General features: G+C 69.3%; 108 protein-coding genes and 1 tRNA gene (2 of these 109 running past the window's edge). 63 read left to right on the top strand and 46 right to left on the bottom strand.

Features of this window, described 5'->3' with window-relative positions; all coding sequences use genetic code 11:
- Positions 1-606: the 3' portion of a lipid-transfer protein gene (locus BJ988_RS10720; protein WP_179657972.1), read on the top strand. It extends 561 nt beyond the left edge of the window; only the last 606 of its 1167 coding nucleotides appear in the window; its start codon lies beyond the left edge, outside the window; it ends in the stop codon at positions 604-606.
- Between the two features lie 28 nt (positions 607-634).
- Here BJ988_RS10720 and BJ988_RS10715 read toward each other — a convergent pair whose 3' ends face one another.
- Positions 635-1465, bottom strand: coding sequence for an alpha/beta fold hydrolase (locus tag BJ988_RS10715; RefSeq protein ID WP_179657971.1), 831 nt, complete (start codon positions 1463-1465; stop codon positions 635-637).
- Between the two features lie 151 nt (positions 1466-1616).
- Between BJ988_RS10715 and BJ988_RS10710 the strand changes: the two genes are divergently transcribed.
- The 3 genes from BJ988_RS10710 to pulA all read left to right on the top strand — a co-directional run bounded on the left by BJ988_RS10710 (position 1617) and on the right by pulA (position 9023).
- Positions 1617-2138 carry a hypothetical protein gene (locus BJ988_RS10710; RefSeq protein ID WP_218860750.1) on the top strand — a complete coding sequence of 174 codons (522 nt, stop codon included), beginning with the start codon at positions 1617-1619 and terminating at the stop codon, positions 2136-2138.
- 128 nt (positions 2139-2266) lie between these two features.
- A complete protein-coding gene (locus tag BJ988_RS10705; protein ID WP_218860748.1) occupies positions 2267-3673 on the top strand; it encodes an alpha-amylase in 1407 nt (468 codons plus the stop codon).
- Between the two features lie 76 nt (positions 3674-3749).
- On the top strand, positions 3750-9023 hold the full coding sequence (gene pulA, locus BJ988_RS10700; RefSeq protein WP_343051563.1) for a pullulanase-type alpha-1,6-glucosidase: 5274 nt from the start codon (positions 3750-3752) through the stop codon (positions 9021-9023).
- Positions 9024-9503: 480 nt separating this feature from the next.
- Here pulA and BJ988_RS10695 read toward each other — a convergent pair whose 3' ends face one another.
- The 3 genes from BJ988_RS10695 to kstD are packed head-to-tail and all read right to left on the bottom strand — an operon-like array spanning position 9504 to position 13677.
- Positions 9504-10979 carry an FAD-binding protein gene (locus BJ988_RS10695; RefSeq protein ID WP_179657969.1) on the bottom strand — a complete coding sequence of 492 codons (1476 nt, stop codon included), beginning with the start codon at positions 10977-10979 and terminating at the stop codon, positions 9504-9506.
- The gene (locus BJ988_RS10690) at positions 10976-11881 is read right to left on the bottom strand and encodes a MaoC/PaaZ C-terminal domain-containing protein (protein ID WP_179657968.1); all 906 of its coding nucleotides are present in this window, start codon (positions 11879-11881) and stop codon (positions 10976-10978) included. The genes BJ988_RS10695 and BJ988_RS10690 overlap by 4 nt, the downstream gene beginning before the upstream one ends.
- On the bottom strand, positions 11881-13677 hold the full coding sequence (gene kstD / locus BJ988_RS10685; RefSeq protein ID WP_179657967.1) for a 3-oxosteroid 1-dehydrogenase: 1797 nt from the start codon (positions 13675-13677) through the stop codon (positions 11881-11883). Before kstD ends, BJ988_RS10690 begins: the two co-directional genes overlap by 1 nt.
- Positions 13678-13856: 179 nt before the next feature.
- Here kstD and hsaA point away from each other — a divergent pair, with 179 nt between their 5' ends.
- Genes hsaA through BJ988_RS10665 form a run of 4 tightly spaced genes read left to right on the top strand, consistent with a single transcriptional unit; the run spans position 13857 to position 17490 of the window.
- Positions 13857-15050 carry a 3-hydroxy-9,10-secoandrosta-1,3,5(10)-triene-9,17-dione monooxygenase oxygenase subunit gene (gene hsaA, locus BJ988_RS10680; protein ID WP_343051562.1) on the top strand — a complete coding sequence of 398 codons (1194 nt, stop codon included), beginning with the start codon at positions 13857-13859 and terminating at the stop codon, positions 15048-15050.
- Entirely contained in the window at positions 15050-15982 is a 933-nt protein-coding gene (gene hsaD, locus BJ988_RS10675) for a 4,5:9,10-diseco-3-hydroxy-5,9,17-trioxoandrosta-1(10),2-diene-4-oate hydrolase (RefSeq protein WP_179657965.1), read from the top strand. Before hsaA ends, hsaD begins: the two co-directional genes overlap by 1 nt.
- Positions 15979-16878 carry an iron-dependent extradiol dioxygenase HsaC gene (gene hsaC / locus BJ988_RS10670; protein WP_218860746.1) on the top strand — a complete coding sequence of 300 codons (900 nt, stop codon included), beginning with the start codon at positions 15979-15981 and terminating at the stop codon, positions 16876-16878. The genes hsaD and hsaC overlap by 4 nt, the downstream gene beginning before the upstream one ends.
- Before the next feature lie 30 nt (positions 16879-16908).
- Positions 16909-17490 carry a flavin reductase family protein gene (locus BJ988_RS10665; RefSeq protein WP_179657964.1) on the top strand — a complete coding sequence of 194 codons (582 nt, stop codon included), beginning with the start codon at positions 16909-16911 and terminating at the stop codon, positions 17488-17490.
- A 10-nt stretch (positions 17491-17500) separates the two neighbouring features.
- Here the strand turns inward: BJ988_RS10665 and BJ988_RS10660 are convergent, their stop codons facing one another.
- Genes BJ988_RS10660 through BJ988_RS10650 form a run of 3 tightly spaced genes read right to left on the bottom strand, consistent with a single transcriptional unit; the run spans position 17501 to position 19220 of the window.
- Entirely contained in the window at positions 17501-17914 is a 414-nt protein-coding gene (locus BJ988_RS10660; protein ID WP_179657963.1) for an RpiB/LacA/LacB family sugar-phosphate isomerase, read from the bottom strand.
- Positions 17915-17934: 20 nt separating this feature from the next.
- Positions 17935-18387 (bottom strand): nuclear transport factor 2 family protein, encoded by a 453-nt coding sequence (locus BJ988_RS10655; protein WP_179657962.1) that lies wholly within the window; start codon positions 18385-18387, stop codon positions 17935-17937.
- Positions 18384-19220 (bottom strand): LLM class F420-dependent oxidoreductase, encoded by an 837-nt coding sequence (locus tag BJ988_RS10650; protein ID WP_179657961.1) that lies wholly within the window; start codon positions 19218-19220, stop codon positions 18384-18386. The genes BJ988_RS10655 and BJ988_RS10650 overlap by 4 nt, the downstream gene beginning before the upstream one ends.
- Positions 19221-19282: 62 nt before the next feature.
- Here BJ988_RS10650 and BJ988_RS10645 point away from each other — a divergent pair, with 62 nt between their 5' ends.
- Positions 19283-20890 carry a GMC family oxidoreductase gene (locus BJ988_RS10645; RefSeq protein ID WP_179657960.1) on the top strand — a complete coding sequence of 536 codons (1608 nt, stop codon included), beginning with the start codon at positions 19283-19285 and terminating at the stop codon, positions 20888-20890.
- Between the two features lie 9 nt (positions 20891-20899).
- On the top strand, positions 20900-21688 hold the full coding sequence (locus BJ988_RS10640; protein ID WP_179657959.1) for an enoyl-CoA hydratase/isomerase family protein: 789 nt from the start codon (positions 20900-20902) through the stop codon (positions 21686-21688).
- Between the two features lie 6 nt (positions 21689-21694).
- Here the strand turns inward: BJ988_RS10640 and BJ988_RS10635 are convergent, their stop codons facing one another.
- Genes BJ988_RS10635 through BJ988_RS10625 form a run of 3 tightly spaced genes read right to left on the bottom strand, consistent with a single transcriptional unit; the run spans position 21695 to position 23272 of the window.
- The gene (locus BJ988_RS10635; RefSeq protein WP_179657958.1) at positions 21695-21958 is read right to left on the bottom strand and encodes a BON domain-containing protein; all 264 of its coding nucleotides are present in this window, start codon (positions 21956-21958) and stop codon (positions 21695-21697) included.
- The gene (locus BJ988_RS10630) at positions 21955-22698 is read right to left on the bottom strand and encodes a metallophosphoesterase family protein (protein ID WP_179657957.1); all 744 of its coding nucleotides are present in this window, start codon (positions 22696-22698) and stop codon (positions 21955-21957) included. Before BJ988_RS10630 ends, BJ988_RS10635 begins: the two co-directional genes overlap by 4 nt.
- Positions 22691-23272 (bottom strand): nucleotidyltransferase family protein, encoded by a 582-nt coding sequence (locus BJ988_RS10625; RefSeq protein WP_179657956.1) that lies wholly within the window; start codon positions 23270-23272, stop codon positions 22691-22693. The genes BJ988_RS10630 and BJ988_RS10625 overlap by 8 nt, the downstream gene beginning before the upstream one ends.
- A gap of 71 nt (positions 23273-23343) precedes the next feature.
- Between BJ988_RS10625 and BJ988_RS10620 the strand changes: the two genes are divergently transcribed.
- From BJ988_RS10620 to BJ988_RS10565, 12 genes are all read left to right on the top strand, one after another.
- Positions 23344-23898 (top strand): TetR family transcriptional regulator, encoded by a 555-nt coding sequence (locus tag BJ988_RS10620; protein ID WP_179657955.1) that lies wholly within the window; start codon positions 23344-23346, stop codon positions 23896-23898.
- Position 23899: 1 nt separating this feature from the next.
- Positions 23900-25132 carry a cytochrome P450 gene (locus BJ988_RS10615; protein WP_179657954.1) on the top strand — a complete coding sequence of 411 codons (1233 nt, stop codon included), beginning with the start codon at positions 23900-23902 and terminating at the stop codon, positions 25130-25132.
- On the top strand, positions 25132-25920 hold the full coding sequence (locus BJ988_RS10610) for an SDR family oxidoreductase (RefSeq protein ID WP_179657953.1): 789 nt from the start codon (positions 25132-25134) through the stop codon (positions 25918-25920). The genes BJ988_RS10615 and BJ988_RS10610 overlap by 1 nt, the downstream gene beginning before the upstream one ends.
- A complete protein-coding gene (locus tag BJ988_RS10605; protein ID WP_246321458.1) occupies positions 25917-27272 on the top strand; it encodes a cytochrome P450 in 1356 nt (451 codons plus the stop codon). The genes BJ988_RS10610 and BJ988_RS10605 overlap by 4 nt, the downstream gene beginning before the upstream one ends.
- Positions 27269-27463, top strand: coding sequence for a ferredoxin (locus BJ988_RS10600; protein ID WP_179657952.1), 195 nt, complete (start codon positions 27269-27271; stop codon positions 27461-27463). The genes BJ988_RS10605 and BJ988_RS10600 overlap by 4 nt, the downstream gene beginning before the upstream one ends.
- 1 nt (position 27464) lies before the next feature.
- On the top strand, positions 27465-28133 hold the full coding sequence (locus BJ988_RS10595; RefSeq protein ID WP_179657951.1) for a nuclear transport factor 2 family protein: 669 nt from the start codon (positions 27465-27467) through the stop codon (positions 28131-28133).
- A complete protein-coding gene (locus BJ988_RS10590) occupies positions 28130-29611 on the top strand; it encodes an aldehyde dehydrogenase (protein ID WP_179657950.1) in 1482 nt (493 codons plus the stop codon). The genes BJ988_RS10595 and BJ988_RS10590 overlap by 4 nt, the downstream gene beginning before the upstream one ends.
- Positions 29608-30372 (top strand): SDR family oxidoreductase, encoded by a 765-nt coding sequence (locus BJ988_RS10585; protein ID WP_246321457.1) that lies wholly within the window; start codon positions 29608-29610, stop codon positions 30370-30372. Before BJ988_RS10590 ends, BJ988_RS10585 begins: the two co-directional genes overlap by 4 nt.
- Complete coding sequence (locus BJ988_RS10580) at positions 30369-31226, top strand: NAD(P)-dependent oxidoreductase (protein WP_179657949.1); 858 nt, start codon at positions 30369-30371, stop codon at positions 31224-31226. Before BJ988_RS10585 ends, BJ988_RS10580 begins: the two co-directional genes overlap by 4 nt.
- Before the next feature lie 17 nt (positions 31227-31243).
- On the top strand, positions 31244-31693 hold the full coding sequence (locus BJ988_RS10575; RefSeq protein WP_218860745.1) for a carboxymuconolactone decarboxylase family protein: 450 nt from the start codon (positions 31244-31246) through the stop codon (positions 31691-31693).
- Entirely contained in the window at positions 31690-33306 is a 1617-nt protein-coding gene (locus BJ988_RS10570; RefSeq protein WP_179657948.1) for an FAD-dependent oxidoreductase, read from the top strand. The genes BJ988_RS10575 and BJ988_RS10570 overlap by 4 nt, the downstream gene beginning before the upstream one ends.
- Positions 33307-33436: 130 nt before the next feature.
- The gene (locus BJ988_RS10565; protein WP_179657947.1) at positions 33437-33862 is read left to right on the top strand and encodes a nitroreductase/quinone reductase family protein; all 426 of its coding nucleotides are present in this window, start codon (positions 33437-33439) and stop codon (positions 33860-33862) included.
- 29 nt (positions 33863-33891) lie between these two features.
- Here the strand turns inward: BJ988_RS10565 and BJ988_RS10560 are convergent, their stop codons facing one another.
- The 4 genes from BJ988_RS10560 to BJ988_RS10545 are packed head-to-tail and all read right to left on the bottom strand — an operon-like array spanning position 33892 to position 39546.
- A complete protein-coding gene (locus tag BJ988_RS10560) occupies positions 33892-35145 on the bottom strand; it encodes a hypothetical protein (RefSeq protein ID WP_218860743.1) in 1254 nt (417 codons plus the stop codon).
- Between the two features lie 11 nt (positions 35146-35156).
- Positions 35157-36740 (bottom strand): succinic semialdehyde dehydrogenase, encoded by a 1584-nt coding sequence (locus BJ988_RS10555; RefSeq protein WP_179657946.1) that lies wholly within the window; start codon positions 36738-36740, stop codon positions 35157-35159.
- A gap of 12 nt (positions 36741-36752) precedes the next feature.
- Positions 36753-38381, bottom strand: a complete 1629-nt coding sequence (locus tag BJ988_RS10550) for a GMC family oxidoreductase (protein ID WP_179657945.1) — start codon at positions 38379-38381, stop codon at positions 36753-36755.
- Position 38382: 1 nt separating this feature from the next.
- The gene (locus BJ988_RS10545; protein ID WP_179657944.1) at positions 38383-39546 is read right to left on the bottom strand and encodes a steroid 3-ketoacyl-CoA thiolase; all 1164 of its coding nucleotides are present in this window, start codon (positions 39544-39546) and stop codon (positions 38383-38385) included.
- Positions 39547-39776: 230 nt separating this feature from the next.
- Here BJ988_RS10545 and BJ988_RS31305 point away from each other — a divergent pair, with 230 nt between their 5' ends.
- Positions 39777-41000: a cytochrome P450 gene (locus tag BJ988_RS31305; RefSeq protein WP_179657943.1), complete on the top strand. Its 1224-nt coding sequence runs from the start codon at positions 39777-39779 to the stop codon at positions 40998-41000.
- Positions 41001-41014: 14 nt separating this feature from the next.
- Here BJ988_RS31305 and BJ988_RS10535 read toward each other — a convergent pair whose 3' ends face one another.
- Together BJ988_RS10535 and BJ988_RS10530 are read right to left on the bottom strand one after the other, a co-directional pair.
- Entirely contained in the window at positions 41015-41512 is a 498-nt protein-coding gene (locus BJ988_RS10535; RefSeq protein WP_179657942.1) for a GNAT family N-acetyltransferase, read from the bottom strand.
- A gap of 32 nt (positions 41513-41544) precedes the next feature.
- Positions 41545-42183: a TetR/AcrR family transcriptional regulator gene (locus tag BJ988_RS10530; RefSeq protein WP_179657941.1), complete on the bottom strand. Its 639-nt coding sequence runs from the start codon at positions 42181-42183 to the stop codon at positions 41545-41547.
- 101 nt (positions 42184-42284) lie between these two features.
- Here BJ988_RS10530 and BJ988_RS10525 point away from each other — a divergent pair, with 101 nt between their 5' ends.
- On the top strand, positions 42285-44156 hold the full coding sequence (locus BJ988_RS10525) for an acyl-CoA dehydrogenase family protein (protein ID WP_179657940.1): 1872 nt from the start codon (positions 42285-42287) through the stop codon (positions 44154-44156).
- A 49-nt stretch (positions 44157-44205) separates the two neighbouring features.
- On the top strand, positions 44206-45264 hold the full coding sequence (locus tag BJ988_RS10520; protein WP_179657939.1) for an oxygenase MpaB family protein: 1059 nt from the start codon (positions 44206-44208) through the stop codon (positions 45262-45264).
- A 91-nt stretch (positions 45265-45355) separates the two neighbouring features.
- Here BJ988_RS10520 and BJ988_RS10515 read toward each other — a convergent pair whose 3' ends face one another.
- Genes BJ988_RS10515 through BJ988_RS10505 form a run of 3 tightly spaced genes read right to left on the bottom strand, consistent with a single transcriptional unit; the run spans position 45356 to position 48559 of the window.
- A complete protein-coding gene (locus tag BJ988_RS10515; protein ID WP_179657938.1) occupies positions 45356-46519 on the bottom strand; it encodes a thiolase domain-containing protein in 1164 nt (387 codons plus the stop codon).
- The gene (locus BJ988_RS10510; protein ID WP_179657937.1) at positions 46516-47586 is read right to left on the bottom strand and encodes a thiolase domain-containing protein; all 1071 of its coding nucleotides are present in this window, start codon (positions 47584-47586) and stop codon (positions 46516-46518) included. Before BJ988_RS10510 ends, BJ988_RS10515 begins: the two co-directional genes overlap by 4 nt.
- Before the next feature lie 10 nt (positions 47587-47596).
- Positions 47597-48559: a Zn-ribbon domain-containing OB-fold protein gene (locus BJ988_RS10505; RefSeq protein ID WP_179657936.1), complete on the bottom strand. Its 963-nt coding sequence runs from the start codon at positions 48557-48559 to the stop codon at positions 47597-47599.
- A gap of 58 nt (positions 48560-48617) precedes the next feature.
- Here BJ988_RS10505 and BJ988_RS10500 point away from each other — a divergent pair, with 58 nt between their 5' ends.
- From BJ988_RS10500 to fadD8, 5 genes are all read left to right on the top strand, one after another.
- Complete coding sequence (locus tag BJ988_RS10500) at positions 48618-49667, top strand: LLM class F420-dependent oxidoreductase (RefSeq protein ID WP_218860737.1); 1050 nt, start codon at positions 48618-48620, stop codon at positions 49665-49667.
- A gap of 43 nt (positions 49668-49710) precedes the next feature.
- Positions 49711-50568 (top strand): SDR family oxidoreductase, encoded by an 858-nt coding sequence (locus BJ988_RS10495; RefSeq protein WP_179657935.1) that lies wholly within the window; start codon positions 49711-49713, stop codon positions 50566-50568.
- Positions 50565-51800, top strand: a complete 1236-nt coding sequence (locus BJ988_RS10490; protein WP_179657934.1) for an NADH:flavin oxidoreductase — start codon at positions 50565-50567, stop codon at positions 51798-51800. Before BJ988_RS10495 ends, BJ988_RS10490 begins: the two co-directional genes overlap by 4 nt.
- A gap of 20 nt (positions 51801-51820) precedes the next feature.
- Complete coding sequence (locus BJ988_RS10485; protein ID WP_246321456.1) at positions 51821-52531, top strand: PaaI family thioesterase; 711 nt, start codon at positions 51821-51823, stop codon at positions 52529-52531.
- A 68-nt stretch (positions 52532-52599) separates the two neighbouring features.
- Entirely contained in the window at positions 52600-54174 is a 1575-nt protein-coding gene (fadD8, locus tag BJ988_RS10480; RefSeq protein ID WP_179657932.1) for a fatty-acid--CoA ligase FadD8, read from the top strand.
- A gap of 1 nt (position 54175) precedes the next feature.
- Here the strand turns inward: fadD8 and BJ988_RS10475 are convergent, their stop codons facing one another.
- Together BJ988_RS10475 and BJ988_RS10470 are read right to left on the bottom strand one after the other, a co-directional pair.
- Positions 54176-54427, bottom strand: coding sequence for a DUF4242 domain-containing protein (locus BJ988_RS10475; protein ID WP_179657931.1), 252 nt, complete (start codon positions 54425-54427; stop codon positions 54176-54178).
- 113 nt (positions 54428-54540) lie between these two features.
- Complete coding sequence (locus tag BJ988_RS10470) at positions 54541-55125, bottom strand: dihydrofolate reductase family protein (protein WP_179657930.1); 585 nt, start codon at positions 55123-55125, stop codon at positions 54541-54543.
- A 110-nt stretch (positions 55126-55235) separates the two neighbouring features.
- Here BJ988_RS10470 and BJ988_RS10465 point away from each other — a divergent pair, with 110 nt between their 5' ends.
- Positions 55236-55859 (top strand): cytochrome b, encoded by a 624-nt coding sequence (locus tag BJ988_RS10465; RefSeq protein WP_179657929.1) that lies wholly within the window; start codon positions 55236-55238, stop codon positions 55857-55859.
- Positions 55860-55862: 3 nt separating this feature from the next.
- On the opposite strand, the gene BJ988_RS10460 is transcribed toward BJ988_RS10465, so the two are convergent.
- Complete coding sequence (locus tag BJ988_RS10460; protein WP_179657928.1) at positions 55863-56684, bottom strand: crotonase/enoyl-CoA hydratase family protein; 822 nt, start codon at positions 56682-56684, stop codon at positions 55863-55865.
- Positions 56685-56731: 47 nt separating this feature from the next.
- On the opposite strand from BJ988_RS10460, the gene BJ988_RS10455 reads away from it, so the two are divergent.
- From BJ988_RS10455 to BJ988_RS10440, 4 genes are all read left to right on the top strand, one after another.
- On the top strand, positions 56732-58396 hold the full coding sequence (locus tag BJ988_RS10455; protein ID WP_179657927.1) for an acyl-CoA synthetase: 1665 nt from the start codon (positions 56732-56734) through the stop codon (positions 58394-58396).
- Complete coding sequence (locus BJ988_RS10450) at positions 58393-59502, top strand: NAD(P)H-dependent flavin oxidoreductase (protein WP_218860735.1); 1110 nt, start codon at positions 58393-58395, stop codon at positions 59500-59502. Before BJ988_RS10455 ends, BJ988_RS10450 begins: the two co-directional genes overlap by 4 nt.
- A 169-nt stretch (positions 59503-59671) precedes the next feature.
- Positions 59672-60493: an alpha/beta fold hydrolase gene (locus BJ988_RS10445; protein WP_179657926.1), complete on the top strand. Its 822-nt coding sequence runs from the start codon at positions 59672-59674 to the stop codon at positions 60491-60493.
- 4 nt (positions 60494-60497) lie between these two features.
- Entirely contained in the window at positions 60498-60791 is a 294-nt protein-coding gene (locus BJ988_RS10440; protein ID WP_179657925.1) for a P-loop NTPase family protein, read from the top strand.
- Between the two features lie 49 nt (positions 60792-60840).
- Here BJ988_RS10440 and BJ988_RS10435 read toward each other — a convergent pair whose 3' ends face one another.
- A complete protein-coding gene (locus BJ988_RS10435) occupies positions 60841-61344 on the bottom strand; it encodes a hypothetical protein (RefSeq protein WP_179657924.1) in 504 nt (167 codons plus the stop codon).
- Positions 61345-61436: 92 nt separating this feature from the next.
- Between BJ988_RS10435 and BJ988_RS10430 the strand changes: the two genes are divergently transcribed.
- Positions 61437-61874: a hypothetical protein gene (locus tag BJ988_RS10430; RefSeq protein ID WP_179657923.1), complete on the top strand. Its 438-nt coding sequence runs from the start codon at positions 61437-61439 to the stop codon at positions 61872-61874.
- 47 nt (positions 61875-61921) lie between these two features.
- Here BJ988_RS10430 and BJ988_RS10425 read toward each other — a convergent pair whose 3' ends face one another.
- The 5 genes from BJ988_RS10425 to BJ988_RS10405 all read right to left on the bottom strand — a co-directional run bounded on the left by BJ988_RS10425 (position 61922) and on the right by BJ988_RS10405 (position 67500).
- The gene (locus tag BJ988_RS10425) at positions 61922-62581 is read right to left on the bottom strand and encodes a hypothetical protein (protein WP_179657922.1); all 660 of its coding nucleotides are present in this window, start codon (positions 62579-62581) and stop codon (positions 61922-61924) included.
- Between the two features lie 254 nt (positions 62582-62835).
- A complete protein-coding gene (locus tag BJ988_RS10420) occupies positions 62836-64077 on the bottom strand; it encodes an HNH endonuclease signature motif containing protein (RefSeq protein WP_179657921.1) in 1242 nt (413 codons plus the stop codon).
- A 504-nt stretch (positions 64078-64581) separates the two neighbouring features.
- The gene (locus tag BJ988_RS10415; protein ID WP_179657920.1) at positions 64582-64953 is read right to left on the bottom strand and encodes a nuclear transport factor 2 family protein; all 372 of its coding nucleotides are present in this window, start codon (positions 64951-64953) and stop codon (positions 64582-64584) included.
- 164 nt (positions 64954-65117) lie between these two features.
- On the bottom strand, positions 65118-66209 hold the full coding sequence (locus tag BJ988_RS10410; protein WP_179657919.1) for an acyl-CoA dehydrogenase family protein: 1092 nt from the start codon (positions 66207-66209) through the stop codon (positions 65118-65120).
- Positions 66210-66297: 88 nt separating this feature from the next.
- On the bottom strand, positions 66298-67500 hold the full coding sequence (locus tag BJ988_RS10405; protein WP_179657918.1) for an acyl-CoA dehydrogenase family protein: 1203 nt from the start codon (positions 67498-67500) through the stop codon (positions 66298-66300).
- A gap of 85 nt (positions 67501-67585) precedes the next feature.
- Here BJ988_RS10405 and BJ988_RS10400 point away from each other — a divergent pair, with 85 nt between their 5' ends.
- From BJ988_RS10400 to BJ988_RS10385, 4 genes are all read left to right on the top strand, one after another.
- On the top strand, positions 67586-68773 hold the full coding sequence (locus BJ988_RS10400) for a 3-ketosteroid-9-alpha-monooxygenase, oxygenase component (RefSeq protein ID WP_179657917.1): 1188 nt from the start codon (positions 67586-67588) through the stop codon (positions 68771-68773).
- Positions 68773-69078 carry a hypothetical protein gene (locus BJ988_RS10395; RefSeq protein WP_179657916.1) on the top strand — a complete coding sequence of 102 codons (306 nt, stop codon included), beginning with the start codon at positions 68773-68775 and terminating at the stop codon, positions 69076-69078. The genes BJ988_RS10400 and BJ988_RS10395 overlap by 1 nt, the downstream gene beginning before the upstream one ends.
- On the top strand, positions 69068-70117 hold the full coding sequence (locus BJ988_RS10390) for a ferredoxin--NADP reductase (protein ID WP_179657915.1): 1050 nt from the start codon (positions 69068-69070) through the stop codon (positions 70115-70117). Before BJ988_RS10395 ends, BJ988_RS10390 begins: the two co-directional genes overlap by 11 nt.
- Positions 70118-70265: 148 nt before the next feature.
- Entirely contained in the window at positions 70266-70847 is a 582-nt protein-coding gene (locus BJ988_RS10385; RefSeq protein ID WP_179657914.1) for a hypothetical protein, read from the top strand.
- Between the two features lie 8 nt (positions 70848-70855).
- Here BJ988_RS10385 and BJ988_RS10380 read toward each other — a convergent pair whose 3' ends face one another.
- Genes BJ988_RS10380 through BJ988_RS10370 form a run of 3 tightly spaced genes read right to left on the bottom strand, consistent with a single transcriptional unit; the run spans position 70856 to position 72330 of the window.
- Positions 70856-71392 carry a GNAT family N-acetyltransferase gene (locus BJ988_RS10380; protein WP_179657913.1) on the bottom strand — a complete coding sequence of 179 codons (537 nt, stop codon included), beginning with the start codon at positions 71390-71392 and terminating at the stop codon, positions 70856-70858.
- Positions 71393-71408: 16 nt separating this feature from the next.
- On the bottom strand, positions 71409-71840 hold the full coding sequence (locus BJ988_RS10375; protein WP_179657912.1) for a nuclear transport factor 2 family protein: 432 nt from the start codon (positions 71838-71840) through the stop codon (positions 71409-71411).
- 10 nt (positions 71841-71850) lie between these two features.
- The gene (locus BJ988_RS10370) at positions 71851-72330 is read right to left on the bottom strand and encodes a nitroreductase/quinone reductase family protein (RefSeq protein WP_179657911.1); all 480 of its coding nucleotides are present in this window, start codon (positions 72328-72330) and stop codon (positions 71851-71853) included.
- 94 nt (positions 72331-72424) lie between these two features.
- Between BJ988_RS10370 and BJ988_RS10365 the strand changes: the two genes are divergently transcribed.
- The 6 genes from BJ988_RS10365 to uvrB all read left to right on the top strand — a co-directional run bounded on the left by BJ988_RS10365 (position 72425) and on the right by uvrB (position 81209).
- Positions 72425-73330, top strand: a complete 906-nt coding sequence (locus tag BJ988_RS10365; RefSeq protein ID WP_179657910.1) for a TIGR03619 family F420-dependent LLM class oxidoreductase — start codon at positions 72425-72427, stop codon at positions 73328-73330.
- Positions 73327-74493: a hypothetical protein gene (locus BJ988_RS10360; protein ID WP_343051560.1), complete on the top strand. Its 1167-nt coding sequence runs from the start codon at positions 73327-73329 to the stop codon at positions 74491-74493. Before BJ988_RS10365 ends, BJ988_RS10360 begins: the two co-directional genes overlap by 4 nt.
- Positions 74494-74571: 78 nt before the next feature.
- Positions 74572-76962 carry a protein kinase domain-containing protein gene (locus BJ988_RS10355; protein ID WP_179657909.1) on the top strand — a complete coding sequence of 797 codons (2391 nt, stop codon included), beginning with the start codon at positions 74572-74574 and terminating at the stop codon, positions 76960-76962.
- Between the two features lie 60 nt (positions 76963-77022).
- Positions 77023-77817 (top strand): SDR family oxidoreductase, encoded by a 795-nt coding sequence (locus BJ988_RS10350; RefSeq protein WP_179657908.1) that lies wholly within the window; start codon positions 77023-77025, stop codon positions 77815-77817.
- A complete protein-coding gene (locus tag BJ988_RS10345) occupies positions 77810-78976 on the top strand; it encodes a sulfotransferase family protein (protein ID WP_179657907.1) in 1167 nt (388 codons plus the stop codon). The genes BJ988_RS10350 and BJ988_RS10345 overlap by 8 nt, the downstream gene beginning before the upstream one ends.
- Positions 78977-79067: 91 nt before the next feature.
- Positions 79068-81209 (top strand): excinuclease ABC subunit UvrB, encoded by a 2142-nt coding sequence (gene uvrB / locus BJ988_RS10340; RefSeq protein ID WP_179657906.1) that lies wholly within the window; start codon positions 79068-79070, stop codon positions 81207-81209.
- Between the two features lie 138 nt (positions 81210-81347).
- Here the strand turns inward: uvrB and BJ988_RS10335 are convergent, their stop codons facing one another.
- Positions 81348-82538 (bottom strand): macrolide family glycosyltransferase, encoded by a 1191-nt coding sequence (locus tag BJ988_RS10335; protein ID WP_343051559.1) that lies wholly within the window; start codon positions 82536-82538, stop codon positions 81348-81350.
- A gap of 143 nt (positions 82539-82681) precedes the next feature.
- Between BJ988_RS10335 and BJ988_RS10330 the strand changes: the two genes are divergently transcribed.
- The 4 genes from BJ988_RS10330 to BJ988_RS10315 all read left to right on the top strand — a co-directional run bounded on the left by BJ988_RS10330 (position 82682) and on the right by BJ988_RS10315 (position 89352).
- Positions 82682-84334, top strand: a complete 1653-nt coding sequence (locus BJ988_RS10330; protein ID WP_179657905.1) for a hypothetical protein — start codon at positions 82682-82684, stop codon at positions 84332-84334.
- A 9-nt stretch (positions 84335-84343) separates the two neighbouring features.
- The gene (locus BJ988_RS10325; RefSeq protein WP_179657904.1) at positions 84344-85642 is read left to right on the top strand and encodes an MFS transporter; all 1299 of its coding nucleotides are present in this window, start codon (positions 84344-84346) and stop codon (positions 85640-85642) included.
- A 100-nt stretch (positions 85643-85742) separates the two neighbouring features.
- The gene (locus tag BJ988_RS10320) at positions 85743-87323 is read left to right on the top strand and encodes an ArnT family glycosyltransferase (RefSeq protein WP_179657903.1); all 1581 of its coding nucleotides are present in this window, start codon (positions 85743-85745) and stop codon (positions 87321-87323) included.
- A gap of 43 nt (positions 87324-87366) precedes the next feature.
- Positions 87367-89352, top strand: a complete 1986-nt coding sequence (locus BJ988_RS10315; protein WP_179657902.1) for a phosphocholine-specific phospholipase C — start codon at positions 87367-87369, stop codon at positions 89350-89352.
- On the opposite strand, the gene BJ988_RS10310 is transcribed toward BJ988_RS10315, so the two are convergent.
- Positions 89349-89966 carry a DUF1707 domain-containing protein gene (locus BJ988_RS10310; protein WP_218860734.1) on the bottom strand — a complete coding sequence of 206 codons (618 nt, stop codon included), beginning with the start codon at positions 89964-89966 and terminating at the stop codon, positions 89349-89351. The genes BJ988_RS10315 and BJ988_RS10310 overlap by 4 nt on opposite strands.
- 129 nt (positions 89967-90095) lie before the next feature.
- On the opposite strand from BJ988_RS10310, the gene BJ988_RS10305 reads away from it, so the two are divergent.
- The 3 genes from BJ988_RS10305 to BJ988_RS10295 are packed head-to-tail and all read left to right on the top strand — an operon-like array spanning position 90096 to position 93270.
- On the top strand, positions 90096-91385 hold the full coding sequence (locus BJ988_RS10305) for a glycosyltransferase family 4 protein (RefSeq protein WP_179657901.1): 1290 nt from the start codon (positions 90096-90098) through the stop codon (positions 91383-91385).
- Between the two features lie 3 nt (positions 91386-91388).
- Positions 91389-92156, top strand: a complete 768-nt coding sequence (locus tag BJ988_RS10300) for a methyltransferase domain-containing protein (RefSeq protein WP_179657900.1) — start codon at positions 91389-91391, stop codon at positions 92154-92156.
- Between the two features lie 7 nt (positions 92157-92163).
- Positions 92164-93270, top strand: coding sequence for a prenyltransferase (locus BJ988_RS10295; protein ID WP_179657899.1), 1107 nt, complete (start codon positions 92164-92166; stop codon positions 93268-93270).
- Here BJ988_RS10295 and BJ988_RS10290 read toward each other — a convergent pair.
- Complete coding sequence (locus BJ988_RS10290) at positions 93247-93882, bottom strand: class I SAM-dependent methyltransferase (protein ID WP_343051557.1); 636 nt, start codon at positions 93880-93882, stop codon at positions 93247-93249. The genes BJ988_RS10295 and BJ988_RS10290 overlap by 24 nt on opposite strands.
- Positions 93883-93948: 66 nt before the next feature.
- Here BJ988_RS10290 and BJ988_RS10285 point away from each other — a divergent pair, with 66 nt between their 5' ends.
- Positions 93949-94503 (top strand): 2'-5' RNA ligase family protein, encoded by a 555-nt coding sequence (locus BJ988_RS10285; protein ID WP_179657898.1) that lies wholly within the window; start codon positions 93949-93951, stop codon positions 94501-94503.
- An 11-nt stretch (positions 94504-94514) separates the two neighbouring features.
- Here BJ988_RS10285 and BJ988_RS10280 read toward each other — a convergent pair whose 3' ends face one another.
- The 3 genes from BJ988_RS10280 to BJ988_RS10270 all read right to left on the bottom strand — a co-directional run bounded on the left by BJ988_RS10280 (position 94515) and on the right by BJ988_RS10270 (position 96781).
- Positions 94515-95384 (bottom strand): DnaJ domain-containing protein, encoded by an 870-nt coding sequence (locus BJ988_RS10280; protein WP_179657897.1) that lies wholly within the window; start codon positions 95382-95384, stop codon positions 94515-94517.
- A gap of 167 nt (positions 95385-95551) precedes the next feature.
- A tRNA-Gly gene (locus BJ988_RS10275) sits at positions 95552-95627 on the bottom strand.
- Between the two features lie 59 nt (positions 95628-95686).
- A complete protein-coding gene (locus tag BJ988_RS10270; protein WP_179657896.1) occupies positions 95687-96781 on the bottom strand; it encodes a coiled-coil domain-containing protein in 1095 nt (364 codons plus the stop codon).
- A 100-nt stretch (positions 96782-96881) separates the two neighbouring features.
- Here BJ988_RS10270 and BJ988_RS10265 point away from each other — a divergent pair, with 100 nt between their 5' ends.
- Together BJ988_RS10265 and BJ988_RS10260 are read left to right on the top strand one after the other, a co-directional pair.
- Positions 96882-97844, top strand: coding sequence for a tyrosine-type recombinase/integrase (locus BJ988_RS10265; RefSeq protein WP_218860730.1), 963 nt, complete (start codon positions 96882-96884; stop codon positions 97842-97844).
- Between the two features lie 217 nt (positions 97845-98061).
- Positions 98062-99666: a GMC family oxidoreductase gene (locus BJ988_RS10260; protein ID WP_179657895.1), complete on the top strand. Its 1605-nt coding sequence runs from the start codon at positions 98062-98064 to the stop codon at positions 99664-99666.
- Between the two features lie 58 nt (positions 99667-99724).
- Here BJ988_RS10260 and BJ988_RS10255 read toward each other — a convergent pair whose 3' ends face one another.
- The 6 genes from BJ988_RS10255 to BJ988_RS31300 all read right to left on the bottom strand — a co-directional run bounded on the left by BJ988_RS10255 (position 99725) and on the right by BJ988_RS31300 (position 104703).
- Positions 99725-100414: a response regulator gene (locus BJ988_RS10255; protein ID WP_179657894.1), complete on the bottom strand. Its 690-nt coding sequence runs from the start codon at positions 100412-100414 to the stop codon at positions 99725-99727.
- Complete coding sequence (locus BJ988_RS10250; protein ID WP_179657893.1) at positions 100411-101562, bottom strand: sensor histidine kinase; 1152 nt, start codon at positions 101560-101562, stop codon at positions 100411-100413. The genes BJ988_RS10255 and BJ988_RS10250 overlap by 4 nt, the downstream gene beginning before the upstream one ends.
- A gap of 9 nt (positions 101563-101571) precedes the next feature.
- Positions 101572-102435, bottom strand: a complete 864-nt coding sequence (locus BJ988_RS10245) for a hypothetical protein (RefSeq protein WP_179657892.1) — start codon at positions 102433-102435, stop codon at positions 101572-101574.
- 107 nt (positions 102436-102542) lie between these two features.
- The gene (locus BJ988_RS10240; protein WP_179657891.1) at positions 102543-103316 is read right to left on the bottom strand and encodes an anti-sigma factor family protein; all 774 of its coding nucleotides are present in this window, start codon (positions 103314-103316) and stop codon (positions 102543-102545) included.
- A 156-nt stretch (positions 103317-103472) separates the two neighbouring features.
- Positions 103473-103991: a sigma-70 family RNA polymerase sigma factor gene (locus tag BJ988_RS10235; protein ID WP_179657890.1), complete on the bottom strand. Its 519-nt coding sequence runs from the start codon at positions 103989-103991 to the stop codon at positions 103473-103475.
- 40 nt (positions 103992-104031) lie between these two features.
- Positions 104032-104703, bottom strand: coding sequence for a YceI family protein (locus BJ988_RS31300; RefSeq protein WP_179657889.1), 672 nt, complete (start codon positions 104701-104703; stop codon positions 104032-104034).
- A 247-nt stretch (positions 104704-104950) separates the two neighbouring features.
- Between BJ988_RS31300 and BJ988_RS10225 the strand changes: the two genes are divergently transcribed.
- The 4 genes from BJ988_RS10225 (at position 104951) to BJ988_RS10210 (ending at position 108611) form a co-directional block, all read left to right on the top strand.
- Positions 104951-106609 (top strand): glycosyl hydrolase family 28-related protein, encoded by a 1659-nt coding sequence (locus BJ988_RS10225; RefSeq protein WP_179657888.1) that lies wholly within the window; start codon positions 104951-104953, stop codon positions 106607-106609.
- A gap of 83 nt (positions 106610-106692) precedes the next feature.
- A complete protein-coding gene (locus BJ988_RS10220) occupies positions 106693-107877 on the top strand; it encodes an acyl-CoA dehydrogenase family protein (RefSeq protein WP_179657887.1) in 1185 nt (394 codons plus the stop codon).
- A 72-nt stretch (positions 107878-107949) separates the two neighbouring features.
- On the top strand, positions 107950-108420 hold the full coding sequence (locus BJ988_RS10215) for a DUF389 domain-containing protein (protein ID WP_246321455.1): 471 nt from the start codon (positions 107950-107952) through the stop codon (positions 108418-108420).
- Positions 108363-108611: a TetR-like C-terminal domain-containing protein gene (locus BJ988_RS10210; RefSeq protein ID WP_246321845.1), complete on the top strand. Its 249-nt coding sequence runs from the start codon at positions 108363-108365 to the stop codon at positions 108609-108611. The genes BJ988_RS10215 and BJ988_RS10210 overlap by 58 nt, the downstream gene beginning before the upstream one ends.
- Before the next feature lie 9 nt (positions 108612-108620).
- On the opposite strand, the gene BJ988_RS10205 is transcribed toward BJ988_RS10210, so the two are convergent.
- Positions 108621-109508: an AurF N-oxygenase family protein gene (locus tag BJ988_RS10205; protein WP_179657886.1), complete on the bottom strand. Its 888-nt coding sequence runs from the start codon at positions 109506-109508 to the stop codon at positions 108621-108623.
- An 83-nt stretch (positions 109509-109591) separates the two neighbouring features.
- Here BJ988_RS10205 and BJ988_RS10200 point away from each other — a divergent pair, with 83 nt between their 5' ends.
- On the top strand, positions 109592-110272 hold the full coding sequence (locus tag BJ988_RS10200; RefSeq protein WP_179657885.1) for a TetR/AcrR family transcriptional regulator: 681 nt from the start codon (positions 109592-109594) through the stop codon (positions 110270-110272).
- Positions 110269-110544, top strand: a complete 276-nt coding sequence (locus BJ988_RS10195) for a DUF4873 domain-containing protein (protein ID WP_179657884.1) — start codon at positions 110269-110271, stop codon at positions 110542-110544. Before BJ988_RS10200 ends, BJ988_RS10195 begins: the two co-directional genes overlap by 4 nt.
- A gap of 20 nt (positions 110545-110564) precedes the next feature.
- On the opposite strand, the gene BJ988_RS10190 is transcribed toward BJ988_RS10195, so the two are convergent.
- A complete protein-coding gene (locus BJ988_RS10190; RefSeq protein WP_179657883.1) occupies positions 110565-111326 on the bottom strand; it encodes a sulfite exporter TauE/SafE family protein in 762 nt (253 codons plus the stop codon).
- A 22-nt stretch (positions 111327-111348) separates the two neighbouring features.
- A complete protein-coding gene (locus BJ988_RS10185; RefSeq protein ID WP_179657882.1) occupies positions 111349-112047 on the bottom strand; it encodes a FadR/GntR family transcriptional regulator in 699 nt (232 codons plus the stop codon).
- Between the two features lie 113 nt (positions 112048-112160).
- On the opposite strand from BJ988_RS10185, the gene BJ988_RS10180 reads away from it, so the two are divergent.
- Positions 112161-112834: the 5' portion of an SLC13 family permease gene (locus BJ988_RS10180; RefSeq protein ID WP_179657881.1), read on the top strand. It continues 655 nt past the right edge of the window; 674 of the gene's 1329 nt are visible here — the first part of the coding sequence; its start codon is at positions 112161-112163; the stop codon falls past the right edge of the window.

Raw genomic sequence — 112834 nt, 5'->3', positions numbered from 1 at the left:
TTCTTCTACCAGAAGCCGATCACGCTCGAGGACCACCAGGCTTCCCGGATGATCGCCGACCCGCTCCACCTGCTCGACTGCTGCCAGGAGTCCGACGGTGCCGTGGCGGTCGTCGTCACCAGCCCCGAGCGCGCCCGCGACCTGCCCAACCCTCCGGTCCACATCGCCGCGGCCGCCCAGGGCAGCGCCGCCGACCAGTACGTGATGACCTCCTACTACCGCGACGAGATCGGCATCCCCGAGATGGGCGTGGTCGCCAAGGATCTGTGGCGCCAGTCCGGCCTCACCCCGGCCGACATCGACACCGCCGTGCTCTACGACCACTTCACCCCCTACGTACTCATGCAGCTCGAGGAGCTGGGCTTCTGTGGTAGGGGAGAGGCGAAGGACTTCGTACGCGACGGGGCCATCGAGCTCGGTGGCCGCCTGCCCGTCAACACCCACGGCGGCCAGCTCGGCGAGGCGTACCTGCACGGCATGAACGGCATCGCCGAAGGAGTGCGCCAGGTGCGCGGCACCTCGGTGAACCAGGTCTCCGGTGCCGCGAATGTGCTCGTCACGGCTGGGACCGGCGTTCCTACGAGCGGGCTGGTGCTGACGCGCTGATCGCGGATCCTGCTCATTCGTTCACAGGTCATCTGCGCAGGAACGTCGCCATCGCCGCGACGAACCAGTCGGGGTCGTCGAGCCACGGATAGTGGCCCGCTTCCGGTTGCACCGCGACCGTGGCGTCGGGGAACGTCTCCGCGACCTCGGCCACGGTCACAGGAGGACTGTTCAGGTCGAACTCTCCGGTGAGCAGCAGGACGGGAGCCTTGTACTTGGCGAGCGCTGCGCGCGTGCTCTCCGGGCTGAAGGCGCCATCGGCCGAGAAGACGGCGACGGCTTCCGGGTTGCTCGGCTGACTGTCTGCGTGGTGTCTCTGTGCCGTGGCGTCCCACCGGCCCCAGAAGAAGGGTGCGACGGCCTGCCAGTCGCTGCCCGTGCCCTCGCCGATCGCTTGCAGGGCGGCGAATGCTGTCGGGAACCACGGCTCGTTCTCCCGGAGCCGCGCGAGCTCGAGCCGTGTCTCGCCCGTGATCGCTACGTCGAGAGCTCGAGTGCTGGGGCCGATGAGAGCGAGCTTGCTGACCTTCTCCGGGTGTTGGGCCGCGTACTGCATCGCGATGTTCGTGCCGGCGGAGTGGCCGAGCAGATCGATTCGCGGAAGACCGAGATGCTCGCGGAGCGCCTCGACATCGTCGACCAGGCGATCGCAACGGTAGGACGACGGGTCGTTGGGCACCGCGGACCGGCCGGTGCCGCGGATATCCAGAACGATCATCCGGCAGTGTGCGGACAGCCCTCCGAGGTCGCCGAGGTAGACGGAGTCGGTAGGGCCTCCAGGGAGGCAGACGGCTGGGTCCCCATCACCGATCACACGGTAGGAGAGTCGAGTTCCGTCGGGTGCGGGGAAGGTAGGCATGAGGCGGAGCGTGACACTTATAACCAGGTAATACAACTAGGTTATTGGAGCAGGGTGGTCCTGGTGTATAACCGGAGCCGTGGCAGGCGAGAGCAGGCACCAGGCCCCCGAGACGCTGACCGAGGCTCAAGCTGAGCGGATACTCGCCGGCATGAACGAGGTCATCCGCGCGGGCGAAGAGATGCGCAAGCTGCGCGCCGAGATGATCATGGTGTTCGCAGGTCTGGGCTGGACGCAGGAGCGCATTGCGCAGTTGGCCGATATGAGCCAGCCGGCCGTCTCCAAGCAGATGGCGAAGCGCATGACCGATGAGCCACGAGCCCCGGTCGAGGTGTCCCTCGACCAGCGCGACGTCCCCTGGCTCGAAGGGCGTCTCTGGGGTCTCGCCGAGGAGATCTCGGAGACCCTCGACGAAGCCGCGCACTGCACCCGCTACGTCAACGCGTTGTCCCGAGGAAAGAAGCGCTTCACGCCCCAGAGCATCGACGAGCTCCGGCGTCTCGTCGAGGAGGATCTGAGGCGGTACCGGGCGGAGCTGTCCGGCGGTCACCAGGCCGCGTACGACGAGATCAGCCGCGGGCTCGACCTCCCCTCGAATGTCGTCACCGCCACTTCGGCATCGGTACGCCGCTCTATCGCTAGCCAGGTCCAGCGCGATCTGCTGAGGACCTGATGGCGGACTGAAATTTTGCGCAAGCTCTTGCAGCGCTGTGGCTCGATGGGTTGACGTGTGACCGGGATCACCTTACGGTCTTGCTGCAAGATCTTGCAGCAAGATTCAGCCACGACGTAGGAGGATCCATGGCCCGACAGTTCACCGCGAGATGGGCCATGGCTGCGGCACTCGCCCTCTCGGCAGGAGCCGCTGTCGCGCTCACCATCCCGGCCGTGGCGCCACAGCCGGCGCAGGCCGCGCCACCGGGAGACAAGGACGTCACCGCGGTGATGTTCGAATGGAAGTTCGCCTCGGTGGCTCGCGAATGCACCCAGACCCTGGGCCCGGCCGGATACGGCTACGTCCAGGTGTCCCCGCCCCAGGAGCACATCCAGGGCCCGCAGTGGTGGACCTCCTACCAGCCCGTCAGCTACCGGATCGCCGGCCGGCTCGGTGACCGTGCCGCCTTCAAGAACATGATCGACACCTGTCACGCCGCCGGTGTGAAGGTCGTCGCCGACGCCGTCATCAACCACATGTCCGCGGGCTCCGGCACCGGCACCGGCGGCTCGTCCTATCGCAAGTACGACTACCCCGGCCTCTACTCCTCCTTCGACCTGGACAACTGCACCGCGCAGATCAGCAACTACCAGGACCGCACCAACGTCCAGGAGTGCGAGCTGGTCGGTCTCGCCGACCTCGACACCGGCGAGGACTACGTACGCGGCAGGATCGCCGGCTACCTCAACGACCTGCTCTCGCTCGGCGTCGACGGCTTCCGGATCGACGCCGCCAAGCACATGGCCGCTGCCGACCTGGCGAACATCAAGTCCCGCCTCAGCAACCCGAACGTCTACTGGAAGCAGGAGGCCATCTACGGCGCGGGGGAGGCGGTCTCGCCCAGCGAGTACCTCGGCAACGGCGACGTCCAGGAGTTCCGTTACGCCCGCGACCTGAAGCGGGTCTTCAACAACGAGAACCTCGCCTACCTGAAGAACTACGGCGAAGGTTGGGGCTACATGTCCTCGGGCAGCTCGGCCGTCTTCGTCGACAACCACGACACCGAGCGCGGTGGCGACACCCTCAGCTACAGGGACGGCGCCGACTACACCCTGGCCAACGTCTTCATGCTGGCCTGGCCCTACGGCTCGCCCGACATCCACTCCGGCTACGAGTGGAGCGACAAGGACGCCGGCCCGCCCAACGCCGGCGCGGTCAACGCCTGCTGGCAGGACGGCTGGAAGTGCCAGCACGCCTGGCCCGAGATCAAGAAGATGGTCGCTCTCCGCAACACCGCTCGCGGCCAGGCCGTCACCAACTGGTGGGACAACGGCGCCGACGCCATCGCCTTCGGCCGAGGCAGCAAGGCGTACGTCGCGATCAACCACGAGTCCTCCACGCTGACCCGCACCTTCCAGACGTCGCTGCCCGCGGGCACCTACTGCGACGTACAGAGCGGCAAGAGCGTCGCCGTGAACGGCTCCGGCCAGCTCACCGCCACCCTCGGGGCCAACACCGCCCTCGCGCTGCACGTCGGCGCGACCTGCAGCTGATCCCCCACACTCCAGAGAGGCCCCCAAGGTGATTCGACGAAGCGGCGCACGCAGTGCGCCCCGGATGGTCGCGACCGTGATCGCGACCGCACTGCTCGCCACGGCGTTGCAGACGGCCACGCCGGCGGCGGCTGCCGCCCCGAAGCCGCCGTCGGACGCGAAGCTGGCCGCCGAGCCGGCCCGTCACGACGCGACGAAGGAGCAGTTCTACTTCGTGCTGCCCGACCGGTTCGCCAACGGCGAGACCGGCAACGACAAGGGCGGCCTGACCGGCAGTCGTACCGACACCGGGTTCGACCCCGCTGACAAGGGTTTCTACCAGGGCGGCGACCTCAAGGGTCTCACCGATCGCCTCGACTACATCAAGGGCCTCGGCACCACCGCCATCTGGATGGCGCCGATCTTCAAGAACAAGCCTGTCCAGGGCGAGGGCGAGAACGCCTCGGCCGGCTACCACGGCTACTGGATCACCGACTTCACCCAGGTCGACCCGCACTTCGGCACCAACGAGGACCTCGAGACGCTGATCGACGAGGCCCATGCCAAGGGTATGAAGGTCTTCTTCGACGTCATCACCAACCACACCGCCGACACCGTCGACTACGCGGAGAAGAAGTACGGCTACCGCCCCAGGGGCGCCTTCCCCTACCTCGACACCGGGGGCCGCCCCTTCGACGACACCGAGCCTGCGTCGGACCGCAGGAAGGTCGACGAGGACTCCTTCCCCTACACCCCGGCGAACACCGGTGAGATGGTGCCGTCCTGGCTCAACGACCCGACGCTCTACCACAATCGCGGCGACTCCACCTGGGAGGGCGAGTCGACCACGTACGGTGACTTCAGCGGTCTGGACGACCTGTGGACCGAGCGTCCCGAAGTGGTCGAGGGGATGACGAGGATCTACCAGAAGTGGGTCCGCGATTTCGACATCGACGGCTTCCGCATCGACACCGTCAAGCACGTCGACCTGGACTTCTGGACCGAGTGGGCGACCGCCCTCGACGCCTACGCCGCCAAGCAGGGCCGCGAGGACTTCTTCATGTTCGGCGAGGTCTACTCCGCCGACAGCGACGTCACTTCGCCGTACGTCACCCGCGGCCGTCTCGACGCCACGCTCGACTTCCCGTTCCAGGACGCGGCCCGCGCCTACGCCTCCCTCGGCGCTCCGGCAGACCGGCTCGCCAAGGTCTTCGCCGACGACTACAAGTACGCCACCGACAAGGCAAACGCGTACGAGCAGGTCACCTTCCTCGGCAACCACGACATGGGCCGCATCGGCACCTTCCTCCGGGCCGACCACCCGGGCGCGAGCGACGCTGAGCTGGTCCAGCGCGCGCGGCTCGCCAACGAGCTGATGTTCCTCTCCCGCGGCAACCCGGTCGTCTACTACGGCGACGAGCAGGGCTTCACCGGCGCCGGCGGCGACCAGGACGCCCGCCAGACGTTGTTCGGCTCGAAGGTCGCCGACTACCTCGACGACGACCAGATCGGCACCGACCGCACCCACGCCGACGACGCGTACGACCCCACCCACCCGCTCTATGCCGCCATCGCCGACCTGGCGAAGCTCCGCACGGACCACCCCACGCTGGCCGACGGCACCCACGAGGAGCTCTACGCCAAGGACTCCGTCTACGCGTTCTCGCGCACGGGCGAGAACCGGGAGTACGTGGTCGCGGTCAACAACGCCGCTGAGGCGAAGACCGTCACCCTGCCCGTGGAGTCGGCCGTCTTCGACACGATCTACGGCGGCGAGGCCGCCAAGACGGCCGACGACGGCACGATCACCGTGACCGTCCCCGCGCTCTCCTCGATCGTGCTGCGCGCCGAGGGCGAGCTCCCCGCGGCCGCCGCGAAGCCCGAGCTGGCGCTGACGGCCCCGGATGCCGGCGCCACCGGCACGGTCACCCTCTCCGCCGACCCGGGGAAGACGGCCGGTGCCCGCGTCGTCTTCGCCGCCCAGGTCGGCAACGGCAAGTGGCGCACGCTCGGCTCGGTCGACCACGCCCCCTACAAGATCACCCAGTACGTCCCCGCCACCGTCGCCGCCGGAACCGCCCTGCGCTACAAGGCCGTGGTCGTCGACCGCGAAGGCCGCACCGCCAGCGACCTCGCCGAGACCACGGCAGGGCAGGCGTCCGAGCCCGAGAGGCCGAGCGCCGTCGACCGCGACTACGCGGTCGTGCACTACCGGCGAGCCGACGGTGACTACACCGGGCGGACCCTCGAGGCGGGCGGGCAGAGCGCGGCGTTCGACGGCCGCGACGCCTACGGCGCCTTCGCCTGGGTGAAGCTGCCCGACGACACCTCTTCGCTGACCTACAGGGTCGAGAAGGACGGCACCGCCGACGGCCCCGAGCGGACCATCGATCTCGCCGAGACCGGCGAGGTCTGGATCGAGGCGGGCGCAGACGGCCAGCAGACCACGAAGCCCGGCGGCGTCTACCCGGAGCCGGACACATCCAAGGCGGTCATCCACCTCCACCGTGCCGACGGCGACTACGACGGCTGGGGCCTGCACACCTGGACCGGAGCGGCCAACCCGACCGAGTGGTCCAAGCCGCTGCAGCCCACCGGCAAGGACGCCTACGGCGTCACCTTCGAGGTGCCGCTGGTCGACGGCGCCACCTCGCTCAACTACATCGTCCACAAGGGCGACGAGAAGGACATCCCGAACGACCGCTCGCTCGACCTGACGACGTACGGTCACGAGGTCTGGCTCAACTCCGGCGACACCGGCTATCTGCTGCCGTCGGTCGGATCCGCACCCGAGCTCGACCTGGCGAAGGCACATGCGCAGTGGATCGACGAGCACTCCGTCGTCCTCCCGAAGGACATGGCGAGCGGTTCGGCGCAGTCGACCCAGCTGGTCTACGACCGGGACGGCGGCATCACCGTCGAAGATGGTGCACTCGGCATCGAAGGCCGCTGGCTGCGGCTTCAGGCATCGTCGCTGAGCGACGAGCAGAAGGCAGAGTTCCCGCACCTGAAGGAGTACGCCGCCTTCAGCGTGGACCCTCGTGACCGTGACCGGGTCCGCGAGGCGCTCGCCGGCCAGGTCGTGCTCACCCAGCGCCTCGGCAACGGCGCCCTGGTCACGGCGACCAGCGTGCAGACCCAGGGCATCCTGGACGACCTCTACGGCGCGAAGGCGAAGAAGGCCTCGCTCGGGCCGGTGTTCGAGGGCAGCAAGGTCACCCTGTCGGTCTGGGCGCCGACCGCCCACGAGGTCGCGCTCGAGCTCGGCCGCAAGAGGCTGCCGATGCGTCGCGACGACGCCAGCGGTGTCTGGTCGGTGACCGGCTCGGCCGCGGCCTGGCGCGGCATGGAGTACCGCTACCTCGTCGAGGTGTGGGCGCCGAGCGTCCAGAAGGTCGTGACCAACAAGGTCACCGACCCGTACTCGGTCGCGCTCACCGCCGACTCCGAACGCAGCCTCGTCGTCGACCTCAGCGACAAGGCGCTCGCCCCCAAAGGCTGGTCCAGCCTGAAGAAGCCGAAGGCCGTGGCCATGAAGGACGCCCAGATCCAGGAGCTCCACATCCGCGACTTCTCCGTCGAGGACGAGACCAACGACCATCCGGGCGGCTATCTCGCCTTCGCCGACAAGGACAGCGACGGGTCGCGGCATCTGCGGAAGCTGGCGGAGTCCGGGACGTCGTACGTGCATCTGCTGCCCGCCTTCGACATCGCGACCATCCCGGAGCGGAAGGCCGACCAGGCCGCGCCCGACTGCGACCTAGCATCGTACGAGGCCGACAGCGACAAGCAGCAGGAGTGCGTCGCCGCGGCGGCCGCGAAGGATGCGTACAACTGGGGCTACGACCCCTACCACTTCACCGTCCCGGAGGGCTCCTACGCCACCGACCCGGACGGCACCGAACGGACCGTCGAGTTCCGGCAGATGGTGAAGTCGCTGAACGAGGACGGCCTGGGCGTCGTCATGGACGTGGTCTACAACCACACCACCAGCAGCGGCCAGGCCAAGACGTCCGTGCTCGACAAGATCGTGCCGGGCTACTACCAGCGGCTCCTCGCCGACGGCTCGGTTGCCAGCTCCACCTGCTGCGCCAACACCGCCCCGGAGAACACGATGATGGGCAAGCTCGTCGTCGACTCGATCCTCACCTGGGCCAAGGACTACAAGGTCGACGGCTTCCGCTTCGACCTGATGGGCCACCACCCCAAGGCCAACATCCTGGCGGTCCGCCAGGCCCTCGACGGGCTCACGCTCGAGAAGGACGGCGTCGACGGCAAGCGCATCGTCCTCTACGGTGAGGGCTGGAACTTCGGCGAGGTCGCCGACGACGCCCGCTTCGTGCAGGCCACCCAGAAGAACATGGCGGGCACCGGCATCGCGACGTTCAGCGACCGCGCCCGAGACGCCGTACGCGGAGGTGGCCCGTTCGACGCCGACCCGGGCGTCCAGGGTTTCGCCAGCGGTCTCTACACCGACCCCAACACCTCGACCGCCAACGGCACCGAGGCAGAGCAGCGGGCGCGGCTGCTGCACTACCAGGACCTGATCAAGGTCGGGCTCTCCGGCAACCTCGCCGGCTACTCGTTCACCGACACCGCGGGCAACCAGGTGTTGGGCTCGGAGGTCGACTACAACGGCTCGCCGGCCGGCTACGCCGAGGCTCCGGGCGACGCGCTCGCCTACGCCGACGCCCACGACAACGAGACGCTCTACGACGCGCTCACCTTCAAGCTGCCTGCCTCGACCAGCGCGGCGGACCGCTCCCGGATGCAGGTGCTCGCCATGGCGACGGCCGCGCTGTCGCAGGGCCCGGCGCTCTCCCAGGCCGGCACCGACCTGCTGCGCTCGAAGTCGCTGGACCGCAACTCCTACGACTCGGGGGACTGGTTCAACGCCATCGCCTGGGACTGCGACGCGGGCAACGGGTTCGGGCGGGGGCTGCCGCCAGCCGCGGACAACAAGGACAAGTGGCCCTACGCGAGGCCTCTGCTGGCCTCGGCCCCCGTCCCCGGCTGCCCGGACATCGAAGGCGCCTCGGCCGGCTATCGGGACCTGCTGAAGATCCGTACGGAGGAGCCGGTCTTCCACCTCGCCACCACCGGGCAGGTCCAGGAGAGGCTGTCGTTCCCGCTCTCGGGGAAGGACGAGACGCCGGGTGTCATCACCATGCGTCTGGGTGACCTCGTGGTCGTCTTCAACGCGACCACGACGACGCAGCGGCAGACGGTGAAGAGCGCCGCGGGTGCCGGCTATCGCCTGCACCCGATCCAGGCCGAGGGCGCCGACGCGGTCGTGAAGACCTCCGCGTTCGAGGCCGGCTCTGGAACCTTCACGGTGCCGGCCCGGTCGGTGGCGGTCTTCACCCGCTGAGGCGAAGGACCAGCGGAGAAAGGACGCGGCCCCGGCTCATCGAGCCGGGGCCTGCGGGTCCGTCGGTCAGAAAGCTCGGTGCCAGGTCAGGCGGGGCTGTTGCCGGCGACAGCGCCGACCACCACGAGCGCGATGACGACCAGGGCAGCCACGACCATGAGGCCGGCCGGGCTCCGGAAGTCGAACATGGGGATTCCTTTCGGCTAGTTCGGCGACAGGCAACGGGTGGGGATCGTGTCCTGCGGACGCGCGGGGAGAGCCAGCCAGACAGCGGCGATACCCGTGGCGTCGCGTATACATAACCAGCCGGGGTCACGACGAGCGTAGGGCCCAAGGTCCCGATTTTTACCGAAGCCATTCAAGTCCGAAGGGATATGTGATATGGCAACCGCTTCATCGGTGGACATCGTAAAACCCTAGCGGACCGCCGGTGCGGCGGACGAGCGGGGATCGTCGGGACGGCCTCCGCTGTGGGACCGGTCACGCGACCCCGGCGGCATGCCGGCCTGCCCGCCGTCCGAAGTACGACCCGTCGCCGAGCTGCATGCCCGAGGCGTAGCCCTTCGCGTCCTGGGCGAGGTTTGCCGCGCAGGCGCCCGCGGCGTACAGGCCCGAGATCGCGGAGCCGTCCTCGCGGCGTACCTCGCCTTCGACGGTGGTCGCCAGCCCGCCCATGGTGAACCCGGCGTACATCGCCTTGCCCAGCGAGAGGTCGTAAGCGCCCCACGGTCCGGTGTCCTGCGGCTCGGTCCACTCCGCCGCCTTGTGGAGCTCCGGGTCCTCGCCGGCGGCGGCATGCGTGTTGTACGAGGTCAGGGTGGCGTCGAGGGCGTCGAAGGGCACGCCCAGTCCTGCCGCCATCTCCTCGACCGTCTCCCAGCCGTCGATGAACGGGCACAGCGGCATCTTCGGGTGCTCGATGTGCGCGGAGTCGACGATCAGGAACGCCGCCGAGTCCGGCTGCTCCATCACGAAGGCGGCCGTACGGGCGTGGTAGGAGTCCTCCGCCACGAAGCGCTTGCCGTGCTTGTTGACGATGATCCCGGTCAGCAGGATCGAGGGCGGATAGAACGGCGCGGTCTGGAACGGCTCGTCCATGAACCGCCAGCGGCCACCTGCCGAGGCGCCCAGGCGCAGCCCCACGCCGTCGTCGTAGGTGGAGGCCAGCGGGAAGAGCTTCTCGCCGAGCCGGGGCGTGTGCTCGGCGACCATGTCGGCGTTGCCGACGAAACCACCGGCGGCGAGGATCACCGCCTTGGCCCGGATCGCGCCACGCTCCTCGAACCGGCGCCACACCAGCCCGACGACCCTTCCGTCCTCCATCACCAGGTTGCTGGCTCCGGTCTCGTGGCGGACCTCCGCCGGTGTCTCTGCCAGCCGGTCCGCCATCCGGTCGACGACGAGCTTGGCGCCGCCGGTGTCGCCCGGGACCGGCACCTTGTGGCCGCGCGGCGCTGGGACCGCGAGGTCGCGGAAGGGATGGACCTTCTCGTTGCCGGTGTACATCAGCCCCTCGGTGCCGGGCTGGATGACGGCCTTGCCGGGCCAGAAGGTGCGCTCGAACTCGAAGCCCAGCGCCTCGAGCCAGTCGAAGTGCTCGACCGAGTCGTCACAGTAGGCCCGGATCTTGTCGTCCTCGGGCTCCTTGGAGACCGCGCGGACGTACTTGAACATCTCCTCGGCCGAGTCCTCGATCCCGGTCGCCTTCTGCACCGCCGTGCCGCCGCCGAGGTAGAAGTGGCCGCCGGCCATCGCAGAGGTGCCGCCGGGCTCGGCGGCGCGCTCCAGGAGGATCGTGCGGGCGCCGGAGCGAACCGCTTCCAGCGCTGCGGCGCCGCCGGCCACGCCGAAACCGACCACGATCACGTCGGTCTCCTCCGACCAGCCGCCGAAGCGCTCCTCGACGTCGGTTGGGGAGAGTACGTCGGGCAGGGCCGTCCCGGATGCGCTGGTCATCGCTTCTCCTCGCTTCGCCCGGTCGCCTCCAGGTAGCAGTCGGCGAGCACGGGCGCGCCGTCGCGGGCAGGATCGTCGGCGGAGATCGTGGCCCTGATCAGGAACCTGGGCCCCTCGTCCCAGGTCTCGATCGAGATCGTCTCGCCGGGGAAGACGATCCCGGCGAACCGGGCGCCGAACCCGGCCACCTGGGTCGCGTCCCCGTCGAGCAGGAGGCCGGTCGCCTCGCGCAGCACGATCCCGTAGGAGCACAGCCCGTGCAGGATCGGCTTGGGGAAGCCGGCCTTCGCGGCGAACTCCGGATCGGCGTGCAGGGGATTGCGGTCGCCGCACAGCCGGTAGAGCAGCGCCTGCTGCTCGGTGACGTCGTACGCCGCCACAGCATCCGGCGCGCGGTCGGGAACCGGCAGCGCGGTGGACGGTCCGCGTTCGCCGCCGAAGCCGCCCTCGCCGCGGACGAAGATCGAGGAGCGTACGGTCCACAGCGGGTCGCCCGCCGCGGTGGTGGCGACGCCCTCCTGGACGATGACGGCGGCCTTGCCCTTGTCCCAGACCTCGGCGATCCGGGTCGAGACGACGGCTTCGCCGGAGGCGGGGATCGGGCCGTCGACGCGGATCTCCTGGGAGCCGTGGAGCACCGAGGCGAGGTCGATGTCGCAGCCCGGCAGGTCGACCGTGGGCGGCTCGGTCACGTGGAAGGTCGGGGCGACGACCCCGAAGGACGGCAGCACGGTCAGCGCGTCGGAGTCCAGCGTGTAGCGCAGCGCGGCGGAGTCGGTCGCGTCACCGGGGCGCGAGCCGGCGCCGATGCCGAGGTGGTAGAGCAGCACGTCGGACGGGCTCCACGAGAACGACCGGGACGGCAGCGCTGCCCCGATGGCCTTGGACGGGTCGATGGGCATCAGTGCTTCTCCTTGTTCGACGAGTCCGACGAGTCCGACGAGTCCGAAGAGGCGCTGTCCGAGGACTCGCTGGTCAGCTTGGTGGCGCAGTCCTCGGCGGCCAGGTAGCCGAAGACGAGGGCGGGACCGATGGTGGCGCCGGGGCCGGCGTAGGTGCGGCCCATGACCGCTGAGGAGACGTTGCCGGCGGCGTACAGGCCCTCGATGGCGGAGCCGTCGGGGCGCAGGACACGGGCGCGCTTGTCGGTCACGAGACCGCCCTTGGTGCCGAGGTCGCCGGGAGCCATCTTGACCGCGTAGAAGGGCGCCTGGTCGATGAGGTTGAGCGAGCAGTTCGGCTTGACGGTGGGGTCGGAGTAGTACTTGTCGTAGGTCGACTCGCCGCGGTGGAAGTCCTCGTCGACACCGGACTGGGCGAACCCGTTGAACCGCTCCAGGGTCTCTCGCAGACCGTCCGCCGGCACCTCGATCTTGGCTGCGAGCTCATCGACCGTCGACGCCTTCACGACGACGCCGTCCTTGAGCCAGCGGCCCGGGAACGGCTGACCCGGCCCGAGCCCGGCGAAGATGTAGCGATTGCGGTAGCGCTGGTCGAAGACCAGCCACGAGGGGACGCGCGAGACGCCACCCCCAGAAATGTACTCAGCTTGACCCTTGTAGATCTCGTGGACGGCCTCGACGTAGGGGAGGGCCTCGTTCATGAACCGCTTGCCCGCGCCGTTGACGATGATCGACCCGGGCAGGTTGCGCTCGGCGAGCGCGAACCAGGGCCGGCCCGGGAACGGGATAGTCGGACCCCACCAGGACTCGTCCATCAGGTCGGTGTCCGCGCCGGCCGCGATCCCGGCCAGGATGCCGCCGCCGGTGTTGGAGAAGGCGCCGGTGGTCCATTCGACCGAGGTCGGCGCGGGCAGGTACTTCTCCCGCATCTCCAGGTTGCGCTCGAAGCCGCCCGACCCGAGGATCACGCCGCGTCGTGCCCGGATCACCGTGGTCGGACCGGACTCGCCGCGGCGCACCTCGACGCCGACGACCCGGCCGTTCTCGGTGACCAGGCCGACCAGCTCGGTCTCGTACCTGATCGGGACGCCGGCGTCCATGAGTCCCTTGCGCAGCCCGATGGCGAGCGCCGCGCCCATGGCGTGCATCTTCTTGCCGAGTAGGCCGGCGATGATCCGGGCGACGGCGATCTTCACCATCGTGATCGGGCCCTTGATCGTGCGCATGCCGAGGCTGATCTTGCGGAAGTCGGCCTGGGTCACGACCATGTTGGCGGGCGACTTCGTGTACGGCGGATGCAGTCGGGAGAGCTCCTCACCGATCACCCGGGCGTCGAGGGGGACCGGCTCGACGGAGCGGCCCGCGCCGCGGCCACCGGGCGCCTCGGGGTGGTAGTCGGCGTAGTCGGGGACCCACGCGAAGCGCGCCGGGGTGTGCGCGCAGACGAAGGAGAGCACCTCGGGTCCGCGGTCGAGGAAGGTCTCGCGCCGCTCGGCCGGGACGGCGTCGCCGACGATCGACTCGAGGTAGAGGCTGGCGGCCTCGGGGGAGTCCTTCTGGTGGGCCGCCTCGAGGGCGTGGTTTCGCGGGATCCAGACCCCGCCACCCGAGCGGGACGTCGACCCGCCGAAGTAGGCGCTCTTCTCGATGACGACGGTCTCGAGCCCGTGGCGGCGGGCGGCTGCCAGCGCGGCGCTCATCCCGGCGCCACCGGCGCCCACGACGACGACGTCGTAGGTCTCCTCGCCGTCTGCCGCCTCGGTCACCGGCTGCCTCGCCCCGTTCGTCTGTCCCATGGTGCTCCCTCAACGTGGTCTCTGTCCCAGAACTGAAACACGTTCTACCATAGACGACAGTCGACGAAACATGCCCGAAGACTCGACAAAACTGAAACGTGTTCTAGTATTGATCCATCGGCAGCGCACGAACCGCGCCGCCCGACGACATCTGGGACACCATGCAGGAAGGCAGAGCGGTGAGCGAACCGACACAGCGCCCTAACAAGGACGCACAATCCGTCAGGGACGGGGTGCAGGACCTGCTGCCCACGATCAGAGAACGCGCCGAGGAGACCGAGCGTCTTCGGGTCGTTCCCGAGTCGAGCGTCAAGGAGCTGGAGGAGGTCGGCTTCTTCAAGCTGCTGCAGCCTGTCCGCTTCGGCGGCCTCGAGGCGGACCCGGTCGACTTCTACACCTGTGTGCGTGACATCGCCTCGGCGTGCGGCTCGACCGGCTGGGTCTCCAGTGTCCTGGGCGTCCACCCCTGGCAGATCGCCCTCTTCGACGACGAGGCCCAGCAGGCGGTCTGGGGTGAGGACCCCGACACCCGGGTCTCGTCCTCCTACGCCCCGATGGGCAAGGCCTCGCTCACCGAGGGTGGGTTCAACCTCTCCGGCCGCTGGTCGTTCTCCTCCGGCTGCGCGCACGCCACCTGGGTGCTCCTCGGTGGCCTCGTCTTCAACGACGAGGGCCAGGTGGTCGACTTCCGTACGTTCCTGGTGCCGCGCGAGCGCTACGACATCGTCGACGTCTGGAACGTCGTCGGTCTGGCCGGCACCGGCTCGAACGACATCGTGGTCGAGGACGTCTTCATCCCGGAGACCTTCACCCTCTCGATGGCGGAGACCGGACGGTGCAAGGGCCCGGGGCAGGCCGTGAACACCGGCGACCTCTACAAGCTGCAGTTCCACTCGCTGTTCACCACCACGATCACCACGCCGATCATCGGCATGGCCCGTGGTGCGTACGACGAGCACGTGACCATGCAGCAGAACCGGGTCCGCGCCTCGTACGGCGAGAAGGCCTCGCTCGACCCTTTCGCCGCGGTGCGCGTGGCGACGGCCTCCTCCGACATCGACGCCGCCTGGGCACTCCTGATGGGCAACATCCGCGAGCAGCAGGCCCACGTCGCCCGTGGTGAGAAGATCCCGATCACCCAGCGGCTGCGGATCCGCCGCGACCAGGTCCTCGGTACGCAGCGGGCGATCGACGCGATCGACCTCCTCTTCGAGGCCTCTGGAGGCCGGGCGCTGGCCAACGGCACCCCGCTCCAGCGCGCCTGGCGCGACGCCCACGCAGGTCGTGTCCACGCTGCCAACGACCCGGAGCGGGCGCTGCAGATGTACGGCGCCTCCGAGTTCGGGCACAAGGTCGACCCGGGGATGTACTGATGGCGCTGTCGAAGGATGACGTCGCCCACGACGTTCGGATCAAGACCGAGGCAGCGGGCGAGATCTCGCTGCGCTACTACGACCTCGACACCCGGGATTCCTCGGTGGTCGAGCCTGTCGAGACCCCGCTGGTGATGCTCCACGGCGGGGGGCCCGGCGCCTCGTCGTGGTCCAACTTCGGCTCGGCCCTGGAGGGCTTCGCCGCCGACTTCCGCACGATCCTGGTCGACCAGCCGGGTTTCGGCGCCTCCGACAAGCCGCCGGTGGTGGGCAACTACTACAGGTTCGCCGGCGATGCCGTGATCGCCCTTCTCGACGAGCTGGGCCTGGAGAAGGTGCACCTGCTCGGCAACTCGCTCGGCGGCGGGACGGCGATGCGGATCGCGCTGACCTACCCCGACCGGGTGGGGCGGCTCGTCCTGATGGGGCCGGGCGGACTCTCGCTCAACCTCTTCCACGCCGACCCGACCGAGGGCGTCCAGCGGTTGATGGACTTCTCCGGCACCCCGACGAGGGAGGCGCTCAGGGCGTTCATCTCGACCATGGTCGTCAACCAGAAGCTGGTCACCGACGAGCTGGTCGAGGAGCGCTTCGCCGATGCGACCGAACCCGGCGCGCGCGAGGCGATGGCGTCGATGGGGTGGTCGTTCTACAACCCCGAGACCGCCGAGGACGGCATGCTGTGGCGCGAGGCGCACCAGCTCAAGCACCACACGCTGCTCACCTGGGGACGCGAGGACCGGGTCAACCCGCTCGACGGCGCGCTCGCCGCCCTGAAGCTGATCTCCAAGGCGCAGCTGCATGTCTTCCCGCGATGTGGGCACTGGGCACAGATCGAGGCCGCCGACGAGTTCCGCGAGATCGCTGTCACGTTTCTGAAACGGCACAGCCTGAAGCGGCACCGCGAACGTACTCCCGAGGAGAAGTCATGACGATCGACCTGAAGTCGATGGGCTACGTACGCGTCACCAGCACCGACCTGGAGGCGTGGCGTACGTTCGCGGAGAAGGTCCTCGGGCTGGTGACGGCCAAGGGCCCGAACCCGGATCACCTCTACTACCGCATCGACGAGGTCTCGGCCCGGCTGGTGATCGAGCCGGGCGAGGTGGACCAGCTGGCCTGCGTCGGCTGGGAGGTCGCCGACCACACCGCGCTGGCCGAGGCTCGCGAGCACCTGGAGAAGGCCGGTGTCGAGGTGGAGGACGGCACTCCCGAGGAGCTCGCCGAGCGGCGGGTCCAGGAGATGCTGCGCTTTCGCGACCCCTTCGACAACGTCTTCGAGCTCTTCCATGGCATCACCTACGAGCGGCGTCCCGCGGTCTCGCCCTACGGCCACACCTTCGTGACCGGTGAGCAGGGGATGGGCCACGTGGTCATCCCGGTCTCCGACGACGTCGAGGCGCTGGAGTTCTACCGGGACACACTCGGCTTCCGCCTGCGGGACTCGATGAGCATGCCCGGTGAGTTCGCCGGCAAGGAGCCCGGTACGAAGATCTGGCTGCGCTTCCTCGGGATCAACCCGCGGCACCACTCGCTGGCGTTCCTGCCGTTCCCCAACGACTCCAAGTGCGTCCACATCATGCTCGAGGTCGACAAGCTCGACGACGTCGGCCGAGCGCTGGAGCGGGTGACGAAGCACGGCGCCAAGCTGTCGGCGACGCTGGGGCGGCACATGAACGACGAGATGGTCTCCTTCTATGTGAAGTCACCGGGTGGTTTCGACATCGAGTTCGGCACCGAGGGCCTGCAGGTCGACGACCAGAGGTGGGTCGCCCGGGAGTCCACCGCCGTCTCGTACTGGGGTCACGACTTCGGCGTAGGCCAGTGATCGGGTATGCGTATAGAGGTGCCTGATGGGATGTCTCCCGATGCCGCCGAGAGCTGGCCGCATCCGGAGCTGATCGACTCCTTCCACGGTCGCTTCGACTTCGAGGCGCCACCGTCTCCTCCGGAGACCCCTTCCGACGCGGAGGCGGACGCCCTGTTCCGTACGGTGCTGGGCCGGTTCGCCTCCGGGGTCACCGTGATCACGGCGCAGACGGCGGAAGGACCGGTGGGGATGACGTGCCAGTCGTTCTCGTCGGTGTCGCTGCGGCCGCCGCTCATCCTGTTCGCGCCGACCAAGTCGTCGCGCGCCTGGGCGCGGATCCGTCGTGCCGGGCACTTCTCGGTCAACATCCTCGCCGCAGGTCAGGAGGCGGTCTCGAACCAGTTCGCCTCGCGGGCTGCCGACAAGTACGCGGACATCTCCTGGACCCCGTCGCCGCATCACGGCGACCCGCACCTGTCCGGTGCGATCGGGTATCTCGACTGCGCGGTCCACTCGGTCCACGAGGAGGGCGACCACTACCTCGTCGTCGGCCGCGTCCTCGACCTCGAGGAGGGTGCCGCGACCGAGCCGCTGCTCTTCTTCCGAAGCGGCTACCGCGAGCTGGGCTGACCTACCCGCCTCAGGGCAGCTCGTCGAGGCGGCGGATGGCCGCCGCCTCGTCCGAGTCGGGGATGGTCTCGTCGAGGAACGCCTGGGTGACCTCGACCGCGACGTCGGGCGCGAGCCGCTTGAGGCTCATCGCCAGGACGTTGGCGTCGTTCCACAGCCGGGCGCCGCGGGCGATCCAGGGCTCCCAGGCTAGGGCGGCGCGGACGCCGGGGACCTTGTTGGCGGCGATCGCCGTGCCGGTGCCGGTCCAGCACATCACCACGCCGACGTCGGCTCGGCCCTCGACCACTGCGCGGCCGATGCCGGAGCCGAGGTCCGGCCAGGAGTCGTCGGTCACGATCTCGACCTCGCCACGCTCCCGGAGCGCGGCGAGCACGGCTCGGGTGGTCTCGTTCTCGTCGTCGGCTCCGAACACGATCCGCATGTGTCCGAACCTACCGGTCATCAGGCGTGCGTGGACGGTCCGCCGGGTCCGACTAGCTTCGCGCTGGGCTGGTCCTTCAGGCTGGTGGTGAGCTCCCATGTGCGCTGGTATCCGGTGTGGGCGATCCGCCAGCCCCGCGGCGTACGGACGTAGCGGTCCTCGTAGAAGGCGGCGCCCTCGAGGGCGAACTCGAAGGCGGGAGCGAAGACCTTGTCGTAGAGGTACCAGCGGCCGGTGGCTTCATCGCCGTCGATCGTGATCTCGGGGTGGTGGAGATGGTGCATCGTGATGATCTCCGCGGGCAGGTTGGTGCGCATGTAGTCCACCAGGTCGCCGGGCGAGGTGAAGGAGAGCCCGGCGTAGTCGGCGGTGGCGGCGTCGCTGAAGCAGGTGGCGAACTCGTCCCACTGCTTGGTGTCGAGGAAGCGTACGTAGCGGTACTTGAGCTGCTCGATCTCACGGATGTCACTCATGAGATGACGCGTCCGGCCAGCTTGTCGAGGTAGGTGAGCACGCCGGCCGGTTCGGCGTCGGGCACGCCCCAGATCAGCTCGTCGGCGACCGACCATTCGGCGAGGTCATCGGCCGTCGGCCGCTTCGCGACGAGCACACGGACCTCGGGCTTGCCCTCACGTCCGGCCGACTCCCACTCGTCCTGGAGCGTCTTCACCTTGTCGCCGATCCCGGCCTCGGTCGGCGTCGTCATCCAGCCCTCGGCGTTGCGAGCGATCCAGCGCAGCGTCTTGGGGCCGCCGCCGGCGCCGACGATCGTCGGGATGCGGCCCTGTGGCGGCTTCGGGTAGGCCCACGACGGACCGAACGAGACGAACTCGCCTTCGTACGCCGCCTCCTCCTCTGTCCACAGCGCCCGCATCGCCTCGAGATACTCCTTCAGCGCGGTGCGCTTGCGGTCGCCCGGGATGCCGTGGTCGGCGAGCTCGTCGGTGTTCCAGCCGAAGCCGACCCCCAGCGAGACCCGGCCGCCGGAGAGGTGGTCGAGGGTCGCGATCGTCTTGGCCAGCGTGATCGGGTCGGACTCGACCGGCAGTGCGACCGCCGTCGAGAGCCCGATCCTCGAGGTCACCGCGGCGCAGGTGCCGAGCGTGACCCAGGGGTCGAGCGTACGCAGGTAGCGGTCGTCGGGGAGATCGGTGCCGCCGGTGGGATGGAGGGCGTCGCGACGCACCGGGATGTGGGTGTGCTCGGGCACGTAGAACGTGTCGAACCCACGCTCCTCGGCGGCGGAGGCTAGCTCGGCGGGCGCGATGCCGCGGTCCGAGGTGAACAGGACGATGCCGTGGCGCATGACACAACAGTAGAACGTGTTCTAGTCTTTGCGGAAGGGATCAACGGGAGAGAGAAGTGAACATGGAAGCCGACTACATCGTCGTGGGAGCCGGGAGCGCGGGCTGCGCCACCGCGCGCAGGCTGGCCGAGAGCGGTGCCAGCGTGATCGTGATCGAGGCGGGCACCAAGGACACCGCCTTCGGGATCAAGAACCTCCTCGAGCTCCCCGGCGCCGTCGCCGCGATGCTCTCCACGCCGCAGCTGAAGAAGCTGGTCGACTGGGGCTACAAGTCGGTCCCGCAGAGCGCCGCGCTCGACCGGGTCATCCCGATGACCCGCGGCAAGGTGCTCGGCGGCTCGTCCTCGATCAACGGCATGCTCTGGGTGCGCGGCAACCGCCAGAACTTCGACGACTGGGCGGCCGACGGCGCGACCGGGTGGTCCTACGACGACGTGCTCCCGGCGTTCAAGCGCATGGAGGACTTCGAAGGTGGCGCGGACGAGTTCCGCGGGGAGGGCGGACCGGTGAAGGTGCGCTACCAGAAGGACCTCACCCCGGCCACGCAGACCTGGCTCGAGGAGGCACCCAAGCGGCTCGGCGTCAGTGCCCTGGACGACTACAACGGCAAGGAGCAGGAGGGCGTCGGCGTCGTCCAGCTGAGCGCCTCCGAGGGGCGCCGCTTCTCGGCCTCCAAGGCCTACCTGCGTGAAGCGCCTCTGGACAGTCTGCTGATCCTGACCAAGGCGCAGGTCACCCGGGTGCGGATCGAGGGCTCGCGCGCAACCGGTGTCGAGGTCGTCGGCGCCGACGGCGAGAAGCAGACGATCCGGGCCTCGCGCGAGGTGATCGTCTCGGCCGGCGTCTACGGCTCGCCGCACCTGCTGATGCTCTCCGGAATCGGTCATTCCGACCACCTCCGCGACCACGGCATCGAGGTCCACGCGGACCTCCCGGTCGGCGACAACTTCCACGACCATCTCTTCGTGCCGGTCTCCTTCCGGATGGACTCGGCGCTGCGGCGGCCCACGCCGGCGTACTTCGCCGCGGGCTTCGCCAAGTCGCTGCTCACCCGCAAGGGCTGGGCGGCCGGGTCGCAGTTCGAGGCCTTCGGGTTCGTACGCAGCGAGCTGGCCGGCCGGCTCCCGGACCTGCAGCTGCACGTCCTCTACTGGGTCTACCCGTTCCCGAACCAGGACGGCGAGAAGGCGATCCGGCCGCCGACGGCCAAGCCCGGCCTGTGCATCCTGCCGACGCTGATCTATCCCGAGAGCCGGGGCACCGTACGTCTGGCCAGCGCCGACCCGCTCGCGCACCCACTGCTCGACCCCGGCTATCTGACCGCGGGCAACGACACCGAGGTGCTCCTGGGCGGGATCGCGAAGGTGCGCGAGATGATGGTGGGTCTCGGCGACAACGAGGGCGAGATCGCGCCGGGCCCGGATCATGCCGGCGCCGAGGCCACCCGTGAGCTGCTCCCGAACATCGTGCACAGCGTCTACCACGGCGTCGGCACCTGCCGGATGGGATCGGACGAGCGGGCGGTGGTCGACCCGTCGCTGCGGGTCAAGGGCATCGACGGCCTGCGGGTCGCCGACGCGAGCGTGATGCCCTCGATCACCGGAGGCAACACCAACGCGCCGTCGATCATGATCGGCGAGCGCGCCGCCGACCTGATCCTGGGCGCCTAGGAGACACGCATGTCTGATCTGCTGCTGAGCGAGGACCGCGACCGCGTCCGTACGCTGACCCTGAACCGTCCCGACCAGCTCAACGCCTTCAGCCAGGCGCTCTATGTGGCCCTCGACGAGGCGCTGCGCGAGGCCGACGCGGACCCGGAGGTGGCCGTGGTGCTGCTGACCGGCAGCGGACGAGCCTTCTCGGCGGGCACCGACCTCGTCGAGATGAAGGAGACCGCCGCGGGTGCCGACGACGGCGCCGCGCACGGGTTCATCGGCCTGGTCGACTCCCTGGCCGCGTTCTCGAAGCCGCTGGTGGTGGCGGTCAACGGGCTGGGGCTCGGCATCGGGGTGACGCTCCTCGGCTTCGCCGACCTGGTCCTCGCCTCGACGGCGGCGAGGTTCAAGACGCCGTTCACCACCCTCGGGGTCGCTCCGGAGGCGGCCTCCAGCTTCCTGTTCCCAAGGCTGATCGGCCGTCAGAACGCCGCCTGGATGCTGATGTCGGGGGAGTGGTTCAGCGCCGAGGAGGCCCACGAGATGGGGCTCGTCTGGCGGGTCACCTCGCCCGAGGAGCTGCTCGCCACCGCCTGGGATCACGCCGCCACGCTCGCCGCACGCCCGATCAGCAGCCTGGTCGCGGTCAAGGAGACCATGACGGCATCGCTGCGTCCCGGGATCGAGGCCGCGCGCGAGCTCGAGAACGCCAAGTTCGCCGAGCTGCTCGGCGGGCCGGCCAACATCGAGGCGCTCGTCGCCTTCGCCGAGGGGCGTGAGCCCGACTTCACCCGGCTGCCGCCCGGGGTCTGAGCGGGATCAGCTGCTCGTCGGTGGGACGATGCGCTCGTGGCCCGGTCCGCCGGGACCGGGCTCGGCGCTGAGCACGATGTGATCGGCGATGTCGAGCCCGGTGTCGTGCTCCCTGATGACGTCGAGCACCATGGCCCGGCGCTTCTCGGTGGCCACCTCGCCGCAGACGACCAGATGGTCCCCGCGTACCTCGAGGTGGATGCCGAGCTCGTGGGTGCGCGGATCGGTCGCGATCGCACACTCGAGGTCTCGGGCGAGCTGCTCGTTCATGCCGACCTCCTGGGGACGACGTCGTAGACGCGGAATGCCGCCTGGATGACGGGCTGGGCGACGTTGCGCACCGGCACTCCCGCGGGGGTGAGGCCCTTCTCGCGTCCGGCGTGGGCGTGGCCGTGGACCGCAAGATCCACTCCCGACTCGTCGATCGCCTCGCCGAGCCGGTAGTTGCCGAGGAAGGGCCAGATCTCCTTCGGCTCGCCGAGCAGGGTGCCGTCCACGGGAGCGAAGTGCGAGAGGGCGACGGTGACGTCAGGCTCCTCGCCGGCCAGATCGTCGAGGGCCCGGCGCAGGACGTCGGCGGTCTCGATGCCGTGCCCCGTGAATGCCTTCATCTCCGGCTCGCCGAAGTCGGCGGCGCAGCGGCCCGAGAAGCCGAGGCAGAAGCCTTTGATGCCGGCGACGCCGAGACGGCCGGCCTTGGTCTCGATGGTGGTCGAGGTGCCCTCGAGGACGGTCATCCCGCGCTCCTCCAGCAGCTGGGCGATGTCACGCTCCTTGCCGGAGTGGTAGTCGTGGTTGCCGAGCACGGTGAGAACGGGCACGTCGGCGGCGCCGAACTCGTCGGCGAACGCCTTCGCCTCGTCGAGCGTCCCGTGCTGGGTGAGGTCACCGGCGACAAGCAGCGCGTCGGCCTCGGCGGAGATCCCGTCGAGCAGTGGCGCGTAGCGGCCACGCAGGTCGTCTGCCAGATGTACGTCACCCACCGCTGCCACGCGAATCGGCTCAGGCATCGCCGCCACCTCCGGCGATGTCGAGCGCGTCCAGCAGACCGACCGCCGACTGCGCGAAGGGGCTTCGCTTCGCCTCCTGGCGCACCAGCCTCCAGTCGATCTGCTCGCGCAGGGCGCGGCCGCAGCCGAGGATCGGCGAGAGATCGCACGCGTGCTCGCTGAGGGCGAGCATGCGCGAGACGATCAGGTCCGTCGCGGACATGACGGGCATGGTCACCGAGTCGACCGGCAGCTCGTCGCACCGCCCGAGCAGGTCCTCGTCGACCGGCCCGGTCGGCAGCCGGTGGATCAGGTCGACGACGACGGTGTCGCGCCCGACCTTCACCAGCCAGTCCTCAGGTGCGGCGACCGCGTCCATCCCGTTCTCGAGCAGCACCTGGACCGCCTTCTCGGCAAGCGACCGGGGCAGGACGAAGTCCACGTCGTGGGTGCTCTCGGGGCCGCCGCGGGTCCACACCGCGTACCCGCCGGCCAGTGCGAACGGGATCTCGGCGGCTTTCAGCGTCGCCCCGACCCGTTTGAGGACCTCGCGTTGTCGCTGGAACTCCTCGCCCAGCACGTCTGTTCTCGACATGGCATTGCGGTACCCAGATCCCGTCCGGATCACCCCTTGCCGAAAACAAGAACGTGTTCTAATCTGGACACGTGTCCAGCGCAACGAGCACCCGCCAGGCAGAGACGGTCGAGCGACTGTTCGCCGCAGGTCTCCAGGAGCTTCGTCAGGCCGGGCACGAGGCACTGACCATCCGGTCTGTGGCCGTGCGGGCCGGAGTCTCCTCGGCGACGGCCTACACCTACCTCGCCTCCAAGAACCATCTCTTCGCCGAGCTCTTCTGGCGTCACCTCGCCGAGATGTCGGCGGTTCGGACGACCGGGTCCAGGGCGGAGCGAGTCCAGGAGGCCGTCCGCGGCCTGACGACCCGGATCGCCGAGGAGCCCGAGCTCGCGGCGGCGGTCACGCCGGCGCTGCTGGGCAGCGACGAGGACGTCGCGCGGCTGCGACTGCGGATCGGAGCGGAGTTCGCCTCTCGGTTCGAGACGGCGCTGGGCAGCGGGGCCGAGGCCGAGGACGCCGTGCGCGAAGCGCTGCTGCTGTCCTTCTCGGGTGCGCTGCTGCAGGCGGGCATGGGCCTGATGACCTACGACGAGATGGCTGACCGGCTCGCCCCGGTCGTGGCTGTGATCGTCCGTGAGGAGTGAGATGACCAGCACCACCACCGAGATCTTCGACCCCTACGACTACGACTTCCACGAGGACCCCTACCCGGTCTACGCCCGGCTTCGCGACGAGGCGCCGCTCTACTACAACGCCACCGATGACTTCTGGGCGCTCTCCCGGCACGCCGACGTGCACGCCGCGCTGAAGGACGACGTCACCTTCTCCAACCGGATGGGGGTCTCGCTCGACGCCAGCGCCTGGAACTCCGACGCCCACCGGGTGATGTCGTTCCTGGCTCTGGACGGCAAGGAGCAGACCCGGCTGCGGAAGCTGGTCTCGGCCGGGTTCACGCCACGGCGCGTACGTGAGCTGGCACCGCGGATCCAGGCGCTCTCCGACCACTACCTCGACGCCCTGGCCACGGTGTGTGCCGAGCAGGGGGAGGCCGACTGGATCGCCGAGCTGGCCGGCAAGCTCCCGATGGACGTGATCTCGGAGATGATGGGCGTCCCGGTCCCCGACCGCGACGAGGTGCGACGGCTGGCTGACCTGGTGGTGCACCGCGAGGACGGCGTACGCGACGTGCCGGAGGCCGGGATGACGGCCGCGCTGGAGCTGATCGGCTACTACGCCGAGATGGTCACGCTGCGGCGCGGCCGGCCCAGCGATGACCTGACCTCGGCGCTGGTCGAGGCGGAGGTCGACGGCGACCGGCTGCTCGACCACGAGGTCATCGCGTTCCTGTTCCTGATGGTCGTCGCCGGCAACGAGACCACCACCAAGCTGCTCGGCAACGCGCTCCACCACCTCGGTGCCCACCCCGCTCAGCTCGCTGAGGTGTTCGCGGACCCGGAGAACCCCACGCTGGTGAGTGCGTGGATCGAGGAGACGCTGCGCCACGACACCTCGAGCCAGATGCTGGCCCGGTACGTCGCCGAGGACGTCGAGCTCCACGGCCGGACCGTCCCGGCCGGGTCGAAGCTGCTCGTCCTGCTCGGCTCGGCCAACCGCGACGAGCGGGTCTTCACCGCACCTGACGTCTTCGACATCCACCGCCCGGCCGACGAGCTGGGCAAGATCATGAGCTTCGGCGTCGGCCGGCACTTCTGTCTCGGCGCCAACCTGGCCCGGCTCGAGGCCCGGGTCGTGCTGGCCGAGCTGGTGCGGCGTACGTCCGGGTTCGTCGTGCACGCCGACCGGGCGGTCCGCGTGCACTCGACCAGCGTGCGTGGTTTCGCCGAGCTGCCCGCCACCTTCGTCCCCATGGGTCGCTGATGACCAGGTCCGAGAAGTACGCACAGCCCGACCGGCGCCCGGCGGTGATCACCGGCGCCTCCTCCGGGATCGGCGCCGAGACGGCGAGGGCGCTGGCCACGGCAGGTTTCCCGGTCGCGCTCGGCGCCCGGCGGCTCGACCGGATCGAGGAGATCGCCGCCGCGATCCGGACCGACGGGGGAGAGGCGGTCGCTCACCCCCTCGACGTGACCTCGGACGACTCGGTGGTCGAGTTCGCCGCGAAGGCGGTCGCCGACCTCGGCGAGGTCGAGGTCCTGGTCAGCAACGCCGGTGTCACTCACCCGGGAGCGACCGTCGATGTCTCCACGGAGACCTTCGGTCACCAGGTCGACATCAACCTGCTCGGTGCCCATCGTGTCCTGCGCGCCTTCGGGCCCGGGATGATCGAGCGGCAGCGCGGCGACCTGGTCTTCCTCTCCTCCGACGTGGCGGTGAAACCGCGACCGTTCATGGGAGCGTACGCAGCCTCCAAGTGGGGCCTGGAGGGCATGGTCAACGCGCTCCAGATGGAGCTGGAGGGCACCGGAGTTCGCGCTTCCATCGTGCGACCCGGCCCCACCCACTCCGACATCGGCAACGAGTGGCCCGCCGATCTCGGCGGGTTCGTGCTGGAGCAGTGGGTCAGGTGGGGACTCGCGCGTCACCCGCACTTCCTCAAGGCTCAGGCGCTGGCCGACGCGATCACGTCGGTCGTGACCGCCAGGCGCGGTGTCCACATCAGCACCATCGACGTCAACCCCGAAGCCCCTGTGCAGGAGGCACGATGACGATCCCCACCGTCTCCATCGTCCTGGACGACCAGGACCCGAGCGTCCCCGAGATCATCCGGGGGACCGGACACCTGCCTGAGATGCGGGTCGACCCGATCTCGCTGTTCACCCGCGTCCGCGAGGAGTGCGGCGACCTCGGGCGCTTCCGGCTCGCCGACAAGGACGTCGTCCTGGTCACCGGGGCCGAGGCCAACGAGGCGTTCTTCCGGGCGCCCGACGACGTGCTCGACCAGGCCGCCGCATACCCGTTCATGACGCCGATCTTCGGCAAGGGCGTGGTCTTCGACGCCTCGCCGGAGGAGCGGCAGCAGATGCTGAAGAACCAGGCGCTGCGCGGCGACATGATGCGCGGTCACGCGCAGACGATCGAGGCCGAGATCCGCCGGATGATCGCCGGTTGGGGCGAGGAGGGCGAGATCGACCTGCTCGACTTCTTCGCCGAGCTGACCATCTACACGACATCCTCGTGCCTGATCGGCAAGCCGTTTCGCGAGGAGCTCGACTCGACCTTCGCCCAGCACTACCACGAGCTGGAGCACGGCACCGACGCCATCGCCTACGTCGACGCGTACGCGGACATCGAGAGCTTCCGGATGCGCGACGCCGCCCGGGAGAGGCTGGTCGAGCTCGTCCAGGCGATCGTCGACAAGCGCGTAGCGCGCGGGAAGGTCGCCAAGGAAGACCGGGATCTGCTCGATGTGCTGATCTCGATCGACATGGACACCGACACCATCACCGGGATCTTCATCTCGATGATGTTCGCCGGGCACCACACCTCGTCGGGCACGGCCTCGTGGGCGATGATCGAGCTGCTGCGCCATCCCGAGATCATGAGCGAGGTCGTCGATGAGCTCGACGAGCTCTACGCCGACGGCAGCGAGGTCTCCTTCCAGGCGCTTCGGTCCATCCCGATGCTCGAGGCGGCGCTGAAGGAAACGCTGCGCCTGCACCCGCCCCTGATCATCCTGATGCGGCTGGTGCGCGAGGACTTCGAGCTGCTCGGCGAGACCATCCCGGCCGGCACCCTGCTCGCCGCCTCACCACGGGTCTCCAACCGGATCGAGGCCGACTTCCCGAAGGCGGGCTCCTTCGACCCGAGCCGCTACATCGACCCGCGCCAGGAGGACATGCAGAACCGGTGGACGTGGATCCCGTTCGGGGCGGGCAAGCACCGCTGCGTCGGCAACGCGTTCGCGATGATGCAGATGAAGGCGATCTTCTCGGTCGTCCTGCGCGACTACTCGTTCGAGGCCGCTCAGCCGCTGGAGTCGTACGCCGACGACTTCACAAAGATGGTGATCCAGCTCCAGCAGCCGTGCAAGGTCCGCTACCGCCGGCGGTCGTCGTGAGACTCACCGCTGACCCGGGGCTCTGCCAGGGACACCAGGAGTGCCTCGCCGAGGCGCCGGAGCTCTTCGCCTTCGACGACGACAGCTACCAGGTCGTCGTACGCATCACCGAACCGTCCGAGGAGCAGCTTTCGGCCGCGCGTGCGGCCGTGAAGTACTGCCCCGCTTTCGCCTTATCACTGGAGGACTGACGTGTCTGATCTGGACCGCGCCGAGATCGAGGGGTTCTGGGCCCACTGGCTCGACCTCAACCGCCAGGCGGAGGCCGACGGCAGCTGGTCGCCGCTGGCCGACGTGTACGCCGAGGATGCGACGTACGGCTGGATGTACACCCCCGACGAGCACTTCATGGCCGTCGGCCGCGACCAGATCCGCGAGTGGGCCCTCGGCACGGAGATGGCCGGGCTCGAGGGCTGGCACTACGACTACCAGGCGACGGTGATCGACGACGTGAACGCCATGGTGGTCGGCTTCTGGCGCCAGCGCGCGGGGATCGTCGACGACGCGACCGGCGAGGAGTACGAGATCCTCGGCATCGGGGGATCGTGGTTCGGGCTCGCCCGGCGCCCCGACGGTGAGGGCCTGGAGTTCGCCTGGCAGCGCGACTGGTTCGACCTCGGCTCCACCGCGACGACCTTCCTGGACATCGTCAAGGCGAAGAAGGCGACCCAGGGGCTCCTGGACCGGATGTCGCTCAACGGCATCGAGCAGCCGGGCCACTACCGGCGCAAGGACCTGCCCAGCACCGTCTGGCCGCCTCCGGTGGCCGACGGGAAGTTCCTCACCCAGAGCACTTCGTCTCTGGCCGCCCCGACAGCAGACATCGTCTCTGGCTGCGCTTCGACAGGAGGTCCCCAGTGACCCGCACCCCCACCAACCCTCCCGCTCAGCAGTACGTCGACGGCAAGCTCGGCGCTGCGAGCAGCGGCGAGACGTACGCCATCCTCAACCCCGCCACGGGGCAGGAGATCGGTCGCGCGCCGGACTCCACGGCGGAGGACATGAACGCCGCGATCGCTGCCGCCCGCCGTGCCTTCGACGAGACCGACTGGTCCACCGACGTGGCCTTCCGGATCCGGTGCCTTCGTCAGCTGCACCAGGCGCTGCTGGACGACGTCGACGCGCTGCGGGAGCTGACCACCGCCGAGGTCGGGGCGCCCGCGTTCCTCGTCGCCGGGCCCCAGCTCGACGCCCCCATCGAGACCTTGAAGTGGGCGACCGATCTGGCCGAGCGCCACGAGTGGGAGCAGGACCTCGGCGTCGGGGTCACCATGGGCGTCTCCTCGAGGCGCACCGTGCGGAAGGAGGCGGTCGGCGTCGTCGCGGCGATCACGCCGTGGAACTTCCCCAACCAGATCAACCTGGCCAAGATCGGCCCGGCGCTCGCCGCCGGCAACACCGTGGTGCTCAAGCCCGCTCCGGACACCCCGTGGGTGGCGGCCGAGCTCGGGCGCCTGGTCGCTGAGCACACCGACATCCCGGCGGGCGTCTTCAACGTGGTGACCCCGCGCAGCAACGAGGTCGCCGCTCTTCTCGCGGAGGACCCCCGTGTGGACCTGGTCTCCTTCACCGGCTCGACCAACACCGGCCGCGGGATCATGGCCGCCGCCGCGCCGTCCCTGAAGAAGGTCTTCCTCGAGCTCGGTGGCAAGTCGGCGGCGATCGTGCTCGACGACGCCGACATCGCCGCCGCTGCCTCGATGGCCGCGTTCTCGGTCGCCGTTCACGCAGGTCAGGGCTGCGCCCTGACCACCCGCCTGCTCGTGCCGCGCGCGTCCTACGACGGAGCCGTCGAGTCGGCGGCCGCGACCATGGCGTCGCTCGGCGCCGGCGACCCCGCCGATCCCGGCACGATCTGCGGCCCGGTGATCTCGGCGGTCCAGCGCGACCGGATCCTCGGCTACCTGGCGCTCGCCGAGGAGGAGGGCGGCACGTTCGCGACCGGCGGAGACGTAGCGGTCAAGGAAGGCGACCTCGCCGGCGGCTTCTGGGTCCAGCCCACCGTCATCGCCGGCCTCGGCAACACCGCCCAGGTCGCCCGCGAGGAGATCTTCGGCCCGGTGCTCACCGTCATCGCCCACGACGGCGACGATGATGCCGTACGCCTAGCCAACGACTCGCCCTACGGCCTCTCCGGCTCGGTCGAGTCCGGGTCGCTGGAGCGTGCGAAGTCGGTGGCGGCCCGGATCCGTACCGGCACCATCGGCGTCAACGGCGGCCAGTGGTTCGGGCCTGACGCTCCCTTCGGCGGCTACAAGCAGTCCGGCCTCGGCCGGGAGATGGGCGTGGCCGGCTTCGAGGAGTACCTGGAGACCAAGCTGATCGCGGAGCCGGCATGAGCACGGGAGAGACCATGAGATTCAAGGACAAGGTCGTCGTCGTCACCGGGGCGGCCCAGGGGATCGGCGAGGCGTACGCCAAGGGGCTTGCCGCCGAGGGGGCCGCTGTCGTCGTCGCCGATCTGAACGAGGAGAAGGGCGAGCGGGTCGCCAAGGAGATCGAGGCGTCCGGCGGACTCGCCAGGTTCGTACTCTGCGACGTCTCCGACCACGAGTCGGCGGCTGCGCTCGTGGCCGAGACGACCGAGGCGTACGGCGGGATCGACGCCCTCATCAACAACGCCGCCATCTACGGCGACATGGCCTTCGACCTGCTGATCACCGTCGACTGGGACTACTACGAGAAGTTCATGAGCGTGAACCTCAACGGAGCCCTGGTGATGACCCGTGCGGTCTACCCGGTGATGCAGCGGCGGGGAGGCGGGGCGATCGTCAACCAGTCCTCGACCGCCGCCTACCTCTACTCCGGCTTCTACGGCCTGGCCAAGGTCGGCATCAACGGCCTGACCCAGCAGCTCGCCCACGAGCTCGGTGGGATGAACATCCGGGTCAACGCGATCGCTCCGGGGCCGACGGACACCGAGGCGACCCGCACCCAGGCCGGTGACGCGGCCAAGGACATGACCAAGCAGATGGCGATCAAGCGCCTCGGCACCACTGAGGACATGGTCGGGACCGCGAAGTTCCTCCTCTCCGAGGAGTCATCGTGGATCTCGGGCCAGATCATCGCCGTCGACGGCGGCGGGACGTTCCGGCTATGACACGCGCCGGGTTCGTCGGGCTGGGCAACATCGGTAAGCCGATGGCGCTCCAGCTCGCCAAGACCGACGGGATCGAGCTGTGGGTCTTCGACGTCGCTCCGGAGCCGGTCGCCGAGCTCGAGTCAGCGGGCGCGAAGGCGGCGGGCTCCGTCGCCGAGCTCGCCGAGACCGTCGATGTGTTGAGCGTGATGGTGCGTGACGACGACCAGGTCCGCGAGGTGCTCACCGAGGCGCTTGCCGCGGCCGGGCGCCGCCCCGGCGAGAACCAGCTGACCGTCATCGTGCACTCCACGGTCGCGCCGGACACCCCCGAGGAGCTGGCCGCGACCGCCGAGCCCCACGGCGTGCACGTCCTCGACGCTCCCGTCTCCGGCGGTCCCATGGGCGCAGCCGATGGGACGCTCGCGATCCTGGTTGGCGGCTCCCCAGAGGCGTACGCAGCTGCGTCGTCGGTCCTGGCGGCGATGGGCTCCAAGGTCGTCCATGCTGGTCCGGTCGGCGCCGGAACGAGGTTCAAGCTGGCACGCAACCTGCTCCACTTCGCCTCCTTCACCGCTGCCACCGAGGCCCAGCGCCTCGCGGAGGCGGCCGGACTGGACCTGGTCGCGCTGGGCGAGGTCGTCCGCCACACCGACGCGATCACTGGCGGACCCGGCGCGATCCTCTACCGCGACTCCACGGCGCCGATCGCCCCGGACGACTTCTGGCATGGCGTCTTCGGCCACGTCGTCGCGCTGGGGGAGAAGGACCTCGGCTTCGCGATCGCGCTCGCCGACGAGCTCGGTGTCGAGGTCCCTCTCGCCCGGCTCGCCCTCGATCGGTTGGCACCCGGCCTCGGGCTCCCCAAGGACTGAGCAAGGAACACGGAAACATGGGAACTGGACATATGGACGAGGGCACCGACAAGTTCGCAGACCTTCCCGGACCGCGAGCCGCAGGGCTGCGCAAGATGGAGGAGGTCTACGGCTTCGACATGGCCGACGGCGAGGGCGACTTCTTCCGCTATACCGCGGATCACCTCTTCGGCGACATCTGGCAGCGCCCGGGCCTGACCACGCGCGACCGGCGGCTCCTGCTGATCGGCCTGCTCGCCGGCCAGGGAGCGGCGGACGTGCTGGGGATCCAGATCCCCGCGGCGTACGCCAACGGCGAGCTCTCCGAGGACGAGCTGCGCGAGATCGTGGTGTTCCTGAGTCACTACGCGGGATGGCCCAACGGTGCCAGGATGAACACGGTCGTCGAGGAGACCATCGGCAAGGCCCGAAGAGAGGCAAAGAGAAGGGCCGAGAAGAAGGCCCAGGGGAAGGCTCAGCGCTCATGACGTACGTCATCACCCAGTCCTGCTGCAACGACGCCTCCTGCGTGGAGGTCTGCCCGGTCGACTGCATCCACCCCGGACCGGACGAGCCCGGGTTCGGCGCCGCCGAGATGCTCTACATCCACCCCGACGAGTGCATCGACTGCGGCGCCTGCGAGGACGCCTGCCCCGTCAACGCGATCTTCCCGGACTACGAGGTCCCTGACGTGTTCGCGCCCTACGTCGACATCAACGCCGCCTTCTTCGAGTTCACCGGCGAGCAGGACGCGCCCGCGCCGCTGCCGCCGCCGGGCCCCAAGATCGCCGGGACCGGTCCGCTCAAGGTGGCCGTCGTAGGGGCCGGGCCGGCCGGTTGGTACGTCGCCGAGGAGCTTGCCGCCACCCGACGCTGCGACGTCGAGATCACCGTCATCGACCGGCTCGCGACGCCCTACGGTCTGGTCCGCTACGGCGTCGCGCCCGACCACCTGGACACCAAGGAGATCGCCTCCGGCTTCGCGAAGACGGCGCGACACCGCCGGGTCCGCACTCGCTACAACGTCGAGGTCGGGCGCGACGTGACCCACGAGGAGCTCCTCGGCGCCCACCATGCTGTCGTCTACACGACCGGCGCCGGCGAGGGCCGCAGCCTCGGCATACCGGGGGAGGACCTGCCGGGCTCGACCTCGGCGGCCGAGCTCGTCGGCTGGTACAACGGGCATCCCGACCGGGCGGCGCTCACCTTCCCGCTGACCCACGAGCGCGCCGTCGTCATCGGCAACGGCAACGTCGCCCTCGACCTCGCCCGCCTGCTGCTCGCCGACGAAGCCACGCTGAACGCCTCCGACCTGGCTCCCGCCGCGCTGGCGGCGCTGGCCGCCAGCGGCATCCGTGAGGTCGTGGTCACCGCCCGGCGCGGGGCGGAGTACGCCGCCTTCACCAGCCCGGAGCTGCGGGCACTGGCCGCCGACCCCGACATCGACGTCCTGGTCGAGGAGGCAGATCTGGCCGGCCTGCCGACCGAGGAGGAGACGACCGAACGCAACGCCGCGACCTTCGCGGCGCTGCAGAAGGCGGAGCTGCTCCGCGACCTGGCCGCCCGACCGCGTACGGACGCCGCGAAGCGGCTCGTTCTCCGCTTCGGCCTGACCCCCACCGAGCTCCTCGGCACCGAGACCGTCACCGGGGTGCGCTTCGACAGCGGTGAGGAGATCGAGGCCGGCCTGGTCGTCCGCGCCACCGGCTACCGCTCCGCGGGCGTCGCCGGCGTCCCGGCCGAAATCGGCACCGGCCGCTTCCTCCACGAGGCCGGCCGGGTGGTCGGGGCCGAGGCGACCTACACCGCGGGCTGGGCGAAACGCGGACCCAACGGCGTGATCGGCACCAACCGGGCCTGCGCCGCCGAGACCGTACGCACCCTCCTGGACGACCACGCCGCGGGCAACCTTCCCGACCCGACCGACGAGCCGCTCGACGACCTGCTGGCCGAGAGGGGCGTGACCGTGGTCGACCAGGCCGGCTGGAACACCCTGGACGCCCACGAGCGTGCATCGGGCGAGGAGACCGGTCGCCCGCGGATGAAGGTGGCCGATCCGGCCGAGCAGCTGCGCATCGCAGCCCCGGTTCACGCGAGGTGAGCCCAGGCCTGAGAAATTTGTAGGGGCCGGTCGACCGGGTATCCCACACGTCGGTGCCACAGTTCGACGCCGGCGCGCTGGGGTCGTCTGCAAGAGTGGGTGAAAACCGATCCTCGGGGAAAGGCACGCCATGTCAGACAGCGAGTTCAAGGACTGGAACCAGTCGATCATCGACGAGTTCCGCGCCAACGACGGCAACGTCACCTCGGTGCCGTTCGGGCGCGGGCTGGTGCTGGTGCACCACACCGGCGCCAAGACGGGCACCGAGCGGGTCTCGCCGGTGGCCAACATCCGTCAGGATCCCGACACCTGGCTGATCGCGGCCTCCAAGGCCGGCGCCGCGGAGAACCCGGCCTGGTATCACAACCTCCTGGCCAACCCGGAGACCAAGATCGAGACGCCCGCGGACGGCGTCGTCGAGGTCCGGGTCAGCGAGCTGACCGGCGCGGAGCGGGACGCCGCCTGGGAGCGCTTCAAGGCGATGAGCCCGGGTTTCGGTGAGTACGAGGCGAAGACCGACCGGGTCATCCCGGTGCTCGCGCTGCACCGCAGATGAGCGACCTCCAGGTCTCAGACAGGTAGGTCTCAGACAGGGGTGATCGGTAGCGACCGGCGCGGCTCGAAGGCGAAGTCCGCGCCGGTGCTGAACCGCACCACCGTGACCTCGGAGGCCTCGGGGACGGGTTCGGGGCGGCGTACGACCTCGGCCCGCCAGCCGTCCTCGCCGGTGTCGCCCAAGGACCTCACCTCGACGTCGAGGTGAGGGTCGAGGGCGTGCACGGCGGCCTGGAGCGGAACGAACCATTCCGGGCCGATCAGGGAGACCCAGGCGCCGTCCTCGTCGGCGGGCGAGGGCCGCACGACCAGCGCGTCGGCATCCATCTCGACCGAGACGTACGCAGCGGGGTTGAGCATCGGGTGGAGCGCGAGCAGTCGCAGGGCGCCTCTGGTGTCCGCCGGCAGCGACAGGGCCCGAGCCAGGCGCGCGCCGGCGATGCCGGCGACGCCGACCAGCTGCTTGCGGCGGATCTCGACGAGCTGGTCGGTCGAGGTGACCCGGGGCTCGAGGGCGAGAGTGAAGCCACGGTCGAGCAGCGCCATCTGCAGGCAGACCTCGTCGGCGATGCGCACCAGCGCGGAGTGGGAGAAGGCGGCGAGGTCGAGGTCGGAGACGAGCGGCCCGGCGTAGTCGGCCGCGCCGTCGTCCGCGGGGTCGATCGGGGTCAGCTCGAGGCTCGCCGCCCGGGAGCGCTCGTTGAGCGCCAGCTCCGGGACCGCGACCGCCTCGGGGTGGGCGTCGTCGATGACCACGGTCCAGCGGCAGTGCGGCGTCCGGCCGGCGGGCGTCCGCGGCGGGCGGTGGACCGGGCGGACCTGCGCGCGCGGGTGGGTCGCGATGGCGGTGGCGTCGAAGGTGGGGTCCTCGATGTCGTGGCACATCCCACGGACGTACTCCTCGCCCATCGGCTCCACGTCCATGAGCGCTCCGCAGTGGTCCAGGTGGAACTCGCCGTGGTGGGCGTCGTGGACGGTGTAGCGGAAGTCCATGAACTGCGGAGGCGCGCCGATGTCGAGCTGGAGGCCCTTGAAGATCGTCTGCACGTCACCGCGACCGGGCACCTCCGGCGCATATCCCAGCGCGGTCTGCATCCGCCGGGTGTAGATCGGCGAGGCGGAGGCCCACTCGACGATCGCGATCCGCAGCATCTCCTCACGGCCGAAGGCGGAGATGCACCAGGCCATCCCTGAGCGGTCGATCAGCTGACCGATCAGGAGGAGCTCGCGGACGGTCTCGGCGAGCTCCTCCCGGGTCAGCTCGGCATAGCGGGACGGAATCAATCCAGAAGGTGTCAACGGATGCGGAGCTTCCGCATCCAGCGCAGCGACGTCTGCATCTGCTTGGCATAGTCGTCGAAGCTCTGCTTGCCCTGCGGCCCCATGACCTGCTTCTTCAGGGTCGCGACGTTCTGGGTCTCGGTGTACTTGAGCAGCCCCTGGTCGCCGTGGCGAGCACCGACGCCGGACTGCTTCATGCCGCCCGACGGGGTCGACTTCGACGCGTAGGCGGTGGCCAGGCCGTCGTTGATGTTGACGTTGCCCGACTCGATCCGGGCCGCGACCGCCTGGGCGCGCTTGAAGTTCGTGGTCCACACCGAGGCGTTGAGCCCGTACTCGGTGTCGTTGGCCAGCTCGATCGCCTCCTCCAGGGTGGAGTAGCGGTGGAGAGAGACGACCGGACCGAAGGTCTCGGTCACCCCGTGGAGCATCTCCTTCGTCGTGCCTTCCAGGATGGTCGGCTCGAAGAAGGTCGGCCCGATGTCGGGGCGCGCCTTGCCGCCGGTCAGAACGGTGGCGCCCTTGGCGACCGCGTCGTCGACGTGCGACTGCACCCGAGCCAGATGGTCGGGGGAGACCAGCGCTCCGAGGTCCGGCCCGAAGGCGTACGCAGCCTCGATCCGCATCGACTCGACGGCGGCGACGAACTTGTCACGGAACTCGTCGTACATCGCCTCGGGGATGTAGATCCGCTCGATGTGCATGCAGATCTGGCCGGTGTTGCCGAAGACGGCGAACATCGAGCCGCCGACCGTCTCGTCGATGTCGGCGTCGTCGAGGACGATCATCGGGTTCTTGCCGCCGAGCTCGAGGCAGGCGCCGATCAGGTTGCGCCCGGCCTGCTCACCGATCACCCGCCCGGTGGCGGTGGATCCGGTGAACATGGCGTAGTCGACGCTGTCCATCAGTGTCGGGCCCACGTCCGGTCCCTCGCCGCAGACGACCTGGAACAGGCCCTTCGGCAGGCCCGCCTCCTCGAGCAGCGAGATCCCGAACAGCGGGGAGAGAGCGGTCTTGTTGTCGGGCTTGAGGAGCACCGCGTTGCCGGCCATGAGCGCCGGGATCGCGTCGGAGAGACCGGTCGCGAACGGGAAGTTCCATGGCGCGATGACGCCGATCAGGCCGCGCGGCGGGTGGCGCTCGATCGAGCTCGACAGCAACGGCATCATCCCGGGCCGCACCTTGTCCTTGAGCAGCTTCGGCGCCCGCTTGAGGTAGTGCGAGATCACCATCGGCGGGTCGCACACCTCCTCGAACGCGATCCGGCGGGCCTTGCCCGACTCGGCCTGGATGAGGTCGGCGATCTTGTGCTGGTTGCGCAGGATCAGCTCGTGGGCCCGCTTGAAGACGGCCAGCCGCTCCGGGAGCGGTGTCGCCGCCCACTTGCGCTGGGCGGCCCGGCCCTCGGCGGCTGCTCGCTCCACATCTGCCGGTGAGGACTGTGGCAGCGCGACCAGCACCTCACCGGTGTAGACCTCGGTCAGCTTCCAGGACGCCCCTGTGGAGGAGGGGACCCGGGAGACCAGCTCGCCCAGCAGCTCCTCGGTGATCCAGTCGGGGCGGCGTACGTCTGCTGTGTTCGCTGTGTCAGTGCTCATGTCTGCTTCCGATCAGCTGTTGTCGGTTCCATCAAGAATGAAGGCTGCGCAGCGGTCACCGATCATGACCGCGGGAGCGTTGGTGTTGCCGCCGATGATCGACGGCATGATCGAGGCGTCGGCGACGCGGAGGCCGTCGATACCGTGTACGCGAAGGCGAGGGTCGACCACGGCCCGCTCGTCGACGCCCATCCGGCAGGAGCCGACGGCGTGGTAGATCGAGGTCGCCCGGTTGGTGACCTCGTCCTTCATCGCCTCGGCGTCGATGGACCTGCCCGGGTGGATCTCCGACTTGACCTGGTCCCCGAAGGCCGGGGAGGCCATGATCTCGCGGATCATCTCGACGCCTTCGAGCAGGACGCGCTTGTCGTCGGGCTCGGCGAGATAGTTGAAGTCGATCAGTGGCTCGGTGGTCGGGTCGGCGCTGCGCAGCCGCAGCGTTCCCCGCGAGCGCGGGTAGATCAGCGACGACATCACCGTCAGCGCGGCCCTCGGGTCGACCGCGTGCCGGATCGGCGCGTCCTGGTTGGGGGAGGGGTAGGCCCAGGGGAGCACGTGCAGCTGCAGGTCGGGTACGTCGGTGGCCAGCGAGGTGCGTACGAAGCCGACCGTCTCGAAGACGGTGTGACCGAGGATCGAGCGGCCGACCGTCTGCTCCCGAAGGACCGCCTTGCCGAAGTAGGCCGCGGTGCCGCGGTGCAGCGCGGTCGGCATCTCCCAGGTGGTCGGCACGAACATGTGGTCGTGCAGGTTGTCGCCGACCGGCAGCTCGTGGACGGCGGTGATCCCGTGCTCGGCCAGGTGGGAGGCAGGCCCGATCCCGGAGAGCATCAGCAGCTGGGGCGAGCCGAACGCTCCCGCGGAGACGACGACCTCCTGGGTGGCCGAGATCGTCTTCGGACCCTGCCTGGTCTGGATCTCGACCCCGGTGGCCCGACCGTTCTCGATGACGATCCTGGAGGCGTGCACCTGGGTCAGCGTGGTCAGGCCGGTCAGTTCCTGGTCGTGGAGGTAGCCACGCGAGGCGGAGTAGCGCAGCCCGTCGACGGCGCTCTGCTGGAACGTCGAGACGCCCTCCTGCTCGGCGGCGTTGTAGTCGTCGAGCACCTTCACGTCGAGGGTCTCGGCAGCGGCGCGCTGGAAGGAGAGCGACGCCTCGGTCGGCCGCGGGTGCTTCATGACCTTGATCGGTCCGCCCGTGCCGCGGTAGTCGGAGCCGCCGCCCTCGTAGTCCTCGATCCTTCGGTACGCCTCGTTGACCGAGTCCGCGTCCCAGCCGGTGTTGCCCTCGGCCGCCCAGGCGTCGTAGTTGGCCCGGTTGCCCCGGACCCACAGCAGGCCGTTGATCGAGGAGGAGCCGCCGAGCACCTTGCCGCGCGGCTGGGGGAGCTCGCGGTTGCGGGCATGCTTCTGGGGGACCGTGTGGTAGCCCCAGTCGACGAGCTTCTTCAGCCGTGGCTCGGCGTGCAGCGGGCCGATCATGCCCGGCTTGGTGACCAGGTAGTTGCGCTTGTCCACCTTCCCGGCCTCGAGGAGGATGACCGACTTGCCGGCCGCGGCCAGACGCCCGGCGACGGCACAGCCGGCGGAGCCGGCGCCCACGACGACGTACTCGGCCTCGGTGACCTTCTCGCGTGCCATGTCAGACCCTCTCGATGATGGTCGCCGTCGCCTGTGCGCCGCCGGCGCACATCGAGACCAAGGCGGTGCTGGCGTCACGGCGTTCAAGCTCATGGAGCGCGGCGGTGAGCAGGCGGGTGCCGGTCGAGCCGACGGGGTGGCCGAGCGCGATCGCGCCGCCGTTGACGTTGATCTTCTCCTCGGGGACCTGGTGCACCTTCGCCCAGGACATGACCACGCCGGCGAAGGCCTCGTTGACCTCGGCGATGTCGATGTCGCCGATCGTCATCCCGGTGTCCTTCAGCGCCTTCTCGGTCGCCTGGACCGGACCGTCGAGGTGGTAGTAGGGGTCGGAGCCGACCAGGTTGGACGTGACGATCCGGGCCCGGGCCTTCAGACCGAGCGATGCCGCGAGCGCCGAATCCATCAGCAGCAGCGCCGAGGCGCCGTCGGAGATCTGCGACGAGGTGCCGGCGGTGTGGGTGCCGCCGTCGAGCACCGGGCTCAGCCCGGCCAGCCTCTCCAGCGAGGTGTCCCGGATGCCCTGGTCCTCGGTGACGGTGCGCACCTCTCCGGTGGGCTTGCCCTCGTCGTCGAGCATGGGGGCCTCGACGGCGAAGATCTGGCTCTGGAAGTGGCCGGCGTCGCGAGCCTGGCGCGCCTTGACCTGTGACCACAGGCCGAACTCGTCGACCTCGTTGCGGGAGAACCCACGGTTCTTCACGATCCGGTCGGCGCCCTCGAACTGGTTGGGCAGATCGATGTTCCAGTCTGCGGGACGCGGGTCACCGGCGCCCTTGGGGACGTTGGCGCCGAGCGGGAGCCGTGACATCGACTCGATGCCGCAGGCGACCCCGACCTTGATCTGGTCGGAGGCGATCATCGCGTTGATCAGATGGGTGGCCTGCTGGGCCGAGGAGCACTGCGCGTCGATGACCGTGGATCCGGTGTGGATCGGCAGCCCGGCGTGGAGCCAGGCACGACGGACCATGTTGTTGGACTGCTCGCCGACCTGGGAGACGCAGCCGCCGATGACCTGATCCACCAGGTCAGGGTCGATCCCGGCGCGCTTGAGCACCTCGACCTGGGCGGCACCGAGCAGCTCGCCCGGGTGGAGCCCGGCGAGCCAGCCCTTGCGCTTGCCGATGGGGGTGCGGACGGCTTCGACGATGACGGGCGTGCCCATGGAACCTCGCTCTTCGGGGGTATCGACAAGTCGCTGGCGCAGGGTTGCGCACCGTCACGCCTGGTGACGTGACTCGGGTTACACTCGATTGTCCCAAATTAGAACGTGTTCTCGTTTGGCGCAACCCTGGTTCACTGAGCCTTGTGTGATGGCGAGCACTGTGTGACGATAAACTAGAACGTGTTACAGAAATACTGAGTTGATAGAACGCCTGCCGAAGGAGCACACCCGTGACCGCTCTCCCCGTGGATTTCGATCCGACTGATCCCGTGCTCAACGAGGAGCGCGTCCCCCTCCGGGAGTTTCTCGAGCTTCGCAAGTCCGCGCCGGTGTGGTGGGTCGAGCAGACGCCGGAGGCTCGTGCTGGGTTCCTCGACACCGGCTTCTGGGCCGTGAGCAAGCACGAGGACATCCTCGCCGTCTCCAAGGACAACGAGAACTTCGGCACGAACGAGAACGGCGTGATCATCCGCTTCGCGCCCGACATGACCCGTGAGCAGGTGGAGCTCCAGCGCGCGATGCTGATCCACCACGACGCGCCCGACCACACCAAGCTGCGCCAGATCATCAGCCGCGGCTTCACCCCGCGGGCGATCAACGCCCTCAAGGACCGCCTGCTCGAGCGGGCCAACACCATCGTCGACGACGCCCTGGCCAAGGGTGAGGGCGACTTCGTCGCAGAGGTCGCCGCCGAGCTCCCGCTCCAGGCGATCGCCGAGCTCCTCGGCGTCCCGCAGGAGGACCGGCGCAAGCTCTTCGACTGGTCCAACCAGATGCTCGCCTACGACGACCCGGACTACAACGCGGACCCCGAGGCCGCCTCGATCGAGATCCTGACCTACGCGATGCAGCTGGCCGCCGAGCGCAAGGCGGACCCCAAGGACGACATCATCTCCAAGCTGGTCAACGCCGAGCTGGAGGGCGGGGCGCTGGGCGATGACGAGTTCGGCTTCTTCGTCATCCTGCTCGCGGTCGCCGGCAACGAGACCACCCGCAACGCGATCTCCCACGGCATGCAGGCCTTCTTCGACCACCCCGACCAGTGGGAGCTGTGGAAGAAGGAGCGCCCCGACACCATGGTCGACGAGGTGATCCGGTGGGCGACCCCGGTGACGGTCTTCCAGCGTACGGCGCTCAACGACGTCGAGGTCGGCGGCCAGCTGGTCAAGAAGGGCCAGCGCGTCGGCATCTTCTACGCCTCGGGCAACCACGACGAGGACGTCTTCGACGACCCGGACACCTTCGACATCACTCGCGAGCACAACCCGCACCTCGCCTTCGGCGGGCACGGCGCGCACTACTGCATCGGCGCCAACCTCGCCCGGATGGAGGTGCGGATCATGTTCGACGCGATCGCCGACCGGATGCCCGACCTCAAGCCGAACGGCACCCCGCGCCGACTGCGGCACGCGTGGATCAACGGCATCAAGGAGATGCCGGTCACCTACTCCTGATCGGCCATCCCGATCTAAGGCAGCTTCACGTTGGAGAAGTGGGGCCGGTGGAACGGATACTCCGCCGGCACCCACTTCCTCAGTGCTTCGTAGACCACCTCGTAGAGCCCCTGCTGGTACGCCTCGGTGGTCACCCACCAGCTGACGTCGACGTCGTACGCAGCCAGCTCCTCGCTGAGCTCCTGCCGGACGCCCAGCGGGTAGAGATAGGCGCACCCGACGTAGCCGAGACCAGGCGTCTCCAGGACGTAGGAGAACGACTTGTTCTCCTTCCACTCGCCCTCGTGCCAGACCAAGTCGATGTAGTCGTCCTCCTCCGACGTCGGCCCCTCCGGCCAGCCGCCGCCCCGCGTCGCGTTGATCAGCTCGCGCTCGGCGTTGATGGCGCGTACGTCGTCGGCCAGACACTCGCGCGACAACGGCCGCGCCGTCAGGTCGCCGTGGGTGAGCACCCGCGGCGCCTCGAACGCGTCTGGGACGACGAGCAGCTTGCACAGTCCTGCGTAGCTCATGGACACGAAGGTTACGGTTGGCGCAGGGCCGGTCAGGCTTCCTCGAACGCGCGGTGGACCGCCCTGCCGATGAAGGTGCCGAGGTCGTCCGGGCCCCAGTCGTTGCTCGTGTCGAGGAGCGAGCGCACCGCCGACTCGCAGGCCGAGAGGAACAGGTCGATCAGGACCGGGAGCTTTCGCTCCAGGTCGGCGGTCTGCCACCAGTCCTCCATGGCGGGCCGGATCCACTCGGTCGCCTCCGTCTGGACACGGGCCTTTGCGGTGCGGAAGCGCTCGGCGATGGCGGGGTCGGGCTCACCGGAGAAGACGATGCGCCAGGTGTCCGGTGCGGCGGCCGCGGCGTTGAGGAGTGCTCGGAAGCCGTCGACGAACGCGCGCTCCGGATCGTCGGGGTCTCCGGCGCTGTGCAGCGCCGTGAGGATCGCGTCGAGCAGGTTGGCCGACTCCCGGTCGAGGAGAGCGTCGACCAGCTCGACCCGGTCTGCGAAGCAGGCGTAGACGACGGGACGGGTCACGCCCATCGCCGTCGCGACAGAGCCGATGGTGACCGCGCCGATGCCGTCCGTGACCGCGATCGTCCGGGCCGCGTCGAGCACCTGGGGGCGCCGGCGCTCGGGGCCCAGGTGGGGGGCGCGCCGGCGCTGCGCATGGTCGGCTGTGGTCGAAGACATACCCCAAGCGTAGGGGATCCACGTAGTTCCTGCACGGGTGTAGCAAATCCCTACACGAGTGTATTAATCTGAGCGGAGTCCCTTCGACACGGAGCGTCCAGATGCAGCTGTTCAACCCGCACAAGCCCGACTTCAGCGAGTTCGATGACGAGACCCGCCGAATCTTCGAGGCGACCATCGACTTCTTCGAGGGCAAGGGCAAGGCGTGGCTGCTTCAGCAGGACCGCGACCGGGTCTGGTTCGAGGAGTTCCTCGACTTCCAGAAGGAGGAGAAGGTCTTCGCCACGCTGCTGACTCCGTCTGCTCTGGCCGACGGCGACCCGAGCAAGCGATGGGACGAGGCCCGCATCACCAAGTACAGCCAGATGCTCGGCTTCTACGGCATGTCCTACTGGTACGTCTGGCAGGTCACGATCCTCGGTCTCGGACCGATCTGGCAGACGCGCGACGAGGGGGTCAAGCGCAAGGCCGCGCAGCTGCTCGACGACGGAGAGATCTTCGCGTTCGGCCTCTCGGAGCGCGAGCACGGCGCAGACGTCTACACCTCCGACATGGTGCTGACCCCCGACGGCGAAGGTGGCTACCGGGCCAACGGCGGCAAGTACTACATCGGCAATGGCAACAAGGCAGGCATGGTGTCGGTCTTCGGCCGCGTCGAAGGTCTCCCGACCGGTCCGAGGACCCAGGACGGCTACGTGTTCTTCGTCGTCGACAGTCAGCACGAGGCGTACAAGCTCCGCAAGAACGTCGTGAACTCGCAGATCTATGTCGCTGCCTTCGACCTCGAGGACTACCCGATCCGCGAGGAAGACATCATCCATGTCGGCTCCGAGGCCTTCGATGCGGCGATCAACACCGTCAACGTAGGCAAGTTCAACATCGGGTTCGGTGCGCTCGGTGCCGCGCAGCACGTCTGGCACGAGGGTCTCACCCATGCTGACAACCGCGTCCTGTTCGACACCAAGGTCACCGACTTCCCGCAGGTGCGGGCCAATTTCACCGAGAGCTGGATCCGTCTGCAGGCCATGGACCTCTACTCGGAACGTGCCGTCGACTACATGCGCTCGGGCACAGCCGAGGACCGTCGCTACCTTCTCTTCGACGCCATCGAGAAGATGACCGTCAGCCGCCAAGGTGCTCGGGTCTACGACCTGATCTCCGACTGCATCGCGGCCCGAGGTTTTGAGAACGACATGTACTTCCCGGTCGGCGCGATCGCCATGATGGGGCTGCCGCGCCTCGAGGGCACCGTCCACGTGAACATGGCTCTGGCCCTCAAGTTCCTGCAGAGCTACCTGTTCAGTCCGACCGACCCGAGCCTGGCCATGCTGGCTGTCCGCAAGCCGGGCAGGCCGAGCCGGGTGCCGGACGCGGCGTTCGCCCCCGCCTTCAGGGCGACGCGCGCAGCCATCCGGGCCGTCCAGCCGCTGGTCGGATCCAGGCTGCTGACCACCACGTCGCCGGCGCTGCCGCCACGTCGCCGCGACACCGCGGACGACACCTACCTGTGGAACCAGGGACCGGCCCAGGGTCTGGGCGAGGTCGTCTTCCACGCCTGGCGCGCCGTGTACGCCGAGTGGGCTCATCTGCCGAACGTGAAGCTCCTGCTCGAGCAGGTGGACGCGTTCCAGGCGCTGCTCGGCACGACCCCGCTGAGCAAGGTGCAGATGCGCGACCTGGACCTCCTGCTGGTCGTCGGCGACATCTTCACCACGGTCGCCTACGGCGACCTCATTCTGCAGCAGGCCAGGATTCGGAGTGTTGACGACGACCTGGTCGACAGCATCTTCGAGGTCCTGGTCGGGGATGTCTCCGCTCACGCGCTGGCGCTGACGCGCAAGCCGTCACTGACCGACGCCCAGGCGAGGGCAGCCAACGCGGTCCAGCGGCGCCCCGCCTTCGATGCCGAACGCACCGCCCGCGTGTGGTCGGACGCGCGCGCCACGGCCGGGACCTACGCGATGAACCCGTGAGCCGGAGCGACCCGTGAGCACCTTCCCGCCAAGCCACAAGGAGCACGAGATGAAGAAGACACGCCGAGAGATCGCGCCGCACGAGGACTACGGATTCTTCGGGCCGGGGTCGATCACTCACAAGGTGTGGGGCTATCCCACGACCCCGCTGATCGGCATCGTGCGCGCGGTGACGATCGAGGAGCTCGATCCCAACCTGCTCGCCGCCGTGCACGACACCGGCGCGAACTACGACCGGCTCGACACGCGCTACGCCCGGACGGTCCAGTACTTCGCCGCAGTGGCGTTCGCGGACAGTCGGACCGTTTCGAAGATGGCGGACGTGCTGGTCAAGATCCACTCCAAGGCGATCGGCATCGAGCCGGTCAGTGGCAACCGGTACGACGCCAACGACCCCGACTCCCAGCTCTGGATCCTCATCACCGGCTGGCATTCGGTCCTCACGGCCTACGAGACGTTCGGGCCGGGCAAGCTCTCCGATGCCGAGGTCGAGCAGTTCTGGGCCGAGTGTGCGGTCGCGGCCGAGTTCCAGACCTGCGATCCCGGCGCGGTGCCGCGCACGCGCGAGGAGGTGCGGGCGTACTTCGAGGCATGGCGCCCGAGGCTCGCCGCGAGCGAGGCAACCCAACGGATGATGCACCACCTGCTGAACGGCGCCAACGCGGTCGTCCCGCGCAAGGGGCTGGCGGGGCTGACGCGCCCGTTCGCGAACGCGCTGATCTGCAAGGCGACGATCGCAACCCTGCCACGGCACATGCGCCGGCTCGCCGACATCCGGCAGTCGCGGATGACGGACGCGGCGGTCACCGTGATCATGAGGGTGATCATGGCGGTCGTCCATCGGAGCCTCCCGCTGCAGCGGTGGATCCTCGGCACCCTCGCTCCGAAGATCCTGCCGATCGTCGAGCCCGTCTGGCAAGGCATCCCGCCCGTGAACCCGGTCGTGCTCACTCCCGCGCAGGCACGGGAGCGCTATGGGTACGTCAAGCCCGCCCAGGCGCACCTGGAGCTGCGTGCGCGTCAGCGGGCACGCGTCTTCGACCACCACCAGGAGCCCAGTGACGAGGGCCTGGTCGAGTCCCAGCCCATGCTCGGGACCCTCGGCTGACCGGGTGAGGCGTTGCGAGCCTGCGGCTCCGGGTCGCTCACAAAGTGTGACCGACCCGGAGCCCGACGCTCGTCAAGGCGGACGCAGGGGGCTAGTTGCTCGGCTGTTCCGATCCCACGACCCACATCGAGAAGAACTGCGAGCCGCCGCCGTAGGCGTGGCCTAGGGCGCGGCGGGCGCCGTCGACCTGGTGCTCGCCGGCCCGGCCCCTGACCTGCAGGGCGGCCTCGGCGAAGCGAAGCATCCCGGAGGCGCCGATGGGGTTGGAGGAGAGCACGCCGCCGCTCATGTTGACCGGCAGGCTCCCGCCGATCGCGGTCTCGCCGGCCTCGGTGAGCTTCCAGCCCGATCCCTCCTCGGCGAAGCCGAGGTTCTCGAGCCACATCGGCTCGAACCAGGCGAACGGCACGTAGATCTCGGCGCAGTCGATCTCGCGCGCCGGGTCGGTGATGCCGGTCGCCTTCCACAGCGCCGCCGCGGCGTCGCGGCCGGCCTGCGGGTTGACCTGGTCGCGCTCGGCCGCCGAGGTGGGCTCCGAGCGCATGACCGTGCCGTGGATCCAGGCCGGCGCGTCGTACGTCTTGGCGACGTCCTCGGCGGCGATCACCATCGCGCAGGCGCCGTCGGAGGAGGGGCAGGTCTCGTCGTAGTGGATCGGGTCCCAGAGCATCTGTGAGGCCAGGACCGACTCGACGGTGGTGCCCTCGTTGTGGAGGTGCGCGTAGGGGTTCTTCAGTGCGTTGTTGCGGTCCTTGGCCGCGACGATCGCACCGATGTGCGACGGGGCGTTGGCGCGGCGGATGTAGGAGCGTACGTGCGGAGCGAAGTAGCCGCCCGCGCCGGCGTGCACGGGCATGACGAACGGGATCGGCACCGAGAGCGCCCACATCGCGTTGGACTCCGACTGCTTCTCGAAGGCCACGGTGAGCACCTTCTTGTGGACGCCCGCCTGCACCAGCGAGGAGGCGACGATGGCGGTCGAGCCGCCCACCGAGCCGGCGGTGTGCACGCGCAGCAGCGGCTTGCCGGCGGCGCCGAGCGCCTCGGCGAGGTAGAGCTCGGGCATCATCACGCCCTCGAACAGGTCCGGTGCCTTGCCGATGACGATGGCGTCGACCTCGTCGAGGGTCAGGCCGGCGTCCTCGAGCGCGCGGTCCATCGCCTCCCGGCACAGCCCGGCCATCGAGACGTCCTCGCGCTTGGCGCGGTGGTGGGTCTGGCCGATCCCGATGACGGCCGCTGGGATCTTGCTCACTTGGCTCTCCCGTTCTCTGCTGCTTCCATCACGCATACGAGGTTCTGCTGCAGGGCCGGCCCGCTGGTCGCGTGGCCGAGCACCTTGTCGGCGCTGCCGTCCCAGATCCGCTTGGCGGCCTCACCGATCCGGACCGCCCCGGCGCTGAACATCGGGTTGGCGGCGAGTGCCCCACCCGAAGGACTGACCTGTACGTCGCCAACCAGCCCGAGCGCGGAGCGCAGGACGAGCTCCTGGTGGCTGAAGGGCGCGTGCAGCTCGGCGACCTGGACGCCGGCGGTGCCGCCCGCGGCCGCGGCGGCCCGCTCGGCCGATCCGGAGACGGTCAGGTCGCGGGTGCCGAGGTGGAGGCCGTCGGAGCTGTGCGCGATCCCGCTGATCCAGGCGGGACGCTCGCGGACGTCACGAGCGCGGTCACCGGCGGCGAGCACGATCGCGGCCGCGCCGTCGGTCACCGGTGCGCAGTCGTGCTTGCGCAGAGGGTCGGCGAACATCGGCCGGGCGAGCAGCTCGCTCACCGAGGAGCCGCCGGCGCGGACGGCGTACTCGTTCTTCTCCGCGTCTGTCAGCGACCGGTTGACGACCTCGGCCAGCGCGGCCTCGTCCCAGAGCCCGGCGTCGAGGCCGAGGCGCGCCTGGAGCGCGGCCAGGGACACGGTGTCGGGCCACAGCGGCGTCATCGTGTAGGGGTCCAGCTGCATCGACAGGGTCCGGCGCAGCACGCCGGCCGACGCCTTGCCGAAGCCGAAGACCAATGCGGTGTCGACCTCGCCGGTCTGGATCTTGATCCAGGCCTCGTAGAGCGCCCAGGCGGCGTCCATCTCCACGTGCGACTCGTTGACCGGTGGCAGCACCCCGATCGCGTCGATCGCGCTCACGAACGAGAACGAGCGACCGGCCAGGTAGTCCGAGGACCCGGAGCACCAGAACCCGATGTCCTTCTTGCTCCAGCCGGTCTGGTCGTAGCACTCGGCCAGGATCGGCACGAGCAGCTCGGCCATGCTCGGCGACCCGTCGAAGTCCTTCATCTGTCGCTGGGCGAACCCGACGACGGCAACGTCTCTCACTGAGCGCTCCTCACAGGTGGTGCTTGTAGCTGTCGAAGTCCGCGTCCGGCTCATCTGTCGGCGCGAAGTGGCTGATGTTCTCGATGCTGGTGACCCACTCGTCGCGCGGCTTCCAGACGGCCTTGACCCGCATCCCCATCCGGACCTCATCGGCCGGTATGTCCAGGATCAGGTGCTGCAGCGCGATGTCGGCGCCGTCGAGGAGGACGTACGCGGAGACGTACGGCGGCTTGATCTTCTGCCCCAGGAACGGGACGTTGACGACGCAGAAGGTGGTCACCGTGCCGACGTGGGAGAGCTCGATCTCCTCCGCGGTCGGCACGCCGTCGGTCGGGCAGGCGCCGCGCGGCGGGACGTAGACCTTCTGGCACTTCGGGCAGCGCTGGCCAAGGATCCGGCCCTCGGCCAGACCGCGGAAGAACGAGGACTCCTCCGGAGAGGCCGCGTATTGGTAGTCGAGGCTGACCGGTGTCACGATCCGGCTGACGGGATCGCTGGTCGAGCCGCTGGAGCCGCTAGGCGGAGGCGTGTCGAGACCAACAGAGTCGGGTACGAACGTGAGGTCGGTGACCGCCCCGGTCCGCTCCTCGGCCCACTTCACGCGGACCTTCATCCCGGTCTCGATCTCCTCAGAGGAGGAGACGTCGACGGCGTGCAGCCAGGGGACGTCGGCGCCGTCGATGGTGATCAGGGCGTACGCGAACGGCCTGTCGAACGGTTGGCCGGCGACGGGCTCGCTGACCCATGTCCAGGAGGTGACCGTCCCGGTGTCGGGGAGCTCGACGAACTCGGTGACGGCCTGGTGGCTGATCGGATCGTATTCGGGTGGCGGGACCGCGACTCGACCGTCGCTGAGACGGCCGCCGACGACGGTGGCGTCCCTCAGGCCGGTGAAGAAGCGCCCTAGCACCGGGCCGGTGGATCTGGTGTAGTCAAAGGCGACCGTCACGGGCGCCTGCAAGGTGCGACTCATGACAGAAAGTGAAACACGTTCTAGTATTGGTCACAACCTTTACGTGACGAAGGAGTCGATGAGAGTGAAGCTGGGGCTACAGCTGGGCTATTGGGGCGCACAGCCGCCGACCGGCGTGGGCGAGCTGGTCGCCGCCGCCGAGGAGGCCGGGTTCGACGCGATATTCACCGCGGAGGCCTGGGGGAGCGATGCGCTCACGCCGCTGGCCTGGTGGGGCCGGGAGACCTCCCGGGTCCGCCTCGGCACCTCGATCGTGCAGATGTCGGGACGTACGCCGACCTCGATCGCGATGCACGCGCTGACCATCGACCATCTCTCCGGTGGCCGGTTCGTCCTGGGGCTCGGGGTGAGCGGTCCGCAGGTGGTGGAGGGGTGGTACGGCCAGCCGTTCGGCAAGCCGCTGGCTCGCACCCGCGAGGTCGTCTCGATCATCCGCCAGGTGCTCGCCCGCGAGGCGCCGGTCACCAACGACGGGCCGCACTACCCGCTGCCCTTCGCAGGTGATGGCTCGGTCGGGCTCGGCAAGCCGCTCAAGTCGATCGTGCATCCGCTGCGCTCCGACATCCCGATCTGGCTCGGTGCGGAGGGGCCGAAGAACGTCGCCCAGACCGCCGAGATCGCCGACGGCTGGATCCCGATCTTCTATACGCCCAGGTCTGCCCCGATGTATGCGGACTGGCTGGCCGAGGGCTTCGCGCGCCCCGGCGCGCGGCGTACGGCCGACGACTTCGAGATCGCCGCGACCTGCCACCTCCAGGTCGTCGCCGACGCGGAGGAGAAGCAGGCCGCGCTCGACGCGATGAAGCCATTCGTGGCGCTCTACATGGGCGGCATGGGCGCCAAGGAGCAGAACTTCCACAACCAGGTCTTCGAGCGGATGGGCTACGCCGAGCTCGCCGGCCAGGTCCAGGCCCTCTATCTGACCGGCGAGAAGGCGAAGGCCACCGCGCTCATCCCCGACGAGCTCGTCGACGACCTGCACATCATCGGCACCGAGGGCGAGGTGCGCGAGAGGGCGGCGCAGTGGGAGGAGACCGGTGTGACCACTCTGCTGCTGAGCCTCGGCTCGGCCGCCGAGGTGCACCGCATCGCCGAGGTGCTCGGGTGAGGGCGATACCCTCCCTGGGGCCATCCTCGAGGATCGCCCGCTGATGGCGGTCTACGCCGTCACCGGCTCGGCCTCGGGCATGGGAGCCGCCGTCGTCGAGCGGCTCACCGCGGCCGGGCACCGGGTCGTGACCGTCGACATCGCCGAAGCCGATGTCGTGGCCGACCTGTCGACGCCGGAGGGCCGCCGAGATGCCACCGAGAAGGTGCTCGCCGCCTGCGGCGGCCGGCTCGACGGGGCGGTCCTGGCGGCCGGCCTCGGGCCGGCGCCGGGGCGCGAGCGACCCTCCCTGATCACCCAGGTCAACTACTTCGGCGTCGTCGAGCTCCTCCAGGGGTGGCGCGAGGCGCTGGCTGCCACGGGCGATGCCAAGGTCGTGGTCTTCTCGAGCAACTCGAGCACGACCATGCCACTGGTCCCCAGCCGGGCGGTGGCGGCGCTGCTGGCGGGCGACGCGGAGCGGGCGCTGAAGGCGTACCGAATGTTCGGGAAGGGCGCACCGGCGATGGCCTACGGCGGCTCGAAGGTCGCCGTGACCCGCTGGGTGCGGCGGCGTGCGGTCGAGCCGGAGTGGGTGAGAGCCGGGATCCGGCTCAATGCGATCGCGCCCGGAGCGGTGCTGACGCCGCTGCTGGAGAGGCAGCTCGCGACGCCGGAGGAGGCGAAGGCGATCAGGTCGTTCCCGGTTCCGGCCGGCGGCTACGGCGACCCGGGGCTGCTCGCCGACTGGGTGATCCACATGCTGGGCCCGGCCGCGGACTTCATGGTCGGCAGCGTCGTCGTGGTCGACGGCGGCACCGACGCGTGGTTCCGGGCCGACGACTGGCCGCGGCCGGTGCCCGCCCGGCGACTGCGGAGCTATCTGCGCAGGATGCGCGAGTTCAGGAGGGCGCGCCCATGACCGACACCACGACCGATCCGCTCGCACCGGCGAGCCTGGGGCCGGTGACGCTGCGCAACCGGGTGATCAAGGCGGCGACCTTCGAGGGCGCCTCGCCCGGGGCGCTGGTCTCGGACCGGCTGATCGACTACCACCTGGCCGTCGCCGAGGGCGGTGTCGGGATGACCACGGTCGCCTACCTCGCGGTGGCCCCGGAGGGGCGTACGCATGCCGACTGCATCTACTGGCGACCGGAGGCGCTGGCCGGCCTGCGACGGCTGACCGACCAGATCCACAAGACCGGGGCCAAGGTCTCGGCCCAGATCGGCCACGCCGGACCGGTGGCCAACGCGAAGTCCAACGGAGCACCGTCACTGGCGCCGGCGCGGTCGTTCAACGCGCTCGGGATGGCGTTCAACCGGGCCGCCACCGCGGATGATCTGGCGCGGGTCGTGGAGCAGCACGCCGACGCAGCCCGGATGGCGATCGAGACCGGGTTCGACGCGATCGAGGTGCACCTCGGCCACAACTACCTGCCGAGCGCCTTCCTGAGCCCACGGCTGAACCCGCGCACCGACGAGTTCGGCGGATCGCTGGCCAACCGGGCCTCCTTCCCGCGCCGCATCCTGGCCGCCGTCCGGGAAGCGGTCGCCGAGGTCGGAGGCGGTCAGGTCGGGGTGCTCGCCAAGATGAACATGCGTGACGGCTACCGAGGCGGGTTCGACCTGCCGGAGTCGGTCGAGCTCGCCCGTCTCCTGGAGTCCGACGGCCACCTCGATGCGCTCGAGCTCACCGGCGGCTCCTCGTTCATGAACCCGATGTATCTCTTCCGTGGCGAGGCTCCCTACCGCGAGATGGCTGCGAACATGCCGCTGCACCCGGTGATCAGGATGGGCATGAGGATGGTGGGGAAGGGGTTCTTCAAGGAGTACCCCTACAAGCCGCTCTACTTCCTCGACAGTGCTCGCGAGTTCCGCCGCGCGCTCACGATGCCGCTCGTGCTCCTCGGCGGGGTCACCGACCTCTCCGGGATGCGCACCGCCATGGACGAGGGCTTCGAGTACGTCGCGATGGCCCGCGCGCTGCTCCGCGAGCCGGACCTGGTCAACCGGCTCCGGGACGAGCCTGCGACCGTGTCGGGGTGCACCCACTGCAACCTGTGCATGTCGACCATCTATCCGGGGACCCACTGCCATCTCGACACCGAGCACGTCTACGGTGAGGCTCACCCGCTCCCGCTGTCCCCATCCTGAAGGCGAGGACCCCTATGTCGATGCACTACGGACGTGCCCACCACCCGAAGGCTCCTCCGGGTTACGTCCACGACGACATGACCAAGACGGAGATCAAGGAGCGGGAGGCCAGCCTGGTCCCGCTGACCGACTCGGTGCGCAGGCTCGTCGACGCCGTCGTACGCACCCAGGTCGAGGACTCGGTCCTCGATGACGTACGCAGCCGGATCGAGGCGCTGACCGATGAGCTGCTCGCCGACGCGCTGCCGGGCCCGCACGGGGTCCGGTTCGGGCCGGACGGCGGCTTCCGCAACTACGGCAACCCGGTGGTCGGGAAGGGGAACGCCTTCGCCCCGCCGCTGGAGGTCCAGCGTGACGGCGCGGACGTCTGGGCCGACTTCTCACTCGGCCCGGCCTACGAGGGCCCACCGGGACTGGTCCACGGCGGGGTCTCGGCGCTGATCCTGGACCAGCTGCTCGGCGAGGCCGCCTCGGCCGGTGGCCGGCCCGGGATGACCGGCACCCTGACGATCGTCTACAAGCACGGGACTCCGCTGGGTCCGCTGCGCGGCGAGGCCAGGATCGAGTCGAGTGAAGGTGTGAAGTCGGTCGTACGCGGCCGGCTGCTGACCCGGCCGGCCGACGGCTCGGAGCCGGTGCTGTGCGTCGAGGCCGAGGGGATCTTCATCCTGCCGCGGTGGGCACGCGAGGCGATGGCTGCCGCGGACCGGGACCACGTCGGCGACGCCTGACCGGCGAGCGGCGACCCGGGCCTGCTCCACCTCTAGAACACGTTCTAGTTTCGCGGTAAGGTGCCGCCATGGATACCAGCCGCATCGGTCCCCACAACGGTCATCTGATGGTCTCGGCGCTGCAGCGCCACAAGAGCCGTCCGATCATGCATCTCGGTGAGGTGAGCCTGACCGGGGGAGAGGTCGCGGCGCGGATCAGCCAGTACGTCCAGGCGTTCGAGGCGCTCGGTGCCGGCACCGGCACGGCGACCGCGCTGCTCGCGCTCAACCGCCCCGAGGTGCTCTTCATCCTCGGTGCGGGCCAGACCCAGGGCTTCCAGCGGACATCGCTGCACCCGCTGGGCAGCGCCGAGGACCAGGCGTACGTCATCAACGACGCCGGGATCACCGGGCTGGTCATCGACCCCTACTTCGCCGATCGAGCGGTCGAGCTGCTCGAGCTGTGCCCGGATCTCAAGCAGGTGCTCACCATCGGTCCGGTGCCTCCGCAGCTGGCCGACGTCGGCGTCGACCTGGTCGCCGCGGCGGCGACCTACCCGGTCGAGCCCCTCCGGGCCCGGCTGCTGCCACCGGACCACGTCACCTCGATCACCTACACCGGCGGCACGACCGGGAAGCCGAAGGGCGTGATCGGGCTGTCCGGGTCCTTCGCCACGATGACCCAGGTGCAGCTCTCGGAGTGGGAGTGGCCCGAGGCGCCCCGCTTCCTGATGTGCACGCCGCTCTCGCACGCCGGTGCTGCCTTCTTCGTCCCGGTCGTGATCAAGGGCGGCACGCTGTTCGTGCTCCCGAAGTTCGATCCGGCCGAGGTGCTGGAGACGATCGAGCGGGAGCGGATCTCCTCGCTCATGGTGGTGCCGACGATGCTCTACGCGCTCCTGGACCACCCCGACTCCCGCACCCGCGACCTCTCCTCGCTCGAGACCGTCTACTACGGCGCCTCGGCGATCAACCCGGTGCGCCTGGCCGAGGCGATCGAGCGGTTCGGACCGATCTTCGCGCAGTACTACGGCCAGTCCGAGGCGCCGATGGCGATCACGTACTTCGCCAAGGGTGACCACGTCGATACCGACGGGAAGCCGCTCACCCATCGCCTCACCTCCTGCGGTCGCCCCTCCGCGCTGGTGCGGACGGCTCTGCTCGATGCCGACGGCGAGCCCGTCGCTCCCGGCGAGCCCGGCGAGATCTGCGTCGCCGGCCCGCTGCTCTCCGGTGGCTACTGGCAGCTGCCCGAGGTCACCGCCGAGACATTCCGCGATGGCTGGATGCACACCGGCGACGTGGCCCGGGAGGACGAGGACGGCTTCTGGTACATCGTCGACCGCACCAAGGACATGATCGTCACCGGCGGATTCAACGTCTTCCCCCGCGAGGTCGAGGACGTCGTCGCGACCCACCCCGCCGTCGCCCAGGTCGCCGTGATCGGCACCCCGCACGAGAAGTTCGGCGAGGCCGTCACCGCGGTGGTGGTCCCGCGCCCCGGAGCCGACCTCTCCGACGAGGTCGTCGCCGAGATCGAGGCCCTGGTCAAGGAGAAGAAGGGCTCGGTGCACGTGCCCAAGTCGGTCATCGAGGTCGACGCCATCCCGATGACCGCCCTCGGAAAGCCGGACAAGAAGGCCCTCCGCGCCCGATTCGCCTAGCTCAGGATCCCTCCATCACCGGGTGGACCTCGTCTGCGACCAAGCCGTGCGCGTCGCGGTGCACTCCGCTGGCGGCCTCGGCGTCCGGCGCCTCGACCAAGCAGAAGATCTTGCCGCCGGCCTCGTCGACCCAGTAGCGCAGGTACTCGACTCCGCGACCTTCCTGGGTCGCGAGGTCTGCCTGGTGCGCCTTGGTGACGTCGTCGATGCTGACGCCGCCCTCGATGTTGTGAACGTCCATGAAGAGAGCCATGGTCTGCTCCTCGGGGTGAGTGGCGGGTGACTCCCGCCTCTTTGACGCTAGGCGCCGCGCGTCCCGGAGCCGGGTGGTGCCCTCAACACCCCTTCAATTGGGGAGATTGACTCCTACCTGTCGGTGTAGCGCACCACGTACCGGAGGTGGGTCACCCCGCGGCCCTCGAGGCGACGGGTCAGCTCGAGCTCGACGGGCCCGACGCCGACATCGGGGAAGAGCCGTCTCCCGGCGCCGAGGAGCACCGGCACGAGATGGATTTCGATCTCGTCGAGCTGGCGGGCGGCGAGGAGCGCCTGGGCGACGCCGGCGCCGTGTGCCATGACGGCCCTGTCACCTGACGCCGCTCGGGCCTCGTCGGCGCACCGGTCGACGTCGGTGAAGTAGCGGACACCGCCCGGCGGCACGTCGTCGGGATGGTGGGTGAGCACATGGATCGGCACGCCGTCGTGGTGGTCGCCGCCCCATCGGTCGGCGAGCTCATACGTACGCCGCCCGGAGATCAGCGCCCCAGTGGCGAGGTACTCGCGGTAGACGTCACCGTTCACGCCGGCGCCGTGGCGGTCGTCGAGCCAGTCGAAGATCCGTCCGCCGCCCCGGCCGAGTCCCTGGCCGTGGTGATCGTCAGGGCCGGTCACGAATCCGTCCAGAGTCATGGACATGGTCAGACGGACGGGCGTACGCGAGATGTCGGACATGGATCCTCCTGCTGGTCATGCGCCGCGGATGGCGACGCTCACCAACACCACGATCGGAATCGTGCCGATCCGACACGACGAGCTCGGTGCTCCCGTTACGCTGCCTCTCGATGTCAGGCGCGAGGGCAACGGGCTATGGGGTCGTCGCCAAGACCCTGCACTGGCTGACCGTTGCCGCCTTTGTGCTGCAGTTCGCGGTCGGCTACATCATGTCGACAGAGACCGACTGTGACCCGCCGGGGGAGGACCGCGGTGGCGGTGACGCCTCCGAGGTCGAGGAGGAGCGGTTCGACCGTCTCGAGGAGGCATGCGAGGCCCGTGAGGCGGACCCGCTCGCCGCTGCCTGGGGCGACCTGTGGGGCGGGGGCATCCGCGTCGACGCCATCAGCCTTCCCGAGCTGCACATCCTGCTCGGTCTGGCGATCCTGCTGCTCGGCGGCCTTCGAGTGGCCTGGCGCATGATCGCCCCGCTGCCCCCGTGGGACCCGCGGCTCACGGCGAGAGACCGGCGGACGGCTCATGTCACCGAGCGTGTGCTGATCGCACTGATGTTCTTGGTCCCGCTCACCGGCATCGCGCTGGTCGCTGTCTCCGACGGCCTGGTCGCGCTGCACGTGGCCGCCCACATCGCGTTCTTCGTCGCGCTGGGAGCCCATGTGCTCCTGATGCTGAGCCGTGGGCTGCTTCCGCGGATGCTGCCGGGGACTGCGTACGTCTCGAAGGATCGGGGCTGAGACTCAGCGGCCGTTGAACTCGGGCTTGCGCTTCTCCAGGAAGGCCTTGGGGCCCTCCTTGGCGTCCTCGGAGGCGAAGACCGCGGCGCCGACCTTGGCGTCGTCCGCCCAGCACTCGTCCTCGTGCTTGCCCTCGGACTCGCGCATCGTACGCAGGATCGCCTGCACCGCGAGCGGACCGTTGGCGGCGATCATGTCGGCGAGCTCGTGGGCCTTCTCGAGTGCGGTGCCGTCGGGGACGACGTGCCCGATGAGGCCGAGCTCCTTGGCCTCGGGGGCCTTCAACGTACGTCCGGTCAGGAGCAGTTCGGCGGCGACGGTGTAGGGGATCTGGCGGGGGAGGCGGACCGCGGAGCCGCCCATCGGGTAGAGCGACCAGCGGGCCTCGGCCACGCCGAACTTCGCAGACTCTCCGGCGACCCGGATGTCGGTGCCCTGCAGGATCTCGGTGCCGCCGGCGATGGCGGGACCTTCGACGGCGGCGATCAGGGGCTTGGTGAGCCGGAAGCCCTTCAGGAGCCCCTTGAGCACGGTCGGGTCGAAGCCCTCGTCGAAGGACTCCGAGGGCGGCTTCTCGTCGGCCGCCTTCAGGTCCATCCCGGCACAGAAGTAGCCGCCGGCGCCGGTCAGGATGCAGACCCGGATCTCCGGGTCGGAGTTCACCCGGTCCCAGGCGTCCTCCATGATCCGCAGCATCTCGGAGGAGAGCGCGTTGCGACGCTCGGGACGGTTCATCGTGACGATGAGCTTGTGGCCGTCCTGCTCGACGATCGCGTGCGGTGCGGCCTCGGCCGAGGAACCGGCGGAAGATTCTGTGATCGGCATAACACCAGACCCTAGCGGAAAACTGAAACGTGTTCTAGTCTCGCTCCATGGCGCTGAACCTTGCTGACCTCTTCGAACACGCCGTCGACGCCGCGCCTGAGAAGGTGTCGGTCCAAGTCGGCGACCGCAAAGTGACCTACGCAGAGCTCGAGCGTGAGTCCAACAAGCTGGCCCACCACCTGGCCGGCCAGGGGATCGGGAAGGGCGATCACGTCGGGCTCTACTCCAAGAACTCCGTCGAGCACGTCATCGCCCTGCTCGCCATCCTCAAGATCCGTGCCGTGGCGATCAACGTGAACTACCGCTACGTCGCCGGCGAGCTGGAGTACCTCTTCGGGAACGCCGATCTCAAGGCCCTGGTCCACGACCGTGTCTATGCGCCGCTGGTCGCCGAGGTCGCCCCCAAGCTGGCGGGGCTGAAGACGTTCGTGGCCGTCCCGAACTCGCTCGAGCCCGACGACGACTCCGACCTGAGCCCGTTCGGCGGCGTCACGCTCGAGGAGGCCCTGGCCGGACAGTCCGACGCCCGCGACTTCGGCGAGCGCAGCCCCGACGACATCCACGTCATCTACACCGGTGGCACCACCGGCTTCCCCAAGGGCGTGATGTGGCGCCACGAGGACTTCTGGCGTGTGCTCGGCGGCGGCATCGACTTCATGACGGGGGTGCCGCTGGAGGAGTACGACCAGTCCAAGCAGGCCGCCGGCGACGGGCTCATCACCCTCCCGCTGAGCCCGCTGATGCACGGCGGCGCGCAGGCCTCGCTCCTGATGCATCTCTTCGCCGGCCAGGTCACGATCCTGGAGCCCAAGTTCGACCCGGTGAAGACCTGGGAGCTCATCGACCGCGAGAAGGTCCAGATGATGTTCATGACCGGTGATGCGATGGCGGTGCCGCTCATCGACGCCTACGAGGCCGGTCCCGGAGACGGGCGGAGCTTCGACGGTCAGTCGCTCTTCGCCATCGCCTCCAGCGCCGCGATCTTCTCCAAGTCGGTCAAGGAACGCTGGATGAGCCACTTCCCGAACGCGGTCTTCACCGACTCGGTCGGCTCGACCGAGACGGGCTTCCAGGGCACCGGGCTGCAGGATGCCTCAGCGCTCTCCACGGACGGACCGGTGGTCACCGCCGGCGGGCACACCGCGGTGATCGGCGACGACGGCCACCCCCTGGACCTGGCCACGGACGTCGGCAAGATCGGCCGCACCGCGCGCAAGGGCCACGTACCGGTCGGCTACTACAAGGACCCGGAGAAGTCGGCGAAGACCTTCGTCGAGATCGACGGCGAGCGCTACGCGATCCCCGGCGACTACGCGCGGATCGAGACCGACAACCGCCTCACCCTCCTCGGGCGAGGCTCCAACTGCATCAACACCGGCGGCGAGAAGGTCTACCCCGAAGAGGTCGAGGCCGCCATCAAGGCACACCCCGACGTCTACGACACGCTCGTCGTGGGGATCCCGGACGAGCGCTACGGCCAGGCCGTCGCCGCGGTCGTCCAGACGCGGCCGGGCGTGACCCTCGAGCTCGAGGACCTGCGTACGTTCCTGCGGGCTCACCTGTCCGGCTACAAGCTTCCGCGCGCGCTGACCATCGTCGACGAGGTGCCCCGCAACGCCACCGGCAAGGCCCAGTACCCCAAGGCCAAGGAGATCGCGCTCGCCACCCAGGCGAGCGCGAACGACGCTGACGCAGAAGGAGCACCAGCATGATCCGTACGGCACTGTGCGAGGCATTCGGGATCGACTACCCGATCTTCGCCTTCACCCCCTCGGAGCACGTGGCCGCGGAGGTCTCCAAGGCCGGCGGGCTGGGCGTCCTGGGCTGCGTACGCTTCAACGACGCCGACGAGCTCGACCGCACCCTGACCTGGATGGACGAGAACACCGACGGCAAGCCCTACGGCGTCGACGTGGTCATGCCGATGAAGGTGCCGACCGAAGGCACCTCGACCGACCTGTCCGCCTACATCCCGGACGAGCACACCGAATGGGTCGACAAGGCCCTGCTCTCGATGGGGGTGCCGCCGCTGCCGGAGGGGGAGGGGCGCGAGGGCGTGCTCGGCTGGCTGCACTCGACCGCCCGCTCGCACGTCGACATCGCGCTGCAGCACCGGCCGGTGCTGATCGCCAACGCGCTCGGCACCCCGCCCAAGGACGTGATCGACAAGGCGCACGAGCACGGGATCAAGGTCGCCGCGCTCGCCGGAGCTCCGAAGCACGCGGTGTCGCACGTCTCCAACGGCGTCGACATCATCGTCGCCCAGGGCTACGAGGCCGGCGGGCACACCGGCGAGATCGCCTCGATGGTGCTGCAGCCCGACATCGTCGACGCGGTCGGGCCCGACGTGCCGGTGCTGGGCGCCGGCGGGATCGGCTCGGGACGTCAGATCGCGGCGTCCCTGGCGCTCGGCGCACAGGGCGTGTGGACCGGCTCCATCTGGCTCGGGACGTCTGAGTATCGCAACCTCAACACCCACGCCGGCTGGGAGAGCGCGTTCACCCGCGCCACCTCCGCCGACACCCGCCGGATGAGGATCTACACCGGCAAGCCCGCCCGGCTGCTGAAGTCGAAGTGGACCGACGCCTGGGAGGCCGAGGGCTCGCCGGTACCGCTGCCGATGCCGCTGCAGAACCTGCTCGTCTCCGACGCCCACAACCGCATCAACGCCGCCGGGGACCCCGACGTCGTCGCGATGCCGGTCGGGCAGATCGTCGGCCGGATGAACGAGGTACGTCCTGTCGCCGAGGTCATGGCCGACCTCATCGCCGAGTTCGAGGCCACGGTCAAGCGTCTGGACGCGATCGCGGAGGGATAGACCGCAGTATCCGCGAAGGCGCCGGCTCGAAGGATCGAGCCGGCGCCTTTCTGTGCCCGCGTCGTATCCAGCGTTACGACGCTGCACTATCGCACATGCTGATCGCCGGGCCGGCTGATGCACAGCGCAACCCGCGCCGGAGAGGGGAGCGTCCTGACAGGATGGACGCGTGACGATCTCGAGCTACGTACGTGATGGACTCACCTTCGACGTGATCGACTCGGGACCCGTCGACGGCGACCCGGTCGTGCTCCTACACGGCTTCCCGGAGCGGGCGACCTGCTGGCGGGAGGTGTCGCCGATCCTGCACGACGCCGGTTTCCGGACCATCGCCCCGGATCAGCGCGGCTACTCGCCGGGTGCCCGGCCGCGTACGCGTCTCGGCTACCGCGCCGGCGAGCTGGTCGAGGACGTGGTCGCGCTCATCGACGAGATCGGCCGCCCGGTGCACCTGGCCGGCCACGACTGGGGGAGCGCGGTCGGTTGGGGAGTGGCGGCCGAGCGGCCCGACCTGGTCCGCAGCTGGACCGCGATGTCGGTGCCGCACCCGGTCCCGTTCGCGCGGTCGATGAAGGGTCCGCAGCTGCGCAAGTCGGCCTACATGGCCTTCTTCAACATCCCGTTCCTCCCCGAGCTGGTCTCCGGCCGCGGCGGCCGGATGGAGCGGATGATGCGGGGGAGCGGCTGGAACGAAGAGGACGTCGAGCGCTTTCGCCAGGAGATCGTCGACTACGGCGCTCTCCCCGGCGCCCTCGGCTGGTACCGCGCCCTCCTTCTGGCTCCGCGAGTCGGCCGGGTCCCGGTGCCGACGACGATGCTCTGGAGCGATGGCGACGTCGCCATCGGGCGTTCCGCGCTGGAGGGCAACGAGGACTCCGTCACCGGGCCCTACGAGCTCATCGAGCTCCCCGGGGTCAGCCACTGGATCCCCACCAAGGCCCCCGAAGCCGCCGCCTCGGCGATTCTCGGCACGATCGCGAAGGCTGCCTAGTGCTGTGAGCGGTCTGCCGACCCGGATCGCGGTGGCGGGCGTGTCCGGTTCCGGGAAGTCAACCCTCGCGAAGCGCATCAGCGACCGCCTGGGCATCCCGTACGTGGAGCTCGACTCCCTTCATCACGGACCTGACTGGACTCCGCGACCCGAGTTCGTCGCCGACGTCCGTGCCCTCGTCGCGCGGCCGGCGTGGGTGAGCGAACTCCAGTACGCCACCGCGAAGCCGCTGGTCCGGGTGCGGTCACGCCGTGCAGCCCGCCGGTGGCTCGCCTCGATGACCAAGGCGAGCCGGTAGTCCGACCTTGAGAGCCTGAACCGGATGACGGCCGCAGCCGTCATCCGGTTCAGCCGACGGTCGGGGAGGTCGACCGCGCTGTGGTGTCGCGAGCCGTGATCGCACCGCTGACACTGCGGATCGCGGTGCGGATCATGTCACCGTACGGTCCGTCCGGGAGCGCGACGGAATGCTCCTCGGCTCTGCCGAGGTGGTCCGCGGCAGCGTCGAAGGCAGCCAGGCGGCGAAGGTTGTCGGCGATGTTGAGGTGCAGGCTCGGATAGAAGCCGGCGACCTGAAGGCTCGCATCGTGCTCCTGCGCGCGCTGGTCGGTGAGCGCATCGGCGGCATCGAGGGCGCGTACGTCCCAGACCAGCGCCTCGGCCGGGTCGGCGTAGAGGTCGGCGAGATAGTGGGCCAGGGTGCACCGGTGGAACGGGTCTCCCAGCACCCCGACATCGCGCCAGATCGCAAGCAGCTCCTGACGCGCGCTGGTGTCGTCGCCTTCACGACCGAGGGTCACGGCAGCGGTGATGGCGGTCATCGTCGGGTCGGCGGCAGGAGTATCGGTCATGTCCCGATCCTGAGGCTTCGAGCGGCTTGAAGGTCAAAGAGTTGAGTACGCAGACTCATCACGCCGTTCTCCGGAGCCGCAAGACTCGTCGCATGCTCGCCTCAGACCGTCGTGTCAGTGCCCCTTCGCGCCTCACTCGTCTGCCCTGGTTCGCCGGTGCCACGGCCTTGGCGTCCGTGGTGGCTGTCTACGCCCTCGGCAAGCTGGCCATGAACTGGCTCGATGTCTATCTGGTCTTCTTCGGCGAACAGCCGGAGGTCGAATCGTCGAACGTCGTCACCTACCGCGTCTGGGGCGCAATCGCGTTTGTCGCGCTCGTGTCCGGTGTGGTCACACATGTCTTCAACCCGCTCAGGCGAGTGCTCGGCACGGTCTGGCAGACGCTGATGGTCGTCGGCGGCACCGCGATCGTCCTGTTCTGCTACATCCCCGGCGCAGTGGATCTGCCGGCCCCCGAACAGGTGGAGGACGGCTACAGTGCCCCGCCGTGCTATTCCGGCGGTGACAACGAAGAGTGCGTAGGAGGATGACGTGGTGAGCAGGCGTCACGGCCTGCACGGCCATGATCCGAGACAGCCTACGAGCGGCGCTGTGAAGCACGCCAGAGCGCAGCCGCAAGCCACAGCGCCGAGGCCGCGACGAGTACGCCCCAGAGGATCCGCCCCGCCTGCGGGAAGAAGAACTGGGGAAGCATGGTGACCAGGAGAGCGGCGAACGGGACGGCGCCCCACCGGGGCAGGAAACCCGAGCGCCAGACCGCGACTGACGCGAGCACGGCGGCGACGGCGACGAGCAGCAGCCCGATCACGAAGACGGTCATCGCGGTCGGATCGAGGCGGAAGTCGTTGCCCACGTCGGTCAAGCTGGGGTCGCCGTCGGCCAGCGCCCGCTCGCCGATGGCCCTGAGGCCGTAGGTCTCGGCGCCGTAGTAGGAGATGGTCAGGCCGGAGCCGATGTAGCCGACGACGGCGGCAAGATGCGCGGTCCTCTCCTGCGGGCTGCCGTTCAGGAAGCCGCGGATCGCGCCGTAACCGAGCGGGATGAGAATGAGGCCGACGATGGCACTGATGTGCGCCACACTCCACCCGGTGGAGGCCCACGACGCAGCGCCGTCGAGCGTGGTCTCGTCGGCGCGTGGGGCCGCAACCTCGTAGACGGCAAAGAGGATGCCCGCGATCGCGAACGCGACGGCACCCATCCGAGTGCGGTGGTCGGGGGAGACGTCGGGGACAGTCACTGTGAAGCTCCTCAGCGATTTGGCGAGAGCAGTGCTCTCAATGGAGAGCGATGATGACAGATATTCGCGCGGGCCGCTCGCCATTTCGAGCGCTGTTCATCAAAGACGATCCAGCCGGCCGTCCGCCTGCACTCGATAGGCCAAAGCGCTATCGCACATCGTCCTCGCTTGCCGCGATACAGCACAGGCAACCGAAGCCAAGAGGGCGCGGCTCTGACAAGGACAGGGCGCCCGGTGTGCCTGGGCTGCAGCCTCTACGTTCGTCTGGTGAAGCGGATGTCGCCGTTGGGTAGGCGTTCATGGAGGTAGGCGGGGTCGTGTGCGCGGTGGTGGTGATGGCTGCAAAGGAGCGCGGCGTTGTCGAGGTCGGTTGTTCCGCTTTGTGCCCAGGCGAGCCAGTGGTGGGCTTCGGCCCAGGTGCCGGGGATGTCGCAGCCTTCGGCTTCACAGGTCGCTGACCTGAGCAGGAGCGCGCGGCGTTGCGCGGCGGTGAAGAAGCGTTCGTTGCGGCCGAGGTCGAGAACCTCGGAGGCACCCCCGAGGACGGCGGGGATGATGCCCGCGGTGCACGCGAGCCGGCGGGCTTCGGCTGCGGTGATCGGGCTGCCGCCGAGGATCTGGCCGATGCCGGCGTCTTTGCGGAGCTGGTCGAGGTCGATGGTCACGATCACCGTGGTCGCATCCCCACCGTGGATGGGGAGCCGGGTCGGGTCGAGGGTCTCCAGCATCTGGCAGAACGCTCGTCCGAGCCTGCGGTCGTAGGGCAGGTAGTCGCCGGTCTCGGTGCGGGTGCCGTCGTCGCGTCGCGGTGAGGCGAAGGCCTCCAGGTTGGTGGCGAGCCGGTCCGCGGCCGCGTCCGGGATGACCGCAGTGATGCGGGTGGTGCCGTCCCCGACCCGGCGCATGGCCAGGCGGGTCTTCTTGTGGGCGTGGGCTTCTTCGGCTGCGAGCCGTTTGGCTTCTTCGGCTTCGGCGATCTCGGGGGCGATGAGATCCAGGATCCGGCGCCCCAGGCGGCGCAGCCGGGCGGGGTCGAGCTGGGTCGCGTAGCCGACCAGAGCCTGTTCGGCTTTGGACTTGATCTCGGGGTCGAGGTCGCCCGGCAGTTCGTCGAGAGCCGCCACGATCACCTCGGCTTGGGCGAGGTTGCAATCCCCGGCGCGCATCGCCGCAGCGACCCGGCCATAGGTCCGATCCAGCGCGGCCGCGAGCCGCAGGTCGGCACGCAGGGCATCTGGGCGTTGGTGGGTGTGGTGATGCAGCCACGCGGCCACATCACGAGCAGCGCTGTCCGCCGCCACATCATCAGCAGTCGCCATCACGCGTAGCTCGAGCTCAGCCAGCTGCGCCTTCGCCCGGGCGATCTCGACGAGTGTGGCAGCCTTCTGGTCGGTGGCCATGAACGTGGGGTTCGCGTCCGCGACCTCATCGAGGGAGTCGGTGATCGCGACCACAGCCTTGAGCACAGGATGCTGCGGCTGTTGCAGTGCGGTCATCACGATCACCTCCCGACGTACGAACTCAAAGGACCTGCACACACGCAGATCCGGCTTTGGTTCGCTGGTCCCGGAGGCCCGCCAATCACGGGCTATTACTTACCCTCGCAGCTCAGCGCTCACGCCCCTGGATCCCCTGGAATACCCCACACCCGTTGTCTCCCGGGCAGGAGGGCACGCCTCTGTCGAGGTGGTCGGCCTTCACGTTCACGCCTACCCCCACCATAACATATTATGGGCCGCCAGGCACGCGGAAACAGGAAAGGAAACAGGTCGAAAACCCGATCAGGGACAGATATCCCCAACCCAAACTCGAACCGCTGCTGGAAGCCCGCAAGACACCCGAATGGCACCAACCCAGACACCCTGCTTCTAAATCTCCCAACCCAAACAACGTATTGGCCCCACCCGTGCTGGGACCCGACACGAGACCAAACGGACACACATCCAGCCGCCCCACACGCAGGCGGCCAGAGAGCCGCCACCAGCGAAAGAAGACAACGGCTATGCCTGAGGTCTCGTCCCCGCAGGCGGAGTGAGGTCGACGTCCGTCCACACCTCGGTCATGTCGACGATGAGCCCGTCGCGCAGCGTGATGAACGTAGCCACCTCGAAATGCTGGAGCTCGCCATCGGTCATCCCCGTGACATGACCTCGCCCCGCCGCCCGCTCGCCGTCGGCGATGCAGTCGAGGAGCCGGAAGTTCTGGAAACCGGGATACTCCGCGTTGGTCCGTACCCACGAGTCCCGATCGAACGTCTCGCCAGTGTGGACGTAGAGACACGAGAACTCCGGATGGAGCAACGCTGCAAGCTCGTCCCACTGATGAGCATCGATGACCTTTGCGAGCTGTTCCATCATCTCTTGTGCTGGCATCCGCACAGGATGACAGATGCCGTCCGCCCGCGGGCCGGCATTACATCCCATACGCCGACGCACTATCGCACGCGCTGATCGTTTGGCGCGATACCGCACAAAGCCAACAGCCGAGACGAGAGGCCCCAGCAGCTGCCGGGGCCTCTCGGAAGGTCAAGAGTCGATCAGGATGCAGCCAGGGCTCGCCCGATCCGCAGCGCCTGCTCCGTGGCTCCGCCGAAGACGAACTCGAAGCGCTTGGCGGCGGTGAAGTAGCGATGCGCCTCGCCGTCGAGGTCGATGCCGACGCCGCCGTGGATGTGGACGGTGGTGTGGGCGAGGCGATGAGCAGCGTCGGCGGCCCAGAGCTTGGCCACAGCGACCTGGTCGGCGGCAGGCAGTCCGGACGAAGTCCGCCAGACGGCCTGCCAGAGGGTGAGCCGCTGGGCGAGTACGTCGATGAACCCATCGGCCAAGCGCTGGGAGACCGCCTGGAAGGTGCCGATGGCGCGGCCGAACTGCTCTCGCGTCTTGGCGTAGGAAGACGTGAGCTCCAGCGCCCCTTCGGTGATGCCCAGCAGCTCGGCGGCCGCGGCGACGGTGAGCAGATCGCCGAGGCGGGCGGCGGCAGAAGCATCGCCGATACGACGACCAGGAGTGGAAGCGAACGAGACCAACGCGGTGACGTCGCCGTCGCTGGTGTGCTGCGCTTGGCGGTCGACGCCCTCCGCGGAGGAATCGACGAGGAAGACCCCGGTCATGCCGTCGGGCAGCGACGCGGTGACCAGGAACGCGTCCGCGATCATCCCGCCCCTGACCAGCGTCTTCACTCCGGAGATCGTGTCGCCGGTGGCTGCGACGGTGGGCGAGTCGGGGAGGTGGGCGTGCTCCTCAGAGACGGCAGCCGCGAGCACTCGAGAACCGTCGGCGACGCCGGCCAGCGCGTCCGTAGCGGTCTCGGCCGGCCCCGCTTCGGCGAGCAGCAGACCGCAAGGCCCGTGCGCCGCCAGCGGTATCGGCGCGACGCGCCGCCCGGACTCGACGAGCACTCGGCACAGCTCGACGATGCCGAGCCCGGCCCCGCCGTACGCCTCGGGGAGATGGAGCCCGAGCAGCCCGGCCTCGCCGAGGGAGGACCAGAGAGCGGCGTCGAAGCGGCCGCGGTCGCCGGCAGCTGCCTCGACCGTACGCAGCCGGTCGGCCGAGGTGGCGTCGCCGATGATCTTCGCCGCGAGCTCGGCGGCTTCGTCGGATTCGGTGGAGAAGGAGAAGTCCATGGTGTTCTCGCAATCGACTGTGTTGGTCTCGACACGCTCGCTCGCCCGAAGGTCTGAACGGAGTGGCCTTCGACCGACGGGTGGAAGGTCAGCGCTTGGCGGCGGGAAGGCCGAGGCCCACGTAGCCGATGATGTCTCGTTGGATCTCGTTGGTGCCGCCGCCGAAGGTCATGACCAGCGAGGAGCGATGGAACCGCTCGAGGCGGCCCGCCAGGACGGCGCCGGGGGAGTCGGCCGTCAGTCCCGCGTGCGGACCGACGATCTCCATGAGCGTGCGGTAGCCCTCGGTGGCCAGCTCCGACCCGTAGACCTTGGTCGCCGATGCCTCGGCCGGGGAGAGTGCGACCCCGTGGTCGGCGTCTGCGGCGAGCTTCCAGTTGATCAGCGAGAGTGCCTCGATACGCGCGTGCGCCCGCCCGAAGGCCAGCTGGACCCATTCGGCGTCGATGACCCGGCCGCCGCCGGGGACGGTGGTGGACCGCGCCCACTCCTTCACCAGCCCGAGCGAGTGCACCAGCGGCGCCGCCGAGGTGAGTGCCACCCGCTCGTGGTTGAGCTGGTTGGTCATCAGCGCCCAGCCTCCGCCGCGCGAGGAGACGAGGTTTGACGCGGGCACGCGGACATCGGAGTAGTAGGTCGCCGAGGTGCCGACCCCGGCCACGGTCTGTACCGGCGTGTAGGAGAAGCCCGGGGAGGACGTCGGCACCAGGATCATCGACAGCCCCTTGTGGCGCGATGCCTCCGGCTCCGTCCGGCAGGCGAGCCAGATCCAGTCCGCATACTGGATCAGCGAGGTCCACATCTTCTGGCCGTTGATCACCCACTCGCCAGCGCCCTCGTCGAGCACCGCCCGAGTCTGCAGAGAGGCGAGGTCCGTCCCCGAGCCCGGCTCGGAGTAGCCGATCGAGAAGTGCAGCTCCCCGGCGAGGATCTTCGGCAGAAAGTAAGCTTTCTGCTCTTCGGTCCCGAACCGCATGATCGTCGGGCCGACCGTGTTGAGGGTGAGATAGGGGATCGGCACCCCGGCCACGGCGGCGGCATCGGTGAAGATCAGCTGCTCGACCATGGAGCGGTCCTGGCCGCCGTACTCCTTCGGCCAGCCGATCCCCAGCCAGCCGTCTGCGCCGATCTGCCGGATGGTCGAGAGATAGACCTCCTGGTCAGCCTCGTTGCCGAACTCGCCCGACGCTCTGGCGAGCGCTGCTCGGCGCTCTGGCGTGACCAACTGGGCGAAATAGGAGTTGAGCTCTGAGCGAAGTTGCTCCTGGGCGGGTGTCAAGGCCACATGCATGTGATAAAACTAGAACAGGTTCTACACTTTGAACAGATGCAGCGAATAGACGCAGCGTGGATAGCCCCCAGCGGAAGGTACGACGATGGCCGACCTCACCACCCAGACCCGCACGCTCGACCACGGCTCGCAGCCGGAGCGCTTCGCGCGCGGTTGGCACTGTCTGGGCCTGGCCAGCGAGTTCAGGGACGGCAAGCCACATGCCGTCGAGGCGTTCGGCGGCAAGCTGGTCGTCTGGGAGGACTCCAAGGGCGAGCTGGGCGTGCTCGACGGCTACTGCCGCCACATGGGCGGCGACCTCACCCAAGGCACCGTGAAGGGCGACGAGGTCGGCTGCCCGTTCCACGACTGGCGCTGGGGCGCCGATGGCCGCTGCAAGCAGATCCCCTACGCCCGCCGCGTCCCGCTGCGCGCCCGCACCAAGGCGTACGAGACCGTGATCCGCAACGACTCGCTGCTGATCTGGCACGACCCCGAAGGTTCGAAGCCCGACCACGACATCTTGCCGCCAGAGCTGCCCGACGTCAGCAACCGCGAGGTCTACACCGACTGGATCTGGAACACCGTCCCGATCAAGGGCAGCCACTGCCGCGAGCTGATCGACAACGTGGTCGACATGGCGCACTTCTACTACGTGCACTTCGCCTTCCCGACCGACTTCCGCAACGTCTTCGAGGACCACACCGCCACGCAGTACATGGCGTCCAGGGGGCGCCCGGACGTGTCCGGCGGCTACGGTGACGCCGAGATGTTCCTCAAGTCCGAGGCGACCTACTACGGCCCGGCGTACATGATCAACTGGCTCGAGGTCGACTACAAGGGCTTCGTGACCGAGGTGATCCTGATCAACTCTCACATCCCGACCGGCCCAGACTCCTTCCTCCTGCAGTACGGCATCACGGTCAAGAAGCCCGAAGGTCTCGACGACAAGACCGCCGACTTCATCGGCAAGAAGTACGCCGACATGTTCGGCGACGGCTTCCTCCAGGACGTACACATCTGGCAGAACAAGGTGCCGGTGCAGAACCCGCTCCTCTGCGAGGAGGACGGTCCGGTCTACCAGCTGCGCCGCTGGTACGAGCAGTTCTACGTCGACGTCGCCGACGTCGAGCCCGAGATGCGCGCTCGCTTCGAGTTCGAGGTCGACACGACCAAGGCCAACGAGTTCTGGCACGAGGAGGTCGCCGAGAACCTCCGCCGGATCGAGGCCGAGAAGGCAGAGACAACCGAGCAGACCGAGAAGACCGAGTCGAGCGACGCAGGGGTCAGTTGATGGCTTCGTTCGTCCCGACTTCGCAGGACACCGTCGAGGACCAGCGGCTCTACACCCAGGCCCGCCTGGTCGAGGTGGAATGTCTCGACTGCCTTGCCCACGTCGGGGTGAAGAAGAACAGCGAGCACCAGACGTCGGTCCAGTGGACGGCCGCGGCCCAGGCCCAGTGTCCGGATCTCGTACGCCGCAAGGCTGCCGCCGGCGGTGAGCGGCTCGTCCACGCCCGCTGCCCTCGTCTGGCCGCGTCCATCGAAGCAGCCGTCGCCGACGGCCGGATCCAGATCGGGGCCGAGGATGGCTACTGACTCGTTTCTACTTCCCGTCCGTGAGGTCGTCGAGGAGACCGCCGACGCCCGCTCGATCGTCTTCGAGCTCCCCGAGGACGTGAGGCACGCGTTCCAGCCCAAGCCGGGACAGTTCCTCACCGTCGCTGTGCCGAGCGACCGCGACGGTCTCGCGGCCCGCTGCTACTCGCTCTCCAGTGCGCCGGGCGACCCGCTCACGGTGACGGTCAAGCGCACCGTGGACGGCTACGCGTCCAACTGGATCTGCGACAACCTCCGCCCCGGCGACACGCTTCGCGTTCTCCCGCCGAGCGGGATCTTCACACCTGCCGACATCGACGCCGACTTCCTGCTCTTCGCCGGCGGTTCGGGCGTCACCCCGATCATCTCGATCGCCCGCACGGCCCTGCGCCAGGGCACGGGAAGGATCGTCGTCTTCTACGCCAACCGCGACGAGCGCTCGGTGATCTTCGCCGAGGAGTGGGCGCGGCTGGCCGCCGAGCATCCGGACCGGCTCCAGGTGGTCCACTGGCTCGAGTCCGTCCAGGGGTTGCCCACCGCTGAGCAGATCAAGGCGTTCGCGGCCGACCGGCTGACGTACGACGCTTTCGTCTGTGGGCCTGCCCCGTTCATGAAGGCGACGGTCGCGGTGCTCAAGGAGCTGGAGTTCCCGCGGGCGCGGCGCCACCAGGAGAAGTTCGCCTCCCTGGGTGGCAACCCGTTCGGCGAGGTCGTCCGGGTCGAGGATGCGGAGGCCGAGGTCGTCGACGACGGCCCCAAGCAGCCCGCCACACTGGAGATCGAGCTCGACGGCATCGTCACCACGTACGACGACTGGGACCCCGGCACCCCGATGCTCGACTTCCTCGAGGCGAAGGGCGTCAAGGCGCCCTACTCCTGTCGCGAGGGCGAGTGCTCGGCGTGCGCGTTCCGGCTGCTCGAGGGCGAGGTGAAGATGGCGCGGAACGACGTGCTCGAGCAGGAGGACCTCGACGACGGGATCCGGCTCGGCTGCCAGTCGCTGCCGACCACCGACACCGTCCGCGGCACCTACTCCTGAGTGACTCGCGCGAGACACAGATCAGCAACCGGTTGTTAGGCCGAGGCGTCTGGCGCGATAGTGTCGCGCTGCCCGAACAACATCCCACCGGGCCCTCCGTAGCGAACCAGATCGGCTGCTCGGTGGGGCTCAAGCGAGGTTCCCCCACGTGTTCAATCGCAACTTCTACGCCGCCCAGGATGACCGTCGTTTCGTCATCGGCTATGCCCTCGACCTCGGTTTCCGAGTCTTCGACGCCTACTCGGCACCTGGCCAGCCGTTGAGCGAGATCACCACGACGGCGTCGGCCTCGCTGCTCGCCCCGCGGCCCGCGTTCAAGCTCTACGCCCCCAACACCGGCCCCGAGCCGGTGATCACGCGGGTGGAGCTGGACGAGGCCGAGTTCGGTCCCGCGGCCTATGAGTACCAGTGCAACGGCTGGGGCCTGATCGGACTCAACTTCGGCGGCGTCGTGGGTCTCGGCGGCCTCGGTTGGAGCACGCTGACCACGATGGCGGAGGCCCGTGCGGCCCGCTGGCACGCGGTGGAGCCGATCGGTGCTGCTCCCGCGGAGTGGAACTGGCCGGCCGTCGACGACGCTGCGGTCAAGATGTTCGAGGCGATCGTCTCGATGGCCGGCTCCGCCGTCGGTGACACCCCGATCCTGGCTGCCGCGGGTCAGCTCATCAAGGACAAGGGTCTCCTCTACGAGTCCGGTGGCGCGCTGCACGCCCGTCCTGGCCTCGGCTGAGGACTCGATCAGCGAAGCACCATGACAACAACGTCGAGCCCGTCGCTGTCAGGCGCGCCGGCGAGCCAGTCCGGGCGTGTGCGGAGCACCTCGGTCCAACCGGTCGACTCGTAGAGCTTCATGGCAGCAGGGAAGGCCGGTACGACCTCGAGACACGGGCGGCCGCTGGATTCACGGATGCTGTCGACTGCCGTTCGGAGCAGCGTGCGGCCGAGGCCCGTACGTCGGGCGGCGGAGCCGACGAAGAAGGCGCTGAGCCAGGCGAGGTCTTCGATGTCGCAGCCGTGCGCTGCTGCACAGGCTCGGTCGAGCTCGCCATCGCCGTTCCCACCGGCATGCCCCATGGTTGTGGCGATGTGCCCGACCGGCGTGCCCTCGATGGTGGCGGTCCAGGCGTCGACGGCGTCGCCGAAATGGAGGAAGTCGCTGACCGGGATCGGCAGCGGGTTGCGCACGGGGTATCGAGTCAGCGGTTGTTGCTCGATCAGCGCCTCGGCCAGCGCCGGCAGGTCGTCTTCGAGCCGCGGGCGTACGACATGTGTCACGAGCACATGGTGCCGGTCAGAACCCTCGGGTCCAAGTGACTTCCTCGTGCAGCTTGCGGGAGCGCCAGCCCTGGGGCGTACGGACGAAGGTGTGGCGGTAGAGACCGCCGACCTCGACGACGCGCTCGCCGCCGGAGCCGTCGGCGATGACCATGGGGTTGTCGAAGTACGCGACGACCTCAGCCTCCTCGCCTGAGTCCGAGAAGCCGTAGGAGATCTGGCCGACTGTGTGCAGGCGTTTGCTGGAGAAGGCGGGGAGCATCTCGGCGAGCCAGGCTTTGACTTCGGGAAAGGCCCCGACGGTGCCGCCGGACTCGGAGTAGTCGATGGCGGCGTCGGGGGTGAAGACGGTGTCGAGGGCGTCCCAGTCGCCGGTGTCGACGGCGATGGTGTAGCGGGTCAGGGCGTCGGCGATCTCGGCTCGGTCGGTCAGTGTCTGGATATCCACGGTGTCTCCTTCAGCGGGGCGAGAGGATGATGACCGGGATCTCCCGGTCGGTCCAGGTCTGGTAGGTCTCGAAGTCTGCGTACGTGTCGAGGAGCCGCGGCCACAGCTCCGCGCGCTCCGACGGGTCGGCGACGCGAGCGTGGACGAGGCGGCGGCCGCCGCGGGGGAGGCGGACGGCGACGTCCGGCTGGGCGCGCAGGTTGGCGACCCACTGCGGGTCCTGGGGCAGTCCGCCCTGAGAGCCGACGATCACGAGGTCAGCACCCGAGCGCATGTACAGCAGGGGAGTGGTGAAGGTGCGGCCCGACTTCCGGCCGATGTGCTCGAGCAGCAGCACGGGGGCGGGTTTGCGCCAGCCCGCCATCACCCGCCACTTCCCGCCGACCCGGCCGTTGGTCAGCTTGAACAGCGCGGTGTTGGCGCGGGCGCCGTACTTGATGATCTTCGCTGTCACCGGCGAGTCGAGGCCGGGAGGACGTTCTGAGGGCATGCATGTCTCCTTGGGTCTCGACAAGCTCGACCACCGGAGTAGTGGCTCGAACACCGGGGTAGCACAAACATAGAACACGTTCTAGTGTTGGCACATGCGCTTCACCTATGCCGAGGCAATGACGCAGGCCGACTACTACGCACCGCTGGCCCAGGCGGCCGAGCGAGCGGGCTACACCAGCATGACCGTCGCTGACAGCCTGATCTATCCCGAGGAGTCCGACTCGACCTATCCCTACACCGACACCGGTGACCGGGAGTTCCTGCACGGCAAGGAGTTCGTCGAGGCGTTCATCCTGTGCGCCCACCTGTTCGCGGTGACCGAGACGCTGCGCCTGACGCCGTTCGTGGTGAAGCTCCCGGTGCGCCCGCCTGTGCTGGCCGCCAAGCAGGCCTCGAGCCTCGCCTTCCTCTCCGGCAACCGGCTCGGGCTCGGTGTCGGTCTGTCCCCCTGGCCCGAGGACTTCGCCGCTCTCGGCGTCGACTGGAAGCGCCGCGGGAAGCGGATGGACGAGTGCATGGACATACTCCGTGGTCTGACTGCGCCGGCGGCCTCTCCGGATGGCCCGGACGAGGAGTTCTTCGGCTATGACGGCGAGTTCTACAAGTTCGAGCCGCTCCAGCAACGCCCGGGGCCGACCGAGAAGATCCCGCTCCTCGTGGGCGGCCATGCCGATGCCGCGCTCCGTCGCGCCGTGCTCAAGGGTGACGGCTGGATGCACGCCGGCGGTGACGGCGAGGAGCTCGACCGTCTCCTGGTCCGCCTCGCCGAGATCCGGCGCGAAGAGGGTGATACCCGCGACGACTTCGAGGTCCACGTGATCAGCTACGACGCGTACGACCTCGACGGGATCAAGCGCCTCGAGGAGAAGGGCGTGACCGACTGCATCGTCGGATTCCGTGACCCCTACGTGAAGGGCCCTGACCCCGAGCCGCTGGAGAAGAAGATCAAGCACCTGGAGTGGTACGGGGAGAACATCATCGCGAAGGCTGGGCAGTGACCGAGCAGAGCGCGGCGTACGGCCTGACCGAACCGCTCCAGCAGGCGATCGCGGAGGCGGAGGAGCTGATCGCCAACGCGCCGTTCATCCGCACGGAGCAGGACCGGCTCGAAGGCTATGAGTACCTCTCCGGCCGGATCCGGATGGCGATGCAGACGGCGTTCGACTACGACCTCGAGCAGCCGCTCTTCGTGAACCCCACCCATCAGTTCTCCAAGCAGGGCCTGGACAACCCCGACGCGATCTACTTCAACGCCTACCTGCGAGAGGGCGTCGAGTACGTCGTCCGCGGCCGGCGCGGAACCAGCGCCGACCTCTCCTTCCAAGTGATGGGCGGTGCCTACACCGCGGACTCCGCCGCGACCAGCCTGATGGCCTTCGACGACCGCAAGCTCCAGCTGGACTACGACGGGTCCTTCGAGTTCACCTACACGGCAGAGCCGGGGGCGAAGACGCTGATCGTGCGCGAGGTCTTCAACGACTGGGACACCGAGACTCGCGGCACGATCACGATCGAGCGCCCCGACACCCTCGGCCGGCCGCGCCGGCCGCTGACCCAGGACCTGCTCCGCAAGAAGTACGAGGTCGCCGCCCGGTCGCTCACCGGCTCGATCCAGACGTGGTTCGCCTTCCCCCGGTTCTTCCAGTACAAGGAGCCGGTCAACACGCTCACCGTGCCGGCCCGAACACCGGGTGGGCTGGAGTCGCAGTTCTCCTCGATCGGTCACTACGAGCTGGCCGAGGACGAGGCGCTCGTGGTTGAGGTGCCGCGCTGTGACGACTGCACCTACCAGGGCATCCAGATCGGCTCGGACTGGTATGCGTCGACCGACTACGAGACCCATCAGACCAGTCTCACGAAGGCGCAGGCGGTCACCGATCCCGACGGCGTGATGCGCTTCGTGATCTCGGAGCACCCGCCCCTGGACGGGAAGCCGATCGCGAACTGGCTCGAGACCACCGGCCACCGGACCGGCTCGCTGATGCTGCGCTGGCAGAGGCTCGAACGTGACCTCACCGCCGCCGACGGACCGACGGTCCGCAAGGTGAGCACCGCCGAGGTGAGCAGCCTGCTTCCGCACGCGGAGGCCTTGGGCCCGGCCGCGTATGCCGAGAGGATCGCCGCACGTCAGCGGGCGGTTGCCCGCAGAATGCTCAGCTGAGACGTCAGCCCGAAGCGATTCAAGGACAGTGAGGAGGGGTCGCGACGCGACAGCGTGCGGCCCCTATGATTGCCGCCCATGGCCAGCCCCCACCACGAGCCACCGGACATTCCGGGATTCAGGCATCGCCGGCTGATCGGCGCGGGCGGATCCTCAGGTGTCTTCGTCTATGAGTCACAGCAGGAGAAGGTCGACGTCGTCGTGAAGGTCTGGAACGACCGACTCGGTGCCGAGACCAGAGAAGCGCTCGCCGCGGAGACCAAGGAAGTCGCCGAGCTCGCCACCCATCCCCATGTCCTGCCGCTGCATACCGTCGGCGTCACCGACGACGATCGCAGCTTCGTGGTGATGGATCACCGTCCTGGCGGGGACCTGGAGACGCGCCGGAGGAGCGGACGGCTCTCGGTCGCGGAGGCGTTGAGCATCACCATCAAGGTTGCGGGCGCGCTCGACGTCGCTGCCCGGCACGGGATCGCGCACGGCGACGTGAAGCCGGCGAACATCCTGCTGACCGCCGGTGGCGAACCGCAGCTGGTCGGCTTCGGAAGCCTCTCCTCTGCCGGTCGTGCCGCCGGCGCCGGCTCGACCTCGCTGCCGTGGATGGCCCCGGAGATGCTCTCCGAACCGCCCGAACCGAGCGCCTGGGCGGACATCTGGAGCCTGGCTGCGACCTGCTACACGCTGCTGGCGGGGCGTACGCCGTTCGAGGGAGCGACCGGTGCTGACGGCCCCGAGGCGCTGTCGGAGCGGATCCGGGAGTCCGACCCGCCGGCCATCGGTCGCGCCGATGTCCCGGCCATGTTCGAGGGGGCGCTGCGCAAGGCGATGTCCAAGCGTCGAGCCGGGCGGCACTGGAGCGCGGCCGACTTCGCCAAGGCTCTCCGGGCGATCGAGCATGAGCTCGGCCTCCCGGTCACGCCGGTCGCGGAGCTCTCTGAGGCGGGGGCAAAGGCGCCCACGGCGCCAGAGGTTGCTGTGGTGCCGCGGGTCGAGGTCGCGCCGGACCCCGTCCCGGCTGATTCGCCGGAGGGGGACACCACCGAGGTTCCGATCGTCACCGGCCCGGTTCCCGACATGGCCATGGGGCCTGGGGTCGAGCCCAAGATCGAGCCCAAGATCGAGCCGGCGCCTGCTCCCGCTGCCGGACGCGAACGGACCGACGACGATGTCCTCGGCCACCGGCTCGACGTCGACCGAGTGGCCCGTCTGCTCGCCTCCACGCACACCCAGCTCCCGATCTCGGTGGCCGTGCAGGGGCAGCCGGGCAGCGGCCGGTCGACCTTCCTGCGGAGGGTGCAGGAGCGCGTCGAGTGGCTCTCCGAGCATGACGACGCGTGCTCCGCCCGCACCAGGCACGTACGCGTCGATGCCCGTCAGTACGCCGAGTCGGACGTGGCGAGCGCGGTTCTCGAGGGTGTGCGGAGCGCCGGAACGAGCGCGCCGCCGCCGCTGGTGGCGAAGCACCAGGCCGCTCAACGGCGGGCGGCCGAGCTCCGGGCCGCGCTGGCGGGCCATCCCGAGGACGAGGGCACCCGCGGCAAGCGGCGCGCGCAACCGATGAGCACCACGATGGCGTTGGCGGCCATGGACCGGGAGGTCGCGGCGTACGAGGCCGCACTGAGAGCCGCTCCGCCGGGGCCTCCGCCGGCCCCGCCGGCCGGCGTGCGGACCGGGCCGCTGGGGAGCCGGACGATCGTCTACGTCGACGACCTGGACAGGTGTGACCCGGCCACCGCGGCCGGGGTGCTGCGGGCGATCGACGAGCTGAGCGGCCAGGAGGGTGTCGCAGTCGTCGCGGCGGTGGACGCAGAGACGCTGCGGCGGGCGATCGAGGGCCGGGTCGCAGAGCCGGCGGCGTACCTCTCCAGGGTCTTCGACGTGCCGTTCGCACTGCGGGCCTTCGCCGGCGACCCGGCCGTGCGGTACATGCGGTCGCTGATGCGGCATGCGGTGCCGTCGTGGCCCTCCGCGCTGGCCGCTGGGACCGGCGACCAGGCCAGTCGCCACGGAGCCGTCGAGAGCCTCGAGATGACGCCCGGCGAGGCGTTGTTCACCAGCGAGCTGGCCAGGTTCTGCGCAACGCCCGGGGGAGCCAGGAAGCTGCTCGCGGTCTACCGGTTGGCGCGTACGGCGCCGGTGGGCGCGAGTGCCGAGCCCTCCGGCCATCACGCCCTCGGGATCCTGATGGCGATCCTGGTAGGCGCCCCCGCGCAGGGGGCCGAGGTGCTCGGGGCGGTGGTGGAAGCGCTGGCGGCCGGTGAGGACGACGCGACCTTCCGTGACCTGCTCGAGAAGGTCGCGCGCGGGCACACCGCAGGCTGCGGGCGAGCGACCTGTGGCTCGTGTACCGACTGGTCCCGGGTGATCCGCGCTCACGCCGACTTGGTTCGTGCGCACCAGGTGCCCCAGGAGATCGGGGCGTACGCCGAATGGGTCGACGAGGTCGCCAGATTCAGCTTTCCGGCCTGAATGGGGCGAACCCCGGCTCGCCTCTTCCAGAAAAGTGAAACACGTTCTACTCTAGGCGCCATGACTGGACTCCTGGATGGCAAGGTCGTCGTGCTCTCGGGGGTCGGCCCCGGCCTCGGACGCTCGCTGGGCGAGCAGGCTGCGCTGATGGGCGCCGACCTGGTGCTCGCCAGCCGCACCGAGAAGCGGCTGCAGAAGATGGCCGGCCTGATCGAGGAGCACGGCCGACGCGCACTGGTGGTGCCGACCGACATCACCGACGAGGACGCCCGCCGGCACCTGGTCGACACGGCCCTCGAGGAGTTCGGGCGCGTCGACGTGCTCCTCAACAACGCCTTCGGCATCCCGCCGATGGACCCGCTCACCCAGATCCCGCTCGACGCTCTCCGGCTGGCCCAGGAGTCGAACGTGTACGCACCGCTGCGGCTCTCGGCGCTCTTCGCCGACGCCCTGGCGGCCACACCCGACAAACCGGGCGGCGCGATCGTGATGATCAACTCCGCCGTGCTCTACCAGAGCCAGCCCGAGTTCGCCGGCTACAAGCTCTCCAAGGGCGCGCTCGCGCACCTCGCCTCGTCCCTGGCCACCGAGCTCGGCCCGCGAGGCATCCGGGTCAACTCCGTCGCGCCGTCCTACATCTACGAGGACGTCAACAAGGCCTACTTCGACTGGATCGCATCGGAGTCGGGACGCACCCACGAGGAGGTGTACGCCGAGAAGGCCGCCCCCACCGACCTGAAGCGGCTCGCGACCCCCGAGGAGGTCGCCCGGGCGGCGCTCTTCCTGGGCAGCGACCTGGCCTCCGCGGTCACCGGCACCGTGCTCAACGTGGACTGCGGGGAGTTCCATGACTGAGTCGACGCCGCGTGAGCGGGCAGACGTCGGGACGTACGAGGACATCTGCGCCGCCGCTGTCCGCACCACCGGGCTGAGCGCCGAATATTTTGAGCACAGCGGCAGGACCGACCACGAGGAGGGACTGCGGCTCCTGGTCGAGGACCTGGCCTCGCCCGAGGCCGGGCTCACCCCGGTCGGGAACTACTTCCACCGCTCCCAGGTGAAGTCGGCGCTCGTCGGCAGGCTGATGACACAGGCTCGCCTAGCCGAGTTCCCCCAGCACCAGGACGTACGCATCGAGCGCCCGATCTTCGTCACCGGGCTCGTCCGCACCGGCACCACCGCTCTGCACCGGCTGCTCGCCGCGGACCCGGCACACCAAGGGCTCGAGACCTGGCTCACCGAGTTCCCCCAGCCGCGGCCCCCGCGCGAGACCTGGGAGCAGGACCCCGTCTTCAACGCGCTTCAGGGCGCCTATCGGCAGCACCACGTGGCCAACCCCGAGTTCATGGGGATCCACTACATGGATGCCACCAGCGTCGAGGAGTGCTGGCGGGTGCTGCGGCAGAGCGGCAAGTCGATCTCGTTCGAGTCGCTGGCCAACGTCCCGCGCTACTCGGCCTGGCTGGCGAAGCAGGACTGGCGCGACGCGTACGAGCTCCATCGGCGGACCCTGCAGCTCATCGGGCTCAACGACACCGACAAGCGCTGGGTGCTCAAGAACCCCTCCCATCTGGTCGCGCTCGACGCGCTCATGGAGGTCTACCCGGACGCGCTCGTGGTGGTCACCCACCGTGATCCGGTCGTCTCGGTCGCCTCGGGCTGCTCGCTGTCCGCAGAGGCGACCGCGGGGATGTCGACCACTTTCGTCGGGGAGACGATCGGGGCGACCCAGCTGGAGATGCTCTCCCGCTCGTGGCGCTCCTTCCGCGAGACCGGGAAGCGGTACGACCAGGCTCAGTTCTTCGACGTCGACTACCGCGGCTTCGTCGAGGACCCCGTCGGCACCGTCGAGAGCATCTACGCCCACTTCGACATCCCGTGGAGCGACGCCGCTCGTGCCGAGGTCGCCCGCATCGATGCGGAGTCCCGATCCGGGAGCGCCCGGCCGAAGCACGACTACAGCCTCGCCGACTACGGCCTCACCGAAGACCAGGTGCGCTCCGAGTTCGAGTAGTAACCGCTGGTCGAGTAGCAACAGCTGGTCGCTGGCCTCGCGGCTCGACCGACGGGGGAAACTGTCGGTGGTCCCGCGTAGCCTGGATGTCATGCGTCCAGTCACCGATCTCGAGCGTCGTGTCGCCCCGTTCAAGGTGGTCTCCGACTATCAGCCCTCGGGTGATCAGCCCGCCGCGATCGCGGAGATCACCAAGCGGATCCAGGGCGGCGTCGAGGACGTCGTCCTGCTCGGTGCGACCGGCACCGGAAAGACGGCGACGATCGCTTGGACCGCGGAGCAGCTGCAGCGCCCGATGCTGGTCCTGCAGCCCAACAAGACCCTTGCCGCCCAGTTCGCCAACGAGCTGCGTCAGCTCTTCCCGGACAACGCGATCGAATACTTCGTCTCCTACTACGACTACTACCAGCCTGAGGCGTACGTCCCCCAGACCGACACCTACATCGAGAAGGACTCCTCGATCAACGAGGAGGTCGAGCGGCTGCGTCACTCGGCCACCAACTCGCTGCTGACCAGGCGCGACGTCATCGTGGTCTCGACCGTCTCCTGCATCTACGGTCTCGGCACCCCGCAGGAGTACGTCGACCGGATGCTCCGGCTGCGAGTGGGGGAGGAGCACGACCGCGACTCGATCCTGCGGCGGCTGGTGGAGATCCAGTACACCCGCAACGACCTCTCCTTCACCCGGGGCACCTTCCGGGTCCGCGGTGACACCCTGGAGATCTTCCCGGTCTACGAGGAGCACGCGGTCCGGATCGAGTTCTTCGGCGACGAGATCGAGCGGCTGATGACGCTGCACGCCGTCACCGGTGAGGTGATCACCGAGGACCGGGAGCTCTACATCTTCCCCGCGACCCACTACGTCGCCGGCCCAGAGCGCATGGAGCGCGCGATCAACGGCATCGAGGCCGAGCTCGACCAGCAGCTGAGCACCTTCGAGAAGCAGGGCAAGATGCTCGAGGCGCAGCGGCTGCGGATGCGGACGACCTACGACATCGAGATGATGCGTCAGGTCGGGTCGTGCTCCGGGATCGAGAACTACTCGATGCACATCGACGGCCGACCGCCGGGCTCGGCTCCCAACTGTCTGATCGACTACTTCCCCGAGGACTTCGTCCTCGTCGTCGACGAGTCCCACGTCGCGGTCCCGCAGGTCGGCGGGATGTACGAGGGCGACATGTCCCGAAAGCGCAACCTGGTCGAGCACGGCTTCCGGCTGCCCAGCGCCCAGGACAACCGGCCGCTGAAGTTCGAGGAGTTCCTGGAGCGGATCGGCCAGACGATCTACCTCTCCGCGACGCCGGGCAACTACGAGCTCGACAAGGTCGGCGGCACTGATGGACATCCAGACGTCGTCGAGCAGATCATCCGCCCGACCGGCCTGATCGACCCCGAGGTGGTCATCAAGCCGACCAAGGGCCAGATCGACGACCTGATCGGCGAGATCAACGACCGGGTCGCCAAGAACGAGCGCGTCCTGGTCACGACGCTGACCAAGAAGATGTCCGAGGACCTCACCGACTACCTGCTCGATGCCGGGATCCGGACGAGGTATCTCCACTCCGAGGTCGACACCCTCAAGCGGATCGAGCTCCTCCGCGACCTGCGGCTGGGGGAGTACGACGTCCTCGTCGGCATCAACCTGCTCCGAGAGGGCCTCGACCTGCCCGAGGTGTCGCTGGTCGCGATCCTGGACGCCGACAAGGAGGGCTTCCTGCGTTCGGACAAGTCGCTGATCCAGACCATCGGCCGTGCGGCCCGAAACGTCTCCGGCCAGGTGCACATGTACGCCGACAAGATCACTCCCTCCATGGAGTCGGCGATCGAGGAGACCAACCGTCGCCGCGCTATCCAGGTGGCGTACAACAAGGCCAACGGCGTCGACCCGCAGCCGCTGCGCAAGAAGATCGCCGACATCACCGAGATGCTCGCCCGCGAGGACGAGTCCACCCAGGAGCTGCTCAACACCTGGGCCGGCACCGAAGCCAAGGGCCGCGCGGGCAAGAACGCCGCCAAGGCACCCACCCCCATGCTCGGCGAAGCCGCCCGCGAGGCCCGCGAGCGCGGCCTCGTCGGCCTCCCCTCCTCCGACCTGGCCCAGCTCATCGGCGACCTCACCGAGCAGATGAAGGGCGCCGCCGCCGAGCTCCAGTTCGAGGTCGCCGCCCGGCTGCGTGACGAGATCTCTGATCTCAAGAAGGAGCTCAGGCAGATGATGGAAGCGACGAAGTAGGACGCCCCGCTGGTCGAGCCGCCGGAGCCGCTAGGCGGAGGCGTGTCGAGACCAACACAGTCGACTCGGCGTTCGATAGGAACCGTGTTGGTCTCGACACGCTCGCTGGCGCTCGCGGCTCGACCAGCGGGGGCTGGTTCAACCAGCGAGCATGCCCTCGATCAGATCAGCAGCCCGCCGAGTGCCACCCTCGGCGAGCGCATCAGCCCGCAGCTGAGCCGACCGCGCGACCCGGTCGGGATCGTCCAGCAGCTCGAGCAGCGCAGCACGCAGCGCGTCGGCGGTGACGTCCTCGGCATCGATGCGCCGGGCGACACCGAGCTCGACCAGCCGGTCTGCGTTCATGAACTGGTCGACCGCCTGCGGCACCGCCACCATCGGGACGCCGGCCATGAGGCCCTCGCTGCTTCCGCCCATCCCGGCGTGGGTGACGAACCCGCCCGCCTGGGCGAGGACGGCGCGCTGCGGCAGCCAGTGGTGGACCTCGACGTTGCCGGGGAGATCGCCGAGATCGGCCGGGTCGAGCTGGGTGCCGATCGACATGACGACGTGCCAGCCGGGGAGGGCTGCGTATGCCTCGATGCAGGAGCGGAAGAAGTCCACGTCGCCGGTGTAGGCCGAGCCGAAGGAGACCAGCAGGACGTGCTCGGCGTCGACCGGGCGGGTCCAGGCCTCGGCTGAGTCGAGCGCGAAGCACGGTCCGACGAAGGTCACGACCTGCTCGTCGACCAGCTCCGCGTTGGGCTGCATCGCCCGCGGGATGAGGGCGAGCGCACGCTCGGGCGCTCCGGCGAACGCTCCGGGCTCGCGGGTGGTCGCCCCGGCTTCCTTGAGCCAGCTGGTGAACGTGCTCAGGTAACCGTCGTAGCCAGGCAGCTGCTCCACCTGCGCGCCGACCTCCTCGGCGTACCCCTCCCAGGCGACGAACGTCGGCGAGAGCTGGACGAACGGGCGCTGCTGCTTCTCGGCCAGGGCCCGGACGGCGTAGCCACCGATGTCGTAGAGGTAGAGGTCGGCGGGATCTGCGTCGTAGAACGCGTGCAGATGAGGGAGCGCCTGGATCGCGTCGTCGAGGAAGATGCGCATTCCGGCGATCGGGTCGTCCGGCCACTGCCGATCCTCGACGGGAAGCACCGTCGGCACCGGAACCAGCTCGGCCCCGGTCGGTTTGATCGTGTCGGCCATCGACTCGTGCGTGGCGTAGGTGACCCGATGACCGCGCGCCACCAGCTCCTTGATCAGCTCCACACTCGGCAGGATGTGGCTGATCGCAGGGGAGGCGACCATCGCGATGTGGTGCGGGAGCGAAGGCAGTGAAGAAGTCGTCACAACCTCGGACGCTATCCGGCTCGCGCAGCCTGATGCGACCGAGTTCTGCGTCGACACCAGGTCACCAGTCCGTCGCGTTCTGTTCACTGCCCGTGAGCCGTGACTCGTCCGTCTCGTAGGTTTGCGGGGTTAACGTCGTAGTCGTGTCTGTTCGTCGGGCCTCGGTGTCCCAATCCACGATCTGCGTACTGCTGCTGGGCGTGCTCGGCTTCGCGATGAGTGCCCAGGTGGCGATCGCGATGCCCGCCCTGTTCAAGGCCGACGAGCGCGCCCACGCGGCATATGCGGTGGCGCTCTCCCAGGGAACGCTGCCGACGATCTACACCGACATCCCCGACGACCCGGTGCGCTACCCGCAGCTCGCCGAGAGCCTCTTCGGAGCCGACGAGGCCCACCGCGACATCTGGGTGGCCAACCACCCGCCCCTCTTCTACGTGATGAGCCAGCCGCTGGTGTGGCTCGGTGACGCCGTCGGATCGCCCGGCCTGACGCTGCTCGGGATGCGGTTGCTCAACGCCCTCGGCTTCGCCCTGACCACGATCCTGGTCGGTCTGCTGGCGCGAGAGCTGGTGCCACGGCGTCCGGTGGTTCCGGTGATCGCCTCGGCGATGTGTATCGGCTGCGGCGCGATGACCTTCGTGGGTGGCGGCATCTACAATGACGGCTGGTCCTCGGCGGCGGCGTTCATGACGCTCTTCCTCGGCTTCCGGATGATCCGCCAGGGAGTGACGCGTGAGCGTCTGATCGCCGCGACCGCAGTCGGTGTTGCCGCCGCCGGGTTCCGGTCGACCGGCCTGGTCGCGGTCCTCTTCCTCGGCGCCTGCGTGCTGGTCGCCATGTGGCTGCGGGAGCCCTCGCTGCGTACGTTCCTGAGAGGTACGTTCTGGCGTGCCGCGGGAATCGTCGCGTGCATCGGTCTGGCGCCGGTGGTCGTGTTCGGATGGTTCTACGTACGCAACATCCAGCTCTACGGGGACCCGACCGCTTCGAGCTCACTCTTCGAGAAGTTCGGTCGCGAACCCAACGGCTCGACACTGTTCCAGCTGGTCAACCCGGAGTTCTACGGCCATCTCCTCGGCAGCCTGTGGACGGACGGCAACATCGCCAACCACTGGAGCCAGGCGGCCGCCATCGTGCTCACGCTCACCGTGGTCGGCCTCGTGCTCGATGCCGCGGCGAAGGCCAACCCGCGCCGCACGGGAGTGCTGCAGCGCATCCAACTGGCCCCGCAGAGCACGATGCACCACCGGCAGGACCTGGCGATCTGGGCGCTCCTCGGCGGCTACTGCCTGCTGATCCTGATCAACGTCGCGGGGTTCATCGCCGGTGGCGGCTGGATCCATGCGCGGTACGCGGTGCCGTTCCTGCCGTTCCTCGCGGCCGGCGCCGGGATCGCGGCGCTGCGTCTGGGGCGGGCCTTCCCCTACCGACCGCTCCCGACGGGAGCGGCGACCGGAGGGACCGCGTTCGACGAGGCTCGCGATCTGCGGATCGGGCTCGGCGTCTCGCTCGCGTTCATGGTCGTGGGCCTGGTGTGTCACCTCGACACCGAGCAGTACGTCGACGGGCCGGTCAGCAGCACCTTCGCGCTGGTCGCCCTGGTGGCGGCCGACCTGGTGATGTTCGCGGTCGCCGCCTATGTCGCCACCGAGCTGCGCCGACGGATGCGGCCGGGCACCTTCGACGCCGTCCCCACGCTGGCCGAGCCTGTGACCGAGCCTGTGCCTGGTCCTGTGACCGATGTCGCGCGTCCACATGAGGGTTTCGGCTCCTCACCGGCCCGCCCGGCAAAGTAGCCTCTCTATGTGAATCCGCACGGTCCCGAGCCCTCCACGCGAGCCTGGGTCGTCTGGGGCATCGCCCTCGCGGTCTACGGCTTGGCGGTATTCCATCGCAGCAGCCTCGCCGTCGCCGGGCTGGTGGCCACCGAGCGCTTCGGGATCAGCGCCAGCCAGCTGGCGACGTTCGTCATGCTCCAGCTGCTCGTCTACGCGGCGATGCAGGTGCCGGTCGGGCTGCTGGTGGACCGGTTCGGCTCTCGTACGATCCTGACCGCCGGCGTACTGATCCTGGCGGTGGCCCAGGCAGGCTTCGCCTTCGCCGACTCCTACCCGCTCGCGCTGCTTGCGCGGACGTTCGTGGGGATGGGCGACGCGATGACGTTCATCTGCGTGCTGCGCCTGGTGCCGTCGTGGTTCCCGCTTCGGCGGGTGCCGCTGGTCAGCCAGCTGACCGGCACGGTCGGACAGCTCGGTGCGATCGCCGCTGCCGTCCCGATGACCTGGGCGCTGGGACAGCTGGGCTGGACCTGGGCCTACCTGACCGCTGCGCTGATCGGTCCGGTGCTGCTCGTGCTGCTGCTCGTCTTCGTCCACGACGGCCCCGGCGACCGGCACCGTCGCGGCACGTCGCTCACCCCACGCGAGCTCGTCCGCAGCCTCAGGGCGTCCTGGTATCAGCCGGGAACACGCCTCGGCTTCTGGATACATTTCTCCACCCCGTTCAGCTCCCACCTGATGGGCCTGCTGTGGGGCTTCCCGTTCCTGGTCGCCTCGGAAGGCCTCTCCGACACGCTCGCCGGTTCGCTGCTCTCGGTCGCCGTCGTGGCGGCACTCGCCGCAGGCCCGGTGATAGGCCTTCTCGCCGGGCGCCACCCCTGGCACCGCTCGACGGTGGCGCTGACGATGATCGCCGCGATGGCGTCGGTCTGGGCGCTCGTGCTCGCTTGGCCTGGGGAGGCTCCGCTGCCGGTCCTGCTGCTCCTGATGTGCGTCGTCGGCGCCGGCGGGCCGGCTTCGATGATCGGCTTCGACGTCGGCCGAACCAGCAACCCGCCCTCGCGGATGGCGAGTGCCAGCGGGATCATCAACCAGGGTGGTTTCGTCGCTGCGCTGCTCGCGATCGTGCTCGTCGGCTGGATCCTCGACTGGCGTACGCCCGAAGCCTCGACCACCTACACGCCAGAGGCATTCCGCTGGGCGATGTCGGTGCAGTATCTGTTCTGGGGCCTCGGGGTGGTGCAGATCTGGCGTCACCGGCGCGATGTACGGCGGCGTACGACCCGCGAGCAGGTCGCATCGGGCTCCTCGATGGTCGCCGACTGAGCGGCGTCCGCCACGAGGACGGCGAGTCTTCGCCGACTCGTCATCTGACGGCAAACCGCCACGGCGGCTGATCGGCACCCGCGGCCACTAGCTTGTCGAGGTGCCTACGCCCACGCGCTCGCTCTCCCAGGTGACCGTATGCCTGCTCCTGCTGGGGGTGGTCGGCTTCGCGATGAGCGCGCAGTACGCGATCGGGATGCCGCCGCTGCTCAAGGCCGACGAGAAGCAGCACGCGGCGTACGCCATCGTTCTGTCCCAGGGCGTCCTCCCGACCATCGACACCAACACCCCGGCCGACCCGATGCGCTACCCGCAGTTCGCCGAGGCGCTCTTCGGGCTCGACGAGCCGCGCCGCGACATCTGGGTCGCCAACCATCCGCCGCTGTTCTACGTGATGAGCCTGCCGCTGGTCTGGCTCGGCGACGCCGTCGGCGATGTCGGGGTGACCCTCCTCGGGATGCGGCTGCTCAACGCTCTCGGCTACGCCCTGAGCATCATCCTGATTGGTCTGCTGGCGCGTGAGCTGGTGCCCAGACGCCGGGTGGTCCCGGTGCTCGCCGCCGCGACGGTGCTCGGCTGCGGCGCGGTGACCTACGACGGCGGCGCGATCTACAACGACGGCTGGGGCACGGTCGCCGCCTCGCTGACCCTGCTGCTCGGATTCCGGATGGTCCGCGAGGGCGTCACTCGCGACCGGCTGATCTGGGCGACGGTCGCGGGTGTGGCGGCGGCCAGCTTCCGCTCGACCGGCCTGGTGGCTGTGCTGGTGCTCGGTGCCTGTGTGCTGGCGGCGCTGTGGCTGCGAGACCCGACGATGCGTACGTTCCGTCGGGGAGTCCTCCTCGCCGTCCGGATCGGGCTGGCGCCGGTGGTCGTGATCGGCTGGTTCTACCTCCGCAACATCGTGCTCTACGGCGATCCGACGGCCTCCGCGGCGCTCTTCGAGAAGTTCTCGCGTCAGACCCACGGCGACACCCTCTTCCAGCTGGTCAACCCCCAGCTCTACCTGCACCTCTACGGCTCGCTGTGGGCCGACGACGTGATCCCGAAGGTCTGGGCCCTGGCCGCCGCGGCGACGCTGGTCGTCACCGTCACTGGCCTCGTGCTCGACGTCAACGCCAAGGCTCGCCCGCGGCCCGGCGGGGTGATGCGCCGCGTGGTGATCCCCGGCCCGGAGCCGACCCTCCTGCAGCGTCGGCTGGAGCTGGCCGTGCGGGTGCTGATGGGGATCTACTGCGTGATCATCCTCGTCAACGTGGCATCCTTCCACGCCGGTGGCGGCTGGATCCACGCCCGCTACGCGGTGCCGTTCCTGCCCGTGATCGCGGTACTGACCTCGTTGGCCATCCTGCGTCTCAGCCGGCGCTGGGTGAGCGGCGTCGATGAGGCTGTGCTGGATGAGGCTGTGCTGGATGAAGAGGGTGTCGACCTGCGGATCACTCTCTACGCCAGCGTGGGGTTCATCGTCTCGGCGATGGTCGCCCACCTCCACATCCAGCAACGGATCGACGGGCCCGCGGACGCCTCCTGGCTCGTCGCCCTGATCGCGGCCGATCTGGTGATGTTCGCCGTCGCCGCGTACGTCGCCGCGCAGCTGCGCCGGCGGCTGCGGTCGGAAGGTGAACCCTTCGCCCGCCGGTCATCTGTCGACCAACCGCGCGTCGCCCGGGTGAGCCACTGATCGGTGATCGTGGTCGCCGCCCACCCCACCTCAAGGAGTTCCTGTGGTTGACATCGATCGTCGTAGGTTCCTCGGTCTCGCCGGCGGCGCAGCTGCGCTGACCATGCTCGACCAGAGCATCGCGCGCGCCGCCTCCATCCCCGCAGCCCGCCGGACCGGCACCATCCGCGACATCGAGCACGTGGTCGTCCTGATGCAGGAGAACCGCAGCTTCGAGCACTACCTGGGCACCCTGCGCGGCGTACGCGGCTTCGGCGACCCGCACCCGGCGATCCTGCCCTCGGGCAAGCCGGTATGGCACCAGCCGAACGGCGACGGCGAGCTGCTCCCGTTCCACCCCGAGGTAGACGACCTGGGTGCCGCGTTCCTCGAGGGCCTCCCGCACAGCTGGACCGACGGCCAGCAGGCGATCAACGGCGGTCGCTACGACCAGTGGGTGCCGGCCAAGGGCACCACCACGATGGCGTACCTCCAGCGACAGGACGCGGCCTTCCACTTCGCGCTGGCCGACGCGTTCACGGTGTGCGACGCCTACTACTGCTCCTTCATCGGCAACACCGACCCCAACCGCTACTACATGCTCTCGGGCTGGACCGGCAACGACGGCAAGGGCGGCGGGCCGGTGCTCTACAACGACGAGGCCGGCTACGACTGGACCACCTACGCCGAGCGGCTCGAGGCCGCCGGGGTGAGCTGGAAGGTCTACCAGGACGAGGGCAACGGCCTCAACGCCGAGGGTGACAACTGGTGGGGCTGGACCAAGGACGCCTACATCGGCAACTATGGCGACAACTCGCTGCTCTACTTCAACCGGTTCCAGGACGCCCAGTCCGGCGACCCGCTCTTCGAGAAGGCCCGCACCGGCACCCGCGCGGTCGACGGGCAGGACTACTTCGAGATCCTGCGCGCCGACGTCGAGGCCGACAACCTGCCCTCGGTGAGCTGGATCGCAGCACCGGAAGCCTTCTCCGAGCACTCGAACTGGCCGACCAACTACGGCGCCTGGTACATCTCCAAGGTCCTCGACGCGCTCACCTCGAACCCTGAGGTGTGGTCGAAGACTGCGCTGTTCATCACCTACGACGAGAACGACGGTTTCTTCGACCACTTGGTGCCGCCGCACATCAACAGCCCGCTGGTGCCGGGGGAGTCGACGGTCTTGACCGAGCACGAGCTCTACACCGGCTCTCACGGTGACGGCCACTACGGGTTGGGGCCGAGGGTGCCGATGTTCGTCGTCTCCCCGTGGAGCGTCGGTGGCTGGGTCTCGTCGGAGACCTTCGACCACACCTCGATCCTGCGATTCATGGAGAAGCGCTTCGGTGTCGCCGAGCCCAACATCACGCCATGGCGCCGCGCCGTGTGTGGCGACCTGACCTCGGCCTTCGACTTCTCCCGCACCTCCGAGCCGCCTGCGCTCCCCGACACGAGCGGATGGGAACCCGCCGACCGCGAGCGCCACCCGGACTACGCCCCGGAAGCACCGGCCACCGGGACGATGCCGACGCAGGAGCGAGGCACCCGTCCGGCTCGCCCGACGCCCTATCGGCTCGAAGTCGTCGAGACGGCCGCCGTCGGCGAGATCGCTGTCGAGATCCACAACGCAGGCAGCGTCGGCGCTCACTTCCAGGCTCGGCTGCTCGCTCCGGAGGGGGCGCCGCACAGCTACACGGTCGGCGCCGGCGCCACCATCTCGGTGCGCTGGCCGGTCAGCGGCGACTACGAGATCCACCTGCACGGTCCGAACGGCTTCTTCCGCTCCTACGCCGGCACCGCGGGCGCCGACCCCGCCCCCGCCAACCTGCGGCGCGAGGGCCGCTCGCAGCGACTCGCCGTGAACGCGCCCGGCGAAGCCGATATCACCAGTGCCTACGCCGGCAGGATCCGCTCCCGCCACGTCGACACCCGCGCCACCGGAGGCTGGTACGACCTGACCCTCACGGTCCCGGGCACCACATGGGTACGCGGGTTCGCCGGCCACCTGGAGAACGGACGTCCCTCGGTGAGCGACCCGCAGCTGGGCGCTTAGGACGGATCGCCGGGCCGGTCCTTCTCGGACTGGCCCGGCGGCTCGAGGATCGGGGCAGAATCCTCGGAGGCGGCCTCGATCTCGGCCTTGGCCGCCTTCTTCGCCGCCTTCTTGGCGGCCTTCTTCTCGAGGCGGTTCACCTCACGCTGGACGATCGCCTCGCGGCGTACGCCGGTGCCGACCAGGTTCACGATCAGGAAGAGCATCGGGTAGACCGGCCAGGGATGCCCGTCGGGCGCGGAGGTGAACAGCCAGATGCCCCAGGTGATGAGGCTGACCATCAAGAAGGTGGCGACCGCCTCCTGCAGCTCCTTGCGGTAGGCAGCCGCACCCTGTTCGCGGAAGTCGCGCGTCGCAGGCAGGTTCGCCCCGGCCTCCTCGACGACCGGCTCGACCACCACGAGATCGTCCACGAGCCCGGGGAGCTCTCCGAGCGTACGGGTCTCCAGCAGGCTGCTGACCCGCTCCTCGTGCTCCTCGCGGGTCAGCCGGCCGTCGGCGAAGGCGTCGGTGAGAACGCTGCGGACGACCTCGCGATCGGCATCGGAAGCGCGCATACGTGCGTTGTCGGCCAGTCTCGGGTCGAGACGGAACCGCGTCCAGAAACCCTCCACACCGCCAGCCTAGACGCCAACCGGACACGGTGTGCTGAAGCGGCTGCATTAGAGTGACTGGCGCAGGCTACCTGCTAGTATAGAACACGTTCTAGTTTTGCTCTGCCTAGTATTCGAGGGAGGTGGCGGATGCGGATCGCTCTGCTGTCGTATCGCAGCAAGCCGCACGTCGGCGGTCAAGGCGTCTATATCCGCCATCTGAGTCGGGAGCTGGCCAAGCTCGGTCACACCGTCGAGGTGTTCTCCGGACAGCCGTACCCCGATCTCGACCTCGAGGGAGAGGGCGTCACCCTCACCAAGGTGCCGAGCCTGGGCCTCTACGAGGAGCCGAACCCGTTCGGCAACCCGAAGCTCTCCGAGATCCGCGACCTGGTCGACATCGAGGAGTGGGCGCGCATGCGCACCGGCGCCTTCCCCGAGCCGCTGACCTTCGCCAAGCGCGTCCTCAAGGTGCTGGCCGAGCGCGAGGGCGACTTCGACATCGTCCACGACAACCAGACGCTGGCCACGCCGCTGCTGCGGATCGAGCCCGAGCTCGGACTGCCGCTGGTGACCACCATCCACCACCCGATCTCCTTCGACCAGCGCATCGAGATGAAGAGCGCGCAGGGCTGGCGGAAGAAGTTCGGCGTCTGGCGCTGGTACTCGTTCGTGAAGATGCAGGCGAAGGTCGCCGCGCAGCTGCGGCACGTCATCACGCCGTCGGACAACTCCAAGCGCGACATCCTCACCGACTTCGGTGTCCCCTCGGACCGGGCGCAGACCGTGCACCTGGGTGTCCCGGAGGAGTTCGTCCCGCCCACCGCACCCCGCGTCCGTGGCCGGATCCTGGCCATGGCCAGCGCCGACGCCCCGCTGAAGGGCATCGCGTTCCTGCTCGAGGCCTTCGCCAAGCTGCGTACCGAACGTGACCTGGAGCTGGTCCTGGTCTCCAAGCCCAAGAAGGGCGGTCCCACCGAGCAGCTCATCGAGAAGCTCGCGATCGAGGACCACGTACGTTTCGTCAACGGCATCTCCGACTCCGAGCTCGTCGAGCTGATGGGCTCCGCGGAGATCGCCTGCGTGCCCTCGCTCTACGAGGGATTCTCGCTGCCCACCGCCGAGCTGATGGCGTGCGGCACCCCGCTCGTCGTCTCCCGCGCCGGCGCGATCCCCGAGGTCGTCGGCCCCGACGACCTGTGTGCCGCCCAGGTCACCCCGGGTGACACCGAGGAGCTAGAGCAGGCCATCGCGGCACTGCTCGACGACCCCGAGCGGCGGGCTCGCTACTCGGCCGCCGGGCGCACCCGGGTCGAGGAGCACTTCTCCTGGCACGCCGTCGCCGAGCGGATGACGGCGCTCTACCAGCAGGCCATCGACGAGTTCGGTTCGACAAGCCCGACGGTCTCGACAAGCCCGTCCACCGATGAGAGGAAGTGAGCCGTGCTCACCGTTGACTTCGACCGCCTTGGCCTGCAGCCGGGGGAGCGCGTGCTCGACATGGGTGCCGGTGGTGGCCGGCACGCCTTCGAGATGTACCGCCGCGGCGCCGACGTGATCGCGTTCGACCAGGACGCCGAGGAGCTCACTAAGGTCAGCGACTGGTTCTTCGCGATGCGTGAGGAAGTCCCCGAAGGCGCGAACGCGGAGGTCAAGGAGGGCGACGCGCTCTCGCTGCCGTTCGCCGACGGCGAGTTCGACCGGATCGTCGCAGCCGAGGTGCTCGAGCACATCCACCGCGACGTCGACGCCATCAAGGAGCTCGTCCGGGTGCTCCGCCCCGGCGGCACCCTCGCCATCTCGGTCCCGCGCTGGCTGCCCGAGGTCGTCAACTGGAAGCTCTCCGAGGACTACCACAACACCACCGGCGGCCACATCCGCATCTACACCGACCACGAGCTCATCGACAAGGTCACCAAGGCCGGCCGCCCCAACGACGGCACCCCCGGCGAGGCGATGGTCTTCGAGGGCAAGTCCTACGCCCACGGCCTGCACGCGCCCTACTGGTGGCTGAAGTCGGCCGTCGGCGTCGAGAACGACAAGAACGTCCTGGTCAAGGCCTATCACCAGATCCTCGTCTGGGAGATCATGAAGAACCCGCTGCCGCTGCGGCTGGCCGGGAAGGTCCTAGACCCGGTGATCGGCAAGAGCATGGTCCTCTACTTCCGCAAGCCGAGCCGCGTCGCCTCCGACCCCACGACGACCGATTGATCCTCGGATGAGTTTCGAGATCCCGTACGTCGACGGGGTGCTGACCCCTGCCCAGATCGTCGCCACGGCCGAGTCGATCGCCCGCGCCCAGGAGCCGTCGGGCGCGATCCCGTGGGTGCCCGGCCAGCACACCGACATCTGGAACCATGTCGAGGCGGCCATGGGCCTGCTCGTCGGTGGCCTGGTGGCGGAGGCCGAGGCTGCGTACGACTGGATCCCGTCTCTGCAGAACGCCGACGGCTCGTGGCCGATGAAGATCGTCGACGGCACGGCGGTCGAGACGGTCGGTGAGTCGAACATGTCGGCCTACTTCGCGGTCGGGCTCTGGCACCACTGGCTGATCCGGCGTGACCGGGCGTTCGTGGAGCGGCTGTGGCCCTCCGTACGTGCGGGGCTCGACTTCGTGGTCGGGCTGCAGTTGCCCTTCGGCGGCATCGGCTGGACGCCGCGGGATCCGTTCGCCCTGCTCACCGGCTCGTCCTCGATCTACCAGTCGCTGCGTGCCGGCGTCGCTCTCGCCGACCTGATGGACGACCCGCAGCCGGAGTGGGAGATCGTCGGCGGCCGGCTCGGCCACGCGCTGCGCCACCACCGCGACTCGTTCGAGGACAAATCCCACCACTCCATGGACTGGTACTACCCGGTCCTCGGGGGAGCCGCGGTCGGCGACGCCGGGCACGACCTGATCGAGTCGCGCTGGGACCACTTCGTACGCCCCGGCCTCGGCGCCCTCTGCGTCGACACCAACCCGTGGGTCACCGGCGCGGAGACGTGCGAGCTGGCGATGGCGCTGGACAACATCGGCGACCACCGCCGTGCCCTCCGCCTGCTGACGGAGATGCAGCACATGCGCGCGGCCGACGGCGGCTACTGGACCGGCTGGGTCTACGAGTCGCCGGACTACCCCAACCCGAACCCCAACGCGTTCTGGCCCGAGGAGCACTCCACCTTCACCGCCGCCGCCGTCATCCTGGCCGCGGACGCACTGGGGGAGCGCTACGGCGCAGCCACCGCCGGCTCCGGGATCATGCGCGGCACCTCGCTCGCCGCTCCGTTCGACGAGCTGGCGCTCGAGTGTGGGTGCGAGACGTCAGAGGCGTCGCAGCACGCGTAGCGATCCGACGGCGTTGATCTCCTCGAACTGCTTCGAGGCGAGCGCGGGAAGGTAGATCTCCTCGTACGGCGGCCGGCCGCCGTCGGCGGGGTCCGGGAACACGTCGTGGACCAGCAGCAGGCCACCGGGCATCACCTTCGGGGCCCAGCCGCGGTAGTCCAGCTGCGCGGGCTCGACGCCGTGGCCGCCGTCGATGAAGAGGAACGAGACCGGGGTCGTCCACCACCGGCTCACGGTCGTCGACGCGCCGATCACTGCGACCACCTCGTCCTCGAGACCGGCCCGCTCGATGGTGCGCCGGAACGTCGGCAGCGTGTCCAGCCGCCCGGTGGCCGGGTCGACCAGGCCGGTGTCGTGGTGCTCCCAGCCCGCCTGGTTCTCCTCGCTGCCATGGTGGTGGTCGACGGTGAACACCGTGCCGCCGGTCAGCCTCGCCGCCGCGCCCAGATAGACCGACGACTTCCCGCAGTAGGTGCCGATCTCCACCGCCGGCCCGTGGGGCAGCCGCTCCACGGCGTACGCGAACAGCGCCTGGCCTTCCTCGGGAGGCATGAACCCCGTCGCGTCGAGGGCGTGCTTCAGCAGGTCAGGGGGCATCTCGGGTCCGGGCACCCCGGAACCCTAGCCCAGCCGAGGCCGGTTCGCGCCCGGGGTCTGCCATCGATGAGAATCCAACCCATGACGAGACGCGCACCGGCGGGGCACTCGGTGCTGGTCGTGCCGGTGCCGGAGCTGGAGACGTACGTCCTGGAGCGGACGCGACACTACGACGACTCGTTCGTTTCGGCCGATCCCGCATTCGTCCATGCGCACATCACCCTGTTGGCGCCCTTCCTGGCGGAGCCGTCGGCGAGCGATCTGGAGCGGGTCGCGAAGATCACGGAGGCCGCCTCGCCCTGGACCTATGACCTCGCCGCGGTCGAGATGTCCGCCGGCGGCAACATCCATCTGGCTCCGGAGCCGGCCGCGCCGTTCGCGGCCCTCACCGCCGAGCTGACTGCCGCGTTCCCGCAGTGCCCACCCTATGGAGGGCGATTCGAGCCGGTGCCACACCTGACCGTCGACCACGTCGCCGGGGGAGCGGACCTCGAGTCGACACGTAAGTCGCTCGCCCCCGTGCTGCCGGCGCGGTGCCGTGCCGACCGGATCAGCCTGCAGTGGTACGCCAACCACGGCTGCCGGCTGATCGCCGAGTGGTCACTGGGTGGGGCGCCGCTGCCGGCCGAGCGATGAGCTGAGCCGCGTCAGGGGGCCGACGCGGATATCGCCTGCATCACGTAGCCGATGGCGACCAACATCGTGAGGCTGCTGATGGCGATGCCGGCGACCGCGGCCCAGCGACCGCGACGCTTCTCATCGGCGGTGCGGGCCAGGCCGATGATGCCGAGGATGAAACCGAGCGGGCCACACAGCAGCACGCTGGCGAGCAGCGATGCGACCGAGACGCCGTCGAGCGGCGCGGAGTAGAGCGACCAAGCGTTTCCGGACTTGTCTGCCGCCTGAGTCGCGGGCGGTGGGCTCGCCTGCTGGGGAGCCACAGGCTGGGGCGGCACACCCTGCGCGCCTGCAGTCGGCGAGCCGGCCTGCTGAGGACGAGGCGGTTCCGTCGCCGCTGGCGGTGGCTTCGGTGCGACCGGCCGCTGGCGAGGGGAGAGCGCCGGGTTCGCCGAGCGAGCCTGGCGGGTGGTCTGACGCAGCCGGCTGGCCGAGGGCCGCACGCGAGCGGGCCGCGGTGGCACGGGGCCCTGGGAAGTGCTGTCGGGTGGCGGCGTTGCAACGGGAGTGTCGCTGCCCCACTGGGCTCGCCAACGCCGGTCGCGGCTCAGTGATGTTGGGCCTGGGGCGCCTTCGGGTGCCTTCCCTCCGGGCTTCGAGGGAGTGGGCTTGCGGCGGCGCCTGGCGAGCTCCTCGTCGAGCGTCGCCCTCGCGGCCGGATCGAGCAGAACGTCACGCGCCCGGTTGATGCGCATCATCAGCTCGCCGTCAGCTGCCCGGCCGCCACGGTCCGGGTGGAACTGCTTGGCCAGCTCTCGGTGGCGGGCTCGCACGGCCGCGTCGTCCGCGTCCGGGGCGACCTGGAGCACGGCGTAGGCGTCGATGAACTTGCCGCTCATTCAACGCCCCCCACGCACAGTCCTTCGGTTGTCGGCCTCGCCCCCGGGGACGTCCGCACCCGGTGCCCAAGAATCCCAGAGCAGTGAAATCCTAGAGCAGTCGCGGCGAGATGCTGGTTTCGCCACGGGAAATTGATCGAGGGCCGCCCGATCGGGCGGCCCTCGAGTGGAGCGGACGACGAGGCTCGAACTCGCGACCTCAACCTTGGCAAGGTTGCGCTCTACCAACTGAGCTACGTCCGCTTGCGAGAAGAAACATTAGCGGATGTGGCCCGTGTACCTCCAACTGGGGCCCCTGCGTGTCACGAAGGTTCCTCGGGAAGATCGGTCGACGGCGTACGTCGCTCGATCTGCTCCATCAGCTGCGCGAACTGGGCTCGGTGGGCCGCCTTCAGGTCCTCGAGCCGCTCGCTCGCGTGGGCGCGCTCACGTTCGAGCTCGGCCCGGGTGGCGTCGCGATCCGCCTTCGCCGCGGCCTCGCTGCCGCGGAGGTCGGCGAGCCGGTCCCGAAGGGCGTCGACCTGCTCGAGCGCGGTGTCACGCTGCGTACGCAGCCCGGCAGTCGTCGTCTCCGCGCCGGCCGCTGCCTTCTCGGCGGCCTTCTTCTCCGCGACCAGCTGCTCCTGCAGCCGCGCCATCTCCTTCTCGGCGTGGTCGGCGCGCGCGGTCTCGCTCCGGCGGCGTTGCACGGCTGCGGCGTGCTCGGCGCGTGCCTTCTCGAGGTTCTCGGTCAGGATTGTTCGCTCGGAGGTCACTTCTGCGAGCCGGCTCTCCAGCGCGGCGACCGTCTCGGCGGCCCGCACGGCGGCGGACCCCGCCTCGGACTCGACTGTCTCGAGGGCAGTCTGCGCGGTCTGGCGTGACTCCTCGGCCGCGGCCGTGGCGGCCAGCGCCTCTCCCAGGATCTCGGCCGAGCGTTCGGCCTCCTCCGATGCCTCCGCGGCGGCGGCATCCGCCTCGTCCCGTTCGGCCTCGGCCGCACGCCGGGCTTGCTCGGCCCGCACCGCTTGAGCGCTCGCTGCGGCGATCTGCTCCTGCGCCTCGCTCTGGACGGTGGCGATCTGGGCCTCGGCAGCGGTCAGGTCGCCGAGCGTACGCAGCTCCTCCAGCGCCTTCGGGAGCTGGTCGAGAAACCTGTCGGCGAGCTGGGTCAGCTGGGTGGTGATCTCCGCGGCCCGCTGCTGGGCGGCTTGGACGGGCCGTGCGGTCTCTTCGAACGGCCTCTCCGCGACGAGCCGCTGCAGGCGCTTCCGCTCGCGCCAGGCTGCGGCGCGGTTGTGGGCGGGATCGTCGCAGTACTCCGGCGGCCGGCCGCTTCCGTTCTCCGGCACCGCCGCGGGCAGAGGACAGCCGGGGAAGCGACAGCGCTTCTCATCGACAGCAATCGTTTCCGTCATTACGTCAGCATAACGTGACGAAAGACGTAACGAAAACGGAAAGCCGTCAAAATGAGATCCCGAGGAGACACACAACATAACTGGCATTATGATGTGTGCCGTGAGCACGCTCGAGAACGATCCGCAGACCCCCTCCACAGACCTGGCGGTGACGGAATCCGTCAGAGAGCTGTTCCTCGACGACCTCGGGGAGCTGCCCCGAGGAAAACGTGCCGAGGCCCTCGCCCGCAGGTTCCTGCTCTCCTACGCAGGGCACACCCGCGCGGCGTACGGAAGAGACCTCGCCGACTGGTTCAGCTGGTGCGCGGCGTTGGAGATCGACCCGCTCGCCGCCAACCGTGCGATGGTCGACGGCTATGCCCGCCACCTGGAGACGCGGCGCAGCCCGGCAACGATCGCCCGGCGGCTCTCCGCGATCGCCGGCTTCTACCGATACGGCGTGGCCGAGGGCGCCCTGACCACATCGCCGGCCGAGCACATCAAGCGCCCCAAGACAAGCAACGACTCCCAGACGCTGGGCATGGACAGGGGAGAGGCACGGGCGTTCCTCGCCGCCGCACGCGAGCACTCCAGCCGCGCCGCGGCGCTCGTGACCCTTCTGCTCCACGACGGCCTGCGCATCTCCGAGGCTCTCGGCGCCGACGTGACCGATCTCAGCCACTCCCGCGGCCACCGCATCCTGACCATCACCCGCAAGGGCGGCGCTCGCCGCGACGTCGTCCTCAACCCGGCGACGTCACAGGCGCTCGACAGCTACCTCGACGCCCGAGTCGATGGCCCGGTCTTCGTCACGAGCACCGGCAACCGCTGGCACCGCTCCGAGGCCTTCCGTCTCATCCGCCGCCTCGGCGCCGCCGCCGGCGTCGAGCACGGCGACAAGCTCTCTCCGCACAGCCTCCGCCACACCTTCGTCACCCTGGCCCGCGAGGCCGGCGTACCTCTCGAGGACGTCCAGGACGCCGCCGGTCACGCCGACCCCCGCACCACCCGCCGCTACGACCGCGGCCGGCACAACCTGGACCGCCACCCCGCGTACGCCCTGGGTGCCTTCCTCGCCGACTGACCCACCCACCCCGAAACGTCAGTTTCTGACCGCGAGATGTCAGTTTCTGACCAAGAGGCCAGTAGAACTGACTCCTCGCCGCCAAATAGTGACTTCTCGGCGTCAGAAGGTGACCTCTCGGCGCCGAGCTGACCATCGCGGGCTCAACCCTTCTCCAACCTCACCTCTGCGACCGTAGGCCCGCTAGGCCCGTCACCGTCGACGAAGGAGATCCGGTATGAGCCAGGAACTGACCAGCGACTACGTGGTGGTGGGGGCCGGATCGGCGGGCGCCGTGCTCGCGGCGCGGCTCAGCGAGGACCCGGGGGTCCAGGTGACTCTGCTGGAGGCCGGGCAGCGCGACAAGGGTATGAACATCCACATTCCGGCCGCGTTCTCGAAGCTCTTCCAGACCGAGCACGACTGGGACTACTCCACCGAGCCACAGCCCGAGCTCGGCGGCCGGAGGATCTACTGGCCACGCGGCCGGATGCTCGGTGGCTGCTCCTCGATGAACGCGATGATGTGGGTCAAGGGCTTCCAGGCCGACTACGAGGAATGGGGCGCGGCCGCCGGACCCGAGTGGGGCTGGGATGCCGTCAAGAAGACGTACGCACGGCTCGAGGACGTCGAGGACGCCACCGCTCTGGACGGTATCGGCGGCCCGGTCCGCGTCGAGCGGCAGCGAAGCCCGCGTGCCTGCACCGAGTCGTTCCTGCAGGCCGCCGAGCAGGCTGGCTACCCGCGCGGGCGGGCCAACGGCCCCAACCCCGAGGCGTTCGTCGAGACCATGGTCACCCAGCGCAGGGGAGCCCGGTGGAGCACGGCCGCCGCCTACCTCAAGCCCGCCGCCAAGCGCGCCAACCTGAGAGTGGTCACCGGTGCCCAGGTCTCCCGGGTGACCTTCGACGGCAGTCGGGCGACCGGGGTCGAGGCCGTCGTCGACGGCCAGCGGACGACGATCACCGCCCGCCGTGAGGTGATCCTCTCCGGCGGCGCGATCAACACCCCGCAGCTGCTGATGCTCTCCGGGATCGGGCCGGCCGCCCAGCTGAAGGGCTTCGGCATCGACGTCGTCCATGACGCGAAGGAGGTGGGGGAGAACCTCGCCGACCATCTCGTCGCCGGTATCGGCTGGGAGGTCGAGACCGGGTCGCTGGCGACCGCGGAGTCGCTGCGGCAGCTGGCCGACTACCTGCTGCGCAGGCGCGGGATGCTCACCTCGAACGTCGGGGAGGCGTACGGCTTCCTCCGCTCGCGCCCGGACCTGGACGCCCCCGACATCGAGATGATCTTCGCCCCCGCCGGGTTCTTCGATGAGGGCCTGATCGCCTTCCAAGGTGAGGGGGTCGTCGCCGGTCCCATCCTCGTCGACCCGGCCAGCCGCGGCCGGATCACGCTCGCTTCCACCGACCCGTCCGCCAAGGCGGTCATCGACCCGCGCTACCTCTCCGACCCCGAGGGCAGGGACCGCGCCGCGATGGTCGAGGGCGTCCGGGTGGCTCTGGAGATCGCCTCCCAGCCCTCGCTCAAACCGATCCTCGGCAGGTTCCTGCGCCCCGACGTCCCGACCGACTCGACCGCGGAGGAGGTCGCCGACGCGATCCTGGAGCGCCACGCGCACACCCTCTACCATCCCACCGGCACCTGCCGGATGGGCACGGACGAGGCCAGCGTGGTCGACCCCCGGCTGCGCGTACGCGGCGTCGAGGGCCTCCGCGTCGCCGACGCCTCGATCATGCCCAGGATCGTGCGCGGCCACACCAACGCACCGTCGATCCTCATCGGCGAGCGCGCCGCCGAGCTCATCGCGACCGACCGGGCGCCTCAGCGGACCCTTTGAACCCACCCCTGACTCAGGTCACACTAGGCGCATGACCGATTCCTAGCTGCGGCCGGACTCAGGCCTGCTGGTCGGACTCTCCGGCCAGCGGCCGGCCCGCACGGACGAGGCGGTTCTCGTAGGCGAAGATCACGACCTGCACACGATCCTCGAGCTCCAGCTTGGTCAGGATTCTGCCGACGTGGAGCTTGACGGTGCCTTGGGCCAGGTGCAGCTCAGTGGCGATCTCGGCGTTCGAACGACCTCGGACGAGCGCCCAGAACACATCCCGTTCACGCTCGGTCAACCGAACGAGCGGTCCCTGGTCGGGGTCGAACGGGAGCAGGTCGCTCGCGACGTGCTCGATCAGCCGCCGGGTGCTAGACGGAGACAGTGCGGCGTCCCCACCGGCCACCGATCGGATCGCCCTGAGGAGCTCGTCGGCGGGAGCGTCCTTGACCAGGAAGCCACTGGCACCGGCCGCCAGCGCTGCGACGACGTACTCGTCGAAGTCGAACGTGGTGAGGACCAGCACCCGGGGCTGGTCACTTCGAGCCCGCAGCCGCCGGGTCGCTTCCACACCATCGACTCGTGGCATGCGGATGTCCATGAGCACGACGTCGGCACGTGTGACGGCCAGCCGCTCCAAGGCAGTCGCGCCGTCACCGGCGGTACCCACCACCTCCATGTCCGGCTGGGCGGCGATCACCATCTCACAGCCCGCACGTACGAGCTCCTGGTCATCGACGATGAAGACCCTGATGGTCACCGGTCCTCCTCCTCGGTCGGCAGCGACACGGTCACGGCAAATCCTCCCGCCCGCTTCGGCCCGGCAACTGCCGTCCCACCGAGCGCCTCCACCCGGTAACGCATCCCGGAAAGACCGAGACCGGCCGCGCCGTCGTCGGTGGTCACCCCGTCCCCGTCGTCCGTCACCTCCAGGACCAGCCGGGCGGGCGCCCACGTGAGCGTGACCTCGGCAGCCGCCCCGTGGCCCGAGTGCTTGAGGACGTTGGTGAGCGACTCCTGGGCAGCTCTGTAGACCGCCAGCTCGCGGGCCGGCGACAACGGTTGTGGTGTCCCGACGACGGTGAGTCGAGCGGACGGGAAGCGGGTGACCAGCTCGGGCAGGTCACCGAGAGCCGGTACGGGGGCCAGGTCACCGTCCCGGCCACCGTCGCGCAGCAGGCCGAGGATGCCGCGCATCTCGCTGAGCGCCTCGCGGCCGGTTCTCTCGATCGTCGACAGGGTGTCGATCGGCACCTGCCAGTCGGAGCGGTCGGTGTACTGGGCACCGCGTGCCTGGCTCACGATCACCGCGAGCGAATGAGCCACGACATCGTGCATCTCGATGGCGATCCTGGTCCGCTCGTCGCGTGCCGCCGCGGAGACCCGTTCCGTCGCCCGCTGTTCGTCGGCCTTCGCTCGGGCGATGTCGCCACGGGTCCGCTGCCCCAGGGCCCAGGTTGCCGCGACGACGGAGAGGAGGGTCACCAGTACGAAGCCCGCGTGTGGCTCGAGCCCCTCCGCTCGGACGCTCGCATCGGTGACGAACCGCCACGTGCCGAAGACCGCGCCGAGGACCCCGACCCCCGCGGCTGCCATTCCGTCCAGCCGACTGCCGTGGGCTGTCACCGCGTACAGGGCGACGGGGAACGTCAGCACGGACGGCACCACGATGAACAAGCCGCTGGTCAGGGCCAGTACGCCGATGCAGGCGGCCACCGTGGCGAAGGAGAGACGTGGCCGGGACAGTCTGAGCGCAAGTGCGAGGTGTGCCACGACCGACGCAGCGCAGACCACGGCGGCACCGCTCGCGGGCAGCGAGACGGCGGCGACGAACACCGACAGGGCGAGAACGGGAATGCCGAGCAGCAGAGCCGTGTGATCGAGGCTCCTCCGAAGCGGCAGCGACATGGGGACAGGCTAGCGGCGTCGGCGCGCAGGCGGGCCGGCCAGGCTGAGGCGGCCCAGGACGATGCCCAGCGCCAGCCACGAGGCGTACACCGGAGTCACGACCCAACGGCCGTCGTGGAAGGAGATCGGTCCGTCGACGATCCCGAGCACGTCGGCCAGGGTTCCGAATGCTGCCAGCGCGCCGAGGTTGAGCAGGGCAGCCGCGGCGAACCAGCCACCTGCGACGAGGAGCGTGCGGGGAAGCGACGCGGGCACCGGTGCCGCGAGCGCAGTGGCCCATACCGCGGCCAGCGCGAAGACGACGACCTCGCCGTATGGAAAGGAGCCCGTGTGCCCGATCGCCTCCGAACCCAGGTCTCCGCCGCCCCACCAGTACGCCTTGAGCAGCGGGTATGGCGCCGCGCACAGCCAGGCGGCAATGACCCAGGCGCGTCCGGGGCGGCGCAGCCGGTCGACCCGCCGCAGGGTCGTTGCCGTCAGCAGGACCCCGGACGTGAGCGCCATGGCCCGCACGGAGAGCCCGAGCCAGTCCACCATCGGTGGAAGCCCGGGGACGCCGAGGACGGCTGCAGCGCGGAAGATGTCGAAGACCAGTCCGGCGGCCGACCAGCTGAGCAGGGTCACGCCGGTCCAGGAGATCGCGGCCGAGGCCGAGTGCCCGGCCGGCAGCGCGACACCGACCAGGCCCAGGGCACACGCGACGACGGCTACCCAGGCAGGTGCGAACCCGGCCGTGTAGGTCATCACCTCGCCCCTCGTCGAGGCGATGACCGCCAAGGCGACCGTGACCGTGCAGGCGACGGTCACGATTCCGCGAGAGCGGGCTATGCGTGCGGGCGTGGGGGTGCTGTACGGCGTCTTGGTGATGGACATGTCGCCAGCCTCGCGGTCCGGCGCTCATGGCGCGTCTGTCGCGCGGCCATGTTCTGTAGGCATTTCGGCCTATCGCAAGAACGCGACGGGCCGGCGGCCGGCCGCGCTCAGGTCAACGACGCCGCCGCGACCGCGGTGTCCTCGCCGACGAGGGTGATCTCGACCCGCTCGACATCGGCGATCGGCACCGCGGAGGAGGCGTCCAGCCCGAGCGTCTCTCCGCCCGACCAGGTCCACGACCCGGCGACCGTGCGCGAGCCGTCCCGGCCGACCAGGACCAGGTCGTACGTCACCGGCTCATCCTGATAGTCCGACCGCGCCGGCGGGCTCTGCCCCGGCTTGGGTGGGTAGTGGCAGCTCCAGTTGAGCTTGGTGCCCCACGAAGTCGGGGTGACCACGAGCTGAGCCCACATGTCCACGCTGCCCACCGGTCGCAGGTCGACGGTGCGTACGTTAGCGCCGGCAGAGCCCGAAGGCGTTGCCGAGGCCGAGGGGCCGGCGGTCGGCTGGCGGGTCTCGTCACCGTCGAGCAGCAGTCCACCGATGGCCGTGCCACTGGCGAGGAGCACGGCCGCGGCCGCGACGGCGAACGCCCGGCGACGCCGTCGTGACCTGCGTACGGCTCCGGCCAGGTCAGCCAGCGGCGGCGCCGCGACCTCTGCGGTGGGGTCCTCGAGCAGCTCCTCGGCCTCCCCGCGCGAGAGCGCCCCGAGCAGTCCGGGCATCCCGGCGAGCTCGGCGACGGCGTCGCGGCACACGCCACAGCCGGTCAGGTGCCGTTCGTAGGCCCGCCGGTCGCTCGGGCTCAGCGCTCCGAGCACGTAGGAGGCGTCCCAGTCGGCGAACGTCTCGTGTGTCGAGGCGTCCAGGTCGTCGTTCATGCCGCCACCTCCGTAGCGCAAGCGCAATAGTACGGACGTGGCGGCCCGAATCCCATGGTCGTTCGCTGGCGCTCACTCATGCCGCCACCTCCGTAGCGCAAGCGCGATAGTACGGACGTGGCGGCCCGAATCCTATGGTCGTTCGCTGGCGCTCACTCATGAGGTGACCCCCTTCTCTTGCAGGGCGAGACGCAGGGCTCGCAGGCCGTAGTGCAGCCGAGACTTGACGGTGCCGGGTGGGATGTCGAGCTCGGTGGCGAGCTCCGCGACCGACCGGCCGCCGTAGTAGGCCCCGACCACCACCGCACGATGGTCGGAGGAGAGCGCGAGCAGGGCGTCGGCGACGATCCAGGAGTCGAGCACCGCCTGGGTCTGGTCGGCCTCGGCCTGGTCGGTCCGGCTCTGCTCGGGCAAGGACTCCGCGGCGTACTCCCGCTTCCGGCGCGCGCTGCGCAGGTCGTCGATGACCAGGTTGCGGGCGGTGGTGAACAGCCAGGCGCGGACGCCGTCGTCGGGACGCTGCAGCACAGCCGGATTGCGCCAGGCGCGCAGCAGCGTCTCCTGCACCACGTCGCGTGCCTCCTCGGCGTCGCCGGTGCGGCGTACGACGTAGCGGTAGAGAGCCTCCGAATGGGCGTCGTGCACCGCTACGAGCAGCTCGTCCTCCGCACCCATGTCGTCTCCTCGCACGAACCCAGGATCCCAGAGTCCCGGTTCAGCCCTTGACCAGCTCGAGCGAGAACTCGATGCTGCCGGTGTCCTCGACGCTCACGAAGCCGAGGTTCGGGGCCTCGATGCCGAAGTCTGCGAAGGTGACCGGCACGCTGCCGACGACCTGGAGGGCGCTGGCACCGTCGCCGCCGACCTCGGCGTCCACGGTCACCGGCCTCGTCTCGCCGTGGACGGTGAGGTCGCCGACCAGCTCGACCTCGGTCGCACCCTCCTCGAGGGCGGCGGGCTCGGTCAGCTCGAACGTGGCGGTCGGGAACTGGTCGGCCTCGATCGCGTTCTCGCGGAAGTAGCCGTCACGGTTCTCGGAGTCGGTGGCGATCGTGGCGACCTTCACCTCGATGCTCGCCTCGGTGACCTCGCCGTCGGCGACGGTGACATCGCCGGTCACGTCCTCGGTTCGACCGGTGACGGTGACGTCCTCGCCCCGGAGCACCTCGTCGAGGCGGTAGCCGGCGTAGGAGCCGTCCGAGACGGTCCAGGTTCCGGTGCTGTCGGCTTCGTCAGCGGGCGCCGCCGACGCGCTGAGGCTGGGCTCGTCCGCAGCCGCGTCCTCGGCCCGGTCGGCGTACCAGCCGGGCCCGAAGATCGCCACGACGCCTCCGACCACGACGACTGCCGCACCGGCCCCGATTGCTGCTTTCGTACGTGTCCGCACGCCGTTTCCTCTCGCTGGAGGCCGACCCGATGCCGGCACTCACCCGTACTACGGAGCGGTGAGGCGAACGGTTCAATCGAGGACGGGTATCGCTCCATGCCCAAGTGGAACCGATGCTCGTCAGAGCCCTGTTGAGCCGACTCCGGCCCGCGAACGGCATTGCGTGAGGTACGTCACAGCCATAGCCTCCGACCGTCCGATCCCACGGCGCCGCGATGGCCGGTGCCGACCTCTGAGAGGCGCCCGCATGCCCCACCTCGACCGCCGCAACCTGCTCGCCCTCGGTGGACTCACAGCCGGCGCCGCACTTCTGCCCACCACCAAAGCCCAGGCGGCGACGCGCGGCGCGACGGGGATGTCCACGTCGGGCGGCGCCGCACTGTGGCAGGAGTACCTCGCCGCCCCCGACACCCACCCGCAGATCCCCAACGTCTCCTACGCCGGCTACGGCCGCGGGGACCGACGAATCCCCCAACCGCGGGTGGTCGCCAACGTCAAGCGGTACGGCGCGCGCGGCGACGGCCGGGCCGACGACACCGACGCTCTTCGGCGGGCCGTCACGGCCGCGGGGGCGGCGGGCGGGGGCGTCGTACTGCTTCCGGCGGGCACCTACCGCACCACCGGAATGATCCCCGTGCACGACTCCGGGGTGGTCATCCGCGGGGAGAGCCCCGAGGAGACCGTCATCTACTGCGAGAACTCGCTGGACGACGGCTACATGCTCAACCGCCGCGGCTCGATCAGCCAGTGGAGCTGGATGGGCGGTCAGATCTGGTTCGTGCCACGTCGCCGACTGGCGTCGCTGCGCGAGGCGGGCTTCGTCGGCAACGAGGGCTGGATGGACAACGAGACGCTGACCACCCTCGCTCCGGCCGCCCGCGGCGACCGCGAGCTCCAGGTCGCCGACACCACCGGGCTGCACGCCGGTGACACCGTGCTGCTGACGCTGCGCAACCTGCCAGACAACAGCCTGCTGAAGCACCTGTGCGGGGACATCTCCGGGGCCGACGACTATCTCTGGGAGACCAAAGGCCGACGGATGCGTCCCGAGATCAGCGACTGGACCGGCGCGCCCAACTTCGAGCACTACCGCTGGCCGGTCGAGGTGACCGCCGTCCATGATGGCCGGATCACCCTGGCACAGCCGCTGCGGGTGGAGCTGCGCCCCGAGTGGGAACCGACGCTGACGACCCTGGGACCGGCGATCCGCAATGCTGGCATCGAGAGCCTGACCATGCGGATGCGCGAGGTCCCCACGCCTCAGCACAACGTCGAGCCCGGCTTCAACGGGCCGTGCTTCCAGTCGGCCATCGACTGCTGGGCGCGCGACGTCCACGTCGAGCACGCCGACAACGCCTTCGGCCTGGTCGCCACCAAGAACGTCTCCATCGTCGGCGCCCGCGTCTCAGGGCGCCGCGGCCACCACCCCTTCATGTGCCGCGTGCAGTCCCACGACAACCTCGTCGCCGACTTCGAGATCGCCGGGCCCACCCAGCACGGTCTCAACGTCGAGGGATGGTCCTCCGGCAACGTGTGGGCCGGCGGCACCATGGCCAACGGCACCCTCGACTCGCACAAGCTCATCCCCACCGACGCGGTACGCACCGCGATCACCATCAACAACGACGGGAACACCGGCGGCGCCGGCGACGCGGGACCCAACTGGGGAGCCCGCTTCACCCACTGGAACATCGAGGTGACCAACGGCCGCTCGCACGGCATCCGGATCGAGGAGAACGCGCCGTACAGCGCCGTGGTGGGGGTCACCGGGACCACCGGACCGACCAACCACGCGCGCGACTTCTCCGGGCCGCTGGGCTCGGTCACCGACTCCCTGGACGCGACGGTGCTGCCGAAGAACCTGTACCTGGCCCAGCTCCGCCACCGGCAGCGTACCGAGCGCTGAGCCTGGGGCGAACGGCTCGAACGCGTTCTCCTGACGGGTGACACAATCGGCAGCGGCCAGACCGACCCCCCAAGGAGACTCCCATGCCCCAGACCCCGCTCGAGCTGTTCGGCACCGAGGCCCTCATCGGCGAGGAGGACCGCGCGATCCGCGACACGGTGAGGGCCTTCGTGGAGAAGGAGGTCAAGCCTCACCTCGCCGACTGGTTCGAGGCCGGTGAGGTCCCGGTCCGTGAGCTCGCCCCCGAGCTCGGCAGGCTGGGCGTCCTCGGGATGCACCTGGAGGGCTACGGCTGCGCGGGCACCAGCGCCACCGCGTACGGGCTGGCCTGCATGGAGCTCGAGGCGGCCGACTCCGGGATCCGCTCGCTGGTCTCCGTGCAGGGCTCACTGGCGATGTTCGCGATCTGGAAGTGGGGGAGCGAGGAGCAGAAGCAGGAGTGGCTGCCGCGGATGGCCGCCGGGGAGGCGATCGGCTGCTTCGGGCTGACCGAGCCCGACTTCGGCTCCAACCCGGCCGGGATGCGCACGCGCGCCCGGCGTGATGCCTCGGGCGACTGGGTTCTCTCCGGCACCAAGATGTGGATCACCAACGCACCGGTCGCCGACGTCGCGGTGGTGTGGGCCCAGACCGACGAGGCGGCCGACGGCAAGGGGATCCGCGGCTTCGTCGTCCCCACCGACACCCCTGGCTTCTCCGCACCGGTGATCAAGCAGAAGCTGTCGCTGCGTGCCTCGGTCACCGGCGAGATCGTCCTGGACGAGGTACGCCTCCCGGCCTCCGCCGCGTTCCCCGAGGTCAGGGGCTTGAAGGGCCCGCTGTCGTGTCTCAACGAGGCCCGGTTCGGCATCGTCTTCGGCGCCGTCGGCGCGGCCCGCGACTGCCTCGAGTCAGCCATCGCGTACGCCGCCTCCCGGGAGATCTACGACAAGCCGCTGGCCGGCTACCAGATCACCCAGACCAAGCTCGCCGACATGACCCTCGAGCTCGGCAAGTCGATGCTCCTCGCGCTGCAGCTGGGGCGCCTGAAGGACGAGGGCACCCTCCGCCCCGAGCAGATCTCGCTCGGCAAGCTCAACAACGTCCGTGAGGCGATCGCGATCGCCCGCGAGTGCCGCACCATCCTCGCGGCCGCCGGCGTGACTCTCGAGTACCCGATCATGCGCCACGCCAACAACCTCGAGTCGGTCCTGACGTACGAAGGCACCAGCGAGGTCCACCAGCTCATCATCGGCCAGGCGCTGACGGGGGAGTCCGCCTTCCGCTGACGCACCAAGCTCCCCTGAAGCTCACCTGCTCCGGGGGAGCCGCGGCGGCCGTATGCCACCGATCCTTCGTGCATGACAGGAGCTCTGGCCGTTTTGACGGCTGACGTCGCGCGCATCACCGAACGTCTGTTCCTGACGGTGGGCGACCGTCGGCGCAACCTCACGGCGTTCTGGGTGCTGCTCGTGCTCGCCGGCGTCATCGCCGCCGCCGGCGTGGTCGCCGACTCCACCGCGACCGTCATCGGCGCCATGATCGTGGCCCCGCTGATGACACCGATCCTGGGCACGGCGCTGGCGCTCGTCCTCGCCGATCGCCGACAGCTGGCGACCAACATCGCCCTGGTGATCGGCGCCGCGGCTGCGGTCATCCTCATCGGGTTCGTGATCGGGCTGACGGTGCCGCGACCACCCCGAGGGAGCGCGTCGCCTCCCTCGCCCGCGCCTATCTCGACTTCGCCGAGCGCAACCCGGCGGTCTACGACGCTCTGTTCCAGCTCGACGGCGGCCTGGCGTACGCACAGGAGGACACTCCGGAGCCGCTGAAGGATGCCTTCACGGCGCTGATGGAGACTTTGGGCGATGTTGCCGGCGATGGCGTCGCGCCGGAGCTGTTCACCGAGGTGTTCTGGGCGTCCCTGCACGGCGTGGCGACGCTGACTCGGTCGGGGCGGCTGCTGCCGGAGGACGCCGAGCAGCGGGTCGACCTCATCGTCGACCGTCTCGCCGCGCTCTGAGGAGTCCCGTCAGTCGCGCGGCACCAGGAACGAGGCCCGCCAGATCTTGCGGTCCTTCTCCGAGACCATCCCGTGCTCGATGAGGTAGGGCATCATCTTCTCGCCCATCCAGGCCAGGGTGGCGCGGTGGTGCTCGTTGCCGAGCGCCTCGCGGCGTGCCTCCATCGGGTCGAGGCCGACGGCCGCGTAGCAGTCCGGGTGGACCAGCGAGCGGGCCATCACATACGCGGCTCGAGCGGTGAGGTTCTGGTGCAGCCGGAGCTGCGTGCGCCCGATCTTCTGCGACATCGCCGCGGCGAGCTCCTCCCGGGCGAAGGTGACGTGGCGCGCCTCCTCGGTGACGTGGATGCGGGAAGCCATGCGGGTCAGCGGCTGGCAGCGCTCGTCCTTCATCAGCTCTCGCTGCCACCGGTCGAGCGGCTCCTCGCCGACCAGGGTCGCGGAGAAGACGCTGGGCCCGTGCAGCAGCGGGGCGAGCTTCCCGACGCGGAGAACAGCAGGCCGCGGGCCGTACGCCGGTGCCCCCATCGCCGCGATCGCCCGGCCGAACATCACTGAGTGGCGGGTCTCGTCGCCGATCTCGGTCAACGCGTATTGCGTCCGTGCCGTGCGCGGATCCGCCCCGTAGACCTCACGAAGCAGGAGCTGCATCAGCAGCACCTCGAACCACAGGCCGACGCTCATGATGCTGGCGACCTCGTGCCGGGAGAGCTCGATCTGCTGCTCGATGCTGAGTCGGTCCCAGGTCGGGGTGCCGTAGAGGGAGACGCGCTCGGGCTGCATCCACCACAGCCCCTCGACGGGCGCGGCCTCCCAGTCGAGGTCCACCTCCGGGTCGTAGGACTGGCGCGCCGTGGAACGCAGGAGCCGGTCGGCGGTCGGGTCGGCGATGGTCATTCTTCTCCCCACTGAGCAGCTCAGCGCTGCGCTTCCGAATTATGTGTTACCTAGAGTTACGGGTAGTTGCTAGAGTGCAGGACATGACACGGAAGGTCAAGGACGACGGCCGGTCCTCACGCTGGGACTCCCACCGCGAGGCGAGACGGGCGGAGCTGGTCGCCGCCGCCGTACGGGCGGTCGACTCCGCCGGCGCGGAGGTCTCGATCGCCGACATCGCCGCCGAGGCCGGGGTCAGCAAGCCGGTGCTCTACCGCTACTTCGCTGACAAGGCCGAGCTGCACGGCGCGGTGGGGATGTGGGCGGCGGGGCAGATCCTCGACGCCGTGGTCGAGGCCGTGCTCGCTCCCGCGCCGACCCGCCAGCGGGTCGAGGCCGGCGTCGCTGCGTACGTCGAGACCATCGCCGAGCATCCCAACGTCTATCTGCTCCTGGTGCGCCAGCACACCGGCGGCACCGACCCGCTCGCCGACGGCAAGCAGCTCATCGCTGCGACCTTCACGCGCCTGCTCGTCGACACCTTCGGCCGCCTCGGAGTCGACGCGGCCGGCGCCGAGCCGTGGGCGCACAGCTTCGTCGGGATCGGCGAGTCCGCGGGCCAGTGGTGGCTCGAGCGACGCACCATGTCGCGCGCCGCGTTCACCCGCTATCTCAGCGAGCTCGTCTGGCACGCGCTGGCGGGCACCACCGCCGAGTACGGCGTCGACCTGAGCGCCCTGGACCGACCCGAGATCGTCACCCCGCTCCGAAAGGGCCGTTCATGAGCACGCACGAGCCGCAGCACCTCTACGACGGCAACGCCCGCCTCGAGTCCGAGCACGGCGTCTGGGAGGTCGACGTCGCCCTCCGCGGCGCCTTCCAGCCGATCGACGGCCGCTTCCATTGGTACGGCCGGGTCGGCACAGCCCTCGAAGGCGTACGCAACGGCCAGACCGTCACCGTCCGCACCACCCACGGCGAAGCCGAAGGGCGGCTCTCCGACATCGACCCGTGGGGGCGGTTCCGGCTCTCGGGGACCGGTAAGCCGCCGTTCTGACCAGACCGGCCCGCCGTGGATCAGTGCACCAGCATGAACGTCGCCGCGCCGATCCCGACGACGACGATCATCGAGCGCAGCACGGCGGCCGGGAGCCGGCGACCGATGCGCGCCCCGACGTACCCGCCCACGACCGAGCCTGCGGCGAGCAGACCGACCGCCAGCCAGTCGAGGTCGGCGATCGCCACGAAGATGACGGTCGCGACCACGTTCGAGGCCATCACCGCGAACGTCTTGAGCGCGTTGACGGTGCGGAACTCCAGGTCGGTCCCGAAGCCGAGCACGGCCATCATCATCACCCCGGAGCCGGCGCCGAAGTAGCCGCCGTAGGCGCCGGTCAGCGTCGCGAACACCGCGGTCGGCCCGGAGACCCGCACCCGCGGCTCGGTGTCGGTGGCGTGCTGGCGCAGGAACCGGCTCAACCGAGGCTGCACCCCGACGAGTACGCAGGTGCCCAGGATCAGCCACGGCACGACCGCCTCGAAGACGGATCCCGGCAGCCACAGCAGGAGCAATGATCCGGCGACGCTGCCGCAGCCTGCGGTGATCAGCACGGCGACGGTCACCCCCGGATGCTCGGCCAGCTCGCGCCGGTAGCCGAAGGAGCCGCTGAGCCCGGCCGGCGTCATCCCGACCGTGTTGGAGGTGTTGGCCACGACCGGCGGCAGGCCCACCGCGACCAGCACGGGAAAGCTGAGCAGCGACGCGACCCCCACCGTGGAGGTGAGGATGCCGGCACCCAGGCCCGCGGCGAGCACCACGAGCTGGTCCAGCCACGTCATGCCGCTCGCTTACGCGCGCTCATCAGTCGCGGAGGAGAGCGACGTCGCTGACCAGCATGACGTGCCCGTGCATGGCGGCCGCGGCGGCTTCGGCATCACCCGAGGCGATCGCGTCGGCGATCCTCCGGTGACCTGCGAGCGAGGTCCGGGGGCGATCGGGCTGGGAGAGCGACTCGATCCGCGTCTCGCGGATCAGCTCGCTGATCTCCGACATCATCTGCTCGAGCAGAGGGGAGTGGGCGGCCTCGGTGACCGCGCGATGGAAGAGCTCATCACCTTGGACGCCGCGGCCGCCGCCGTCGACGTCGTCCGCCATCGCCCGTAGAGCCGCCTCGATCCGGTCGAGGTCCTCCTGCGTACGCCGCTGCGCCGCCAGGGCGGCGAGCTTGGTCTCCAAGGCGTCCCGCGCCTCGATGACGTCGGGGATCCGTTCCGCGTGGGCCCGGATCGCATCGGTGATGCGCTCGGCACGAGGCTTGTCGGTCAGGACCGTCCCGTCACCGTGCCGCACCGCGACGACACCGATCACCTCGAGGGCCACGAGGGCTTGGCTGAGCGTCGCGCGGCTGACTCCGAGGCTCGTGGCGAGCTGCCTCTCCGGCGGCAGCCGATCGCCGGCCTTCAGATCGTTCTCCGAGATCCAGGCGGTGATCTGCTCCGCGACCTGCTCATAGAGGCGGGTTCGCTGCAGCGGACGTGGAAAGCGCGCGGACTCACTCATGGCTACAGGGTATTGACGTTCTCGCGATTGTCCTATTGGCTAGGCCACTGATCCGCCTGTGATCCGAGTCACAAGTCGCGGTGTCCTTCGGGGGCCAACAGAAGGGAAGTCGGATGGGACCGGAATGGGTGGCGATCATTGCGTTGGTCGCCTTGTTCGTGGCCGGCACGCTGCTGCCGATCAACATGGGAGCTCTTGCCTACGTCGCGGCGTGGCTGGTCGGGATGTTCGCGCTGGACCTCTCCGAGAAGGAGATCCTGGCCGGAGTCAGCGCCGACCTGATCCTGACGCTGATAGGTGTCACCTATCTGTTCGCGATCGCGAGGAACAACGGCACGGTCGACCTGATCGTCAGCAGTGCCGTCCGTGCGGTGGGCGGCAGGGTCGCGCTCATCCCGTGGGTGATGTTCGGCGTGACCGCGCTGCTGACCGCGATGGGGGCCGCGAGCCCGGCGGCCTGCGCGATCATCGGGCCGGTGGCGCTCGGGTTCGCCGGTCGCTACAAGATCAACCCGCTGATGATGGGTATGTTCGTCGTGCACGGCGCCCAGGGCGGCGGCTTCTCGCCGATCAGCATCTACGGCACGATCACCAACTCGGTCATGGCTGACGCCGGCCTGCCGGCCAGCGAGATGACGGTCTTCGTGACCAGCCTGGTGGTCAACCTGATCATGGCGACGATCCTTTTCTTCGTCCTTGGTGGACGGGCGCTGATGAGCATGCGGCTCGATCCCGACGAGGCGGCCAGCGCCGCCGCCGGCGTACCCGAGAGCCTGAACGAGGGCGG

The organism is Nocardioides panzhihuensis, assembly GCF_013408335.1.
Lineage (GTDB): Bacteria > Actinomycetota > Actinomycetes > Propionibacteriales > Nocardioidaceae > Nocardioides > Nocardioides panzhihuensis.
The sequence above is the reverse complement of the archived record's forward strand: the minus strand, read 5'-3'. Positions and strand labels throughout refer to the sequence as shown.

Bases quoted from the DNA above. Each gene is read 5' to 3' on its own strand.
- BJ988_RS10715 (WP_179657971.1), bottom strand. From the start codon at position 1,465: ATGCCTACCTTCCCCGCACCCGACGGAACTCGACTCTCCTACCGTGTG.
- BJ988_RS10710 (WP_218860750.1), top strand. From the start codon at position 1,617: ATGAACGAGGTCATCCGCGCGGGCGAAGAGATGCGCAAGCTGCGCGCC.
- BJ988_RS10705 (WP_218860748.1), top strand. From the start codon at position 2,267: ATGGCCCGACAGTTCACCGCGAGATGGGCCATGGCTGCGGCACTCGCC.
- BJ988_RS10695 (WP_179657969.1), bottom strand. From the start codon at position 10,979: ATGACCAGCGCATCCGGGACGGCCCTGCCCGACGTACTCTCCCCAACC.
- BJ988_RS10690 (WP_179657968.1), bottom strand. From the start codon at position 11,881: ATGCCCATCGACCCGTCCAAGGCCATCGGGGCAGCGCTGCCGTCCCGG.
- kstD (WP_179657967.1), bottom strand. From the start codon at position 13,677: ATGGGACAGACGAACGGGGCGAGGCAGCCGGTGACCGAGGCGGCAGAC.
- hsaD (WP_179657965.1), top strand. From the start codon at position 15,050: ATGGCGCTGTCGAAGGATGACGTCGCCCACGACGTTCGGATCAAGACC.
- hsaC (WP_218860746.1), top strand. From the start codon at position 15,979: ATGACGATCGACCTGAAGTCGATGGGCTACGTACGCGTCACCAGCACC.
- BJ988_RS10665 (WP_179657964.1), top strand. From the start codon at position 16,909: ATGTCTCCCGATGCCGCCGAGAGCTGGCCGCATCCGGAGCTGATCGAC.
- BJ988_RS10660 (WP_179657963.1), bottom strand. From the start codon at position 17,914: ATGCGGATCGTGTTCGGAGCCGACGACGAGAACGAGACCACCCGAGCC.
- BJ988_RS10655 (WP_179657962.1), bottom strand. From the start codon at position 18,387: ATGAGTGACATCCGTGAGATCGAGCAGCTCAAGTACCGCTACGTACGC.
- BJ988_RS10650 (WP_179657961.1), bottom strand. From the start codon at position 19,220: ATGCGCCACGGCATCGTCCTGTTCACCTCGGACCGCGGCATCGCGCCC.
- BJ988_RS10645 (WP_179657960.1), top strand. From the start codon at position 19,283: ATGGAAGCCGACTACATCGTCGTGGGAGCCGGGAGCGCGGGCTGCGCC.
- BJ988_RS10640 (WP_179657959.1), top strand. From the start codon at position 20,900: ATGTCTGATCTGCTGCTGAGCGAGGACCGCGACCGCGTCCGTACGCTG.
- BJ988_RS10635 (WP_179657958.1), bottom strand. From the start codon at position 21,958: ATGAACGAGCAGCTCGCCCGAGACCTCGAGTGTGCGATCGCGACCGAT.
- BJ988_RS10630 (WP_179657957.1), bottom strand. From the start codon at position 22,698: ATGCCTGAGCCGATTCGCGTGGCAGCGGTGGGTGACGTACATCTGGCA.
- BJ988_RS10625 (WP_179657956.1), bottom strand. From the start codon at position 23,272: ATGTCGAGAACAGACGTGCTGGGCGAGGAGTTCCAGCGACAACGCGAG.
- BJ988_RS10615 (WP_179657954.1), top strand. From the start codon at position 23,900: ATGACCAGCACCACCACCGAGATCTTCGACCCCTACGACTACGACTTC.
- BJ988_RS10610 (WP_179657953.1), top strand. From the start codon at position 25,132: ATGACCAGGTCCGAGAAGTACGCACAGCCCGACCGGCGCCCGGCGGTG.
- BJ988_RS10605 (WP_246321458.1), top strand. From the start codon at position 25,917: ATGACGATCCCCACCGTCTCCATCGTCCTGGACGACCAGGACCCGAGC.
- BJ988_RS10585 (WP_246321457.1), top strand. From the start codon at position 29,608: ATGAGCACGGGAGAGACCATGAGATTCAAGGACAAGGTCGTCGTCGTC.
- BJ988_RS10580 (WP_179657949.1), top strand. From the start codon at position 30,369: ATGACACGCGCCGGGTTCGTCGGGCTGGGCAACATCGGTAAGCCGATG.
- BJ988_RS10575 (WP_218860745.1), top strand. From the start codon at position 31,244: ATGGGAACTGGACATATGGACGAGGGCACCGACAAGTTCGCAGACCTT.
- BJ988_RS10570 (WP_179657948.1), top strand. From the start codon at position 31,690: ATGACGTACGTCATCACCCAGTCCTGCTGCAACGACGCCTCCTGCGTG.
- BJ988_RS10565 (WP_179657947.1), top strand. From the start codon at position 33,437: ATGTCAGACAGCGAGTTCAAGGACTGGAACCAGTCGATCATCGACGAG.
- BJ988_RS10555 (WP_179657946.1), bottom strand. From the start codon at position 36,740: ATGAGCACTGACACAGCGAACACAGCAGACGTACGCCGCCCCGACTGG.
- BJ988_RS10550 (WP_179657945.1), bottom strand. From the start codon at position 38,381: ATGGCACGCGAGAAGGTCACCGAGGCCGAGTACGTCGTCGTGGGCGCC.
- BJ988_RS10545 (WP_179657944.1), bottom strand. From the start codon at position 39,546: ATGGGCACGCCCGTCATCGTCGAAGCCGTCCGCACCCCCATCGGCAAG.
- BJ988_RS10535 (WP_179657942.1), bottom strand. From the start codon at position 41,512: ATGAGCTACGCAGGACTGTGCAAGCTGCTCGTCGTCCCAGACGCGTTC.
- BJ988_RS10530 (WP_179657941.1), bottom strand. From the start codon at position 42,183: ATGTCTTCGACCACAGCCGACCATGCGCAGCGCCGGCGCGCCCCCCAC.
- BJ988_RS10525 (WP_179657940.1), top strand. From the start codon at position 42,285: ATGCAGCTGTTCAACCCGCACAAGCCCGACTTCAGCGAGTTCGATGAC.
- BJ988_RS10520 (WP_179657939.1), top strand. From the start codon at position 44,206: ATGAAGAAGACACGCCGAGAGATCGCGCCGCACGAGGACTACGGATTC.
- BJ988_RS10505 (WP_179657936.1), bottom strand. From the start codon at position 48,559: ATGAGTCGCACCTTGCAGGCGCCCGTGACGGTCGCCTTTGACTACACC.
- BJ988_RS10500 (WP_218860737.1), top strand. From the start codon at position 48,618: ATGAGAGTGAAGCTGGGGCTACAGCTGGGCTATTGGGGCGCACAGCCG.
- BJ988_RS10495 (WP_179657935.1), top strand. From the start codon at position 49,711: ATGGCGGTCTACGCCGTCACCGGCTCGGCCTCGGGCATGGGAGCCGCC.
- BJ988_RS10490 (WP_179657934.1), top strand. From the start codon at position 50,565: ATGACCGACACCACGACCGATCCGCTCGCACCGGCGAGCCTGGGGCCG.
- BJ988_RS10485 (WP_246321456.1), top strand. From the start codon at position 51,821: ATGCACTACGGACGTGCCCACCACCCGAAGGCTCCTCCGGGTTACGTC.
- fadD8 (WP_179657932.1), top strand. From the start codon at position 52,600: ATGGATACCAGCCGCATCGGTCCCCACAACGGTCATCTGATGGTCTCG.
- BJ988_RS10475 (WP_179657931.1), bottom strand. From the start codon at position 54,427: ATGGCTCTCTTCATGGACGTTCACAACATCGAGGGCGGCGTCAGCATC.
- BJ988_RS10470 (WP_179657930.1), bottom strand. From the start codon at position 55,125: ATGTCCGACATCTCGCGTACGCCCGTCCGTCTGACCATGTCCATGACT.
- BJ988_RS10465 (WP_179657929.1), top strand. From the start codon at position 55,236: ATGTCAGGCGCGAGGGCAACGGGCTATGGGGTCGTCGCCAAGACCCTG.
- BJ988_RS10460 (WP_179657928.1), bottom strand. From the start codon at position 56,684: ATGCCGATCACAGAATCTTCCGCCGGTTCCTCGGCCGAGGCCGCACCG.
- BJ988_RS10455 (WP_179657927.1), top strand. From the start codon at position 56,732: ATGGCGCTGAACCTTGCTGACCTCTTCGAACACGCCGTCGACGCCGCG.
- BJ988_RS10450 (WP_218860735.1), top strand. From the start codon at position 58,393: ATGATCCGTACGGCACTGTGCGAGGCATTCGGGATCGACTACCCGATC.
- BJ988_RS10435 (WP_179657924.1), bottom strand. From the start codon at position 61,344: ATGACCGATACTCCTGCCGCCGACCCGACGATGACCGCCATCACCGCT.
- BJ988_RS10430 (WP_179657923.1), top strand. From the start codon at position 61,437: ATGCTCGCCTCAGACCGTCGTGTCAGTGCCCCTTCGCGCCTCACTCGT.
- BJ988_RS10420 (WP_179657921.1), bottom strand. From the start codon at position 64,077: ATGACCGCACTGCAACAGCCGCAGCATCCTGTGCTCAAGGCTGTGGTC.
- BJ988_RS10415 (WP_179657920.1), bottom strand. From the start codon at position 64,953: ATGCCAGCACAAGAGATGATGGAACAGCTCGCAAAGGTCATCGATGCT.
- BJ988_RS10410 (WP_179657919.1), bottom strand. From the start codon at position 66,209: ATGGACTTCTCCTTCTCCACCGAATCCGACGAAGCCGCCGAGCTCGCG.
- BJ988_RS10405 (WP_179657918.1), bottom strand. From the start codon at position 67,500: ATGCATGTGGCCTTGACACCCGCCCAGGAGCAACTTCGCTCAGAGCTC.
- BJ988_RS10400 (WP_179657917.1), top strand. From the start codon at position 67,586: ATGGCCGACCTCACCACCCAGACCCGCACGCTCGACCACGGCTCGCAG.
- BJ988_RS10395 (WP_179657916.1), top strand. From the start codon at position 68,773: ATGGCTTCGTTCGTCCCGACTTCGCAGGACACCGTCGAGGACCAGCGG.
- BJ988_RS10390 (WP_179657915.1), top strand. From the start codon at position 69,068: ATGGCTACTGACTCGTTTCTACTTCCCGTCCGTGAGGTCGTCGAGGAG.
- BJ988_RS10370 (WP_179657911.1), bottom strand. From the start codon at position 72,330: ATGCCCTCAGAACGTCCTCCCGGCCTCGACTCGCCGGTGACAGCGAAG.
- BJ988_RS10365 (WP_179657910.1), top strand. From the start codon at position 72,425: ATGCGCTTCACCTATGCCGAGGCAATGACGCAGGCCGACTACTACGCA.
- BJ988_RS10355 (WP_179657909.1), top strand. From the start codon at position 74,572: ATGGCCAGCCCCCACCACGAGCCACCGGACATTCCGGGATTCAGGCAT.
- BJ988_RS10350 (WP_179657908.1), top strand. From the start codon at position 77,023: ATGACTGGACTCCTGGATGGCAAGGTCGTCGTGCTCTCGGGGGTCGGC.
- BJ988_RS10345 (WP_179657907.1), top strand. From the start codon at position 77,810: ATGACTGAGTCGACGCCGCGTGAGCGGGCAGACGTCGGGACGTACGAG.
- uvrB (WP_179657906.1), top strand. From the start codon at position 79,068: ATGCGTCCAGTCACCGATCTCGAGCGTCGTGTCGCCCCGTTCAAGGTG.
- BJ988_RS10305 (WP_179657901.1), top strand. From the start codon at position 90,096: ATGCGGATCGCTCTGCTGTCGTATCGCAGCAAGCCGCACGTCGGCGGT.
- BJ988_RS10295 (WP_179657899.1), top strand. From the start codon at position 92,164: ATGAGTTTCGAGATCCCGTACGTCGACGGGGTGCTGACCCCTGCCCAG.
- BJ988_RS10285 (WP_179657898.1), top strand. From the start codon at position 93,949: ATGACGAGACGCGCACCGGCGGGGCACTCGGTGCTGGTCGTGCCGGTG.
- BJ988_RS10280 (WP_179657897.1), bottom strand. From the start codon at position 95,384: ATGAGCGGCAAGTTCATCGACGCCTACGCCGTGCTCCAGGTCGCCCCG.
- BJ988_RS10270 (WP_179657896.1), bottom strand. From the start codon at position 96,781: ATGACGGAAACGATTGCTGTCGATGAGAAGCGCTGTCGCTTCCCCGGC.
- BJ988_RS10260 (WP_179657895.1), top strand. From the start codon at position 98,062: ATGAGCCAGGAACTGACCAGCGACTACGTGGTGGTGGGGGCCGGATCG.
- BJ988_RS10250 (WP_179657893.1), bottom strand. From the start codon at position 101,562: ATGTCGCTGCCGCTTCGGAGGAGCCTCGATCACACGGCTCTGCTGCTC.
- BJ988_RS10245 (WP_179657892.1), bottom strand. From the start codon at position 102,435: ATGTCCATCACCAAGACGCCGTACAGCACCCCCACGCCCGCACGCATA.
- BJ988_RS10240 (WP_179657891.1), bottom strand. From the start codon at position 103,316: ATGAACGACGACCTGGACGCCTCGACACACGAGACGTTCGCCGACTGG.
- BJ988_RS10235 (WP_179657890.1), bottom strand. From the start codon at position 103,991: ATGGGTGCGGAGGACGAGCTGCTCGTAGCGGTGCACGACGCCCATTCG.
- BJ988_RS10225 (WP_179657888.1), top strand. From the start codon at position 104,951: ATGCCCCACCTCGACCGCCGCAACCTGCTCGCCCTCGGTGGACTCACA.
- BJ988_RS10220 (WP_179657887.1), top strand. From the start codon at position 106,693: ATGCCCCAGACCCCGCTCGAGCTGTTCGGCACCGAGGCCCTCATCGGC.
- BJ988_RS10215 (WP_246321455.1), top strand. From the start codon at position 107,950: ATGACAGGAGCTCTGGCCGTTTTGACGGCTGACGTCGCGCGCATCACC.
- BJ988_RS10205 (WP_179657886.1), bottom strand. From the start codon at position 109,508: ATGACCATCGCCGACCCGACCGCCGACCGGCTCCTGCGTTCCACGGCG.
- BJ988_RS10200 (WP_179657885.1), top strand. From the start codon at position 109,592: ATGACACGGAAGGTCAAGGACGACGGCCGGTCCTCACGCTGGGACTCC.
- BJ988_RS10195 (WP_179657884.1), top strand. From the start codon at position 110,269: ATGAGCACGCACGAGCCGCAGCACCTCTACGACGGCAACGCCCGCCTC.
- BJ988_RS10190 (WP_179657883.1), bottom strand. From the start codon at position 111,326: ATGACGTGGCTGGACCAGCTCGTGGTGCTCGCCGCGGGCCTGGGTGCC.
- BJ988_RS10185 (WP_179657882.1), bottom strand. From the start codon at position 112,047: ATGAGTGAGTCCGCGCGCTTTCCACGTCCGCTGCAGCGAACCCGCCTC.